Source organism: Nitratidesulfovibrio sp. (assembly GCF_040373385.1).
Taxonomy (GTDB): Bacteria; Desulfobacterota; Desulfovibrionia; order Desulfovibrionales; family Desulfovibrionaceae; genus Cupidesulfovibrio.
Genome location: NZ_JBDXXH010000010.1, coordinates 57205 through 170622 on the forward strand (window position 1 = coordinate 57205; position 113418 = coordinate 170622).

87 protein-coding genes, 1 tRNA gene, 2 pseudogenes and 1 riboswitch (1 of these 91 only partly in view) are annotated in these 113418 nt (G+C 67.6%); of the genes and pseudogenes, 46 read left to right on the forward strand and 44 right to left on the reverse strand.

The annotated features are described in order from the left end of the window. The 7 genes and pseudogenes from ABWO17_RS14940 to bioB form a co-directional block, all read right to left on the reverse strand. A protein-coding gene (locus ABWO17_RS14940; RefSeq protein WP_353119907.1) for an aminotransferase class I/II-fold pyridoxal phosphate-dependent enzyme crosses the window boundary here: on the reverse strand, positions 1 to 427 show its 5' portion. The gene continues 995 nt to the left of window position 1, outside the view; 427 of the gene's 1422 nt are visible here — the first part of the coding sequence; its start codon is at positions 425 to 427; the stop codon falls past the left edge of the window. Continuing rightward, positions 406 to 885 (reverse strand): hypothetical protein, encoded by a 480-nt coding sequence (locus ABWO17_RS14945; RefSeq protein ID WP_353119909.1) that lies wholly within the window; start codon positions 883 to 885, stop codon positions 406 to 408. The genes ABWO17_RS14940 and ABWO17_RS14945 overlap by 22 nt, the downstream gene beginning before the upstream one ends. After that, complete coding sequence (locus tag ABWO17_RS14950; RefSeq protein ID WP_353119911.1) at positions 882 to 2282, reverse strand: beta-ketoacyl-[acyl-carrier-protein] synthase family protein; 1401 nt, start codon at positions 2280 to 2282, stop codon at positions 882 to 884. Before ABWO17_RS14950 ends, ABWO17_RS14945 begins: the two co-directional genes overlap by 4 nt. An 18-nt stretch (positions 2283 to 2300) precedes the next feature. Continuing rightward, positions 2301 to 2723 carry an acyl carrier protein gene (locus ABWO17_RS14955; RefSeq protein ID WP_353119913.1) on the reverse strand — a complete coding sequence of 141 codons (423 nt, stop codon included), beginning with the start codon at positions 2721 to 2723 and terminating at the stop codon, positions 2301 to 2303. A gap of 139 nt (positions 2724 to 2862) precedes the next feature. Beyond that, positions 2863 to 3708 (reverse strand): SDR family oxidoreductase, encoded by an 846-nt coding sequence (locus tag ABWO17_RS14960; protein ID WP_353119915.1) that lies wholly within the window; start codon positions 3706 to 3708, stop codon positions 2863 to 2865. A gap of 645 nt (positions 3709 to 4353) precedes the next feature. Further along, a pseudogene (gene bioA / locus ABWO17_RS14965) lies at positions 4354 to 5911 on the reverse strand (adenosylmethionine--8-amino-7-oxononanoate transaminase); the annotation flags it as partial. Next, a complete protein-coding gene (gene bioB, locus ABWO17_RS14970; protein ID WP_353119919.1) occupies positions 5908 to 7002 on the reverse strand; it encodes a biotin synthase BioB in 1095 nt (364 codons plus the stop codon). The gene bioB and the pseudogene bioA, both read right to left, overlap by 4 nt. A gap of 138 nt (positions 7003 to 7140) precedes the next feature. Between bioB and ABWO17_RS14975 the strand changes: the two genes are divergently transcribed. The 6 genes from ABWO17_RS14975 (at position 7141) to ABWO17_RS15000 (ending at position 14662) form a co-directional block, all read left to right on the forward strand. Beyond that, positions 7141 to 8097: a biotin--[acetyl-CoA-carboxylase] ligase gene (locus tag ABWO17_RS14975; RefSeq protein WP_353119920.1), complete on the forward strand. Its 957-nt coding sequence runs from the start codon at positions 7141 to 7143 to the stop codon at positions 8095 to 8097. A 238-nt stretch (positions 8098 to 8335) separates the two neighbouring features. Further along, positions 8336 to 9757, forward strand: coding sequence for an MATE family efflux transporter (locus tag ABWO17_RS14980; protein ID WP_353119922.1), 1422 nt, complete (start codon positions 8336 to 8338; stop codon positions 9755 to 9757). Then, on the forward strand, positions 9744 to 10643 hold the full coding sequence (locus ABWO17_RS14985) for a DUF2156 domain-containing protein (protein ID WP_353119924.1): 900 nt from the start codon (positions 9744 to 9746) through the stop codon (positions 10641 to 10643). Before ABWO17_RS14980 ends, ABWO17_RS14985 begins: the two co-directional genes overlap by 14 nt. Positions 10644 to 10954: 311 nt before the next feature. After that, complete coding sequence (locus ABWO17_RS14990; protein ID WP_353119926.1) at positions 10955 to 11188, forward strand: NifU family protein; 234 nt, start codon at positions 10955 to 10957, stop codon at positions 11186 to 11188. A 268-nt stretch (positions 11189 to 11456) separates the two neighbouring features. Next, positions 11457 to 12851 carry a glutamate--tRNA ligase gene (gene gltX / locus ABWO17_RS14995; protein ID WP_353119928.1) on the forward strand — a complete coding sequence of 465 codons (1395 nt, stop codon included), beginning with the start codon at positions 11457 to 11459 and terminating at the stop codon, positions 12849 to 12851. 554 nt (positions 12852 to 13405) lie between these two features. After that, the gene (locus ABWO17_RS15000) at positions 13406 to 14662 is read left to right on the forward strand and encodes an HD-GYP domain-containing protein (protein ID WP_353119930.1); all 1257 of its coding nucleotides are present in this window, start codon (positions 13406 to 13408) and stop codon (positions 14660 to 14662) included. Positions 14663 to 14810: 148 nt separating this feature from the next. Here the strand turns inward: ABWO17_RS15000 and ABWO17_RS15005 are convergent, their stop codons facing one another. Further along, positions 14811 to 15320 carry a hypothetical protein gene (locus ABWO17_RS15005; RefSeq protein ID WP_353119932.1) on the reverse strand — a complete coding sequence of 170 codons (510 nt, stop codon included), beginning with the start codon at positions 15318 to 15320 and terminating at the stop codon, positions 14811 to 14813. Between the two features lie 209 nt (positions 15321 to 15529). On the opposite strand from ABWO17_RS15005, the gene ABWO17_RS15010 reads away from it, so the two are divergent. Then, positions 15530 to 16219 carry a Crp/Fnr family transcriptional regulator gene (locus tag ABWO17_RS15010; protein ID WP_167124476.1) on the forward strand — a complete coding sequence of 230 codons (690 nt, stop codon included), beginning with the start codon at positions 15530 to 15532 and terminating at the stop codon, positions 16217 to 16219. A gap of 298 nt (positions 16220 to 16517) precedes the next feature. Next, positions 16518 to 17222, forward strand: a complete 705-nt coding sequence (locus ABWO17_RS15015; protein WP_353119934.1) for a hypothetical protein — start codon at positions 16518 to 16520, stop codon at positions 17220 to 17222. Positions 17223 to 17243: 21 nt separating this feature from the next. Here ABWO17_RS15015 and ABWO17_RS15020 read toward each other — a convergent pair whose 3' ends face one another. The 4 genes from ABWO17_RS15020 to hcp all read right to left on the reverse strand — a co-directional run bounded on the left by ABWO17_RS15020 (position 17244) and on the right by hcp (position 23212). After that, positions 17244 to 19058 (reverse strand): PAS domain-containing sensor histidine kinase, encoded by a 1815-nt coding sequence (locus tag ABWO17_RS15020; protein WP_353119936.1) that lies wholly within the window; start codon positions 19056 to 19058, stop codon positions 17244 to 17246. Then, the gene (gene ercA / locus ABWO17_RS15025) at positions 19042 to 20202 is read right to left on the reverse strand and encodes an alcohol dehydrogenase-like regulatory protein ErcA (protein ID WP_353119937.1); all 1161 of its coding nucleotides are present in this window, start codon (positions 20200 to 20202) and stop codon (positions 19042 to 19044) included. The genes ABWO17_RS15020 and ercA overlap by 17 nt, the downstream gene beginning before the upstream one ends. A 333-nt stretch (positions 20203 to 20535) precedes the next feature. Continuing rightward, positions 20536 to 21366: an ATP-binding protein gene (locus tag ABWO17_RS15030; protein ID WP_353119939.1), complete on the reverse strand. Its 831-nt coding sequence runs from the start codon at positions 21364 to 21366 to the stop codon at positions 20536 to 20538. A 232-nt stretch (positions 21367 to 21598) separates the two neighbouring features. Next, positions 21599 to 23212, reverse strand: coding sequence for a hydroxylamine reductase (hcp, locus tag ABWO17_RS15035; RefSeq protein WP_353120057.1), 1614 nt, complete (start codon positions 23210 to 23212; stop codon positions 21599 to 21601). Positions 23213 to 23859: 647 nt separating this feature from the next. Here hcp and ABWO17_RS15040 point away from each other — a divergent pair. Then, complete coding sequence (locus ABWO17_RS15040; RefSeq protein ID WP_353119941.1) at positions 23860 to 24654, forward strand: acyl-CoA dehydratase activase; 795 nt, start codon at positions 23860 to 23862, stop codon at positions 24652 to 24654. A 248-nt stretch (positions 24655 to 24902) separates the two neighbouring features. Continuing rightward, positions 24903 to 26042: a double-cubane-cluster-containing anaerobic reductase gene (locus ABWO17_RS15045; RefSeq protein WP_353119943.1), complete on the forward strand. Its 1140-nt coding sequence runs from the start codon at positions 24903 to 24905 to the stop codon at positions 26040 to 26042. A gap of 331 nt (positions 26043 to 26373) precedes the next feature. Here ABWO17_RS15045 and kup read toward each other — a convergent pair whose 3' ends face one another. After that, positions 26374 to 28410: a potassium uptake protein gene (gene kup / locus ABWO17_RS15050; RefSeq protein ID WP_353120059.1), complete on the reverse strand. Its 2037-nt coding sequence runs from the start codon at positions 28408 to 28410 to the stop codon at positions 26374 to 26376. Positions 28411 to 28727: 317 nt separating this feature from the next. Beyond that, a riboswitch (cyclic di-AMP (ydaO/yuaA leader) is annotated at positions 28728 to 28876 on the reverse strand. Between the two features lie 412 nt (positions 28877 to 29288). On the opposite strand from kup, the gene ABWO17_RS15055 reads away from it, so the two are divergent. The 12 genes and pseudogenes from ABWO17_RS15055 (at position 29289) to ABWO17_RS15110 (ending at position 43302) form a co-directional block, all read left to right on the forward strand. Beyond that, positions 29289 to 29363 (forward strand) — tRNA-Val (locus ABWO17_RS15055). 89 nt (positions 29364 to 29452) lie between these two features. After that, positions 29453 to 31387: a threonine--tRNA ligase gene (gene thrS, locus ABWO17_RS15060; RefSeq protein ID WP_353119945.1), complete on the forward strand. Its 1935-nt coding sequence runs from the start codon at positions 29453 to 29455 to the stop codon at positions 31385 to 31387. 7 nt (positions 31388 to 31394) lie between these two features. Beyond that, positions 31395 to 31925, forward strand: a complete 531-nt coding sequence (gene infC, locus ABWO17_RS15065) for a translation initiation factor IF-3 (RefSeq protein ID WP_012612127.1) — start codon at positions 31395 to 31397, stop codon at positions 31923 to 31925. Positions 31926 to 32142: 217 nt separating this feature from the next. After that, a complete protein-coding gene (gene rpmI, locus ABWO17_RS15070; protein WP_007522955.1) occupies positions 32143 to 32340 on the forward strand; it encodes a 50S ribosomal protein L35 in 198 nt (65 codons plus the stop codon). Positions 32341 to 32631: 291 nt separating this feature from the next. Beyond that, positions 32632 to 32985: a 50S ribosomal protein L20 gene (gene rplT, locus ABWO17_RS15075; protein ID WP_007522954.1), complete on the forward strand. Its 354-nt coding sequence runs from the start codon at positions 32632 to 32634 to the stop codon at positions 32983 to 32985. A 21-nt stretch (positions 32986 to 33006) separates the two neighbouring features. Further along, entirely contained in the window at positions 33007 to 34044 is a 1038-nt protein-coding gene (locus ABWO17_RS15080; protein WP_353119947.1) for a phenylalanine--tRNA ligase subunit alpha, read from the forward strand. Between the two features lie 353 nt (positions 34045 to 34397). Beyond that, positions 34398 to 36806 carry a phenylalanine--tRNA ligase subunit beta gene (pheT, locus tag ABWO17_RS15085; RefSeq protein WP_353119949.1) on the forward strand — a complete coding sequence of 803 codons (2409 nt, stop codon included), beginning with the start codon at positions 34398 to 34400 and terminating at the stop codon, positions 36804 to 36806. A 69-nt stretch (positions 36807 to 36875) separates the two neighbouring features. Next, positions 36876 to 37106 (forward strand): annotated as a pseudogene (locus ABWO17_RS15090) (MerR family transcriptional regulator); the annotation flags it as partial. Between the two features lie 632 nt (positions 37107 to 37738). Continuing rightward, positions 37739 to 38398, forward strand: coding sequence for a ribulose-phosphate 3-epimerase (gene rpe / locus ABWO17_RS15095; protein ID WP_353119951.1), 660 nt, complete (start codon positions 37739 to 37741; stop codon positions 38396 to 38398). Between the two features lie 343 nt (positions 38399 to 38741). Then, entirely contained in the window at positions 38742 to 40736 is a 1995-nt protein-coding gene (gene tkt, locus ABWO17_RS15100) for a transketolase (protein ID WP_353119953.1), read from the forward strand. Positions 40737 to 41161: 425 nt separating this feature from the next. After that, positions 41162 to 42343: a phosphoglycerate kinase gene (locus ABWO17_RS15105; RefSeq protein ID WP_353119955.1), complete on the forward strand. Its 1182-nt coding sequence runs from the start codon at positions 41162 to 41164 to the stop codon at positions 42341 to 42343. A 560-nt stretch (positions 42344 to 42903) separates the two neighbouring features. Then, positions 42904 to 43302 (forward strand): Ros/MucR family transcriptional regulator, encoded by a 399-nt coding sequence (locus ABWO17_RS15110; protein ID WP_353119957.1) that lies wholly within the window; start codon positions 42904 to 42906, stop codon positions 43300 to 43302. Between the two features lie 220 nt (positions 43303 to 43522). Here the strand turns inward: ABWO17_RS15110 and ABWO17_RS15115 are convergent, their stop codons facing one another. From ABWO17_RS15115 to rplM, 5 genes are all read right to left on the reverse strand, one after another. Next, positions 43523 to 44086 carry a hypothetical protein gene (locus ABWO17_RS15115; protein WP_353119959.1) on the reverse strand — a complete coding sequence of 188 codons (564 nt, stop codon included), beginning with the start codon at positions 44084 to 44086 and terminating at the stop codon, positions 43523 to 43525. Positions 44087 to 44207: 121 nt separating this feature from the next. Further along, positions 44208 to 44939 (reverse strand): hypothetical protein, encoded by a 732-nt coding sequence (locus ABWO17_RS15120; RefSeq protein WP_353119961.1) that lies wholly within the window; start codon positions 44937 to 44939, stop codon positions 44208 to 44210. Continuing rightward, on the reverse strand, positions 44939 to 45496 hold the full coding sequence (gene thrB, locus ABWO17_RS15125; RefSeq protein WP_353120061.1) for a homoserine kinase: 558 nt from the start codon (positions 45494 to 45496) through the stop codon (positions 44939 to 44941). The genes ABWO17_RS15120 and thrB overlap by 1 nt, the downstream gene beginning before the upstream one ends. A gap of 299 nt (positions 45497 to 45795) precedes the next feature. Beyond that, positions 45796 to 46188 (reverse strand): 30S ribosomal protein S9, encoded by a 393-nt coding sequence (rpsI, locus tag ABWO17_RS15130; RefSeq protein ID WP_007522928.1) that lies wholly within the window; start codon positions 46186 to 46188, stop codon positions 45796 to 45798. 22 nt (positions 46189 to 46210) lie between these two features. Next, positions 46211 to 46645 (reverse strand): 50S ribosomal protein L13, encoded by a 435-nt coding sequence (gene rplM, locus ABWO17_RS15135; protein ID WP_353119963.1) that lies wholly within the window; start codon positions 46643 to 46645, stop codon positions 46211 to 46213. Positions 46646 to 47155: 510 nt separating this feature from the next. On the opposite strand from rplM, the gene ABWO17_RS15140 reads away from it, so the two are divergent. After that, positions 47156 to 48415, forward strand: coding sequence for an HD domain-containing protein (locus tag ABWO17_RS15140; RefSeq protein ID WP_353119965.1), 1260 nt, complete (start codon positions 47156 to 47158; stop codon positions 48413 to 48415). Between the two features lie 550 nt (positions 48416 to 48965). Beyond that, on the forward strand, positions 48966 to 49463 hold the full coding sequence (locus tag ABWO17_RS15145; protein ID WP_007522922.1) for a CBS domain-containing protein: 498 nt from the start codon (positions 48966 to 48968) through the stop codon (positions 49461 to 49463). A 243-nt stretch (positions 49464 to 49706) separates the two neighbouring features. Here ABWO17_RS15145 and ABWO17_RS15150 read toward each other — a convergent pair whose 3' ends face one another. Then, positions 49707 to 50741, reverse strand: coding sequence for an HD-GYP domain-containing protein (locus tag ABWO17_RS15150; RefSeq protein ID WP_353119967.1), 1035 nt, complete (start codon positions 50739 to 50741; stop codon positions 49707 to 49709). Positions 50742 to 50888: 147 nt separating this feature from the next. Then, on the reverse strand, positions 50889 to 52301 hold the full coding sequence (gene pyk, locus ABWO17_RS15155) for a pyruvate kinase (RefSeq protein ID WP_353119969.1): 1413 nt from the start codon (positions 52299 to 52301) through the stop codon (positions 50889 to 50891). A gap of 554 nt (positions 52302 to 52855) precedes the next feature. On the opposite strand from pyk, the gene mraZ reads away from it, so the two are divergent. The 16 genes from mraZ to ABWO17_RS15235 all read left to right on the forward strand — a co-directional run bounded on the left by mraZ (position 52856) and on the right by ABWO17_RS15235 (position 71509). Further along, positions 52856 to 53305 carry a division/cell wall cluster transcriptional repressor MraZ gene (gene mraZ, locus ABWO17_RS15160; RefSeq protein WP_353119971.1) on the forward strand — a complete coding sequence of 150 codons (450 nt, stop codon included), beginning with the start codon at positions 52856 to 52858 and terminating at the stop codon, positions 53303 to 53305. A gap of 42 nt (positions 53306 to 53347) precedes the next feature. Further along, positions 53348 to 54433 carry a 16S rRNA (cytosine(1402)-N(4))-methyltransferase RsmH gene (gene rsmH, locus ABWO17_RS15165; RefSeq protein WP_353119973.1) on the forward strand — a complete coding sequence of 362 codons (1086 nt, stop codon included), beginning with the start codon at positions 53348 to 53350 and terminating at the stop codon, positions 54431 to 54433. Beyond that, positions 54430 to 54717, forward strand: a complete 288-nt coding sequence (locus ABWO17_RS15170) for a hypothetical protein (protein ID WP_353119975.1) — start codon at positions 54430 to 54432, stop codon at positions 54715 to 54717. Before rsmH ends, ABWO17_RS15170 begins: the two co-directional genes overlap by 4 nt. A gap of 14 nt (positions 54718 to 54731) precedes the next feature. Then, positions 54732 to 56846 carry a penicillin-binding transpeptidase domain-containing protein gene (locus ABWO17_RS15175; protein WP_353119977.1) on the forward strand — a complete coding sequence of 705 codons (2115 nt, stop codon included), beginning with the start codon at positions 54732 to 54734 and terminating at the stop codon, positions 56844 to 56846. Between the two features lie 12 nt (positions 56847 to 56858). Then, entirely contained in the window at positions 56859 to 58343 is a 1485-nt protein-coding gene (locus tag ABWO17_RS15180) for a UDP-N-acetylmuramoyl-L-alanyl-D-glutamate--2,6-diaminopimelate ligase (protein ID WP_353119979.1), read from the forward strand. Positions 58344 to 58499: 156 nt separating this feature from the next. Next, positions 58500 to 59576: a phospho-N-acetylmuramoyl-pentapeptide-transferase gene (gene mraY / locus ABWO17_RS15185; RefSeq protein ID WP_353119981.1), complete on the forward strand. Its 1077-nt coding sequence runs from the start codon at positions 58500 to 58502 to the stop codon at positions 59574 to 59576. Positions 59577 to 59591: 15 nt separating this feature from the next. Next, entirely contained in the window at positions 59592 to 60929 is a 1338-nt protein-coding gene (gene murD / locus ABWO17_RS15190; RefSeq protein WP_353119983.1) for a UDP-N-acetylmuramoyl-L-alanine--D-glutamate ligase, read from the forward strand. Further along, entirely contained in the window at positions 60926 to 62110 is a 1185-nt protein-coding gene (gene ftsW, locus ABWO17_RS15195; protein ID WP_353119985.1) for a putative lipid II flippase FtsW, read from the forward strand. The genes murD and ftsW overlap by 4 nt, the downstream gene beginning before the upstream one ends. 52 nt (positions 62111 to 62162) lie before the next feature. Beyond that, positions 62163 to 63299 (forward strand): undecaprenyldiphospho-muramoylpentapeptide beta-N-acetylglucosaminyltransferase, encoded by a 1137-nt coding sequence (gene murG / locus ABWO17_RS15200; protein WP_353119987.1) that lies wholly within the window; start codon positions 62163 to 62165, stop codon positions 63297 to 63299. Positions 63300 to 63531: 232 nt separating this feature from the next. After that, entirely contained in the window at positions 63532 to 64899 is a 1368-nt protein-coding gene (murC, locus tag ABWO17_RS15205) for a UDP-N-acetylmuramate--L-alanine ligase (protein ID WP_353119989.1), read from the forward strand. 1 nt (position 64900) lies between these two features. Then, positions 64901 to 65821, forward strand: a complete 921-nt coding sequence (gene murB / locus ABWO17_RS15210; RefSeq protein WP_353119991.1) for a UDP-N-acetylmuramate dehydrogenase — start codon at positions 64901 to 64903, stop codon at positions 65819 to 65821. Then, complete coding sequence (locus tag ABWO17_RS15215) at positions 65812 to 66651, forward strand: cell division protein FtsQ/DivIB (RefSeq protein ID WP_353119993.1); 840 nt, start codon at positions 65812 to 65814, stop codon at positions 66649 to 66651. Before murB ends, ABWO17_RS15215 begins: the two co-directional genes overlap by 10 nt. Before the next feature lie 70 nt (positions 66652 to 66721). Then, on the forward strand, positions 66722 to 67948 hold the full coding sequence (gene ftsA, locus ABWO17_RS15220) for a cell division protein FtsA (protein ID WP_012612098.1): 1227 nt from the start codon (positions 66722 to 66724) through the stop codon (positions 67946 to 67948). 44 nt (positions 67949 to 67992) lie between these two features. After that, a complete protein-coding gene (ftsZ, locus tag ABWO17_RS15225; protein WP_353119995.1) occupies positions 67993 to 69282 on the forward strand; it encodes a cell division protein FtsZ in 1290 nt (429 codons plus the stop codon). A 464-nt stretch (positions 69283 to 69746) separates the two neighbouring features. Then, positions 69747 to 70568, forward strand: coding sequence for a DUF4851 domain-containing protein (locus ABWO17_RS15230; protein ID WP_353119997.1), 822 nt, complete (start codon positions 69747 to 69749; stop codon positions 70566 to 70568). 131 nt (positions 70569 to 70699) lie between these two features. Further along, entirely contained in the window at positions 70700 to 71509 is an 810-nt protein-coding gene (locus ABWO17_RS15235; RefSeq protein ID WP_353119999.1) for a DUF4851 domain-containing protein, read from the forward strand. Between the two features lie 252 nt (positions 71510 to 71761). Here the strand turns inward: ABWO17_RS15235 and ABWO17_RS15240 are convergent, their stop codons facing one another. The 10 genes from ABWO17_RS15240 to ABWO17_RS15285 form a co-directional block, all read right to left on the reverse strand. Next, positions 71762 to 72187 carry a PaaI family thioesterase gene (locus ABWO17_RS15240; protein WP_353120001.1) on the reverse strand — a complete coding sequence of 142 codons (426 nt, stop codon included), beginning with the start codon at positions 72185 to 72187 and terminating at the stop codon, positions 71762 to 71764. A gap of 232 nt (positions 72188 to 72419) precedes the next feature. Further along, complete coding sequence (locus tag ABWO17_RS15245; protein ID WP_353120003.1) at positions 72420 to 73277, reverse strand: zinc metalloprotease HtpX; 858 nt, start codon at positions 73275 to 73277, stop codon at positions 72420 to 72422. A 462-nt stretch (positions 73278 to 73739) separates the two neighbouring features. Beyond that, complete coding sequence (locus tag ABWO17_RS15250; RefSeq protein WP_353120005.1) at positions 73740 to 74747, reverse strand: 4Fe-4S binding protein; 1008 nt, start codon at positions 74745 to 74747, stop codon at positions 73740 to 73742. Between the two features lie 539 nt (positions 74748 to 75286). After that, positions 75287 to 76177, reverse strand: a complete 891-nt coding sequence (locus ABWO17_RS15255; protein ID WP_353120007.1) for an EamA family transporter — start codon at positions 76175 to 76177, stop codon at positions 75287 to 75289. A 595-nt stretch (positions 76178 to 76772) separates the two neighbouring features. Next, positions 76773 to 77525, reverse strand: a complete 753-nt coding sequence (locus ABWO17_RS15260; protein WP_353120009.1) for a phosphoribosylanthranilate isomerase — start codon at positions 77523 to 77525, stop codon at positions 76773 to 76775. Beyond that, on the reverse strand, positions 77522 to 79165 hold the full coding sequence (locus tag ABWO17_RS15265) for an ATP-binding cassette domain-containing protein (protein WP_353120011.1): 1644 nt from the start codon (positions 79163 to 79165) through the stop codon (positions 77522 to 77524). Before ABWO17_RS15265 ends, ABWO17_RS15260 begins: the two co-directional genes overlap by 4 nt. Before the next feature lie 77 nt (positions 79166 to 79242). Further along, complete coding sequence (locus ABWO17_RS15270; protein ID WP_353120013.1) at positions 79243 to 80067, reverse strand: histidinol-phosphatase; 825 nt, start codon at positions 80065 to 80067, stop codon at positions 79243 to 79245. 155 nt (positions 80068 to 80222) lie between these two features. Continuing rightward, complete coding sequence (locus tag ABWO17_RS15275) at positions 80223 to 80513, reverse strand: late competence development ComFB family protein (protein WP_353120015.1); 291 nt, start codon at positions 80511 to 80513, stop codon at positions 80223 to 80225. Between the two features lie 349 nt (positions 80514 to 80862). Next, positions 80863 to 82308 (reverse strand): NADPH-dependent glutamate synthase, encoded by a 1446-nt coding sequence (gene gltA, locus ABWO17_RS15280; protein WP_353120017.1) that lies wholly within the window; start codon positions 82306 to 82308, stop codon positions 80863 to 80865. Between the two features lie 4 nt (positions 82309 to 82312). Further along, a complete protein-coding gene (locus ABWO17_RS15285) occupies positions 82313 to 83161 on the reverse strand; it encodes a sulfide/dihydroorotate dehydrogenase-like FAD/NAD-binding protein (RefSeq protein ID WP_353120019.1) in 849 nt (282 codons plus the stop codon). A gap of 447 nt (positions 83162 to 83608) precedes the next feature. Here ABWO17_RS15285 and ABWO17_RS15290 point away from each other — a divergent pair, with 447 nt between their 5' ends. Further along, positions 83609 to 84067 (forward strand): hypothetical protein, encoded by a 459-nt coding sequence (locus ABWO17_RS15290; protein WP_353120021.1) that lies wholly within the window; start codon positions 83609 to 83611, stop codon positions 84065 to 84067. A gap of 132 nt (positions 84068 to 84199) precedes the next feature. Here the strand turns inward: ABWO17_RS15290 and ABWO17_RS15295 are convergent, their stop codons facing one another. Beyond that, positions 84200 to 86668, reverse strand: a complete 2469-nt coding sequence (locus ABWO17_RS15295) for a DUF3536 domain-containing protein (protein ID WP_353120022.1) — start codon at positions 86666 to 86668, stop codon at positions 84200 to 84202. 140 nt (positions 86669 to 86808) lie between these two features. On the opposite strand from ABWO17_RS15295, the gene ABWO17_RS15300 reads away from it, so the two are divergent. Beyond that, a complete protein-coding gene (locus ABWO17_RS15300) occupies positions 86809 to 87672 on the forward strand; it encodes a tetratricopeptide repeat protein (protein WP_353120024.1) in 864 nt (287 codons plus the stop codon). A 103-nt stretch (positions 87673 to 87775) separates the two neighbouring features. On the opposite strand, the gene ABWO17_RS15305 is transcribed toward ABWO17_RS15300, so the two are convergent. From ABWO17_RS15305 to ABWO17_RS15325, 5 genes are all read right to left on the reverse strand, one after another. Then, a complete protein-coding gene (locus ABWO17_RS15305) occupies positions 87776 to 88609 on the reverse strand; it encodes a DmsC/YnfH family molybdoenzyme membrane anchor subunit (RefSeq protein WP_353120026.1) in 834 nt (277 codons plus the stop codon). 2 nt (positions 88610 to 88611) lie between these two features. After that, positions 88612 to 89199 carry a 4Fe-4S dicluster domain-containing protein gene (locus ABWO17_RS15310; protein WP_353120028.1) on the reverse strand — a complete coding sequence of 196 codons (588 nt, stop codon included), beginning with the start codon at positions 89197 to 89199 and terminating at the stop codon, positions 88612 to 88614. A gap of 10 nt (positions 89200 to 89209) precedes the next feature. Further along, positions 89210 to 91441, reverse strand: a complete 2232-nt coding sequence (locus tag ABWO17_RS15315) for a molybdopterin-dependent oxidoreductase (protein ID WP_353120063.1) — start codon at positions 91439 to 91441, stop codon at positions 89210 to 89212. A 101-nt stretch (positions 91442 to 91542) separates the two neighbouring features. Beyond that, positions 91543 to 92280 carry a molecular chaperone TorD family protein gene (locus tag ABWO17_RS15320; protein WP_353120030.1) on the reverse strand — a complete coding sequence of 246 codons (738 nt, stop codon included), beginning with the start codon at positions 92278 to 92280 and terminating at the stop codon, positions 91543 to 91545. Between the two features lie 369 nt (positions 92281 to 92649). Continuing rightward, on the reverse strand, positions 92650 to 94143 hold the full coding sequence (locus ABWO17_RS15325) for a LuxR C-terminal-related transcriptional regulator (protein ID WP_353120032.1): 1494 nt from the start codon (positions 94141 to 94143) through the stop codon (positions 92650 to 92652). 387 nt (positions 94144 to 94530) lie between these two features. Here ABWO17_RS15325 and ABWO17_RS15330 point away from each other — a divergent pair, with 387 nt between their 5' ends. Further along, positions 94531 to 95064, forward strand: a complete 534-nt coding sequence (locus ABWO17_RS15330) for a hypothetical protein (RefSeq protein ID WP_353120034.1) — start codon at positions 94531 to 94533, stop codon at positions 95062 to 95064. A 196-nt stretch (positions 95065 to 95260) separates the two neighbouring features. Here ABWO17_RS15330 and ABWO17_RS15335 read toward each other — a convergent pair whose 3' ends face one another. Beyond that, on the reverse strand, positions 95261 to 98245 hold the full coding sequence (locus ABWO17_RS15335) for an ATP-binding protein (protein WP_353120036.1): 2985 nt from the start codon (positions 98243 to 98245) through the stop codon (positions 95261 to 95263). Between the two features lie 177 nt (positions 98246 to 98422). Between ABWO17_RS15335 and ABWO17_RS15340 the strand changes: the two genes are divergently transcribed. The 3 genes from ABWO17_RS15340 to rnr all read left to right on the forward strand — a co-directional run bounded on the left by ABWO17_RS15340 (position 98423) and on the right by rnr (position 103895). Next, entirely contained in the window at positions 98423 to 99130 is a 708-nt protein-coding gene (locus ABWO17_RS15340; RefSeq protein ID WP_353120038.1) for a Bax inhibitor-1/YccA family protein, read from the forward strand. Between the two features lie 286 nt (positions 99131 to 99416). Beyond that, the gene (lpxK, locus tag ABWO17_RS15345) at positions 99417 to 100559 is read left to right on the forward strand and encodes a tetraacyldisaccharide 4'-kinase (RefSeq protein WP_353120040.1); all 1143 of its coding nucleotides are present in this window, start codon (positions 99417 to 99419) and stop codon (positions 100557 to 100559) included. A gap of 171 nt (positions 100560 to 100730) precedes the next feature. Then, complete coding sequence (gene rnr / locus ABWO17_RS15350; RefSeq protein ID WP_353120042.1) at positions 100731 to 103895, forward strand: ribonuclease R; 3165 nt, start codon at positions 100731 to 100733, stop codon at positions 103893 to 103895. Between the two features lie 162 nt (positions 103896 to 104057). Here the strand turns inward: rnr and ABWO17_RS15355 are convergent, their stop codons facing one another. The 7 genes from ABWO17_RS15355 to rdgC all read right to left on the reverse strand — a co-directional run bounded on the left by ABWO17_RS15355 (position 104058) and on the right by rdgC (position 112617). Further along, a complete protein-coding gene (locus tag ABWO17_RS15355; RefSeq protein ID WP_353120044.1) occupies positions 104058 to 105623 on the reverse strand; it encodes a hypothetical protein in 1566 nt (521 codons plus the stop codon). 114 nt (positions 105624 to 105737) lie between these two features. After that, positions 105738 to 107390 carry a DNA repair protein RecN gene (locus ABWO17_RS15360; protein ID WP_353120045.1) on the reverse strand — a complete coding sequence of 551 codons (1653 nt, stop codon included), beginning with the start codon at positions 107388 to 107390 and terminating at the stop codon, positions 105738 to 105740. A gap of 13 nt (positions 107391 to 107403) precedes the next feature. Continuing rightward, the gene (locus ABWO17_RS15365) at positions 107404 to 109203 is read right to left on the reverse strand and encodes a glycosyltransferase family protein (protein WP_353120047.1); all 1800 of its coding nucleotides are present in this window, start codon (positions 109201 to 109203) and stop codon (positions 107404 to 107406) included. Between the two features lie 3 nt (positions 109204 to 109206). Continuing rightward, complete coding sequence (locus ABWO17_RS15370; RefSeq protein WP_353120049.1) at positions 109207 to 110061, reverse strand: ABC transporter permease; 855 nt, start codon at positions 110059 to 110061, stop codon at positions 109207 to 109209. Beyond that, positions 110058 to 111077 (reverse strand): ABC transporter permease, encoded by a 1020-nt coding sequence (locus tag ABWO17_RS15375; RefSeq protein WP_353120065.1) that lies wholly within the window; start codon positions 111075 to 111077, stop codon positions 110058 to 110060. The genes ABWO17_RS15370 and ABWO17_RS15375 overlap by 4 nt, the downstream gene beginning before the upstream one ends. 369 nt (positions 111078 to 111446) lie before the next feature. After that, on the reverse strand, positions 111447 to 111977 hold the full coding sequence (locus ABWO17_RS15380; protein WP_353120051.1) for a hypothetical protein: 531 nt from the start codon (positions 111975 to 111977) through the stop codon (positions 111447 to 111449). Between the two features lie 22 nt (positions 111978 to 111999). After that, entirely contained in the window at positions 112000 to 112617 is a 618-nt protein-coding gene (gene rdgC, locus ABWO17_RS15385; RefSeq protein WP_353120053.1) for a recombination-associated protein RdgC, read from the reverse strand. Between the last annotated feature and the right edge of the window lie 801 nt (positions 112618 to 113418).

Here is a 113418-nt window from a genome sequence, read left to right on the forward strand (position 1 = left end):
CGGTGTGCCCGGCAGCCAGGCGCGAGGCCGTGCCCGACGGCGCATGCCGCGCGAAGCAGTCGGCCACCGTGGCCCGCCATTCTTCGTGGGCGGCAAGGCCCAGATAATCGTTGCCCGAGAACTGGAGCAGCGGACGGCCCTGCATGTGCACCAGCGCCGGAGAGGGGGATTGCCCGGCGCCGATGCGGGGAATGGAATCGGGAGTGGATGCGAGCACGGGGCCGGGCAGTCCGTCGAGCAGCGGTGCGTTGCGGCCAAGACCGGCGGCGTGCAGTTCTTCCACCCGCAGGGCCAGACGCGCGGCCAGCAGGCCGGGCGGGGCCGGAGGGGAGGGCATGCCGGGCGCTGTGCCGGGCGCTGTGCCGAGCTCTGTGGGGGGCGATGCGCCGGGCAGGAGGGTCCCGGTCAGGCGGTTCTGGTCAGCCATGCGAAGATCTCTTGATAGCGGGCGGTGAGCGTGCCGCCGTTGAAGCGGGTGTCATAGGCCGTGCGGCCTATGGTCAGGATGGCGGTCATGCACGGGGACGCAGGCGCGGGCTCCGCGCCGGAAGGGGGCGGCAGGGGCGCCATGGTGGTCGCATACGTGGCCGCGCGGTCACTTGCAGCCAGCAGGTAGGCACGAATGCGCAGGGTGCCGGGCAGTGCCGCGTCAGGTGGCCAGATGCATTCCTCCACCGTCAGCAAAAAGGCGTGCAGGGCAAAGCCGGATGCCCAGCGGGCGTGCAGCGCGGCCAGTTGGGCCATGGCCTCCAGCCCCTGCCACGGGGGGGCATGGCTGAAGGCGCGGCGGGCCGTGGCCCCCGTCGCATCACAGACATCCAGCCGGTCCAGCAGCAGGAAGCGGGGCGGCGCGGACAGGGGTAGCGCATCGTGGGGGCGGTTCACAGCCGCACCACCAGGGCGGCGTTCTGTCCGCCGAAGCCGAAATTGAGCAGCAGGCCGACGGAGCCATTGCCGGAAGCGGGCAGGGGGCGCGGTTGACGCACCGGGCGCACAAAGTCCAGCCGCGCGCTTTCCGGCGTGGTCAGGTTGCGTACCGGCGGCAGAAAGCCGTCCGCCGCGCAGGCCAGCAGGACGGCCAGTTCCACCGCGCCGCAGGCCGAGGCGCAGTGCCCGGTCCACGACTTCACGGCGGTGACGGCAGGGGCGTGGCCAGCGTCTGCGAACACCCGTTCCAGCAGGCGGATTTCCGCCGCGTCGTTGAGGGCGGTGCCGGTGCCGTGCGCCGCCACCCAGTGCACGTCGCCGGGCGTCAGGCCCGCCTCGGCCAGCGCGCCGCGCACGGCGGCTTCGGCCCGGCGGGCGTCGGGTTCCGGCGCGGTCAGGGCATGGCCGTCCAGTGTGGCCCCCATGCCCAGCACTTCGGCCAGCGGCATGGCCCCGCGCGCCAGTGCCGCCTCCAGCGGTTCCAGCACGAAGGCCGCGCCTCCCTCGCCGGGCACGAAGCCGCGCCGGGCGGTATCGAAGGGACGGCATGCCCTGTGCGGGGCGACACCATCGGTGGGGTCCAGGTCGCGCTGGATGGCCCCGGCGCGGGCGTAGCCCAGCAGTCCCCCTTCCGACAGGCGCGAATCGCCGCCCACGGCCAGCGCCGCCGGGGCAAGACCCCAGCGCACCCGCCGGGCGGCTTCGCCCACCGCCTGCAACGAGGCGGCGCAGGCCGTACCCAGCACCAGTCCCTCGCCCCGGACGCCGCAGCGCATGGCCACGGCGGAGGCGGCGGTGTTGGGCAGCCAGCGCAGCATCCACAATGCGTCCAGGCCGGGGTGTTCCAGACCGGGCGGGGTGTCGTGCAGCAGCCGGATGCGCCCGCTGGCCGCCGGAAAATCGGCGGTGACGTCCAGGTTGGGTCCACTGGCGGTCACCAGCGCGGTGTCATCCGGAAGGAAGGGCAAAGGGGGCGTGCCGCCGTTGTCCGTTGCCGTGTCGATGTCGCCCGTTCCTCCAGTCCCCCCGGTCCCTCCAGTTCCGTTGCCACACGCGTATCCGGCCTGCCGGACGGCGGTCAGGGCGGCGGCCAGGGCAAGTTGCCCCCCGCGTGAAAGATAGCGGCGGTGCCGCCAGCGGTCCGTGGCCGCAGCCGCGTCGAAATCCGGCACCGGGGCGCAGGCCGTGCCGGGCAGGGCCGTGGCATGGCGGAACGGGCTGTGCCCCTCGCGGATGGTGCGCGCCATGTCCTGCGGGGTGTGCCCCAGCGGGGTCACCGCACCCGCGCCCGTGATGACCACGCGGCGGGGGGAAGGGAAGGGGGAAGAGGGCAGATGCATGGGGGTATCAGGCATGGGTGCAGGCCCTGCCGCTCAGTCCGTTTGTCCGTTGCTTTGCGCCAGCGCCCAGGCCACGTACGCGGCCACGTCCCCGATGGTCAGCACCGGGGGGGCACCGGGCATGCGTACTGCCGCCAGCACATCCGCCACGCGCGCGGCGGAAAGGTGCGGGTATTCCCTCGCTAGCCGGGCTTCGGGTGCTGCACCGTTCCGTTCCGCCTCCAGCACGTGGATGCGCAGGTCGGTGAGGAAGGCGGCGGCATCGCGTACCGGAATGGCGAAGCGGCGGTTCAGCCCCGCGCCGATTTCCAGCAGGTCGATGGATTCGCAGGGCAGGTCGGCCATCAGTCGGGTACCTGAGGACAGGGTGGCCGGGGCCACGTCGAAGATGGGGGCCACCAGCGCGGCTATGGCCGTCGCGATATCGTGCAATTCGTCTCGGGCAGATGCGGGCATGGGTTTTCTGTCTGTAGAGGGTGAGCGGAAGGGTGAAGCTGGTTCCGTGCCGGGATGGGCGCCAGGCAATGCGGCCGACGTAGCCGACGCAACCGATGCAGCCGATCCTGCCGATTCGGCGGGGTGCGTGGAAGGCGGGTCAGCCCGTCGGTTTCAGCGCGCCGAAGCCGCCGTCGCAGGTCAGGGTGGTGGCGTTGATGGCCGTGGCCGGGGCGGACAGCAGAAAGCGCAGGGTCTGCACGGCCTCGGTCACGGTCACGGTGCGTCCGGTGGGCGGCAGGGGGGCGTCTGCGGAACGGGCGTGCAGGAAGGGCGCGCCCCGGCCCGCCTCCAGCCAGCCCAGCCGCAGGGAACAGGCGGTGACCCCGCGCGGGGCCAGTTCCACGCCCACGGCGCGGTACAGGGCTTCTCCGGCCAGCTTGGCGGCGGCGTAGTATCCTTGCCCCGGCGCGGCCCGCTCTGCGGCGGATGACGAGACGAACACGCACCGCCCGTCGCGCGCGGCCAGCATGGACCGGCTTACCGCGCGCAGTAGCCGGGCGCGAAAGGCGATGTCGCGCGCGGCCCACAGGTCGATGTCGGCAGGGTCCGCCCCGGCCAGCAGGCATTCGAAGCGCGAGTGCAGCAGGTCCACGAACAGCCGGGGCGCCTCCCCCAGTGCCGCACGGGCGCGCTCGGGCAGGGTTTCCGGGGTGTCGTCCTCGGCGTCCGCACCGTCGATTGCAGGCGGCGTGGTGAAATCTTGCCCAGCGGCGTCCCGTTGCGGGCCGCGCGCGTGCAGGCGCAGCACCGTTGCTTCGGGCGTACCCATCACATGGGGCAGGGCCGCGCGGATGCGCGCCGCGCCCGCCGCATCGCGCGCGGTGAGGGCCACGGCCATGCCGTCGGCGGCCAGCGCCGCCCCAAGGGCCAGCCCCAGCTCGCACGAGCCCCCGGCGATGAGCACGGGGCCGCGCGGGGGGGAGGGAATTTCGGCGGCTACCATGCCAGCACCCCGGCGACCAAGGGATTGGTGCCCGCAGGAGCCGTGGTGGCAGTGGGGGCAGGGGTGGTCGTCGCGTCCGGCCCGCCCGGTCTGCCCGGGCCATCCGGCCCGCCCGATCCGCCTGGGCCATGCGGGGCACCCGGTATTTGCCCTTCCGTTGCGGCATGCCCACGCGGCAGCGCGTGCAGCGAGCAGCGCAGGCCGTCGTTCGTGCATTCCATGCGAAAGGCGTAGTCACCCGGCGTCACGAAGCGCCGGAAGCGGAACCCGCGTATTTCACGTATCGGGCGTATGGGGCGTACGGGGCGTATGACGGAGACCGCGCATTCCGCGCGCAGTGTCTCGTCTGAGTGTCCGCAGTCAGCACTGCATGGCCCGGAATACGGAGGGACACCGGCGGACCCGGCCCGTGGCGTTGCAGGCAGCCCCGCGTGCAGTTCTGCGCGTGGTTCCGTCTGCCGCCCGGCCTCGATCGCATCCGGTGTCCCTCCGTCCCCCCGAGCGTGCTCGTGGGCCCAGCGCGACGCTTCGTCCGCAAAGGCCTGCACGATGCACGACCCCGGCACCACGGGGGCACCGGGGAAATGGTCCGCGAACAGCGGGTGGGCCGGGTCGAACCGGAACACCCCGCAACGCACGGTGCCGCCGCCGTCCTGCGCGGCGGTCATGCCGCCCCCGGCGCGGGCGGCAATCCGCCACATCCGTTCGGCATGTCCAACCCGCCGGTTGCCCTGTGCTCGGTTACCGCGCGGATGGCCTCGCCCGTGGCGCCCACCAGCAGGTCGATTTCATCATCGGTGATGGACAGCGGCGGCATGAGCACCATCACGTCGCCCAGCGGACGGATGATCACCCCGCGCCGCCGTGCCTCCAGGGTAACCCGGTGGCCCATGCGCAGGGCCAGGTCATAGCCTTCCCTGGTGTCCCGGTTCCGCACCATCTCGATGCCGGTCATGATGCCGCGCTGGCGGATATCCCCCACGTGGGGCAGGTCGCGCAGCGTCTCCAGCCGCGCGGCCAGCCGGGCGATCTTCGGTTGCAGCCGTTCCATCACCCGCTCTTCCTCGAACACGTCCAGCGAGGCGATGGCCGCCGCGCAGGCCAGCGGGTTGCCGGTGTAGGTGTGGCCGTGGAAGAAGGTGCGCAATTCCTCGTGGCGGGCCAGAAAGACGTCGTGCACCCGTTCGGTGGTCAGGGTGGCGGCCAGCGGCAGGTAGCCGCCGGAAATGCCCTTGGCCAGGCACAGGAAGTCGGGGGTTACCCCTTCCTGTTCGCAGGCGAACAGGGTGCCCGTCTTGCCGAAGCCCACGGCCACCTCGTCCGCCACCAGAAACACCCCGTGCTCGTCGCACAGTTCGCGCACCCGGCGCAGCCAGCCGGGCGGCTGCAACAGCATGCCCGCCGCGCCCTGCACCAGCGGTTCCACCACGGCGGCGCACAGTTCATGCCCGTGCCGGGCGAACAGCGTTTCCATGTGGGTGATGCATTCTAGCGCGCATGCCCCGGCCTGTTGCCCGAAGGGGCAGCGGTAGCAGTACGGGCTTTCCGCCTTCAGCGTATCGAACAGCAGCGGCGCGTAGATGGAGTGGAACAGGGCCATGCCGCCCAGGGCCACGGCGCCCACGGTGTCGCCATGGTAGGCGTTGCGCAGGCTGAGAAAGCGGGTGCGCCGCGCATCCCCGCCCAGATGTGCCGGGGCCTGACGGTGGAACTGGAAGGCGATCTTCAGCGCGACTTCTACTGATGTCGACCCGCTGTCGGAATAGAATACCCGCGTCAGCCCCTGCGGGGCGATGGCGGCAAGGCGCGCGGCCAGTTCTATGGACGGCTCGCTGCCAAGCCCCAGCAGGGTGGTGTGGGCCACCTTGTCCAGTTGGGTCCGGATGGCGGCGTCCAGCCGGGGGTGGCGATGCCCGTGCACGTTGGTCCACAGCGAGGACACGCCGTCCAGGTAGGACACGCCGTCGGTGTCCATGAGCCGGTTGCCTTCGGCGGCGGCGATGACCAGCGGGTCCGCCGCCAGCCAGTCGCGCATCTGGGTGAAGGGGTGCCACACGTGGGCCTTGTCCAGCGCACGCAGGCGTTGGGTGGCGTCCGTCGTGGCAGGCGGGGCGGGCGAGGCCGACGCCGCGCATGAGGCGCAGGCTGCGCATGAGGCGGCGGTTGCCATGGATGTGGTGGCGTCCGTGTCGCGCAGGCTCATGCCCGTGCCTCCCCGCCGTTGTCGGCAGCCCCGCCCACGCCCAGCGTGGCCAGCATCTCCATGTCGTCGGCAAGGGCGCGGCCCGCCGTGGTCAGGTAGTTGCCCACCATCAGCCCGTTGGCCCCGGCGGCGAACACCCACGACTGCCACTGCCCAAGGGTGGCTTCGCGCCCGCCGCACACCAGGATGTCCCGCCCGGGGTGCAGCAACCGGAATACGGCGATGGCCCGCAAGGCCTCCATGGGCGGCAGCGGACTGCGATGGCCCAGCCGTGTGCCCGGAATGGGATGCAGGAAGTTCAGCGGGATGGAATCCACGTCCAGTTCACGCAGGGTCATGGCCAGTTCCACGCGGTGTTCCCACGTTTCGCCAAGGCCCAGGATGCCGCCGCAACAGGTGCGCAGCCCCGCCCGCGCGGCTTCGCGCACGGTGGCGATGTCGTCGTCGTAGGGGTGCGTGGTACATACCTGCGGGAAAAAACTTCTGGCCGTTTCCAGATTGTGGTGATAGCTGGAAATGCCTGCGTCCTTCAGGCGGCGCGCTCGTTCCCCCCGGTCTCCGCATGCGGCGGACCCGGTGGCGAGCTGCCCCAGGGAGGCGCACAGGCCGATGTCCACACGCTCGCGCAACAGGCGCACCGCCTGGCAGACCGCGTCGAACTCCCGTTCCGAAAGGGCGTTGCCGCTGGTCACGATGCCGAAGCGGCGTACCCCCGCGCGGGCCAGTTCCTCGGCATGGCGCAGCAATGCGTCGGGGCCGAGCAGCGCATGCACCGGAGCGCCCGTGTCGTGGTGCGACGACTGGGCGCAGAAGGCGCAATTCTCGCCGCACCGGCCCGACTTTGCGTTGACGATGCCGCAGGTGGTCGCCAGCGGTCCCTTGTGGGCCGAACGCACTGCCTGCGCCACGGCCAGGATGTCCAGGATGTCGGACGCGGGCAGCCGCGCCACGGCGAGAGCCTCTTTTCCGGTGATGCCGGGCCGGGGGACTTCTGCCGTGCGGGTGTGGCCTGGCGATGCGTACGGAGCTTCCGTTCCGGGGGGAATGGTGTCCGAAAGGCGCGCGCGCAAACGTTCCAGCAGGGGGTTCATGTTCCGGTATCGCTCCTGTTGAATGGCAGTTCAGGGCGAGTAGCGGGCGTGTTCCTTTTTGTCAACCAAGCAATTGCCTGATGGTTTACAATCGCCGTGGACACAGACAGGACGCCCACCAAGGGACGTGTGTTCGCCATGTTGCGTGAAGCGGGCGGCAACTGGCGGTCAGGAGAGGAACTTTCGCGGCAGCTTGGCGTTAGCCGGGCCGCCGTGGCCAAACACGTGCGGACGCTGCGCGGCGAAGGGCACCAGATCGAGGCCATGACCCGCCGGGGTTACCGGCTGTTGGCCGAGGCCGACGTGCTGACCGTCGACGGGGTCCGCCGTGGGCTGCGCACCCATTGTTTCGGGCGGGACGGCTTTGTCCTGCACGAAACCACCGACTCCACCAACCGCGAGGCCGCGCTGCTTGCTTTGGACGGCGCGGACGAGGGTGCCGTGGTCGCCGCTTCGGCGCAGACCGCTGGGCGCGGGCGTGCCGGGCGCGTCTGGGCGTCGCCTGCCGGGGTGGGGGTGTACGTTTCGCTGGTGCTGCGGCCCCGCCTTGCCCCGCAGGCCGCGCCGCTGGTCACCCTGATGACCGCCGTGGCCGTGGCCGAGGCGGTGGCCGAGGTCACCGGCCTTGCCCCGCGCGCCAAATGGCCCAACGACGTGCTGCTGCATGGCCGCAAGGTATCGGGCAACCTGACCGAGGTGGCCCTGGTGGCCGACACGGTGTCCCACGTGGTCACCGGCGCGGGCATCAACGTGAACACCCGCGTCGGGGATCTGCCCGAAGACCTGCGCGGCAAGGCCACCTCGCTGGCGGCGGAACTGGGCCGCCCCGTGTCGCGGGTGGACGTGCTGCGCGCCTTTCTGGAACGGGCGGAGCACTGGTACGCCGCCCTGCGCGAGGGCGACCCCGGTCCGGTCATCGCCCGCTGGAAAGAGCTTTCCGCCATCGTCGGCACCCCCCTGCGGGTGGGCACGCCGCACGGCGTGGTGGAAGGGCTGGTGGCCGACGTGGATCCCGATGGCCTGCTGCGCCTGGTGGACGCCGGGGGCCGTGAACATCGCCTGCATGCGGGCGACGTCATTGACAGCAGGCCGTAAGCACCTATCTCTTCGGAGCTGCGACCGGCCGGTGTGATGCACCGGTGCCGGGCGTTGCGGCGCGCCTTTCCGGCAGCCCCCGGTTTTTCCGGGGCGGTCGCCGTGTTTCGCGTGCCCGGCCACGTGCCGTGTCCTTCCGTGCATGCGTGTGGAGACGCTGCCCGTGCCTTGCGCCGAATCATGCCTGCGGGCGGGTGCGACGCCCACTGCCGATACCGAACCGAACGGACGGAACGAGATGTCGCAACACGCGCGCCCGCAGGGCGACGACGCTTCCTATCACGGCATCTGGCGGCTGACATGGCCCCAGATGCTGATGATGGTCTTCCACTTTCTCATCGGCTTCACCGACGTGTGGGTGGCCGGCCGCATCCAGCCCGAGGTGCAGGCCGCCATCGGCCTTGTCTCGCAATGCCTGTTCTTTCTGCTGGTGGTTGCCGTGGCCGGGGCCAACGCCGGGGTCGCGGCCATCAGCCAGGCGCTGGGTGCGGGCCTGCTGCCCCGCGCGCGCCGCTATGCGGGCATGGTGCTGGCGGGAGGGTGCACGGTGGGCGTGGCCATCATGCTGCTGGGCCTGGTCACCATCGAACCCTTCCTGCGCGTGTTGCAGGTGCCGGACACCATCATGCCGGTGGCCTCGTATTTCTGGAAGGTGTACCTGCTGGGGCTGCCCGCCAACTATCTGTTCACCATTACCGGGGCGGTGTTCCGCGCCCGCAAGCGCATGTTCGCGCCGCTGCTGTCCATGGTGGTGGTCTGTGTCGTCAACGCCGGGGCCACCCTGGGCTTCGGTCTGGGGTTGTGGGGCCTGCCCGCGTATGGCTACGCCGGGGTGGCCTGGGCGACGTTTGTTGCGATCGTCATCGGGGCCTTGCTGAACCTCGGCATGCTGGCCCGCGACCGCGAACTGCTGCAACGCGCCTCGTTCCCCCCCTTGCGCTGGATGCGCCGTGGCGCGCCCTATCTCATCCGCGTGGCCGCGCCTGCCGCCGGGTTGCAGATCATGTGGAACCTCGGCTACCTGGTGCTGTTTTCCATCACCGCCTCGTTGCCTGTGGGCAGCGTGGCGGCCCTGGCGGGCATGACGGCGGGCATGCGCGTTGAGTCGTTCATCTTTCTGCCCGCGCTGGCCTTCAACATGACCGCCTCGGTGCTGGTGGGCCATCTGCTTGGCGCGGGCCGCAAGCCGGAGGCGATACGGGCAAGCCTGCGCCTTCTCGTCACCGGCTGCGCCTCCATGAGCGTGTTCGCAGTGCTGCTGTGGCCATGGACGGCGGACATCGCCGCCTGGCTGGCCCCGGAACCTTCCGTGGCCGCGCAGGTGGTCAGCTATCTGCGCTACAATCTCGTTTCCATCCCCTTCACCGTGGCCAGCATGACCCTTGGCGGGGTCATGACCGGCGCGGGCGCCACCCTGTATTCCTTCCTGGTGTACGGTTCGGCCACGTGGTTCGTGCGGCTGCCGTTGGCATGGGTCATGGGGCATGTGGTGTGGCATGATGCGGCGGGAATCTTTCTTGCCATGTTCGTTTCCCAGGTGTTCCAGTCTTCGGTCATGCTGTGGCTGTTCTACACGCATGACTGGAGCCGGTTCAGCATGATACGGCGCAACGGTCGCAAACCCGCGCCACAAGGAGCTGCCTCGCATGACCGACAGTGAGTTGACCCCCGGAGAGTTCCGGCCCGTCTCGCTCGACCGCATGGCCGAGTACCTCGACCTTTTCGCCCGCACGCCGCAGCATGCGTCGGACTTCAGTTTCACCAACGTCTGGGGCTGGGCCGAATACTACGGCCTGGAATGGACCTTTGCGCACGGGCTGTGCTGGCTGCGCCAGACCCGGCCCGAACCCGTGTGGTGGGCGCCCGTTGGGCCGTGGCTGGATGCCGACTGGCGTCAGTGCGCGCTGCTGGGCGCGGGTGCCAGGTTCATCCGCGTGCCCGAGTCGCTGGCCGTGCACTGGCAGCAGGCCCTGGGCGACCGGGTGACGCTGACCGAGTCGCGCGGCCAGTGGGACTACCTGTACGCCGCGCAGGACCTGGCGGAGTTGAAGGGCAACAGGTTCCACAAGAAGAAGAACCACGTGAACGGCTTTCTGAAGGCCTATCCGCACGAGTACCATCCCATGACGTCCGACTGCATAGAGGCGGTGCTGGACATGCAGGAAGAATGGTGCAAGTGGCGCGAGTGCGATGAATCGCATGCGCTGGTGGCGGAAAACACCGCCGTGCGCCGGGTGCTGGAGCATTGGGACAGGATTCCCGGGCTTTCCGGCGGGGCGCTGTACGCGGATGGCAAGATGATCGCCTACACCGTGGGCGAGCGGCTGGACGACGAGACCCTGGTGGTGCATTTCGAGAAGGCCAAGCCGGAGTATCGCGGCGTGTATCAGGCCATCAACAACCTGTATGCGCGTGAGCACGCCATGAGCTTTCGGTACATCAACCGCGAGCAGGATCTGGACGACCTGGGGCTGCGGCAGGCCAAGGAAAGCTACAATCCCGTGGGCTTCCTGAAGAAGTTCGCGGTGGACGTGGCCCCGGCGTAGGGGCTGGCGGTTTTTTGCATGCCTCCGGCGGGCAGGGGGCCACAGCGCGTTGCGATCGCCATCCGCGCGTTGCGGTCCCTATCCGTAAGGTTTGCTTCGCTCACCTAACGGTTAGGGCAATGCTCCAAGATTCGCATAACGGCTGCCGTCCCCTGCACCCCCATCCCGTTGTCATCCCCACCCGTCGTTTGACACCCCGCCGCCGAAGGCAGTAGAAGGGCGCGGCGTTCGCAGCCCTTGCCAGACGTGTCCTTGCGCGGCACGCCATTCGTCCCTCCCCCTTCCGGTGGAGGGAACTTCAGGAGGTTTCCATGTCCGATGCCATCCATGAAAGGGTGCAGGCCGCCCTCGACAAGGTTCGCCCCTATTTGCAGGGCGACGGCGGCGACGTCGAACTGGTGGAGATTACCGCCGACGGCGTGGTCCGCGTGCGCCTGACAGGCGCCTGCAAGGGCTGCCCCATGTCGCAGCAGACCCTGAAGGGCGGCGTGGAGCGCATGGTGCTGAAGGAAGTGGCCGAGGTGCAGCGCGTAGAGGCCGTGTAGCACCGGCACCGCGCACCGTACCCTTCGCCTTTCCCGCATCCTTTCCGTGACGGGCGCATTCGCGTTCCGGGTTCACGCAGTTTTTTTCGTCACGCAGCCAGGGGCCTGCCCCCTCTGGTAGTCCGGCCCCGACCGGCGGTCCAGCAGTCCGGCAGTCCGGCAGTCCTGCCCAGTCTGGCAGTCCGGCAGCCTGCCGATGCATACCGGCCTGCCTGGTGCGTGCACGTTTTCCACGCCATACCGATACCCGAAGAACGGGGAGAACATCATGACCAAGGTCGTCACGCGCTTCGCGCCGAGCCCCACCGGGCACCTGCACATCGGCGGCGCACGCACCGCCATCTTCAACTGGCTGCTGGCCCGCCATTTCGGCGGCACCTTTTTGCTGCGCATCGAAGACACCGACCAGGAACGCTCGCTGCAAGAGTACACCGACTCCATCCTGGCCTCCATGCGCTGGCTGGGCCTGGACTGGGACGGCGACCTCATCTACCAGAGCAGGCGTTTCGACATCTACAACGGCTACATCGACCGCATGCTGGAAACCGGCCACGCCTACTGGTGCGAATGTTCGCCCGAAGAAGTGGAGCAGATGCGCGAAACGGCGCGCGCGCGCGGCCTGAAGCCCAAGTACGATGGCCGCTGCCGCGAGCGCGGCCTTGGCCCCGGCCCCGGACGTGTGGTGCGCCTGAAGGCCCCGCTGGCCGGGCGCGTGGTGTTCGAGGACATGGTCAAGGGCACCGTGGCCTTCGACGCGGCGGAACTGGACGACATGGTGCTGCGCCGGGCCGACGGGGCGCCCACCTACAACCTGGCCGTGGTGGTGGATGACGCCACCATGGGCGTCACCCACGTGCTGCGCGGCGACGACCATGTGTCCAACACGCCCAAGCAGGTGCTGATTTACCAGGCCCTCGGGCTTGCGCTGCCGATATTCGGCCATGTGCCCATGATCCTTGGCCCGGACAAGAAGAAGCTGTCCAAGCGTCACGGCGCCCGTGCGGTCATCGAATACGAGCAGGACGGCCTGCTGCCCCAGGCGCTGGTGAACTATCTGGTGCGCCTTGGCTGGTCGTTTGGCGACCAGGAAATATTCGCGTTGCAGGAGTTGGTGGAAAAGTTCACCACCGACAACCTGAACAGCGCCCCCGCCGCCTTCGACCCGGACAAGTTGCAGTGGCTGAACGCCCACTACCTGCGCGAAACCCCGGTGGACGATCTGGCCCGCCTGGCCGCGCCCTTCGTGAAGGCAGAAGGCTTCGACGTGGCCCCCGAACGGCTGACCGCGCTGGTGCCCCTGTTCCGCGAGCGTGCCTCGAACCTGGCCGATCTTGCCAGGGTGATGCGCTTCATGCTGGTGGACGCCGCCGCGCTGGAGTACGACCCCGCCGCCGTGACCAAGGCCCTGACCGCAGAGGGCAAGGCCCACGTAACGGCCCTGCGCGGGCTGCTGGAAGCGGCACAGCCCTTCGACAAGCCCGCGCTGGAAAAGGTGGTGCACGACTACGTGGAGCAGGGCGGCCTGAAGTTCAAGCAGGTGGGCCCGCCGCTGCGCGTGGCCCTGGCGGGCTCGCTGGGCGGTCCCGGCCTGCCCGAGATCATGGAAGTGCTGGGCCGGGACGAAACCCTGGCCCGTCTGGACCGGGCGGTTGCACTGAGCTAGCCCCGCACCCGCGCCACTGGCAGCGTGACGCCGTGGCGCCGGTGCGGCGTGGCGCTGCCCAGATGTGGAAGTGCCGTATCCGTGTCGTGGCCGTACCGGGAGCGTACCGTGACCGTGCTGCATTGATGCATGGCAGCCCGCCGTGCTCCGGTTTTTCGCGCACGGCGCACGCAACAAAGACGCCGCGCCGCACATGCCATGACACTGAATCAGAGGCCGGAAGCACTGCTTCCGGCCTCTCTGCATTGTTGCGTACGCCAGGTGCCACACGCGCACCACTGCCGCGCCGGAAGTCCGCCGCAACGTACCGTCGCGGTTTCGGCCCGTGTTGTTTCACCCCGCCCACGCATGGAGTATGCAACGACTGCGCCCCACCCCGGCAGGTAGGGAATCCGGCAAAGCGTCATTTGCTTGTTGACATCGCCATTTGCTCGTCGATAAAGTGTATGACCATCAATGTTGTCGGCCGTCGTCGGGGATCATGGCGCAGCGGCCGGACGCGCAACGGCGGGTGCGGTGTCGCCCGGCGTTGGCGGGACAGTGCCGGGGGGGCCATGTATTCGGGGATTTCGGTCGACCTGTCGGATATGCTGTTGTCCATTTCGGAGGCGCTCGACCTTGCGAGCCCTTCACTGTCGCAGCATCAGTTGCGGGTCGCCTTCGTGGCATGGGAACTGGCCGAGGCGCTGGACCTGCCGCAGAAGGACAAGGAGACGCTGTTCATCGCGTCACTGCTGCACGACGTGGGGGCGCTGTCGCCGGAAGACAAGCTGGATGTGCGCGCCTCGCGTGTGGAAAGCATGGACGAGCATTGCGCCGTGGGCGCGGGGCTGCTGGCGCAGGGACCGGGCCTGGCAGAGGCGGCGGAAGTGGTGCGCCTGCACCACGCCACGCTGCCGGAACTGGAGGCGCACGGCCCCGATCAATGCGTGGGCCTGCTGGCCCAGATCGTCCTGCTGGCCGACACCCTGGAACGGTCCATGGACCGGCGCATTTACGTGCTGCACCAGCACGACGACCTTACCGCAGAAATTCGCCGCATGGCGGGCTGCGCCATTGACCGCCGGGTGGTGGAAGCCTTTCTGCTGGTTTCCGGCCGCGACGAATTCTGGCTGAACCTTGTCTCGCCCCGGCTGTTCACCTTTCTGAGCGAGCGCAACCCCTGCCGTCGCCTGCAACTGGATCTGGACGGCGTGCGCTCGTGGTCGCTGCTGGTGCGCGAGATCATCGACTTCCGCTCGCCGTTCACGGCCACCCATTCCGCAGGGGTTTCCGCATCCGCCGGGGCGCTGGCGCGGGCCTTCGGCCTGCCGGAGCCCGAGGCGCGCCTGCTGGAAATCGCGGGCAACCTGCACGACCTTGGCAAGATGGTGGTGCCCAACGCCATCCTGGAAAAGGCGGGGCCCCTCACCGACGAGGAATTCGCCGTCATGCGCCAGCACACCTATCACACCTATCTGGTGCTCAATTCCATGAAGGGGCTTGGCGGCATTGCCGAATGGGCAGCCTTTCACCACGAGAAGCTCGACGGCTCGGGCTACCCGTTCCGCATCGGCGCGGGCGGACTGAGCATCGGCTCGCGGATCATGGCCGTGGCCGACATGTGCACCGCCCTGGCGGAGGACCGGCCCTACCGCGCGGGCATGCGCCGCGACGAGATCATCGACGTGCTGCGCGACGGGGTGCGACGGGGGTTGCTGGACAAGGCCGTGGTGGCCACGCTGGAGTCGCGGCGGGACGATATCATCGACTACGCCGCTGCGGCACAGGGCAAGGCCCGCAGCAAGTTCACGCGGCATATTCGCCGCTGAGGGCGGGGCCGGGGCACGGACGGTTGCCGCGCAAGAGTGCCCGGCACACGCGAGCCCCCGGCAGGGCGGGGTGTGGCCGCTACGCTGGATGCACAAGGGGACGCCGCGCGGCGTCCCCTTTTCATTGCTTTCCTTTCCGGCCCGCGTGCTACTGCACCGGGTAGCCGCCGTCGCGGCGTTCGTCCCCGCCGCCGGTTCCGCCGGCTCCGTCCCCGTCATCCTCGTCGTCATCATCACCGAGGTCGTCATTGCCGGAATCCTCGTCGTCCAGCAGGGCGGACAGGATGTCCTCGTCAAGGTCGTCGTCGTCGTCATCGTCGTCCGCCTGTCCGGTGGGGCGGTAGGACAGGTCCATGTCCAGCAGGGGGCCGTCGTCCCGGGTCAGGCTGCCCGCCGGGTCGGCGGCAAAGCCGTCGCCCTCGTCGTCGCGGGTGAACATGCGCCAGGTGACGCTGCCGTCGTCGTGCTGTTCGGAGGACACGCGCAGGATGGGGGTTTCCTTCCAGATGTAGATCATGGTGTCGTCGTCCCATATCTCGCACCGCATGTGCGCCGCGATCTCGTGGGCGTCTATGGCGCCGGGGTTCTCGCCCAGTTCCTCCAACTGCTCGCGCAGCAGTTCCTCGACGCGGGCCGCCACCTTGCTGCCGTATTTCATGGAATCGTCTCCTGTGGATGGGGCGCGGTCGCCCGTGGTGATTCACCGCTTACCGCACCCCGCCCCCGGTCGCAACAGGGATGCGCGGGGCAGTCCCCCCGTCCGTGGTAGCGGGTTGCGGATGCTGCCCGTTCTTGCCCCCAGGGCCGACGTGGCCTATGCTGTGCCTAGAGGGCGGACATCGCCCGGCCATACCCAGAGGTACGCCAGTGACCCAGCAGAACCGCCGCATCATCGAGCGCCTGCCCCTTTTCGACGGGCTTTCCGACGCCCAGTTGGAAGGGCTTGCGGGCATCGTGGTGGACCGCCGCGTGGACAAGGGGCAGATGATCTTTTTCGAGTCCTCTCCGGCAGAGGGCTTCTACGTTGTGGCTGAGGGCCGCGTGAAGATATTCAAGACCGCGCCCGACGGGCGCGAGGCCGTGATGCACGTGATGGGCCCCGGCGAAACCTTTGGCGAGGTGGCGGTGTTTCAGGGCGGCACCTTTCCCGCCCACGCCATGGCCGTGGAGAATGCGCGCGTGCTGTTTCTGCCGCGCAAGGGGCTGGTGGACCGCATCACCCGCGACCCCACCCTGGCCATGAACATGCTGGCCGCGCTGTCGCGCAAGCTGCGCGTGTTCACCACCAAGGTGGAATCCCTGACCCTGCACGAGACCCCGCAACGCCTTGCCGCCTATCTGCTGCACGCCAGCGAACTGAAGGGCGATGCCGACACCTTCAGGCTGGACATGGCCAAGGGGGTGCTGGCGGGCATGCTGGGCACCGCACGCGAGACGCTTTCGCGCTGCCTCGGAAAGCTGGCCGAACGCGGGGCCGTTTCCGTGGACGGGCGCGAGGTGACCATTGTTGATCGTGATTATTTGCAGGCCCTGGCAGACGGAGACGAGACACTCTGATGCCCAGGCCGCGTGCGGGGGCATGCGGTCCGGATGATGCCCAGGCCGCGTGTTCCTGCATGCGGCCCGCATGATGCCCCAGACCGCGTGTTCCTGCACGCGGTCCGGATGATGCTTCAGACCGCGTGCGGGGGCATGCGGTCCGCGCCCGTTGCAACGGTTGCACCGTCATGACTGTAGTGACTGGTGCCGCTGTCGTCACCGGCAGCCTTCCTGTACCATGGAGGGCGGCATGGATGGCGGGCGGGCATTGGGCGCTTTCTTCGCCGCGCGCGGCGAATTCGTTCCGGAGGGAACGATGCAACATCCTCAGGCCTATGCCTGGGCACTGGTGCTCATGGTGGCGCTGGCGCTGTGCGCCCTTGCCGTCCTTGTCTTCGCCCTGGGCATGCGCCGGTACCCCGGCATGCTCACCTGGGCCGCAGGCGGCGGCGCGCTGTCGCTGGGCGTCTTCCTGATGCTCATGCAGCGCTCGTGGCCGTATGCCGTTTCGATACTCGGGGCCAACCTGTGCCTCGTGGGGGGCGGTGCGCTGATGGCGGCCGGACTGCGGCAGTTTCTGGGGCTGCGGGTGCCATGGCGTGCCTTCGGCCTGCTGCTGGTGTCGTTGGGCTGCCTGGCCTCGTGGTTCACCTGGGAGCGCTTCAGCGTGCCCGCGCGGGTGCTGGTGTTCAGCGCGCACATGCTGGCGGTGTACGCCGACCTGCTCGTGGTGGCCTGGCGGGCCTATCGCACGGACAGTCCCTGGCCCGCCCTGCTGGTGGTGGGCAGCAATCTGGCCTCGGGCCTGTTCGCCGTGGGGCGGGGCGTGGCGGCGGTGTCCGGGGGGCTGGATGCCCTGTCCTCGGTGTTCATCTGGAAGTTCGTGGCCTACGGGGCCTTCGTGGTGGGGCCGCCCGCCGTGGTGGTGCAGACGGTGGGGTTCCTGCTGCTGGCGGGCTACCGCAGCACACGCGAACTGACGCCCGGCCATGCAGGGCAGCCGGGCCCCACGCCGGACTGAGGGCAGCCGGTGGGTGCGGGGCTATGCGTCACCCCGTGCGGCAGGCAGCAGCACCGTGAAGCGACACCACAACCCCGGCTGCGATTCCACCATGATGTGCCCGCCATGGTTGCGGCTGATGATGAAGTACGACACCGAAAGGCCCAGCCCCGTGCCTTCGCCCGGGGGCTTGGTGGTGTAGAACGGCTCGAACACCCGCACCCGCGTCCGTTCGTCCATGCCCGGACCGTTGTCCTCCACCTGCACGCACACGTACTCCGGGGTGGCCTGTCCGGCGCCCGTTGCCCCGGTTTCGCCGGGGCCCCCACTTCCCCCCATGCCCCGCATGCCGCCTGCATCGCCGATGCCGCCGGGCAGCCCCGGCGCGCCGCGCCGTACGCCCACGCGCAAGGTGATGCACGGTGACTCTCCCTGCGGATAGACCTTTTGCGAAATGGCCTGCGAGGCGTTTTTCAGCAGGTTGAACAGCACCTGTTCGATCTCGGTGGGCGCGCATTCCGCCATGGGGGTACCGGGCGCGTAGTCGCGGATGATGCGGATGTTCCGGAAGTCGTGGCGCTTCTTGAGGTCGTAGTCGTTCTCTGCCAGTTCCACGGCCCGGTCCAGCAGCACCGCCAGGTCGCATTCGGCGCGTTCGGCATCGCTGCGCCGGGCAAAGTCCAGCATGTGCCGCACGATGTCTGCGGCGCGGGCGCAGGCCTCGCGGATGTTGGTCACCAGCCTGGCCAGCCCGCGCAACTCGAAGTAGCGTTGCATCCGTTCCAGGTCCACGCCGGCCATCAGGGCGGCGGCCTCGTTGTCCGGCATGCCGGGCGCAAGACGGCGTTGCAGGTTCTGCGCCGACTGGGCGATGGCCGAGAGGGGATTGTTGATCTCGTGCGCCATGCCTGCGGCCACCCCGCCCACGGACATCATCTTTTCCGTCTGGACCATGATTTCGCGCAGCTTCTTCTGTTCGGTCACGTCGCGGATGATGGCGATGAGCCACGGTTCGCCCCGCAGGGTGAAGCGGCTGAGGGAAATTTCGCAGTCGAAGGGGGTGCCGTCCGCGCGCAGGTGCGTCCATTCGAAGAACTGCGGCACTCCGGCCAGGGCCCTGGCGATGTGCATGCCCTCCTGCTGCAACGTGGGGCCGCCGCGGGGCTGCACGGGCGGCGAAAGGTCGCGCGGGGCCATGGAGGTCAACTGGTCCAGGGGCCTGCCGAACAGTTCGCAGGCCCTGCGGTTGGCATCGCGCACAAGGCCGTCGCGGATCAGGAAAATGGCGTCGTTGGCCGCCTCGAACAGCGCGCGGTACTTGCGTTCGCTCTCGCGCAGTTCTTCTTCGGCGCGCAGCCGTTCCGACACATCGCGCGCGATGCACGAAACATAGGGCACCCCGCCGATGTCGTGGCGCTTCAGGGCCAGTTCCAGCCACAGGTCGGCCCCGTGCGAGGGCTGGCGGATCAGGCGGCGTTCTTCGCCCGCCGCCGTGGGGGGGGCATCGGCCATGTGCCAGGCGCCGGGACGCGGGCCGTCGTGCGGCACGGGGCCTTCCGCGTGACCCGCGAGGCGCGGTTTCCACCCGGCCAGTTCGGGAAACGCCGCCGCCAGGGGGCGGCCGGTCAGGGCTTCCCACGGCAGCCCGGCGAAGCGGCAGGCCGCGCCGTTGGCGTCCAGCACCATCAGGGTTTCGGCGGCCAGCAGCAGCACGCCGTCGCCCGCGCTTTCCAGCAGGGCGCGGAACAGCTCCAATTGCTGAAGGCGCTCCCTCAGTTCCGGGTAATAGCTCTTGCGCGTCGAACCCTGCCCGAGCCCGATGAGCTTTTCCCGCAGGTCGTCAGAGCGCTTCGGCATACAGCTCTTCCAGTTCGCGCGCGTCGAGCGGGGCCGGGTTGGTGGAAAGGCAGGGATCATCCAGCGCCAGACGCGCCAGTTCCGCCAGTTGATCGCGGGTGACCCCGTACTGGGCAAGGCCCTTGTCGAACCCGGCCCTGCGGCGCATGGCGGTAAGCCGGGCGAACAGGGCGTCGCGCACCTCGTCGTTCGGGGCGGCCAGGGCATCCGCCACGCCCAACGCTTCGGCCACGTGGCGGTAGCGCTGCGGTGCCGCCACATAGTTGCGGCGCACCACGAAGGGCAGCAGCAGGGCGTTGCATTCGCCGTGGGGCAGGTCCAGCAGGCCGCCCAGGCTGTGCGACAGGGCGTGCACTGCCCCCAGGATGGCGTTGGAGAAGGCCAGTCCGGCGTTCATGCTGCCAAGGGCCATGCGTGCCCTGGCATCGCGGTTGCCAAGGTCGTCCAGCACGTCGAACAGGGCCGTTCCGATGCCCCGGATGGCCTCCAGCGCGAACATGTCTGTGACGGGGGAGTGCGCGTTGGAGGCGTAGGCCTCCACGGCGTGGGTCAGGGCGTCGAGCCCGGTGGCGGCGGTGAGTTCGCGCGGCTTGGTCAGGGTGGTCAGTGGGTCCACCAGGGCCACGTCGGGCACGTTGGCCTTGCTGACGATGGCGATCTTCACCTTGCGCGGGGTGTCGCGGATGATGGCGAACTGCGAGACGTCGGCGGAGCTGCCCGCCGTGGTGGGCACGCAGACCAGCGGCGGCATGGGCTTGGGGATGGCGTCCACCCCTTCGTAGTTCAGGATGTGGCCGCCGTTGGCCACCACGATGCCGATGCCCTTGGCGCAGTCCATGGGGCTGCCCCCGCCCACGGCCACGATGGCGTTGCATCCTTCGGCGCGGAACACCTCGCTGCCCAGCATCACCTCGGTATCGCGGGGGTTTTCCGAAACCCCCAGAAAGGTCGCGCAGGCGATGCCCGCTTCGCGCAGGGTGCGGGCCACCGTTTCCGTGTGCCCCGCCGCCGCCACGCCCTGGTCGGACACCACGAGGCAGCGCGATGCGCCAAGGTTGCGGGCATGCCGCCCGGCCAGACCGGCCGCGCCGTATCCGAACACGAATTCCGGCGCGACGAACTTGCGCAATTCGTAGTCGTTCATGGAACGTCCTCGTGCCGCCCTGTGCGGCGCCGTTTTCCCCAAAGGCGCCGCGTGTGTTTCCCCGTATTCCCACTGTATGCAAGCCGGGGCCGTTTCGTCACTCTTTTTGTGGGTAAGCTTTGCCAAATGCAAAACTACGTACGGCCCGCGTGGGCGGGCCGTACGTAGTGTGGTTGTGGATGCGGGATTTCGGGCACGACCGCCGCGCAAAAGCCGGCGCGTCAGGCCAGGGGTGTGGGCGCCGGGGCGTCAGGCCAGGGGTGTGGGCGCCGGGGCGTCAGGCCAGGGGTGTGGGCGCTGGCGCGTCAGGCCAGGGGTGTGGGCGCTGGCGCGTCAGGCCAAGGGTGTGGGCGCCGGGGCGCCCTGGCACGTCATGACCATTTCGTTCAGCGGCACGGTGGTGCCGGACAATTCGCGGGCCTTGGTCAGCGCGGCGGTAAGGCCACGGCAGCAGGGCACTTCCATGCGCAGCACGGTCATGGACCGGATGCCGCTGGTGGCCAGTATTTCGGCCAGCCGCTGGGCGTAGGCGTCGGTGTCGTCGAACTTGGGGCAGCCGATGAGCACAACCTTGCCCCTGGCGAAGTGGCTGTGGAACAGGGGTGATGCCGCCGCCGCGCAGTCCGCCGCCACCAGCACGTCGGCATCCTTCAGGTAGGGGGCCGTGGGCGGCACCAGGCGGATCTTCAGCGGCCAGTGGCCAGGGCCGGAAACCGGGCCTTCGGCCACCCCGAACATGGGCGCTTCCGACTTGGCGAAGCTGCGGAGCATGGAGCCGGGGCAACCGCCCTGTCTTCCATGTCCGGCCTGTCTGCCATGCCCGGCCTGCCCGGCCTGTCCGTAGTGTCCGTGCACGCCGTGCCCGTCGGGCCTGGCGTGGGCTGCATGGTGATCGCCGGTGCGGGGTTGGGCGCCGTCGCGCGTGCGTACATGTTCCATGGCCGCCTCTTCGTCGAAGGGCACGGCATCGCGCTGGATGATGCGCAGCGCGCCCTGCGGACAGCTGCCGAGGCATGCGCCAAGGCCGTCGCAAAAGCTGTCGGAAACGATCTTGGCCTTGCCGTCCACGATGGCGATGGCGCCTTCGGCGCAGTCCAGCACGCAGGCACCGCAGCCGTCGCAGCGTTCCTCGTCGATTTCCAGGATGTTCCGGGTGGTCTTCATGTCTGTGGTCCTTGCCTGCGGGTTGGAGCGCGGGCGCCCCCGTGTCGGTTGGGGGCCATGTCAGTGATGTCGGTGATGTCCGGTGATGTCGGGCAGCGTGGCGGTGGTTGCGGTGGCCGTTGCTGATGCACTCGTGATGCGTCGGCGGCTTCGCCGTGGTTCAAATGCGTGCGGGGCGGGAGGGGGCGGCCAGTGCCGCCCCCGAATCCCGTCGTTCCCGCGTGTGGTCGTCTTACCCCAGAATGGCCTTCAGGTCTTCATCCGGAGTGGTGATGGGCTTGATGTTGTAGTTCTGCACCAGGAAGTTCAGCACGTTGGGGGTGATGAACGCGGGCAGTGACGGTCCGAGGCGGATGTCCTTGATACCCAGGGCCAACAGGGTGAGCAGGATGACCACGGCCTTCTGCTCGTACCACGAGAGCACCAGCGACAGGGGCAGGTCGTTCACGCCGCACTCGAAGGCACCGGCAAGGGCCACGGCGATCTGGATGGCCGAGTAGGCATCGTTGCACTGGCCCACGTCCAGCAGGCGCGGAATGCCGCCGATGTCGCCCAGTTCCTTGTCGAAGAAGCGGAACTTGCCGCAGGCCAGCGTGAGCACCACGGTGTCCTTGGGGGTCTTTTCCACGAACTCGGTGTAGTAGTTGCGGCCGGGCTTTGCGCCGTCGCAGCCGCCCACCAGGAAGAAGTGGCGGATGGCGCCGGACTTCACCGCGTCAATGACCTGTCCGGCCACGCCCATGACGGTGTTGCGGCCAAAGCCCACCAGCACGTTCTTGCCGGGCGCGTCATCGGTGAAGCCGGGCATTTCCAGCGCCTTCCTGATCACGGCGGAGAAGTCGTAGTTCTCGCAGTGCACAAGGCCGGGCCAGCCCACGAGGCCGGTGGTGAACACGCGGTCCTTGTACGAATCCTGCGGCTTCTGGATGCAGTTGGTGGTGAACAGGATGGCGCCGGGGAAGGCGGGGAATTCCTTGTGCTGGTTCTGCCAGGCGGTGCCGAAGTGGCCGTGGAAGTGGGCGTACTTCTTCAGTTCCGGATAGCCGTGCGTGGGCAGCATTTCACCGTGGGTGTAAATGTCGATGCCCTTGCCCTCGGTCTGCTTCAAGAGTTCGTGCAGGTCGCGCAGGTCGTGGCCGGAGACGAGGATGCACTTGTTCTTGCGGTGGCCCAGGGGCACCTGGGTGGGCACGGGGTGGCCGTAGGTGCCGGTGTTGCCCGCATCCAGCAGTTCCATGGCGCGCAGGTTGACCTTGCCGCATTCCAGGGCAAGTTCCACCCACTGGCCAAGGTCGCGTTGCACGCCGTCGTACCCGGCGGCCAGGCCCTTGAACAGGAAGGCGAACACTTCGGGGTCGGTCTGGCCCAGCACGGCGGCGTGGTCGGCGTAAGCGGCCAGGCCCTTCATGCCGTAGAGCAGGGTCTGCTTCAGCGAGACGATGTCCGGGTCGCTCTTGTCGGCGGTCAGCGCGGCAATTTCGGCCTGCGCGCCCAGGGCGTCCAGGGTGGCGGCGGGCTGGAACGAGGCCGGGCCGGAGGCGAACGAAACTCCGGCGCGCACGGCCAGGGCCTGGCGGTGCTTGACGATCTCGTTGATGTAGGTCTGGAAGCGGGCCGGGTCGAAGTTGACGTTGGTAAGGGTGGTGAACAGGGCCTTGGCCCCGTAGTGGTCGATGGCGGGATCGACGATGCCCTCCTTGCGGGCTTCCAGGGCCACCAGGGCCAGGCCACGCAGGGCGTAGACGGTCAGATCCTGCAAGGCGGAAACCTCGGGCTGCTTGCCGCACACGCCGATGGTGGTGCAGCCGGTACCCTTGGCGGTCTGTTCACACTGGTTGCAGAACATGGACATGGGGCTCTCCTTTTTCTGGGGTTCACTCTTGTGGCCGGACAGGCCGAACAGGCCTAAAATTTTCGAAAGGACCATGGCTCGCTCCGTCGTGGTTGTGGTTCGGCGGGGCGGCGCCGTCGGGCGGCGCATCCGCCGCATCCGTCGTGGCCATTCGCCCGTCGTTGAGTGCACAATAGTCCGGGGGGCGAAGGCGCGATGTGACGGACGTCAAAACCACGGGGGAATGTGCGCGAAATGCGATTTTTTTCGTGGGGCGGCATGTCCGGCGTACCCGGCCCACGTGATGGGCCGCGCGCCGGAACTGGCGACGACCAGTGTGATGGATCGGGCGATGGGCATGAGGGCATCCCGTCCATGGTAGCGGTTTTGAGGGGGAACGGGAGTATTATTTCGCGTGGTCGGGGCACGGATGGACAATGGCACGGATGGGCAATGGCGCGGAGGAACAAGGGCAGGAAAGGGCACGGGGCGGGCCACCGCACACGACGGGCGGTTTGGCCGCTCCGCATGGCGGCGGCTTTCGTGTGGCTGTCTATGCGGTTGCGTGTGCGCGATAGAAAGTATCGATTTTACCGGAACTTGGCAGGTGGGCTATCCAATGGCGAGCCACCGCGCGTGGCGCAGCTTTTCCAGGAGGCCCCATGCCCGTTGCCCGTCTGGTTGCCGGAGTGGATGTGGGCTCCACAGCCGCCAAGGCCGTGGTGCTCGACACCGCCTCGCGCATCGTAGTGGGTGTGGCCGTCACCCCCACCGGCTGGAACCCCCGCGATACCGGCGAGGCCGTGCTGCACGCCGCCCTGCGCGAGGCCGGAACCGACCGTGACGCCTTGATCCGCGTGGTGGGCACCGGCTATGGCCGCATCTCCCTGCCCTTCCTGCACCGCACCGTTACCGAAATTACCTGCCATGCGCGCGGCGCGCATCATCTTGCGCCCGATACCCGCACCGTGCTTGACGTGGGCGGGCAGGACAGCAAGGTGGTGGCCGTGGACGAGCGCGGCAACGTGCGCGACTTCGTCATGAACGACAAGTGCGCTGCCGGTACCGGGCGTTTCCTGCAGGTCATGACCGGCGTGCTCGACATGTCTCTGGACGAACTTGGCGATGCCGCCCTGCGTGGCACCCCCGTGCCGCTCAACAGCATGTGCGCCGTGTTTGCCGAAACCGAGGTCATCGGCCTCATCGCCCAGGGCGTCTCCAAGGACGACCTGGCCGCCTCCATCGTGGCCTCCGTGGCCCGCCGCCTGAAAGCCCTGACCGGCCGCGTGCCCCTTGTGCCCGGCTGCGCCTTTACCGGCGGCCTTGCCACCAACCCCGCCTTTGCCCGCATTTTTTCCGATACCCTCGGCCTTGCCGTCACCGTGTCCGACATGCCCCAGGCCACCGGGGCTCTTGGCGCCGCCCTCATCGCGGCGCAGGACGTGGCAGCGGGGTAGCTGCGGAAAGAAGTTCTGACGGGGGAAGGGCGAACATCACAATGTTCTAAAGGGACGATCTGCACCACGGGAATGGTGCGGCCCAATTGAAAAGTTTGGGAGGAGCGTCAGCCGTTACACGAGCGCGAAGCGTGAGTGTTACGGATGACGACAGCAGGGATTGGGGGTCCGGGGGAAGGAACCTTTTCCAAAAGGTTCCTTCCCCCGGATTCGGATAGCTAACGCTCAAATCCGAAAGGAGCAGGCACATGACGTGGGAGAGCATCGAGCGGCTGAAGACGGCGGCGGAACGCAATGCCCTGGCCATCAGCGAGGTCAAGGCGGCGGGCCGCAAGGTGGTGGGGCTGTACTGTCTGTACTCGCCGGCGGAAATTGCGCTGGCGGCGGGCGCGGTGCCGGTGGTGCTGTGCGGCACGCGCAACGACCCCATTGCCACGGCCGAGCAGGTGCTGCCGCGCAACCTGTGCCCGCTCATCAAGAGCAGCTTCGGGTTCGCCATGGAAGGTTCGTGCCCGTACCTTTCGGCGGCGGACCTGGTGGTGGCGGACACCACCTGTGACGGCAAGAAGAAGATGTTCGAACTGCTGGGCGAGATGAAGCCCGTGCACCTCTTGCACCTGCCGTCCACGCCGGGCGACGAGGCCTTGCCCTTCTGGCGTGAGCAACTGGCGGGCCTGGTGAAGCGGGTAGAGAACGACTTCGGGGTGACCATCACCGACCAGAACCTGACCGACGCCATCAAGCTGGCCAACCGCGAGCGGCGCGCGCTAAAGGCGCTGATGGACCTGCCGCAGATGGAACCGGCCCCGGTGACCGGCATGCAGATGCTGGAAATGCTCTTCAAGCTCGGGTTCTTCCCTGACCGCGAAACCATCATCGAACTGGCCGAAGGCGTGGTGAACGAGGTGCAGGCGGCGGCCGAGGCCGGAACGCTGCCCGAACGCAAGGGCGGCCCGCGCATCCTGCTGACCGGGGTGCCCGTGGGCATGGGCTCGCACAAGGTGGTGCGGCTCATCGAGGAATGCGGCGGCCAGGTGGTGTGCATGGAAAACTGCACCGGCTACAAGAAGGCCGACCTGGTGGCCGAGACGGGCGACCCGCTTACCGCGCTGGCGCGCCGCTACCTGTCCACGCCGTGTTCGGTCATGGCGCCCAATCAGGGCCGCTTCGACCTGCTGGAACAACTGGTGGCCGACTTCCTGCCGCACGGCGTGGTGGACCTGACCTGGCAGGCCTGCCACACCTACAACGTGGAGGCGTACAAGGTGCGCAACTTCCTGCGCGACAAGTTCGACCTGCCCAGCCTGCACATCGAGACGGATTATTCCGAGGCCGACGCCGAACAGCTCAAGGTGCGCATTGAGGCGTTTCTGGAGATGATCGGCTAAAATCGTGGCTGGAGCAGCATGGGCAGTTGCCCGTGTCCGCCGCAGCAAGAATACACAAGGGGCCGTCCGCAAGGGGCGGCCCCTTTGCCGTGCCTGACGGTGTGCCTGACGGCGTACACAACGACATCGCCCCCATGGGTATTCGCGTGCGGCGCGAACCCCGAGGGGGCGATGAGGGGTGCCGGGACGGACACCCGACGGAAGCGAGGAGCGGAATGCCTCCGGCGGAAGGGCGTCGTGCACGCGGTCGTGCCCGTCCCGGCGGGGTGTTGCGTTGCGGACCGCCGCACCCCGTGATTACGTCGTGATTCGCCGCGCAGTGCGCGCGGCGCTACAGTTCCACCTGCGCGCCGATTTCGATGACCCGCCCCGGCGGAATGCCGAAGAAGGTGGTGGCGTTCCAGGCGTTGCGCGACATGAAGGCGAACAGCGCCTTGCGCCACCCCGCCATGCGGTTTCCGCTGCCGATGAGCAGGGTTTCGCGGCCCACGAAGAAGGTGGTGGTTTCCATACGCATGGGCAGGCCGCGCGCGGCGGCAAGCTGCACCAGTTCGGGCACGCGCGGGGTCTGCATGAAGCCGTAGCGGGCCACCATGCGGTGAAAGCCTTCGCCCAGGTTGTGCACCACCAGCCGGTCGGGCCGCGGCACGAAGGGAGACGGCTCGGCCACTATGGTCAGCAGCACCACCGTCTGGTGCAGGGTGTGGTTGTGCTTGTAGTGGTGCAGCAGGGGCAGCGGCGTGCCTGTGGGGTTCACGGACATGAACACCGCCGTGCCCGGCACGCGCAGGGGCTTGGTGCGGCGCACTCCGTCAAGGAAGGTGCCGAAGGGTACCGAGGCGGCGGCAAAGCGGACGGAAAGGGCGGCCCGGCCATCGCGCCAAGTCAGCATCAGGACCATGATGCCGATGGCCAGCAGCAGGGTGAACCAGCCGCCGTCCATGATCTTGAGCAGGTTGGCGGACAGGAACGCTGCGTCGAAGGCCAGGAACAGCGCCACCAGCGGCAGGGCCTGCCAGGCCCGCCAGCCCCAGCGCTGGCGCGCCACGGCGTAGTACAGCAGAGAGGTCATGCCCATGGTGGCGGTGACGGCGATGCCGTAGGCCCCGGCCAGGCGGCTGGATTCGCGGAAGGCCAGCACCAGCCCCACGCAGGCGATCATCAGCAGCCAGTTCACGCCGGGCAGGTAGATTTGGCCGCGCGTTTCCTCCGAGGTGTGGATGATGCGCATGCGCGGCACGAAGCCCAACTGGATGCCTTGCTGCGTCAGCGAATACACGCCGGATATCATGGCCTGCGAGGCGATGACCGTGGCCACCGTGGACAGCGCCACCATGGGGTACAGCAGCGGGCGCGGCACCAGCGCGAAAAACGGGTTGAAGGACAGGGCCGGGTCGGCCAGCAGCATGGCGCCCTGGCCCAGGTAGTTGCACATCAGCGCCGGGAAGACCACGGCCATCCACGAAAGGCGGATGGGCCGGGCGCCAAAGTGCCCCATGTCGGCGTACAGCGCCTCGCCCCCGGTGATGCACAGCACCACCGACCCCAGCACAACGATGCCGTGCAGGTTGTTTTCGATGAAGAACCGCACGGCATAGGTCGGGCTGATGGCGGCGAACACCTGCGGGTTGCGCAGCGCGGCCACAAGGCCCAGCGCGGCGATGGCCGCAAACCACACCACCATTACCGGGCCGAACACCCTGCCGATGCGTTCCGTGCCGTGCCGCTGGGCCATGAACAGCCCCACCAGCACGCCGATGGTGATGGGCAGCACGAAGGGCGCGGCGGCCTCGGTGGCCACCTCCAGCCCCTCCACGGCGGACAGCACCGAGATGGCCGGGGTGATCACCCCGTCGCCGTACAGCAGCGCGGCACCGAAAATGCCCACCACCGGCAGCAGGCGCCGAAAGCGCGAGACGGCAGGGGCGGGGGCGGGCTTCGCCGTGCCGCCCGGGGTCGTGTCGTCGCTGCCGGGGACCTGCCGGGGCGCGCCGTCTCGGGCACCGTCGCGCAGGAGGGCCAGCAGGGCGAAGATGCCGCCTTCGCCGTCGTTGTCGGCGCGCATGATGAACAGCACGTACTTGAGGGTGACCACCACGGTCAGCGCCCAGAACACCAGCGAAAGCACCCCCAGAATGTTGGTGGGCGTCACCGGCAGGGCATGCAGGCCGTGAAAGCATTCCTTGATGGCGTAGAGCGGGCTGGTGCCGATGTCGCCGTACACCACGCCCAGCGCGGCAAGGGCCAGCGGCAGCAGGCGGTTGGCGCCGTGGGTGGGTTGGGTGGCGCCGGGTTCGATGAACGGCGCGGGCGAAGCGGAGGCGCCGGAAGGCGCGAAGGATGCGGAAATGGGTTCTTGTGTGGACATGTGCTCATGACCGGCAACGGGCGCGGACCCGGCACAAGGCACGGGCGATGCGCCCCCGGTGACGGAGGCTTGCGGGGCGGTGTGCCCTGTGGTGGCGGAGGAGGCGGACGAAGGCGCAGCGGCATCGGGGCGCGGCAAGGCGCACGCGGTGCCGTCCGGCATGCTGCCGGACGCGGCTTCGCCCAACGGAACGGGACCGGTGGACATGAGGCCTCCGAAAAGGGTGGGGAAAGCTTCCCCCACCCCGAGGCCTGTCCGTCCGGCAGTGGCCGCCCGCTGCACGACAGCGGTACGGATGCACGGAGGTGCTCGGAGGGGTGCTCTCCCTTCGACGCCTGCGAGGTTAGCTGACGGGCTCGGGCCGAAGAGATTGCCCTACGCCTTGCGGCGATGCGCCCCGTACCGGGTGACCGGCTGTTGGGTCCCCCGCTTCCGCCCCCAGGGCGGAACTCGGCGATTTCGACGAGGGGCTACGCCTGTCCGCGTGCGCTGTCAATGGGGGGCGAATGCCTTGTGCCGCAAGGCATTGCAGGCGTGTGAAGCAAGGGGGCGTGGTTCGTGAAGGGGGGCAGGGCAGGGCGGGGCGGAAGCGGGCGCAACGCGACGCCCCGGCGAAAGGGCGGGGCGCTTGCGCGTACTGTTGTCAGGGGGCTGTGCCGGTCATATAGTTGAACGCGCACGCGCGAGCAGGGCATGGTTGGTGGGCTTGCGTGCATCCGGAGCGCAACCGGTCAGACATGTGGTCAGGCGTCCGGAGCGCATCTGGGTGGGCGGCAGCGCCCCCGGCGGGAGTTTTTCCATTTTTTCGGGCATCGCCAAAGAAACCGCTTGACGGTGACGGCGTGCACATGTAGATACCCCTCCTGCCTCGCAGGTGTAGGCGCGTAGCTCAGGGGGAGAGCACTTCCTTGACACGGAAGGGGTCAGCAGTTCAAATCTGCTCGTGCCTACCACACCGAAAGCCCAGAGAGGGAGGTTCCGGCCTCCCTTTCTTGTTATGGTGCGCGCGGTTGCAACAACAAACTCACCGAGGAGATTCGGCGTGAACGTGACCATCGAAGGACAGGTGTTCGACGTGCAGTCCGGCGTCTCCTGCCGTGACGCCCTCAAGGGCGCCCTGAGCGGGAAGAAATTCAAGAATGTCGTAGCCTGCCGCTGCAACGGCACCCCGCTCGACCTTACCGCCACCGTGCCCGCCGACACCACCACCATCGAACCGGTCTTCGCCGATTCGCCGGAAGGCATCGAGCTCATCCGCCACTCCGCCGCGCACATCATGGCGGAAGCGGTGCAGAAGCTGTTTCCCGGCGTCAAGGTGACCATCGGCCCCGCCATCGACACCGGGTTCTACTACGATTTCGACTACGAGCGCCCCTTCTCCGTGGACGACCTCGAAGCCATCGAGGCGGAAATGCAGAAGATCGTGGCTGCCGCGCATCCCTTCTCGCGCACCGAAATGACCAAGGACGAGGCCGTGGCCCTGTTCGAGGGTATGGGAGAGACCTACAAGGTCGAGATCGTGCGCGACATTCCGGCAGACACGGTGTCCGTGTACCGCAGCGGCGACTTCGTGGACCTGTGTCGCGGCCCGCACATTCCCGATACCAGCTTCGTTAAGGCGTTCAAGCTGTTGTCCGTGGCCGGGGCCTACTGGCGCGGCGACGAGAAGAACCGCATGCTTTCGCGCGTGTACGGCACTGCCTTCGCCGATCCCAAGGCCCTGAAGGATTACCTGCACCAGATCGAAGAGGCCAAGCGCCGCGACCACCGCAAGCTGGGCCAGCAGCTGGATCTGTTCGCCTTCCACGAGGATGTCGCCCCCGGCATGGTCTACTGGCATCCCAAGGGCATGCTGCTGCGCACCATCCTCGAGGACTTCCTGCGCAAGGAACACCTGAAGCGCGGGTATGAACTGGTGCAGGGGCCGCAGCTTCTGCGCCGCGAGGTGTGGGAAAAGTCGGGCCACTACGAAAATTACCGCGAAAACATGTACTTCACTGTCATCGACGACAACGCCTATGGCGTGAAGCCCATGAACTGCGTCTCGCACATGCTCATCTACAAGAGCCACCTGCGCAGCTACCGCGACCTGCCGCGCCGCATGTTCGAGCTGGGCGTGGTGCACCGCCACGAAAAATCGGGCGTGCTGCACGGCCTTTTGCGCGTGCGCCAGTTCACCCAGGACGATGCCCACATCCTGTGCCGCCCCGACCAGCTGGAAGCCGAAATCATCGGCGTCATCGGCCTTGTGCGCGACCTGATGGGCCTGTTCGGGTTCGACTACCGCATCGTCATCTCCACCCGGCCGGAAAAGTCCATCGGCTCGGACGAGGACTGGGACCGCGCCACCAACGCGCTCATCGGCGCGGTGGCCACGGCGGGGCTTGCGTATACCATCAACGAGGGTGACGGCGCCTTCTATGGCCCCAAGATCGACATCAAGGTCACGGACGCCATTGGCCGCGAGTGGCAGCTGTCCACGATCCAGGTCGATTTCACCTTGCCTGACCGATTCGACTTGGTGTACATCGGGCAGGATGGCGAGCGCCATCGCCCGGTCATGGTCCACAGGGCCATCCTGGGTTCGCTCGAACGCTTCATAGGCGTGCTTACAGAACATTTTGCCGGGGCCTTTCCCACGTGGATCGTCCCCGTTCAGGCGCGCCTTCTGACCGTCACCGACGCCCAGAACGACTTCGCCATGGGTGCGCGTGACCAGCTTGCGGCCGCCGGCCTTCGGGTAGAGGCCGATACGCGCAACGAAAAGCTGGGCTACAAGGTCCGCGAAGCCCAGTTGGAAAAGATCCCTTACATCCTCGTGGTGGGGGACAAGGAAGTGGAGGCCGGGGGCGTCAACGTGCGGTTGCGCAGTGGCGAAAACCTTGGCCTCAAGACCCTTGCCGAAGTGGCGGAAATGATCAAGGCGGACTGCCAGGAACCGTTCAAACGTGGAGGAATGAGCTATAGCTTCTCCTAACAACAGGATGCGCCGCGATATCCCGCAGGACACCGTGCGGCGCAATGAACAGGTCCGTGCCCGCGAAGTGCGGGTCATCGGAGCGGACGGCGAACAACTCGGCATTTTGTCGCGCAACGACGCCATCGCGCACGCCAAGGAGCTGGGCCTCGACCTCGTCGAGGTGGCCGCCACGGCCGATCCGCCCGTGTGCCGCGTGATGGACTACGGGCGCTTCAAGTACGAGCAGCAGAAGAAGAAGGCCGAGGCGAAGAAGAACCAGACCGTGATCCAGATCAAGGAAATCAAGGTCCGGCCCAAGACGGATGACCATGACTACGACACCAAGGTCAGGCACATCCGCCGCTTCATCGAGGAAGGCGACCGCTGCAAGGTCACCGTCTTCTTCCGCGGACGCGAAATCGTCCACAAGGATCGCGGCCAGTCCATTCTCGACCGTATCGTCGAGGATACCAAGGACATCGCCAAGATGGACCAGGAGGCCCGCGCCGAAGGCCGCACCCTGTTCATGATGCTCGCTCCGCTGCCGAAGAAATAGGCCGCATCGGCCCTTGCTTCCGGCGCGTTTTTATCGCATTATGCCCCCTCTCGCCGGGGGTGCGGTCGCTTGCGCCGCTGCAACCGACCGGGAATTTTCGACGATCCAGTCCTTGAGAAGGTAAACCGGGTCCTCCGCCTTGCGCGGGGGGCTTCGTCATGTGTCCGTCGCCGCCTTGGCGGCTTCGGCGCGAGCAGAGAACGGCAAGGAGTATCCAATGCCCAAGATGAAGACCCGGCGTTCCGCCGCCAAGCGCTTCTCCGTGACCGGCAGCGGCAAGTTCAAGCGCCGCAAGCAGAACCTGCGCCACATCCTCACGAAGAAGAATGCCAAGCGCCGCATGCGCCTCGGCCAGTCCGCCACCGTGGACAGCACCAATGAAAAGGCCGTGCGCCGGATGATGCCCTACGCCTAGGACATAGACGCCATTCAGGTCCTTTCGCCCTCCGGCTGCGTCGGACTCGCCTTTTGCTCCGGTCGAGTACCAAAGAGTACACTCCCTTCGCAAAAGGTTCGTCCTCCTTGCCGGAGAACGAAATTTCCCTGAATGCCGCCCATGTCCGGCGTTATTGCCTTTGCCGGGCCAGCGCCCGGAAAGGCAGCCCAGCCCCGCAAAGGGGAGGGCGCATCTCCCGCACTTTACATTATCCGCTCCGCTGGCCCGGTCTCTCGCCTCGCGGAGTCAAGATCACGATGGAGGTATTCCATGCGCGTGAAGAGAGGTCTCGCCTCACACAGGCGTCACAAGAAGTATCTGGACGCGGCCAAGGGTTTTCGTGGCGGCCGCAGCAAGCTGTACCGCACCGCCCGCGAGGCCGTTGAACGTTCGTGGATGTACGCGTTCCGCGACCGCAAGGTGAAGAAGCGCGAATTCCGCAAGCTGTGGATCCTGCGTATCAACGCTGGTGCCCGCATGCACGGTCTGTCGTACAGCAAGTTCATGCACGGCCTCACCCTTGCCGGCATCTCCCTGAACCGCAAGGTGCTTGCCGACCTTGCCGTGCGCGAGAAGGAAGATTTCGCGAAGCTGGCGCAACTCGCCGCCTCGAAACTCAACTAACCCCCCACGGGGTCTCTACGCATGGACCTTCTCAAGGAACTGGAAAGCCTGGTCCCGGAACTCGAAAGAGGCCTGGACCAGGCTTCGTCGTTGACGGAGCTTGAGGAACTGCGTGTCGCCTTCCTTGGCCGCAAGGGGCGTCTTGCGCAGATCATGGGCCGCCTGCCCGAACTTTCGCCGCAAGACCGGCCCCGCCTGGGGCAGGCCGCCAACGGCGTCAAAATGGCGCTCACCGAACGCTTCGAAGGCCGCAAGACCGCCCTCGAAGCCGCCAGCGAGGCCGCCGCGCTTTCCCGCTTCGACCCGACCCTGCCCGGCCGCGCGCCGTGGCGTGGCTCGCTCCACCCCGATACCCTGGTCATGGAGGAAATCTGCTCCGTGTTCCGGGGGCTTGGTTACGACATCGTGACCGGGCCGGAAGTGGAGATGGACCACTACAACTTCGAAGCGCTGAACATGCCCGCCGAACACCCGGCGCGCGACATGCAGGATACCCTGTACGTCACCGAGTCCATCCTGATGCGCACCCACACCTCGCCGTTGCAGGTGCGCACCATGCTGGCGCGCAAGCCCCCGGTGGCCATCATCGCCCCCGGCAAGGTCTATCGCCGCGACTCGGACATCACGCACACCCCCATGTTCCACCAGATCGAAGGCCTGATGGTGGACAAGGGCGTGAGCATGGCCGACCTGCGCGGCACGCTCACGTCGTTCCTGCGCACCGTGTTCGGCGGCGATACCCGGGTCCGCTTCCGCCCCAGCTTCTTCCCCTTCACCGAGCCCAGCGCCGAGGTGGACATCTCGTGCTGCATCTGCGGTGGCAAGGGGCACGTGGGCAACGAACCCTGCCGGGTGTGCAAGACCACCGGCTGGGTCGAGATCCTGGGCTGCGGCATGGTGGACCCCGCCGTGTTCACCGCCGTGGGCTATGATCCCGAAGAATACACCGGCTTCGCCTTCGGCCTCGGCGTCGAACGCGTGGCCATGCTCAAGTACGGCATCGGCGACCTGCGCATGTTCTTCGAGAATGATGTGCGGTTCCTGTCGCAGTTCAGGTAGCCACTGACCCCGGATGGGTCTTTCGCCCGCTGGCGGCGTCGGGCTGCGCCTTGTGCCCCTGTTGCGCGAGAGTCACGTACAGGAAAAGTACGCTCGCCTCGGCCAAGGCTTGCCCTTCTTGCCAGCGAACGAAATCCCTCATCCGGGGCGGTTGCTGTCATGAACACTGTTTTTTGAATGCTTCTGCGGGGCAACCTGCCTCGTTCGGAAGGGGTGCAGGGGACAGCGTCCGCGTTGCGATCGCCATCCGTAAGGCTCGCGAGCTCGCCTAACGGCTGCCATCCTGCCCGCCGGAGGCGTAAAAAACGCCTGACGACCCCGCCCCTTCGCAAACTTTCTCATGGAGTAGCCCCATGCTGCTGTCCCTTGCCTGGCTGCGCGAATTCGTTCCCTTCGAAGGCACCGCCGAACAACTCGGCGACCGTCTGACCATGCTCGGCCTTGAACTGGAGGAAATCCGCCGCCCGTTCGACGCCATCCGTACCATCGTGGTGGGCCACGTGGTGGAGCGCGCCAAGCACCCGGAGGCCGACAAGCTGTCGGTGTGCAAGGTCGATGCGGGCCAGGGCGAGCTGCTGGACATCGTGTGCGGCGCGCCCAACGTGGCTGCCGGTCAGAAGGTGCCGGTGGCCCTGGTGGGCACCACCATGCCGGGCGGCCTGGTCATCAAGAAGGCCAAGCTGCGCGGCCAGCCCTCGCACGGCATGATCTGCTCCGAGCGCGAGCTGGGCCTCAGCGACGACCATGAAGGCATCATGGTCCTGCCGGAGCACTTCACGGTGGGCAGGCTGCTGGTGGACGAACTGCAACTGGACATGGAGGTGTGCGACATCTCCATCACGCCCAACCGCGCCGACTGCCTTTCGGTGCTGGGCCTTGCGCGCGAAGTGGCCCTGGGCTTCGGCCTGCCGCTGACCCTGCCCCGCCTGAACCTGATGGAAGACGGCCCGGACTGCTCCGGCGAGGTGGCCATCGACATTCCCGACCCGGCCCTGTGCCCGGTCTATCAGGGGCGCATCCTTGAAAACGTGCGGGTGGGCAAGAGCCCGGCGCGCATCCGCCATCGCCTTACCGCCATCGGCGTGCGCCCCATCTCCAACATCGTGGATGCTTCCAACTACGTGATGATGGAGCTGGGCCAGCCCCTGCACGCCTTCGACCTGGACCTGCTGGAAGGCGGGCGCATCGTGGTATCCCCGGCGGTGGCGGGCGAGCGCATCGTGACCCTGGACGGGCAGGATCGCGTGCTGACCCCCGGCGACCTGCTGATCCGCGACGGGGTGAAGCCCGTGGCCCTGGCGGGTGTCATGGGCGGCGCCAATACCGAGGTTTCCGACGTCACCACCCGCGTGCTGCTGGAAAGCGCCGTGTTCCGCCCCGGCACCATCCGCCGCACCTCGCGCCGGTTGGGCCTGTCCAGCGAGGCGGCGTATCGCATGGAGCGCGGGCTGGACCAGCCGGGTTCGCTCTTTGCCCTGCACCGCGCCGTGCAGATGATGGCCGAACTTTCCGGTGCGCGGCTGCGCCCCGGCGTGTGCAAGGCGGAACCGCGTCCGTGGACCAGCCCCGCGTTGCGCTTCCGCCCGGCGCGCGCCCGCATGCTGCTGGGCATGGGCGAGGACACCATCGGCGACGGCTTCTGCGCCGACACCCTGACCAGCCTCGGCTGCGTGCTGGACAAGACGGACGCCGCCGACTGGAAGGTTTCCGGCCCCAGCCACCGCCTGGACTTCGAGCGCGAGGCCGACCTGATCGAGGAAGTGGGCCGCGTGTACGGGCTGGACGCCATCCCCCCCGTGCTGCCCAAGGTCATGCGTCCGCTGGACCAGGCGGGCGCGCCCGAGTCCGAGTACGATTTCTGGAGGCGTATCAAGGGGTGGGGCCGCGGCCTCGGCCTTAACGAAGCCATCAACTACAGCTTCGTGGGCCAGAAGGATCTGGACCATCTGGGCCTGCCCGCCGAGGGGCGCATCCCGATCATGAACCCGCTGTCGGAAGACCAGAACGTGTTGCGCACGGCGCTGGCCCCCGGCCTTCTGAACAACCTGCGCCACAACATCGCGCAGGGCAACGCGGGGCTGCGGCTGTTCGAACTGGCGCGTATCTTCACGGCGGACGCCGGGTCGGAGACCACTGCCTGCGAACGTGGGCGCCTGGGCATCCTGATGTACGGCGCGCGCCACGACAGCGCGTGGCCCAACCCGGAAGCCGACGCCGATTACCAGGACCTCAAGGGCGTGGTGGAACACTTCGCGGCCTTCCTGCACCTGGGGCAGCCGTGCTGCGCGGTGGCCGATGCGCCGCACCCCTTCCTGGCCCCGTGCGTCACCGTGACGGTACAGGGCAAGGCGCTGGGCGTCATGGGCCGGGTAAGGCCCGACCTCGCCGACGCCTACCATGCCCGCAAGGACGTGTGGCTGGCCGACATCGACCTTGATGCGGCGCGCCAGTTGCACGACGCGGTGACGGTGCGCTTTGCCGCGCTGCCGGTGTATCCGCCGGTGCGGCGCGACATCACGGTCATGGCGCCTGCCGCGCTGCAGGCCGGCGCGGTGCTGGACCATGTGCGGGGAATGCGGCTGCCGCTGCTGGAAGGCATCGAACTCATTGACGTGTTCGCCCCCGAAGACCGCGAAGAGCGCAACCTGACCTTCCGCATGACCTTCCGCCATGCCGGGCGCACCCTGAAGGACGCCGAAGTGGACAAGGAACGCGAGAAAGTGGCAAGTTCGCTCCAGCAGGCACTTCCCATCCGGCTCTAGGGTTCGGCGGGGAGCGCCGCGTGCCCGCGCGGTTCGTGCGGGCGCACGGACAGTGAAACGGGAGACGGCATGGCGGAGCGGACATACCGGATAGGCGAGGCGGCGTCGCTGCTGAACCTGAAGACCTATGTCCTCAGGTTCTGGGAAACGGAGTTTCCCCAGCTGGTTCCGTTGCGCACCGAAAAGGGCCAGCGCCTCTATACCGAGGCGGACCTGGCCCTGCTGCGGCGCATCCGTCTGCTGCTGCACGAGCGCGGGCTGACCATAGAAGGCGCGCGCCGCATGCTGGCCGAGCGCGGGGCTTCGTCCGGCGTCGGCATGCCCGGTGCGCCCGACATGCCGGATGCGGCGGTGGGCGGCATGGGCGGACTGGTCGGCTTCGGTGATGACGACCCGGACGACATGGCACTGGGCGGTGCGCCGGGCCATGACGATGCTTCCGCCGACGCCGACGCGGATGCCGAACCCGATGTCGACGACGACCTTTCCGGCCCGCCGGGCCACCCCCTGTCCGCCGCCGCCTCGCGCGTGCAGGCGTGGGACCAGTACCTGCACGGGCTGCTGCTGCCCGATGACGGCAACTCCGCGCCCGCAAACGCCCGAGGCGGGCAGGCCGCTCCACAGGCCGCGCAGGCCGGGCCTGCTGATGGCGGCACCGCCACGGCCTGTTCCGGTGACGCGGCATCCGGCGGCGCCGCACCCGGAACGGTGCGCGAGATCATCGCGGAACTGCAGGCCATGCGACGCCTGCTGGCTGGCGCGGACTGATACCGCCATCCTTCTGCCGGGGCGGACGTCGCCCCGTCTGCCTGCCGCCGCTTCCGCCATTTTTGTTCGCCTGTCGCGTGATGGGATGGTCATTGGCCGAACCATACGCCTCCATCCGCACCGGTCCGTTTCCCGCAACCGCGCATCCGCGCCACGAGCACCGCATGATCCTTTCCCCTTCGCTGCTGTCCTCCGACTTCGGCCGTCTGGCCGACGAACTGGCCGCCCTGGAAGCCGCCGGGCTGTCCTGGGTACACTGGGACGTCATGGACGGCACCTTCGTGCCCAACATCACCTATGGCCAGCCGGTCATCGGACATCTGCGGAAACAGAGCCGCCTGTTCTTCGACGTGCACCTGATGGTGGAACGCCCGGAGCGCTACCTGCACGAATTCGTGGACGCCGGGGCGGACATGCTGGTCGTGCACGCAGAGGCGACCCCCCACGTGCAGCGCGCCCTGGCCGAAATCCGCCGCCTGGGCGTCAAGTCCGGCGTGGCCCTGAACCCGCACACCCCGCTTTCGGTGCTGGACTACGTGCTGGACGACGCGGACATGGTGCTGGTCATGACCGTGAACCCCGGCTTTGGCGGCCAGTCGTTCCTGCCCGCCAGCTACCGCAAGATCAGCGAGCTGCGCGCCATGATCAATGCGCGCGGCCTGTCCACGCTCATTCAGGTGGATGGCGGGGTGGACCCCGCCAACACGGCGCAACTGGTGCGCAGCGGGGCAGACGTGCTGGTTTCCGGCTCGGCCTTCTTCAAGTTTCCGCCCTATGGCGAACGGTTGAAGGCGTTCGAGGCGGCGGCGAATTCCGTATTGTAGGCGCGACCGGGGCGGGCAGAGAGCGCTGCAAGCGCATTCGCTCGCGTCATTTTCCCGTTGCCAGATGGCGCGGAACGGACTAGTCGGGTGTGGGCGCCGCCGAGGGGCAGTGCCCACCTCTCGTGTGTGCGGCCAATGCCGCCGCATGGATGAACGGTCTGCCGGTATTCGCCGGATTCGCGGACCTGCCGTCCGGCCAGTGAAGGTTTGATCCTATTGATGTCCAGGCAGGGCGCGCCGCGCCCGTCCCCGTGTATTTCCCGGCGCATCGCGCCGTACCGCTGCATAGCCAACGGCGCAGGGCGCCCGCCCGCCGCCGCATAGAACCCCGCTGGAGGTTGCAATGCCGTCTCGCAAGGAACTCGCCAACGCCATCCGCGTGCTCAGCATGGACGCCGTGGAAAAGGCCAAGTCCGGGCACCCCGGTGCGCCCATGGGCATGGCGGACATCGCCGAAGTGCTCTGGAACGATTGCCTGAAGCACAACCCCGCCAATCCCAAATGGGCCGACCGCGACCGCTTCGTGCTTTCCAACGGGCACGGCTCCATGCTCATGTACTCGCTGCTGCACCTTTCCGGCTACGATGTCAGCATGGACGACATCCGCAACTTCCGGCAGCTGCATTCCAAGACCCCCGGCCACCCAGAATACTCCGTCACCCCCGGCGTGGAGACCACCACCGGTCCGCTGGGGCAGGGCATTGCCACCGCCGTGGGCATGGCCATGGCCGAACGGCTCATGGCCCAGCAGTTCAACCGCCCCGGCTACGACGTGGTGGACCATGCCACGTACGTGTTCCTGGGCGACGGCTGCATGATGGAAGGCATCTCGCACGAGGCGTGTTCGCTTGCGGGCACCCTGGGCCTCGGCAAGCTGACCGCCTTTTATGACGATAACGGCATTTCCATCGACGGCGACATCGCCGGGTGGTTCGCCGACGACACCCCGGCCCGTTTCGAGGCCTACGGCTGGCACGTGGTGCGCAACGTGGACGGCCACGACGGCGAGGCCATCGCCGCCGCGCTCAAGGCCGCCCGTGCGGTGCCCGGCAAGCCCAGCCTGATCTGCTGCAAGACCTGCATCGGCCAGGGTGCGCCCACCAAGGCGGGCAGCCACAACTGCCACGGCTCGCCCCTGGGCGCCGCCGAAATCGCCGCCGCGCGCGAAGGCATGAACTGGCCGCATCCGCCCTTCGAGATTCCGGCGGACATCTATGCCGGTTGGGACGCCCGTCCGCGCGGCACCGCCGCCGAGGCCGCCTGGAACGACCTGTTCGCCCGCTACCGCGCCGCCCATCCCGAACTGGCCGCCGAATTCGAGCGCCGCATGGCGGGCAACCTGCCCGCCGACTGGCAGGCGGGCGTGGCCGCCGCGCTTGCCGCCACCGATGGGGCAAAGGAAACCCTGGCCACCCGCATCGCCTCGCGCAACGCCCTGAACGCCGTGGCCCCGCTGCTGCCGGAAATGATCGGCGGCTCGGCGGACCTTACCGGTTCCGTGGGTACCTGGCACAAGACGTCCAAGCTGGTCACCCCCGGTGACTGGTCCGGCAACTACATCTCCTACGGCGTGCGCGAATTCGCCATGGGCGCCATCATGAACGGCATGGCCCTGCATGGCGGGTTCCTGCCCTACGCGGGCACCTTCCTGATCTTCTCCGACTACGCCAAGAACGCCATCCGCCTGTCCGCGCTGATGGGCGCGCGGGTGGTCTGGGTGCTCACGCACGATTCCATCGGCGTGGGCGAAGACGGCCCCACCCACCAGCCGGTGGAACAACTGGCCGGTCTGCGCCTTACCCCCAACGTGCAGGTGTGGCGCCCCTGCGACACCGTGGAAACCCTGTCCGCGTGGAAGTTCGCCGCCGAATGCGCCACCGGCCCCACCTGCATCTCGCTGACCCGGCAGGACGTGCCCTTCGTGGAACGCACCGCCGAGCAGCTCGCCAACATCGCGCGCGGCGGCTACGTGCTGCGCGACTGCGCGGGCACCCCGGAAGCCCTCATCATGGCCACCGGCTCCGAAGTGCAGTTGGCCCTTGCCGCCGCCGATGCGCTGGCCGCCAGGGGCCGCAAGGTGCGCGTGGTGTCCATGCCGTCGTCCACCCAGTTCGATCGCCAGGACGCCGCGTATCGTGAATCGGTGCTGCCGTCCGCCGTGCGTGCGCGCGTGGCCGTGGAAGCCGCCGCCGTGGACGGCTGGTGGAAGTACCTGGGCCTGGACGGCAAGGCCGTGGGCATGACCGGCTTTGGCGAATCGGCCCCCGGCAAGGTGCTGTTCGAATACTTCGGCATTACCGCCGGGAAGGTCATTGAAGCGGTGGAGTCCCTGATCTAAGGACTCCACAAGGGGCTTTTTGCCTCTGCCTGACCGACCCGAAGGGCGCGAAGCGTGCCCGTTGGGCGAGCGTGCGAGCCCTACGGGCATCGAGCGCAGAGCGGTCAGAACGCCTTTTTATTCCGGTCACGTACGAGAAGAGTGCGCTGCTGTCCCCATCCGTAACACTCGCGCAAGCGCTCGCGTAACGGCTGCGGCACGCTCCCTCCATAAAAAGGCGTTCTTCCTTGGCACAGACAAAAATCCCTCTTGTGGCAGTATTGCCAAGTGGGACGATGGCGTACCGTGGACGCGCAGGACAAGCGCAGTACGGCCCCGCCCCCCAGTCTGGACACCGGGCGCGAACGTGGTAGGATGCAAATGCCACGTTCGCGCCTTTTCTTTTGTCAACCAAATCAAGCAAATCGAGCAGCAGAGGTATATCCATGGCCGTACTGAAGATGACCGACCTTGATCTGAAGGGTAAGCGCGTCCTCCTGCGTGAAGACCTCAACGTGCCCCTGAAGGATGGCAAGGTGACCAGCGACAAGCGCATCCGCGCGGCGCTGCCCTCCCTCCAAATGGCCCTCAAGGCCGGTGCCCGCGTGCTGCTGGTGTCGCATCTGGGCCGCCCCACGGAAGGCGAGTTCGACCCCGCCTTCTCGCTGGCCCCGGTGGCCGAACATCTGTCCAGGGCCCTGGGCTTTCCCGTGCCGCTGGTGCGCGACTACATCGACGGTATCGAGGTGGCGGAAGGCCAGTGCGTGCTGTGCGAGAACGTGCGCTTCCTGAAGGGCGAAAAGAAGGACGACGAGGCCCTGGGCCGCAAGCTGGCCGCTCTGTGCGACATCTTCGTCATGGACGCCTTCGGCGCGGCGCATCGCGCCCAGGCCTCCACCCACGCCGCCGTGCGCTTCGCCAAGGTGGCCTGCGCCGGGCCCCTGCTGGCGGCGGAACTGGATGCCCTGTCCCGCGCGCTGGACGCCCCGGCCAAGCCCATGGTGGGCATCATCGGCGGTTCCAAGGTGTCCACCAAGCTGACCCTGCTGGATACGCTGTCCAAAAAGGTGGACCGGCTCATCGTGGGCGGCGGCATCGCCAACAATTTCATCAAGGCCGCCGGGTACGAGGTGGGCCGTTCGCTGTACGAGCCGGATCTGGTGGACGAGGCCGCCCGCCTGATGGCCGCCGCCAAGGCCGCCGGGGGCGAGATTCCCGTGCCGGTGGACGTGGTGGTGGGGCCGGAATTCGCGGAATCCGCCCCGGCAACGGTGCGCAAGGTTTCCGAAGTGAAGCCGGACGAGATGATCCTGGACATCGGTCCCGAAACGGCAAGGCTGTACCGCGACATTCTGATGCAGGCGGGCACCATCGTCTGGAACGGTCCGGTGGGCGCCTTCGAGGTGGAGCAGTTCGGCCAGGGCACCAAGGCCCTGTGCATGGCCGTGGCCGACAGTCCGGCGTTTTCGCTGGCGGGCGGCGGGGATACCGTGGCCGCCATCGAGAAGTACGGCGTGGTGGATCGCATTTCGTACATGTCCACCGGCGGCGGTGCCTTTCTGGAATTTCTGGAAGGCAAGACCCTGCCCGCCGTGGCCGTGCTTGAGGAACGTTCCGGCAAGGGCTAGCAACGGCAGGATGCAGCGCTGGTACATGCGGGCAATTGCGCGGGTGCACCGGCTTGCGTCATGTGTTTCACGCGGCGCGCTTCCGTTGCCATGGTGGCCTGGGCCATCGGCAACGGGGCGCGCCGTTGACGTTTCACGCCGCGCCAATGCATGGGCCGTGGCGTGGACGTTCAGCCGACGCTCCGCACCTTTAGGATGCGGACATGCACGGCCCGGGGACGGGAAGGGCGCGCGGAAGAAAAGCCCATGGCCGTTACGTTGCATCGGCATCGCGAGCATTGCCGATACGTTGTCGCAACGTGTTTCGCAACGTGTGTGCGGTGTGCGTGCTGCCCTGGGCAGGACCGGGGGGAAGCGGCCACTGACGCAGGTTTTCCTCGCAGCGTGCAGCAGGGGTGCGTGGCGCTGCGTTCATTTTGCGTTCCTGTTTGGGGTTTTCCGCTACGCTGTTGTTGACTTGCTGTAGTTGCGGATGTAAGAGCGGCGATGTGCCGTGACTGGTGCCGATGTTTCGGTGTCGTCGCTTCGGCCCCGTCGTTCAATTCCCGCGGAGGTCCATTATGGATGACTTTTTGAAGGAAGCCCTGGAAATCGTAAAGGCGCAGGCCAGTGTACGGACCATGACGGAGGACGAGATCACCTCCATGGTACAGAAGCTGGCCAATGGCATTCGTGCCATCAGCCTTGGCGAAACCGAGCCTGAAGAGGCGTGCGAAGCCTGCGGCGACCCGCGCAAGGCCGTGAAGGAAAAGTCCATCACCTGCCTCGAATGCGGCAAGTCGTTCAAGATCCTTACCCGCAAGCATCTTGCGTCGCACGGCATTGACGCCGCCGCCTATCGCGAGAAGTGGGGCCTCAAGAAGAACACCCCGCTGGTGTGCAAGGCGTTGCAGCGCGAACGCCGCAAGAAGATGAAGGACATGAAGCTTTGGGAGAAGCGGCGCAAGCCCGCTTCCTAGGCGGGGGGCACCGGCCGCGTGCCGGCAGCCTCGGGAGGGCCGCTTGTTGCGGCGGCACCGCCGAGAATTCGCGACGGAAAAAGGCCGTCCTGCGTGATGCAGGGCGGCCTTTGCCGTTGTTCGGGATGCCCCGCCTGGGCGTGGCCCGCGCGCACCGCAAACAAGGAACCGCCCTGGCGGGCGGTTCGGAGAACATGCGGGAACGGCGGGATGTCCGGGGTCAGTTGTCCAGCGCGCCTTCGCCCACGATGAGCGAGCGGCCGCCGTCGTCGGTGCCGTCGGGCTTGGGGGCGTGTTCCGTGGCCACCATGCGGTAGCCGAAGCTGACGTAGAGCGGGCCCTGGTCGTCGGGGTCGAGGTAGAAGCGCGTTTCGAAGGGGATGGCCCCCTCGTCGCCCACGGCGCGGGGCAGGTAGTCGTATTCCTCGGCGTCGAGCACCCGGCCCGAGGCATCGCTGAGGTAGACCATCACCGTGAGTTGCTCGTACCACTTGGCCCAGGCGGGCAGGGCGCCGGGCGCAAGGCTGGCCTGTCCGCGTACCCCCACCGATTCGCGCAGGGGTACCACGCGGTAGGTGAAGCGCAGGTACTGCATGGCGACGGTCTGCGGCGTGTCGGGCTGCAACTGGGCACGGGCAAGGTGCCCCACGGTCTGCTTGGCGCAGCCTGCAAGCAGGCCGGTGCACAGCAAGAGCATGGCCAGCACGGTCAGCATGCGGAATTCGGGCCGTTTGGCGTGGCCGGATTCGGGGCGGAACGGGGAGCGGGGGGAAAACACGGGCATGGCATCTCCGGCGGTTGCGGGACGTGCGGTTGCGTCGCAAGGGGAATGCGCTGCGGCGAACGGGCTGGGCCCTGCCGCGTGGAGGATCGCGGCCGACACGAAGTGATGCGTCCAACTGGCCTTACGGCTTGGGCGGACCATAGACCAGCATTTCCGCCAGCGTCAAGGAAACCCGGGGGGAAACGCGGGGGGAAACCCGGGGGGCGCCGCCCTTGCCCGCGCCCTTGGCACAGTGCTCCATTTCCAGTTCCGCCAGGCGCCGGTAGAAGGGGGTGCGGTCCAGGGTGGGCACGGCCTCGTCGGGCTGGCCGTCGGTCAGGCCGCAGAATCGGTGGCAGCCGCGGAACACCTGGCGCTGCCCGTCGGGACGCAGCAGCACGTTGCGGGTGCCGTGCATGCGGCAGATCATCAGCCGGTGGGCATACAGGCCGCACAGCCCCTCGTCGTTGACGGGGCACATCACGCGCGGCACCACTCCGGCGGCCCGCGCGGCTTCGCACTGGGCAACCACATCGCGGGCGCGGCGCAGGTATTCGGCGCGGCGCACCTCCGGCAGGGCCAGCATGCCCTTCCACAGGTAGGCCCACTCCACGTGGGTGTGGTGCTGGAAATGGGTAAGGCAGCAGTTGTCCTCGCAGCCCGCGCAGGTCAGCCCGGCGGCGCTGGCGGTTTCCGCGTAGGCCCGTTCCATGTCGGCGTACAGTTCCGCCAGACGGGCGAAGACGCCAAGCCCCTTGCGGCCACCCTTCGATGTCGGTTTGCCCGGCTGGGGAGGGCCAGCCGCGTTCAGTGCGGCGGCAATGCGCGCGGACGCGAGGGGGGCAGGCTTGCGCGCGGGGTTGTGGCCGGACATCATGCCTCCCCGCCGGTCAGCCAGGCCACGATGCGCGCGGCGCAACCGCCGGGCGACAGGGCGTCGGCGGCCACGGTGAAGCTGGCGTAGCGCCGGTACAGTGCGATGCGCTCGTTGTACAGGTCCTCTATGGTCTGCCCCGGCGCGATGGCCAGCCCCCGTTCCGGGTTCATGGCAATGCGTTCCAGGATCAGCGGCAGGGAAACGTCAAGGTAGACCAGCGGCCCCAGCGCGGACAGGTGGGCCATGGCCTCGGGGCGATAGACCACGCTGCCCCCGGTGGACAGCACGGTGCGCCGCGCCCCGATGCGACGGATGACGCCCGCTTCCACGTCCAGGAAACGTTCCTTGTCCATGGAATCGGCCACGGCTTGCAGCCGGGTGCCGTAGGTGGCCTCGATGAGGTTGTCGGTATCCACGTGGGCCCAGCCAAGCTGAAGGGCCAGTTCGCGGCCCACGGTGGTCTTTCCGGCACCGGCCATGCCGATGATGCTGACGCACCCGTCGGGTGCGATGCGTGCGGGGTCAAGCGGAAGGGGGGCGATGGGAGTGGTCATGTTCAGTCCTGTGACGATGTCCTGTGCGCTGTCCGGACGAATGCGCGGGGCCGTGGTGGCCGGAAATTCCTTGCGGCGCAGGCCCGGCGCGACTGCCTGTGTAGTCGGCTGCGGCATGCGGTGTCAACCGGCGCGGTGCGTGGCCGGGAAAGGCAGGTGGCGTACGCCGGGCGCCGCGTGTTGATGCGCTGCCCCGGCCATGCGCTGGCCACGCGCTGGCTTGTCGCGCGCTACCGGGCAAATGCAAAAAGGCAGGCCCGCCGAAGCGGACCTGCCCGAAAGGCAGCGTGCGAAAGCGATTAACGCTTGGAGTACTGGTACCGGGCGCGGGCAGCGCGCTGGCCGTACTTCTTGCGTTCCTTCTTGCGGGCGTCGCGGGTCAGGAACCCGGCGCGCTTCAGGGCACCGCGCAGTTCCGGCTCGACTTCGAGCAGGGCGCGGGAAATGCCGTGGCGCACCGCTTCGGCCTGGCCGGTCACGCCGCCGCCGCAAACGTTGACCTTGATGTCGAAGCGTTCGACGTTCTTGGTCAGCACCAGGGGCTGGCGGATGATCATTTGCAGCGACTTGCGCGGGAAGTAGTCTTCGAAGGGGCGACCGTTCACCACGATTTGACCGGAACCGGCGTACAGTCGGGTACGGGCCGTGGCGGTCTTGCGGCGACCGGTGCCGTAGTTGAATTCGTTGGCCATGATTCTCTCCGGCTCGATCGGGTTAGTACTGGATGGCGAGCGGCTGCGGGTTCTGGGCGGCATGCGGATGCTCGGGGCCTGCGTAGACCTTGAGCTTCTTCAGCATGGCGCGGCCAAGCCGGTTCTTGGGCAGCATGCCCCGCACGGCGTTCATCAGCACGCGTTCCGGATGGGAGGCGAGCAGCTTCTCGAGGGTGATCTCGTGAAGACCGCCGACATACCCGGAGTGACGGTAGTATTTCTTGGCGGCAAGCTTGTTGCCGGTGACCTTGATCTTTTCGCAGTTGACCACGACGATGAAGTCGCCGTTGTCCATGTGCGGTGCGAACTCGGGCTTGTGCTTGCCACGCAGGCGATGCGTGATCTGGGTGGCAAGGCGGCCGAGAACCAGGTCGGAGGCATCGACCACGAACCATTCGCGGTTGATGTTCTCGGGCGTGGGGCTGAACGTTTTCATCAGAGCGTACTCCTGTGCGAGCTCGAAAGAACGGTCTATGTATTGGGTTCCCCGCCCTCTGTCAATAGAAAAAGGGCGTAGAAACGCGCGACGGACGATGCCGCCCCCGCAGGGTGGCATCATGCGTGCGATGCTTGCCGTACCGGACGGAACCGGACTGGCCGGGGGTGCCTTGTCAGCCCATGGTCGGGCAGTGATGCTGGCGGTCCCTGGCGCATGTCGCGGTGACGCGGGGTTCGCTTGGCGGTCGTCCGCACTTCGGTTCCCACTGGCGCGCCTAACGGGGCGGCGGGCCTGGGGAGCGGACAACTGGCCCCGCAAACCGCCAATGACGGGCGGGGCGGGGCAGCACCGGGCAGGCGCCGGAAGAACTCGGCCGGAAGGTTGGCTTGGACCCTCCCGCTGGCTTCCGTGGCGTGAACCCGAAGCGTATCGCTTCAAACTCTTGAGCTTTATACCACGACCGCATACATTGCCAAGAGATTTTCTTGAACCCCCACGGGAGGACCCATGCCCAGCATTCGCAAGAGCCTGCTCCAGTTCGTTTTTTCCGGTGCGTACATGAAGCGGTGGAACGACAAGCTGCGGCCCGTGGAACTGATGGAGGTGGACAAGCAGGCCCACAAGATGATCGTTGCGTGGCTGCTGCTGCAACTGAACACCCGCAACCTGCCCGCCGAAGAACGACTGCGCCTTGGCGCGGAAGTGGTGGAAGGCGGACTGTTCGACTATTTCTACCGCCTGGTCATCACCGACATCAAGCCGCCGGTGTTCTATCGCATAAAAGAGAACGAGGCCCACTACCGCGAGCTCACCGAGTGGGTGGCGGACGAACTGGAACACATCGTGCGTCCGCTGGACGAGGACTTCTGGCAGCGGCTGCTGACGTACATCCGCCGCCGCGAAAAGAACACCCTGGCCGACCGCATCCTGACCGCCGCACATCTCTACGCCAGCGGCTGGGAATTCAACCTCATCAAGCCGCTGAACGGGTTCGACGACGAAATGCCGGAAATCGACGGCTCGTTCCAGACCCGCCTGACCGCCATGGCAGACCTGGCCGGGGTGCCCGAACTCATCGGCGGCTCCAGCAACGCACTGGGGCGTTTTGCAAATCTTTGCGGTCAGTTGCGCTTTCAGAAGCGTTGGTCGCAGACCCCCCGCATTCCCGAAACCTCGGTCATCGGGCACATGTTCATCGTGGCCTGCTACGCCTATTTCTTCAGCATCGCCGTGGGCGCGTGCCCCGCGCGGCGGCTGAACAACTTTTTCTGCGGCCTGTTCCACGACCTGCCTGAAGTGCTGACCCGCGACATCATCTCGCCGGTGAAGCGTTCCGTGAAGCAGCTGCCCGAACTCATCCGGCAGTACGAAGAGCAGGAAATGCAGGAACGGGTGTTCTCGCTGCTGGACAAGGCGGGCTATGGCGACGTGGCCAGCCGCCTGGGCTATTTCCTGGGGCTGGCCACGGGGTCCGAATTCGACGAGACCGTGCGCGAACCTGGCACCGACGGCACCCCGGACATGATCCGCAAGGTGACCTTCGAGGAGTTGCAGGCCACCTGCAACCTCGACGCGCTGGACCCCAAGGACGGTCGCCTGGTGAAGGCCTGCGATACCCTTGCCGCGTTCATCGAGGCGCACACCTCGGTCCGCAACGGGGTGACGTCGAGCCACCTGCAGGAAGCCATTGCCCGGCTGCGCGGCGAGTATCGCCGGGTGACGCTGGGGCCGTTGCATGTGGGGGCGCTTTTTGCCGACTTCGACTAGGACGGTTGCGGCACAGGGGCCCTTTTGAACTCTGCTGTCGTCAAACCGCAGTTTCATTCCGGTCGAGTACCACAAACGTACACTCCCTCCATGAAACTGCGGTTTTCCTCGGCAGAGTCCAAAATTCCCTCCTGTGCCGCAACCGTCCGGCGCGTGCCGGGGTATATCCCCACCTGCACAGGCCTCGCCTGTAGCGTTGGCTTGGCCGGTGCGTCCCTTTATGGTCCATCAAACCGTGTTTTTCTTCGGCAGAAGCCAAACTGCGCTCTTGCGCCGATACCACCTGCTCGCCCGGTATAGTCCCGGCTTCTCCTGACTTGCGGCATGAAGCCACGCCGGATGGAGTAATGTGACGGTGTTCCCGTCCCGCATCCTTCCGCAGGGCTTGTGAAAGAGAAGACAAGCGGGGCGAGTTTTGATAACGATGACGCCATGCCCCATCCCGGCCTGATTCCGTCGAGAGGCCGGAGCGGCCCCGGAAACTTCGCGAATGCTCCGCTGATGCTCCGGTCGGCCTGATGTCCATGAACACACTGCGAGGAGAGTGCCGATGCTGTTGCGAAAGCGTGCCTGGGACATCGTACGGGAAGAATTCCCCAAGCTGCGCGAGGACGATTCGCTGGCCGAGGCCATGCGCAAGCTGAGCTCCTGCGTGGGGCCCGACGGCGGGGGCGGGGCGGGTTGCCTGTGCGCCCTGGTGTATGACGAGCGCGACATGCTGCGCGGTGCGCTTTCCGTGTGGGACACCGTGCGCTTCATGGAAGATTCGCTGCTGCGCAGCGGCTCTCTGCGCGGCATAGAGGAGGACGGCTTCGACCGCATCTACCGCAATGCCTGCAAGGTGGCCGGTTCCACCAAGGTGCGCGACGTCATGGACCGCGACATGACCCAGGTGGCCCCCGACGACCCGCTGCTGGTGGTGCTGGAGAGCTTCGTGAAGAAGGGCCGCAGCTATGCCGTGGTCACCGAGGCGGGCAAGGTGCTGGGCGTCATCATGATCAACGACGTGTTCCGCGAGATCAGCGGCGAAATCATCAGCCGCGCCTAACGTCCGTGTCGGCGGCGGGCTGCCGGGGCCATCCCCGCGCGCCCCATGCCCCGACCTTTGCCGATGTGTTCATGCCGACGCAAAAGGGCCGCTCCCGGAAGGGGGCGGCCCGTTTGCGTCGTGTGGGGGGCGTGAAGAAGGCGGAAAAGGGCGCGTGCCGTGCCGAGTACTGTGTGATCGCCGTCTTTCCCCGGCCTGAGGGCAGCCGGGCCTGGGGTGTCTTTTCCGGGTGGGGCGTTCCCCTTACCCCTTGGCCGGGGGGGCGTCGGCCTTGGGCTTGCCGGTGGTGCCGAAGGCGTTGGTCACCAGCGCGTTGAGCAGCAGCGTGGTATAGCGCGCGTCGTAGCGCACCTTGTCCGCCGCCAGTTCCTGCACGGCGGGCACCAGTTCCTTGGCCGGGGCGTAGGGGCGCGTGCTGATCATGGCGGAGAACGAATCGGCCACGGCACAGATGCGGCCCAGTCGGCTGATCTGCTCGCCCTTGAGTTTCTGCGGGTAGCCGGAACCGTCCAGCCGCTCGTGATGCTCCAGGGTGCACTGGCGCAATTCGTCGAAGGCCAGCCCCATCTTGTGCATGATCTTGGCCCCCACCAGCGGATGCAGGGGGATCTTGTCCTTTTCGTCGGGTTTCAGCGGGGTTGTCTTGGACAGGATGAACGCGGGCACCTTGGCCATGCCCAGGTCGTGCAGCAGGAGGGCCAGCGCCGACCGGTCCAGGTCGCGGCGCTTCAGGTTGTCGCCCATGGAAGTAACCAGCAGCCACAGCCCCACCGAAAGGGTGTTCAGCGAATGCTTGGCCAGCGAATGCTCGCGGTGCAGGCGGCGCATGAACTGCTTCACCCGGTGCTTGTCCTGCCACAGGTATTCGGTCAGCACCATCACGTCGCGGTACAGCACCTCGAACACCGGCTTCACGGGCTGGTCGATGAATGCGTTCACCCGCAGGGTCAGGGCCTGCTGGAAGATGTCGGCGACTTCGCCTTCCTTCAGGTTCTTGTCCACCAGTACCAGGTCCAGTTGGTGCACGATGTGCTGCGAATAGATGGGGTGGTCAGAGCGCGAGACGAACAGGTCGCCCGCCTCGCACATGCGCTGCACCTCTTCCACCTGCTCGTTGGTAAGCCGTGCGCCCTTGCGGGTGTACGGCTGCAACTGGGCCAGGTCTTCCCGGAAGCGAAACAGGTCTACCGGGGGACGGTATTTGGGAAAGCTCGACAATATCTCCGTACTGATCTGGTAGTATTCCTCGGAAATATTGTCGGGGATGGTTGCCTTCACCGTGGGTAGCTCCCTTGTGGTGCTCGCGTGGTCCGCGTGGCAAGCGCGGCTGATGTCGTGGCGTCCTGCCCGCTCTGCCCGTTCTGCCTGTCATGGGGTTCCGGCCCGTTCGGGCCGTTGCTGCATGGGGTCGGACGCAGTCTGCCGTTACTTTCTGTAGATCTTCACCATGTTGGTGCCGCGCGGCTTGCGGCCCGCCTTGGGCTGCCCGGCGGTAATGACCACGTTGTCGCCCTTTTCGAAGTCGGGTGCGGTATCCACGAAGCGTTCGGCCCGTGCCACGTGGCCGGGGATGTCCAGCGGGATGTCCTGCGGCACGATGCCCCACGAGAAGTTCAGGGCGCGCAGGGCGGCCTGGTCGGGCGTCAGGGCCCAGACCATCTGGCGCGGGCGGCGCGACGAGATGAGCCGGGCGGACGCGCCGGTCATGCTGTGCGAGACGATGCCCTTGGCGCCGGTCTTCTCCGCCAGCAGGCAGGCCGCGTACGCCAGGAAGTCCGCCGTGCCCTTTTCGTCGGCGGGCTCGGCAAGGCGCTGCGTCTCGAAGTGCAACTCTTCTGCTTTTGCGGCAATTTCTTTCATGAATTCAACGGTTTCAACGGGAAAGTTGCCCATGGCCGTTTCTTCGGAAAGCATCACGCAGTCGGCCCCGTCCAGCACGGCGTTGGCCACGTCGGTGGTTTCCGCGCGGGTGGGGGAGGGGCTGTTGACCATGGACAGCAGCATCTGGGTGGCCACGATGACCGGCTTGGCCGCGCGGTTGCAGGCGCGGATGATGCGCTTCTGCATGGCGGGCAGGGCGGGCAGGGGGCATTCCACTCCCAGGTCGCCGCGGGCCACCATGATCACGTCGGCCTCGGCCAGGATGTCGTCCAGCCGGTCAACGGCGTTCTGCCGTTCCAGTTTGGCGATGACGGGAATGTGCTTGCGGCCGCTGGCCGCGATGATTTCCTTGGCGTCGCGGATGTCTTCCGGCGTCTGCACGAAGGACAGGGCCACGGCGTCCACGCCCAGTTCCAGGCCGTCGGCCAGGTCCTTGCGGTCCTTTTCGGTCAGGGCGGGCAGGCGCACCGACTTGCCGGGCAGGGCCAGGCCCTTGCGCGAGGTGATGATGCCGCTGTTGTCGGCCTCCAGTTCAAAGCATCCTGCCGGGGCGGTGCCCAGCACGCGGAACTGCAACCCGCCGTCCGACAGCACCAGCCGGTCGCCGGCTTCCAGCCCGTTCAGCACCGGCTGATTGGTGAAGGGAATGAACGGCAGCACGGCGTCGGCCGGGGCCTTGGGACCCAGCAGCACGCGGTCGCCCTTGCCCACGGAGATGGCGCCGTCCGGAATTTCGCCGATGCGGATCTTGGGGCCGGAAAGGTCCTGCAAGATGGTTACCGGGCTGCCGCATTCGGCTTCCAGTTCGCGCAGCAGGCGCACCAGATCCACGAACATGGACGCGTTGCCGTGGGAAAAGTTGAGTCGAAAGATGCGCACTCCAGCGGCGATGAGGCGCGAAAGCACCTCCCGCGAGCGCGATGCCGGACCTATGGTGGCGATTATCTTCGTTCTCATGATCCACCCCTGTGCAATAAGTTGTATCTTGTCAAGCCGTTTGTGCGTCGCGGAGGGTTTCACCGACCATGCGGCGGTGCGTGGCGGATACCCCCGTATATCGTGTCGGCACCCATCATGTCCCCATGCGTTTCATAAAAATATCAGCGCAGGTCGCACCTGCTGCCGCAGGGGCAGGCGCATGCCGCCCGGGGGGCGAAATGCCGTGCGGCAGCGCACGCCGGGCCCGTGCAGCAGGTGCCGGGCATGTCTTTCTGTGTGGCGCTTTGCTTGGTCGTATTTTGGTGAAATTAAATGGTATTTTTTCTTGTCTCCGCGCTGGCGGAGGTCCGTTAGAAATTTTCTAGACTCCGCCGGATGCCACGGCTTGACAGTGTCAAACATATCATAGAGAAAGTGGGAAATTGTGGTAAAAGGTGGTAGAGTCTCCCTGAAAAGCCCCTTCCTTCCGATGGAAAGCGCCCCGCGTGGCACGTGGGGGAAACGGCGGAAGCAGGGTCCGTTTTTTCGACCCCTCGCGCAATAGCGCGGGATGACAGGCAAGTGGTGTTTCCATGTTGTTCAGAGGCCGTTCCCACCGCAGTCTCGACCCCAAGGGCCGACTGATGCTGCCGCCGGATTTCCGCGACATCCTCGTGTCGCGTGCCGACGGTGGCAAGCTGGTGCTGACCAGCTTCGACGACTGCGTCATGGGCTACCCCCTGCCCGACTGGGAAGACTTCGAGCGCAAGTTCTCGAACCTGAAGAACCCTTCGCGCAAGATGCGCGACTTCCGCCGCCTGGTCATCGGCAGTGCCGAACTCATGGACCTGGACGGGCAGGGGCGGGTGCGCATCTCGCGTTCGCACATGGACTACGCGGGCATCACCAAGGACGTGGTGTTGCTGGGCCAGGGCAGTCGCTTCGAAATCTGGGACCAGGGCCGCTTCGACGGCATCGTGGCGCAGGACTTCGACGACGTGGCCGCAGAGCTTGCCGACAGTGGCATCGAACTTTCCCTTTAGGCCCGGCAGGGCACAGCCCCTCAAAAACCACAGGACATCGTCATGACCGGCGCACCCGACTCCACCACACCGCAGGCCGCCTCCGTTTCCACGGAAGGGGCTCGCGCCGCCACGCTGCATGTGCCCGTGCTGCTGGACGAGGTGCTGGAAGCGCTGGCGCCCCGCCCCGGCGGTCGGTACCTGGACGGTACCGTGGGCCTTGGAGGCCATTCCGCCGCCATCATGGACCGCATCGGCCCGGACGGCGAACTGTGCTGCCTCGACCGCGACACCACGGCGCTTGAGCTGGCCCGCCAGCGCCTGGCCCCGTGGGGTGGCCGCGTGCATTTCTTCCACACCCGCTACGCGGATTTCGAGGCCGCGCTGGATCAGCTGGGCTGGGACAAGGTGGATGGCGCGCTCATCGACATCGGCGTGTCGTCCATGCAGATCGACACCGCCGACCGCGGCTTCAGCTTTAACGCCGACGGCCCGCTGGACATGCGCATGGACCGGGACGGCGACGAGGCCCCGGCATCGAAGCTGGTGAATCGGGCCACGGCGGACGTGCTCAAGGACATCATCCGTCGCTACGGCGAAGACCCCATGGCCGGGCGCATCGCCCGGGCCATCGTGGATGCCCGTGCAACGGGGCCCATCGAGACCACGGCCCAGCTCGCGGCCATCGTGGACCGGGCCTACCCGGCCAAATGGCGCGCCACCTCGCGCAACCACCCGGCCACCCGCACCTTTCAGGCGTTGCGCATGGCCGTCAACGACGAACTGGGGCAGCTGGAAGGCTTTCTCGACCGCATTCTGGACCGGCTGAACCCCGGCGGGCGGCTGGCGGTGATCACCTTCCATTCGCTGGAAGACCGCATCGTCAAGCACCGCCTGCGCGACGAATCGCAGGCCTGCGTGTGCCCGCGCGGCGCGGCCCGCTGCGAATGCGGCCACACGGCCCGCGTGGACGTGCTGACCAGAAAGCCGGTCACCGCCACCGAAGCGGAACTGGCCCGCAACTCCCGCGCGACCAGCGCCAAGCTGCGCGCGGCCCAGCGACTGGCGGAAGGCCAGGCCCCGCGCCCCCGGCGGCGCAACAAGTACGCCCCCGAAGACCGCGATGAAGAGGAAGGGGGCGCGTCATGAGCCAGGGCGTGGGAAGCTGGGTACTGGCCATGATCCTGTCGGTGCTGACCAGCCTGGTGCTGGGTCTGTCGCTGGTGTGGCTGAACATCGAACGCATGGACATGGCCTACACCTTGCGCAAGTTGCAGGGCGAACTGGACGGAAGGGCGGCCCTGACCGCCAAGCTGGAAGTGGAGCGGGACCGGCTGATGTCTCCGTATGAATTGGGAAGGAAGGCGGAGGCCATGGGCATGCGGGGGGCACGCCCCGGCCAGATCCGCCGCATCGAGGAGGCGGGGCGCTAGCGCCCCGGAACGTCATGCTGCGAGCAGACAGGAAGTCACGCATACTCGGCAGGCCCGCGCCGCGCACCGCACGCGACGCGCGTCCCTCTTTCGAGGCGCGCGCCCCCCGTGCCGCACGCGCCCTGCGCAACAAGAAGGCCCCCGGTTCGTCGTTCGCAGGCGGGCCGCGCTTCAATCCCTTTGCCCGCTACGGCGAGGCGGACTGGAGCAAGGTGCGCCTGTACGGCGTGGGCTGCGTGTTCGCGCTGCTGTGGGTGCTGTTGTGGTCGCGCGCCTGGTACGTGCAGGTGTACGACGGCGACCGGCTGGCCGGTCTTGCCCGCCGCCAGCACATGGCGGCGGAGACCGTGTCCGGCAGGCGCGGGGCCATCCTTGACCGCAACGGGCAGATTCTGGCCCGCAGTGTCGAGGTGCGCTCCGTCTACGTTCGCCCCGGCGAGATCCACGACGTGGATGCCACGGTCAATGCCCTGGTCACGGCGCTGGAAGCCCCGGCCAAACAGGTGCGCGAGGCCGTGGCCTCCAAGCGCGGTTTTGCGTGGGTGGCCCGCAAGGTGGACGACCAGGCCGCCGAAAACGTGCGCAAGGCCGGGCTGCCCGGCGTGTACCTGAGCAGCGAGTACGAACGCATTTATCCGTTCAAGCAGATGGCCGGGCAGTTGCTCGGTTTCGTGGGCATGGAGAGCAAGGGCCTTGAAGGCCTGGAACTGACCTTCGAGGATGTGCTGAGCGGCGATTCCGCCCGCAACGTGGTGCAGCGCGATGCCGCCGGGCGTCGGCTGGACATGGATGGCGGCGCTGGCCGCGCGTCCCTGCGTGGCCACGACGTGCATCTGACCATCGATACCCAGGTGCAGTTCTTTGCCGAAGAAGCCTTGGCCCGCTCGGTGGACCAGTTCGACGCCACGTGGGGCGGTTGTCTGGTGGTGGACGTGGATTCGGGCGACATCCTGGCCTGGGCGCAGTACCCGTTCTTCAACCCCAACGCCTATCGCGACTACAAGCCCGAACGCTGGCGCAACCGCCTTGCCGCCGACGCGCTGGAGCCCGGTTCCACGCTGAAGCCGTTTCTGGTGGCCGCCGCCCTTCAGGAGGGCGTGGTCAAGGGCGACACCACGTTCAACTGCGAAAAGGGCCGCTGGAAGACCCGCTACATCACCATCCGCGATACGCACAGCTACGACGTGCTGCCGGTGAACAAGGTGCTGCGCTACTCCAGCAACATCGGCATGGCCAAGATAGGCCTGGAGCTGGGGTCCAAGCGTTACTGGGAATACCTGAACCAGTTGGGCTTCGGCGACCGTACCGGCCTGCCCATCACCGAGAGCAAGGGCATCCTGCGTGATCCGCGCCACTGGTCCGAACCGGACCTGATCACCACCTCCTTCGGCCAGTCCATCGCCGCCACCGGTGTGCAGATGGCCCAGGCCTACCTGACCCTGGCCAACGGCGGTGAACGCAAGCCGCTGCGCCTGGTGGTGGACGACGAAGCCCCGGCCAACTCGGCCAGCCAGAAGGTGTACAACGACAAGACGGTGAAGCAGGTCATCTCCATGCTGCGCGAAGTGGTGGAGGAAGACGGCACCGGCACCCGCGCGCGCATCCCCGGCATCATGGTGGGCGGCAAGACAGGCACCGCGCAGAAGGCTGACGAAACGGGGCGTTACGGTCACGAACGGCTTGCTTCGTTCGTGGGTTTCGCGCCCATCGACAAGCCCAAGTACCTGATTTTGGTCATGGTGGACGAACCCCAGAAAAATTCGTACGGCGGCGTGGTCGCAGCGCCCGTGTTCAAGCACGTGGCCATGCGCACCATGGCCTACCATGGCCTGCTGCCCGATGCGCCCGACCCGGAGGCCCCCACCTACGCCACGCCCCTCGGCAAGACCGGCCCGGTGGAAGTGCGCCGCGAGGTGGCCGAGGCCGTGCGCGAGGCACCTGACGGGGTGCCCAACGTGGTGGGCAAGTCGGTGCGCCGGGCCGTGGAAGTGTTTGCCCGGCAAGGCATGGTGCCCGTGCTCAGGGGCGCCGGGCAGACCGTGATCCGCCAGACCCCGGAACCGGGCACCGAATGGCCCAAGGGGCAGCCCACGGGACAGTGCGTCCTTTGGCTTTCCGAGAATTCCTAGGAGCATCGGCAGATGACCCGTATATCTTTTGATGACCTTCTGGCCCGTGTCCGCCAGAACACGCCGGACATTCGTACCGACTCGCGCAGGGTGGGCCGTGGCGACGTGTTCGTGGCCGTGCCCGGCGTTGCCGCCAACGGCGGCGCGGGCGTGGATGGCGCGGACTTCATTGCCAAGGCATGGGCCGCCGGGGCCGGGGCGGTGGTGTGCCTGCCCGGGCGGGTGGACGCGGCCCTTGCCGATGCGCCCGCAGGCTGCGTGGTGGTCGGGCACGAAGACCCGCGCGCGGCCATCGGCCTGCTGGGTCAGGCCCGCTACGGCACCGATGCGCTGCCCTTCCCGGTGGTGGCCGTTACCGGCACCAACGGCAAGACCACCATCACCTATCTGCTGGAACACGTATTTTCCGCGCTGGGGCGCCGGGCAGGCGTGCTGGGCACCGTCAGCTACCGTTGGCCGGGGTTCGTCATGGACGCCCCCCTGACCACCCCCGACTGCATCGAGACCCACGCCATGCTGGCCCGCATGCGCGACGCCGGGGTGGACGTGGCGCTGATGGAGGTCTCGTCGCACGCGCTGGACCAGCGCCGGGCGGCGGGCATTCGCTTTGCCGGGGCCATCCTGACCAACCTGACGCAGGACCATCTGGACTACCACGGCGACATGGAACACTACTATGCCGCCAAGGCCCGCCTGTTCACCGAACTGCCCGACGCGGACAAGGCCTGCGCCGTCAATGCCGACGACGCCTGGGGCCGCCGCCTGCTGGGCGAGGTGCCGCACGCCATCGGCTTCGGGCTCAATGCGGCCAATGCCGTTCCGGGCCGCAGGTACCTGCACGGCGAAATGGTCCACAACGCCACCTCGGGCCTCACGCTGCGCATGACCCATGAAGGGCGGCAGTGGGAACTTTCCTCGCACCTCGTCGGCGCGCACAACGCCTCCAACCTGCTGGCCGTGCAGGCCGTGTGCCTGGGCATGGGGCTTGCCCCGGAAGACCTGGCCAGCCTGGCCGACTTCACCGGCGTGCCGGGGCGGCTGGAGCGCATCGTGAACCCGCGGGGGCTGGACATTTTCGTTGATTACGCACATACCCCCGACGCGCTGGAAAACGTGCTGCGCGCGCTGCGTGCGGTGGGCTTTTCGCGCATCGTTACCGTGTTCGGCTGCGGCGGCAACCGCGACCGCACCAAGCGCCCGTTGATGGGGCAGGCGGTGGCGCGTCATGCCGACGTGGCCGTGCTCACGTCCGACAATCCCCGTCACGAAGACCCAGAGGCCATCATGGCCGACGTGCTGCCCGGCCTTGCCGACGCGCGCGAGGTGGTCAGCGACCCCGACCGGGCACGGGCCATCGGCAAGGCCCTTGCGCTGCTGCGGCCCGGCGACGTGCTGCTGGTGGCGGGCAAGGGGCATGAAAGTTACCAGCAGATCGGCGACCGCAAGGTGCCGTACAGCGACCAGCAGGTCATTCGGGAGATATTGGGGTGCAACTGATGTCCATCGCCGCGTGCCACACCGCGCGGGTCCGCGCCGTACCCGGCGGGTCCGGTTCCTCCGCGCACACCGGGTCGTTCCCGTGCGCGGCCGCTGGCGCACGCACCGCCAGTCAGCCGGAAACTTGCCAGGCCGACCACACCACCGGGGGGCGCCATGCTGTATAACCTGCTGTACCCCCTCAGTTCCGAATTCACGGTCCTCAACGTCTTCCGCTACATCACCTTCCGCTCCGTGTGGGCGCTGCTGACGGCGCTGCTGCTGTCCATCCTCATGGGGCCGCGCTTCATCGAGTGGCTGCGGCGCGTCAAGTGCGGGCAGCACATCCACGAGGACGTCACCTGCCACATGCAGAAGGCGGGCACCCCCACCATGGGCGGCCTGCTCATCGCCTTCTGCCTGACGTGCAGCGTGCTGCTGTGGGCCGACCTGACCAACAAGTACGTCTGGCTGACCATGCTCATCTTCCTGGGGTTCGGGCTGGTCGGGTTTCTGGACGACTACATCAAGATCCGCCGCCGCAACAACAAGGGGCTGTCCGCCCGCGCCAAGTTTCTGGGGCAGGTGGTGGTGGCGGCCGTGGCCATGTACCTGCTGGTCAGCGAGCCGGTGTACTCCACCCGGTTGGCCTTTCCGTTCTTCAAGGGCCTCGCGCCCGACCTCGGCTGGCTGTACATCCCCTTCGCGGTGACGGTGATGGTGGGTTCTTCCAACGGGGTGAACCTTACCGACGGACTGGACGGCCTGGCCATCGGCCCCACCATCATCGCGGGCATGGTCTTTGCCGTGTTCATCTACGTGGCGGGCAACGTGCAGATGGCCACCTACCTGCAAGTGCCCAACATGCCGGGCGTGGGTGAGGTTACCGTGTTCTGCGGCGCGCTGGTGGGCGCGAGCCTGGGCTTTCTGTGGTTCAACGCCTACCCGGCCCAGGTGTTCATGGGCGATGTGGGCTCGCTGGCCCTTGGCGGCGCGCTGGGTTTTCTGGCCGTGCTGTGCAAGCAGGAACTGCTGCTGCTCATCGTGGGCGGGCTGTTCGTGGTGGAGACCCTGTCGGTGATCCTGCAGGTGGGCTACTTCAAGTTCACCGGGGGCAAGCGCATCTTCCGCATGGCCCCGCTGCATCATCACTTCGAATTGCAGGGCATTCCCGAGTCGAAGATCATCATCAGGTTCTGGATCATGTCGGCGCTGCTAGGATTGATGGCGCTGTCGGTCCTGAAGCTGCGTTAGGACAAGGATACGGCAATGACCTGCGACAAGCACACGGCGCGGACCATCGGCAAGGGCGACCTTGTGGTGGTCGTGGGCGCGGGCCGCTCCGGCATGGCTGCCGCGCGGTTGCTGCACCGCATGGGGGCGCGCGTGCGCCTGCTGGAACGCAACGCCGACGGGGTGCCGGCCGACTTCCTGCGCTGGGCCGCCGAAGCCGGTGTGGAAATTGCCACCGGCGACCATTCGCCCGCCCAGTTTGCGGGTGCGCGGGCCGTGGTGCCCAGCCCCGGCATGGCCGTGGCAAAGCTGCGCCCGCTGTTGCCGCAGGGGCCGGGCGCGCCCGAGGTGCTGGCCGAAATGGAGCTTGCCTGGCGGCAACTGGACGGCGAGCCGGTGCTGGCCGTCACCGGAACCAGCGGCAAGACCACCACGGTTTCGCTGTGCGCCGCCATGCTGCGGGCGCAGGGCCTTGCCGTGTTCCTGGGCGGCAACATCGGCACTCCCCTCAGCGAGTACGTGTTGTCCGTAGCGCATGGCGGGGCAGAAGGGCAGGGCAGGGCCGACGCACTGGTCATAGAGATTTCCAGCTTCCAGTTGCAGGCCTGCACCACCTTTCGTCCTCGCGTGGCCATGCTGCTGAACATCAGCGAGAACCACCTCGACTACCACGCCGACATGGCGGAATACATCGCCGCCAAGTTCCGGCTGTTCCGTTGCATGGAAGAAGGCGACCTGGCCATTTTCGGCGAAGGGCTGCGCGACCTGGTGGCCGCGCGCGAACCCAGGGCGCGCACGCTGTTCTTCAACGCGGCATCCAGGCGCTTTCCGCACACCCGCCTGCTGGGCGGGCACAACCAGGCCAACATCGAGGCCGCATGGCAGGCCTGCCGCGAGTTCGGGGTGACCCCGGAGGCGGCGGAAAAGGCCGTGGCCGACTTTGCCCCGCTGGAGCACCGGCTGGAGGCCGTGGCCGAGCGCAACGGCGTGCTGTGGGTGAACGATTCCAAGTGCACCACGGTGGAGGCTCTGCGCGTGGCCCTGCTAGCCTTTGACAGGCCGGTGGTGCTGATGGTGGGCGGCAAGTTCAAGGGCGGCGACCTTGCGTCCCTGCTGCCGCTCATGCTCGGGCGAGTGCGGGCAGTGGTGGGCTTTGGCGCCAGCCGCGAATATTTCAAGGGGGCCTGGATGGGGCAGGGTGAGTTTTCCATGTCCTGGCATCCTGCCCTGGAACCCGCCGTGGCCGAGGCCGCCGAGGTTGCCCGACCGGGCGATGCGGTGGTGATGGCCCCGGCCACCTCCAGTTTCGACCTCTTTGCCAACTACAAGGAGCGCGGCCACGCTTTTCGCCGCGCGGTGGAGGCCCTGCCATGAGGTTCGGCGCGAACGCGGACGCCCACCCCTCTGCCGCACTGGCGGACCTGCGCCACGGCGGCAGCTTTGGCGGCATCGCCCACGGCGACCACGGCCAGCAGAACGGCGTGGACTGGTGGCTGTTCGCCATCGCCCTGACCCTGCTGGGCATCGGCCTGCTGATGGTGCTGTCCGCCAGCGGCATCGTGGCCGAGCGCTTCAACGCGGACAAGTACTACTTCTTCAAGCGCCAGCTGCTCTTTGCCTGCGTGGGCGGCGTCTCCATGTTCACCGCTGCGGTGGTGCCCCGCAACATACTGTACAAATTGCAGTACCCCATTCTGTTCGGGGTGCTGGTCATGCTCATCCTGGTGCTGACCCCGCTGGGCAACAAGGTCAACGGCGCGCGTCGGTGGATACAGGTGGGGCCGGTGGCCGTGCAGCCCATGGAATTCACCAAGATCGCGCTGGCCTTGTACCTGGCCTATTTCATGAGCACCAAGCAGGATATCATCAAGACCTTCAGCCGGGGGGTCATACCGCCGTTCGCCGTGACCGGGGTGTTTTGCGCGCTGCTGCTGCGCCAGCCCGACTTCGGCGGGGCGGCGGTGCTGGCCATGATCCTGTTCTTCATGTGCCTGGTTGGCGGCACGCGGTTCTTCTATCTGGCCGTATCCGGGGCGGCGGCCGTGGCGGGCGCCATCATGCTGGTGGTGCATTCGCCGTACCGCTTCCGCCGGTTCACCGCCTTTCTCGACCCCTTCGCCGATGCGCAGGATTCCGGCTACCAGTTGGTGCAATCGCTGTTCGCGCTGGGGTCGGGCGGCATCACCGGCGTGGGCATCGGCGCCAGCCGCCAGAAGCTGTTCTACCTGCCGGAAGCGCACAACGACTTCATCATCGCCGTGCTGGGCGAGGAACTGGGGTTCATCGGCATGTCGCTGGTCTTCGTGCTGATGGGCATGCTGTTCTGGCGGAGCTTTCGCATCGCCGCCCGCCAGGACGACCTGCGCGACAGGTTCACCGCCTTCGGCGTAACCCTGGTGCTGCTGCTGGGCGCCGTGCTGAACATGGCGGTGGTCATGGGCGTGGCGCCTCCCAAGGGCGTGCCCATGCCCTTCCTGAGCTATGGGGGCAGCAGCCTGCTGACCACCCTGACCTGCGTGGGGCTGTTGCTGAACTATTCGCGAACGGCACGCTGACGGCGTGCCTTCGCACGTTTTCGCCACCGTTCCGGAAACCGGAGGAAACACCATGCGTCGCGTCATCCTCACCACTGGCGGAACCGGGGGGCACATCTTCCCGGCGCTTGCCGTGGCCGAGGAGATCACCCGCCGGTACCCCAAGGCCCGCATCCTGTTCCTGGGGGGGCAATACGGGCCGGAAGCCGACCTTGCGGCCCGAGCCGGGCTCGAGTATGTGGGCCTGCCGGTACGCGGGGTGATGGGGCGCGGCCTGCGTGCGCTGGCCGCCGCCGGGGCCATGGGCCTTGGCGTGTGGCGTGCGGTTTCCGTGGTGCGCCGGTTCGACCCGGACATCGCCGTGGGCTTCGGCGGTTACGCCGCCTTTGCCGGGGTGCTGGCCGCCCGGCTGTGCGGCAGGCCCGCCGCCATCCACGAGCAGAACGCCATCCCCGGACTGACCAACCGCCTGTTGGGCCATGTGGTGCAGCGGGTGTTCCTGTCCCTGCCGGACACGGCGGGGGTGTTCCCCGCGCGGCGCAGCGTGACCACCGGCAACCCGGTGCGCGCGGCCATCGTTGCTGCCGGGGCGGCTGCTGCAGCTGCCGTGACGGCGGGGGGCGCCGCCCCGCGTTCCGTCCATTCGCGCCGTCTGCTGGTCATGGGCGGCAGCCTTGGCGCCCGCGCCATCAACGAGGCAGTGGTGGCTGCACTGCCTGCCCTGCGCGATGCCGGGGTGGAGTTGTGGCACCAGACCGGCACCAGCGATTGGGAACGGGTGCGCACGGGCTACAAGCAGGCCGGAATTTCCGAGGCCCGCGTCGAGGCCTTCATCGACGACGTGGCCAGCGCCTACACCTGGGCGGACCTTGTGCTGTGCCGCGCCGGGGCCACCTCCGTGGCCGAACTGGCTGTGGCGGGCAAGCCTTCGGTGCTGGTGCCGTTTCCGTTTGCCACCCACAACCACCAGTTGCACAACGCCCGGCACGTTGCCGACGCAGGCGCGGCACTGGTGGTGGAGCAGAAGGACGTCACGCCCGGTGCGGACGGCAAGCCCGCAGTGGCGCTGGACCACGTGCTGGTCGAGCTTCTGGCTGACCGCCAGCGGCTGGCCGACATGAGCCACGCCGCGCGCGCCATGGGCAGGCCGCAGGCCGCAGCCGCCGTGGTGGACGGCATGGAAGCCATCCTCGCGGGGCGTGGGAAGTAAGTTGGAGTTTTTTGTGTGACTCCGGCGGGCAAGGGGCTTCGCCCCCTGCACCCCCGTTATGAAAAAGTATTTTGTTTGGTGCGCACCGCGCATCAGTGATGCAGCAGAGAATAACGTAAGACAGCCCCACTGAAATGGGGGTGCAGGGGGCGAAGCCCCTTGCCCGCCGGAGGCGTAAAAAAACGCTTACCTCGCCAAAGGCTGATTTAAAAACCCCAATCAGAAAAAATCTATGAATAACAACAAGATCAAGAAAATACACATGGTCGGCATCGGCGGTTCCGGCATGAGCGGCATTGCCGAGGTGCTGTTGAACCTGGGCTACGAGGTGCGCGGCTCGGACATGTCCGACGGCACGGTGGTGCGCCGTTTGCGCAAGCTGGGGGCCGAAATCTACATCGGCCACGGCGAGGGCAACCTGACGGACGCCCAGGTGCTGGTGAAGTCCACGGCCATTGGCGACGAGAACCCCGAGGTGGCGGCGGCGCGCAGGCGCGGCATTCCCATCATTCCGCGCGCCGAGATGCTGGCGGAACTGATGCGCCTGCGCACGGGCATCGCCATCGCAGGCACGCACGGCAAGACCACCACCACCTCGCTGGCGGCGGCCATCTTCGACGAGGCGGGCACCGACCCCACAGTGATCATCGGCGGGCGGCTGAATGCCTACGGCGCCAACGCGCGGCTGGGCGACGGGGCCTACCTCATTGCAGAGGCGGACGAATCGGACGGCTCGTTCCTGTGCCTGTTCCCCATCGTCACCGTGGTCACCAACGTGGACATGGACCACATGGACCACTACCCCTCGCAGCAGGCCATCGACGATGCCTTCGTGGATTTCATGAACAAGGTGCCGTTCTACGGCATGAACGTGGTCTGCGGCGACGACCCCGGCGTGCGGCGCCTGCTGCCCCGGGTGAAGCGTCCGGTCATCACCTACGGCTTCGGAGATGGCAACGCCATCCGGGCAGAGGTGCTGGCCTGCGCGGACACCAGCCTGTTCAACGTCATCGTCAACGGCGACGACATCGGTCAGGTGCGCCTCGCCCAGCCGGGCCGCCACAACATCCTGAATGCCCTGGCCGCCATCGGCGTGGCGCTGGAATGCGACATCGCGCCCGGAAAGATCGTGGCGGGCCTGGCCAAGTTCGGCGGGGTGGGGCGGCGCTTCGAGCGCAAGGGCGAGCGCGACGGCGTGCTGGTGGTGGACGACTACGGGCACCACCCGGCGGAAATCGCGGCTACCCTGGCCACGGCGCGCCAGTGCTTTCCGCACCGGCGGCTGGTGGTGGTGTTCCAGCCGCACCGGTTCAGCCGCACGCAGGCCCTGTTCGGCGAATTCTGCAAGGTGTTCGACGGCGTGGACAAGCTGCTGCTGACGGAAATCTACCCCGCGTCGGAAAAGCCCATCCCCGGCGTGAGCGGGCAAAGCCTTGCCCAGGGCATCCGCCAGGTATCCAAGACCGACGTGACCTATCATCAGGATTTTGATTCCGTGCTGGCGGCATTGCCCGAAGTGCTGCAACCCGGCGACCTCTTGCTGACGCTGGGCGCGGGCAACGTGACCACCATCGGCCCCCGTTACCTGGAAAGGGAATAGCATGCTCACGGTTCTCGACGGCCCCGTGCTTGCGCACCGCACCACGCTCCGCCTTGGCGGCAGGGCGCTGGCAGAGGTGCGCGCGGCCGGGCCGCGTGAACTGGACGAACTGCCCGGAACGCTGGCCCGCCTGGGCGGTGAGCCGCGCATGCTGGGCTGCGGCAGCAACATCCTTGCCGACGACGGCGAACTGCCCGTGGTGGTGGTGGCGCTGGATGGCGGCGGCCCCTTCGACACCGCGCCGGAAGTGACCGGCGAGACGGAGGACGGTCGCGTGCTGGTGCGCGTGGGCGCGGCGCAGCGGCTGCCGCGCCTGGTATCGCGCCTGGCCGCGTGGGGCCTGTGCGGCATGGAAGGTCTGGCTGGCATTCCCGGCGGGGTGGGCGGCGCGGTGGCCATGAATGCCGGGTCCTACGGGTGCGAATGCGGCGCCGCGCTGCATTCCGTATCCGTGTTTTCCCCCCTGCTGGGCCATGTGACCCTGGGGCGCGACAGGTTCCGGTACGGGTATCGGCATTTCGAGGTGCTGGACGAGGCTAGCGCGCCGCTGGGCGGCTGGTACCTGGTCACCGGGGCCACCTTTGCCCTGACGCGGTGCGACAGTGCCGTGGTGCATGCCGCCATGCGCGGCAATTACCTGAAGAAGAAAGCGACGCAGCCGGTGCTGTCACACAGTGCGGGTTGTGTATTCCGCAATCCGTCACCGCACAATCCGGCGGGCAAGCTGCTGGACGCAGCAGGGCTTAAGGGATACCGCATTGGTGGCATGGCATTTTCGATGGTGCATGCCAATTTCATGGTTAACGAAGGCCACGGCACTACAAAAGAGGCTTTCAGTTTATTGCAGTTTGCAAAAGTTGCCGTGAGTGAACGTTTTGATGTTGACCTTGAACTTGAAGTGAAGGTCTGGTCATGGCGATAGCGTTATCGCGCGGAAAGAAAGGCGCGAAGAATGCGTACAGCAGAAAAAGCGTGAAGCCGCAGAAGGCCACGCTGAATTCCGGCAACGGGATGCTGTCGTTCGCCAGATGGTTCTTCACCATGGTCTTGTCCGTCTCTTTGCTTGTCGGCATAAGCGTAGGTTTGTTGTACATCTACAGGTATGCGACAAGGTCTGAATATTTTGCAGTCAAAACTATTGAAGTCTCGGGCAATTTGAGGTTAAGACAGGAGGAAATCCTGGGGTTGGCGGGCATTGCCCCCGGCGCGAACAGTCTTGCGGTGAACATCGCGGATATGGAGTCGGGGCTGCTGCGCAACCCGTGGATTACGGAAGTATCCGTAAAAAGGTTGCTTCCTGACGGATTTGCGATAAAAGTCGCTGAACGGGAACCGAAGTTCTGGGTACAGCGCGGCGCAGAGCTGCTCTACGCCGACGAACACGGCAACATTATCGCCCCGGTGGGGGCGGGCCGGTTCACCTCGCTGCCCACGCTGGAAGTTGAAGCAGGGGCCGAGGAAGCGCTGGAGCGACTGCCCGAGATAACCGGCGACCTGAAGCGGGCAAGGCTGCCCGTGGATATCGCCCTGGTTTCGTGGGTGCGCCTGAGCCCCGGCAAGGGCGTGGAGCTGTATCTGGAAAACAGCGACCTGCGGCTCAGCGTTGCGCTGGAAGACTGGCGCGGCAACCTCGACAGGCTGGGTAAGGTGCTCGACGACCTTGCCCGTCGGGGTGAACTGAAGCAGGTGCGCGAGGTGAAGGCGGGGGGCGTCAACGTCTGGGTACAGAAGGACGCCGCCCTCGGCGGCTGACCCGGCAGTGCGAAACCGCACGGGCAGCCCCCATGGCACCCGTTCGGCATCGCGTAAACAGGAGTAGCAGATGCCCAAGTCGGATCTGATTGTCGGCCTTGATATCGGTACCACCAAAATCTGCGCGGTCGTGGGTGAAGCCACGCCCGACGGAGTCGATATCGTCGGCATCGGCACCAGTCCCTCCACCGGCCTGCGCAAGGGCGTGGTGGTCAACATCGAGCAGACCGTCCAGTCCATCAAGAAAGCTCTCGAAGAAGCCGAGCTGATGGCTGGCTGCGAAATCCGTTCGGTCTATGCGGGTATCGCGGGCAGCCACATCAAGGGCTTCAACAGTCATGGCGTCATCGCCGTAAAAGGCGGCGAGGTGGGCCCCAAAGACGTCGAACGCGCGCTGGACGCGGCGAAAGCCGTGGCCATTCCGCTGGACCGCGAGGTCATCCACATCCTTCCGCAGGAATACATCGTGGACGACCAGCGCGGCATTGCCGATCCCCTCGGCATGGCGGGCGTGCGGCTGGAGGTCAAGGTGCACATCGTGACGGGCGCCGTGACGTCCGCCCAGAACATCGTGCGTTCCTGCCACAGGAGCGGGCTCGACGTGTCGGACATCGTGCTCGAGGCGCTGGCCTCCAGCAAGGCCGTGCTGACCGAGGAAGAGAGGGAGATTGGCGTCGCCCTCGTCGACCTTGGCGGCGGCACCACCGACATCGCCGTGTTCTCCAACGATTCCATCAAGCACACGGGCGTGCTTGCGCTGGGCGGACAGAACCTGACCAACGACATCGCGTTCGGGTTGCGCACCCCCATGGTTTCGGCCGAAAAGATCAAGGTCAAGTATGGCTGCGCCATGGCCGACCTTGTGCGCAACGACGACCTCATCGAGGTGCCGAGCGTGGGCGGGCGCGATCCGCGCCGCCTGTCGCGCCAGGTGCTTGCCGAAATCTGCGAACCCCGCATGGAGGAGATCCTGTCGCTGGTGGATCAGGAACTCGTCCGCTCCGGCTTCAAGAACATGATCGGAGCGGGCGTGGTGCTGACCGGCGGGACGGCCCTCATCGACGGGTGCCAGGAGCTTGGCGAGCAGATTTTCAACATGCCTACCCGCATCGGCTACCCCCGGAATGTGGGCGGGCTGCGTGACGTGGTGAACAGCCCGAAGTTCGCCACCGCCGTGGGGCTTTTGCGCTACGGCGCGGAAAAGGAGGGCCTTGAACTCAAGTTCCGCATCCGCGACGGAAACGTGTTCAACCGCGTGCTGTCGCGCATGCGCAAATGGTTCTCCGACATCTCGTAAACCGCGGGTCCAACGGAATCAGCCAGTCGGACAAGGAGAGGCGTATGGAATTTCACGAGATCGATGCCGAAAGCACTGCGAAGATAAAGGTCATCGGCGTCGGCGGCGGTGGCGGCAACGCTGTCCAGAACATGATATCCTCTGCGCTGAAGGGCGTTACCTTCATCGCGGCGAACACCGATATCCAGGCCCTCAGCCGGTCTTCCGCCGAACTCAAGATCCAGCTCGGCGACAAGCTGACCAAGGGCCTTGGCGCGGGCGCCAACCCCGGCATCGGCCGCGATGCCGCCCTTGAAAGCATGAGCGCCATCAAGGATGCCATCGGCGAGGCCGACATGGTCTTCGTTACCGCAGGCATGGGCGGCGGCACCGGTACCGGCGCGGCCCCCGTCATCGCGCAGGCCGCCAAGGAAATGGGCGCGCTGACCGTGGGCGTGGTCACCAAGCCGTTCTTTTTCGAAGGCAAGAAGCGCCTGGAAGCCGCGGAACAGGGCATTTCCGAATTCCGCGAGCATGTGGACAGCCTGATCACCATCCCCAACGACCGCCTGCTTTCCCTGGCCCCCAAGAAGGCCACCTTCGTGGAAATGCTGAAGAAGGCGGATGAAGTGCTGTACTTCGCGGTGAAGGGCATTTCCGACCTGATCATGGTGCCCGGCCTCATCAACCTCGACTTCGCGGACGTGAAGGCGGTGATGGGCGAATCGGGTCTGGCCATGATGGGCGCGGGCATCGCACGCGGCGAATCGCGCGCCCGCGAGGCCGCCATGAAGGCCATCACCAGCCCGCTGCTGGAAGACGTGTCCATCGACGGCGCGCGCGGCGTGCTCATGAACATCACCTGCGGCCCCGACCTGACCATTGATGAAGTCAGCGAAGCCGCCGGGATCATCCAGGAAGCCGCACACGAAGACGCGCGCATCTTCTTCGGCACCGTGTTCGACGACACGGCGGGCGAGGAAATGCGCATCACCGTCATTGCCACCGGCATCGACGCGGACATGGTGGGCATTGAAGGCGCCGGCAAGTCGGGCACCGTCACCCCGTTCCGCAAGGGCGGGTCCATGGGGCAGGCCCAGCCCGCACCCCGTTCCGCCGCGCAGCCGCGTGCCGAGCAGGTGCAGCAGGCCAAGCCCGCTCCCCAGTCCATGCAGCCGCGCGGCATGGGCGGCTTCTCTGACGACGACCGCAACATTCCCGCCTACCTGCGCAAGCAGGGCCAGGCGCAGCCCACGGTGAACCGTGCCAATACCCACGCCCCCGGCGAAGAAGACTTCATCTTCGACGAGGACGAGTTCGAGATTCCGTCCTTCATCCGCAAGCAGGCGGACTAGCGGGCGGAAGTCCTGGCCGCTTTCCGCCCCGCCCGCGAGGCAGGGGGGATGCGGTTACCGGCCCTGCGGAACCGGCGTGCAACCGGGGGGGTACACCGCAGGCACCGGATTCCTACGCGCCACGCGCGCACGATAGACCCCGCGCTCGGGACGAAGAAGACGCCTCTCCATCCCGGCACGGTTTACGGGAGGGCCGCCCCCAAAAGGGGTGGCCTTTTCTCGTTGCGGGGCTGGATTTTTCCGTGGCAGTGGTTACGCTATATGCCGTGCGTGACTGCACGCATGCCCGCATGCCTGCCGGAAGATGACGGAGAGAGCCCCCACGTGCGCGTGCACGACACGGTGGCTTCGGGTGGGTGTGGTACGTCCGGCATGCCGCTGGCCTTGTCCGCCAGCCCCGTCCGCAGTCGTGTCCGGCGAACGGCTTAATGAATGCGCATATGCGGTCCGCAAAGGAGACAACCATGCTTCCGCAACGTCTTTCCGGGGTGCGTCGTACCCCCTTTGCAACATCGGTTTCGTTGGTCATTCCACTGTTGTTGGGGGTGCTGCTTGCGGCCTGCGCCCCGCTTACGCGCGGCCTGAGCGGCAACGCCGTGGTGTCGTCGTCGCGCCCGCCGGTGGTGGTGCGTCCGGCATCTGGGTTCGACCTGCTGGGCAGCGGTACCGCATCGCCCTTGCTGGATACCGAGTTGGGGCTGCGTCATGCCGACGTGGGCTGGGCCTTTTACGCCGATGCCACGCGCGAACGGCAACTTGCCGTCTTGCTGAGCGAAACGCCCACAGGCTGGCAGTGGGAACTGGACGTTTCCAGTCCCTGGCGCGAGGTGCGGCGCGACGTGTACGCCGTCGGCCCCGCGCGCTTTGCCGGTGCAACTTTTCTGATGCCCGCCCCTGCCGACCCGTTCGCCTCCATGTTGCCCGCGCCGCCCAGACTGGCGCCCGACGAGGGCGAGTGGCGCTGGCTGGTGCGGCGCTACACGCAACTGTTCGACTTCCGGGCGGTGAAGCTGGTGGTGGAATACCGCGAGCCCGTACCCGCCGGGGTGGGGGAACAACTGGCCGACGCGCTCGATGCCGGGCAATTGCCTGCCGGGCGTGCGGCGGCACTGCTGGGCGAGTTCGAGGCGCGGTCCCGCGCGGCCTTCACGGTGTTGGCCTACCCCGAGGGCGGTCTGCCTGCGGAGAACTTCGCGCATGATGCCAGCAGGGTGCAGGTGCGCAACCTGGGGGGCATGGCCGGGCGCATGGAGCCCATTCGCAACCTGCCGAGCGACGACAGGTAACGGGCAGGGCAGTGGCGGTCGGGCGCGGCCCCTGCCCCGGACATGCGCCACGCGATCTCGTGGCGGCCCTGTGCGCTCATGATTCCTCTGGCCCGCGCGCCTCGCGTGCACGCGCAACCGTCAGGTGACCCATGCCCAAGCTGATAGTCCTTGCCCTTGTCCTGCTGCTGGTCGGCTTCGTCTACGCGTTCATGTACCGCAACCCGGTTCGCAGGGGCCTTGCAGGGGACATGCTGGCATCGTCGGCGCGCCCAGTGCTGCTGGTGCGCCCGGCGCCCGGGCTGGCGCCCGCAGGGGCGGGCGTGGCGGACATAGCGCCGGATACGGCCAGCGCCACCGGCTCGGCCAGGGTGTATTATGCCCTGCATGCCAGCCCCACGCCCGGCGGGGGCGGCGGCACCCCGGTTCGCCTGGCAGCCCTGCTGGCGGAAGCTTCCAGCGAATACCGCTGGCCGCTGGACGTGGCGCCGGGGCCCGGCGTGGTGCTGGCCGAGGTGCGTGCCGCCACCGGCCAACTGGCGGGCATGACCATGCACGCCGCCACCTTCGCGTTGCCGCCGGACAGGGACGTGCTGGCCCCGGCCTTCGCCGACGACCCTGCGCCGTGGCGTTCCGGCGCGTTGGTGCGCAGGTTTACCGGACTTGCGGAGATGCGCCACGTGAAGGTGATGGTGGAATACCGCGAGCCACTGGCAAGGATCGGTGATGCGCCCGGAGAGGGTGCGCCCCGCTTCGGCCGCCCGACGGTGCTGGACGATCCGGCGGCGCTGGCGGCCTTCGAGGCGCGGGCGGAACAGGCCTTTCGCCTGGAACGCCCCGATGGCGACTGGACCAGGGGCAAGGACATCGCCCGGCTGGACGCCGCGCCGGAGCAGGTGAAACGCCGCGAAATCACCCGCATGCTCGGCATTCTGGAGCGCGACCGGGGGGACGACCGCTGAGGCGGGTCTTGCGGCGCCCGGAGGGGGGCGCTTTCACTGTTTTCGCGCATCTGCAAGGGCGCCCGTGCCGTGTCGGCAGGGGCGCCCCTTTCATTGTGCATTTTGTTGCGGTCGCCACGCGTGTCGCGCCCGTTCGCACCGTACGCGTGGGCCCGGATTGCTCGGGCCGCGCTCTTCGTCTTGGTTCTGGTGCCTTTTGGTTCTGGTGCCTTGCGGAAAGGGTTGTGGATTCGGCTTGGCTGAACGAAGGCGTTATTCGGCGCGCTTCACGTAGCAGACGATGCGGCCTTCGGCCACAGCCACGCCTGGCGCGGATTCGGAGGCGATGCGCACGAAGATGTTGCCGATGCGGTAGCCCTGCAACCGCACGTCGGCCTCGGCTATCAGATCGGCGAAGGGGGCGGGCCGCAGGAAGTCCACGCGCATGTCCACGGTGGAAACCATGTCGTTGGGGCCGAAGTGGGTCCACAGGGCCACGTTGCCGCAGATGTCCGTCAGGGTGGAGATGACCCCGCCGTGCAGCGCCCCGCGCGACTTGTTGCCCGCGAATTCTTCGCGGAAGGGCAGGCGCAGCCGGGCGTAGCCGGTGCGAACCTCCTCCACCCGGATGCCCAGGTGGCGGTGCCAGTCCACGTGCTGTTCGACAAAGGCGACAAGGTCTTCATGGACGGTGCTCACGGAGCCTCCCTGGGGCGGTTGCAAGAAAAGGGGCGAGGAACATTGCCCCGCCCCTTTGTATATCCGATGTGGGTCGTGCGCGCCACTGGCGGAGGCAATCGCCTCCTTGGACAACTGTCCGATCAGGCCGGACCGGCCTTGCGCCGATTCGTGAAGTCCGCCCGATGCACGAAGTCTGCCCGATGCGCGCAATTCGTCCGGTACGCTCGGTTCGCCCGGTACGCCGGTTAGCCTAGCGCCGTGCGGCCATGGCCTGCAAGCGGGCGATGCGTTCCTCCATGGGAGGGTGGGTGCTGAACAGGCTGGCCATGCTGGCCCCGCTGAACGGGTTCACGATGAACATGTGCGCGGTGGCCTGGCTGCCGTGCTGCATGGGCACCTTTTGCGACCACGCCTGCAACTTGGCCAGGGCACCGGCCAGGTACAGCGGGTTGCCCGCGAGCCTCGCGCCCGTCTCGTCGGCCAGATACTCGCGCGAGCGGGAAATGGCGAACTGGATCAGCGAGGCGGCGATGGGCGCCACGATGGCCATCATGATGGCCACCAGCGGGCTGGTGCCACCCTCTTCGTCGTCGCTGCGGCCAAAGCCGAAGATGGCCGCCCACTGCATCATGTTGGCGACGGACACGATGACCGAGGCGAGCACCCCGGCCACGGTCTGCACCAGGATGTCGCGGTTGGCGATGTGTCCGATCTCGTGGGCCAGCACGCCCTTCAGCTCTTCTGGCGAGAGGATGCGCATGATGCCGTGGGTTACCGCCACCACGCCGTGGGCCGGGTCGCGCCCCGTGGCGAAGGCGTTGGGGGCGTCTTCGGGTATGACGCACACGCGCGGCTTGGGAATGCCCGCGCGGGCGGCAAGTTCCTCTACCATGGTGTGCAGCATGGGGGCGTCCTGGGGGGCAACCTCCTGCGCGCCGTACATGGAAAGGACGATCTTGTCGGAATACCAATAGCTGCCGACGTTCATCACCAGGGCCAGGATCAGTGCGATCATGATGCCCGTCTTGCCGCCCATGGCCCCGCCAAGGACGATGATGATGCCCGAAAGAAGGGCAAGCAGCATGGCGGTCTTGATCTGACTGGTCACGGTCTGTGCTCCTTGCGTAGGGTATGCGCGGGATGGACCGCGCGGTTGGTTGTCGGGCGGATGGGCCGTGCGCGGGCCGGAGGCCGCCACGCCTGAACGGGCCGGGCCGCATGGCCGCGCGGCGCGTCTTTCCGTCTGCCCGCCTGCGCAACTATGTAATATCGCAGCGGGAGATGACAAGGGGGGTGACGCCGCAATGCTGAGGCAGCGGGCCGTGACGGAAGAGGGGGGCGCTTTTGTCGGCGGCAGGGTGGGGCACGGCCTTGTCGGCGTGCTGCGTAACCCCATCGACCCATTGCGGAAGGGGATACGCAGCGCGAAGGTGCGGCAACGGATGTGGCGCATGCGCATCCCGGCACCGCCAAATTCCTTTCGGACGGGGCGCCGGGATGCGTCGCGGATGGTGCGACGCGTGTGTGCGCAACGCAAAAACAGGGGAGGCTCCGGGAAGCCGTGGTCCCCCTAGTGGGTGATCATGCCTGCCCGCAGCATCATGTGGAAGCGGCGGGCCATGGACTGCGGCAGGGGCGAATCCCACATGCCCAATGCCTGCGCAATACCCCAGGCCGCCAGCAGCACCAGCACGCACCCGGCGGCAATGGACCAGGCGGGCAGGCGGCGTTTGCCGGGCAGGCTTACCGACAGGCAGCCGTCCACGGGGCAGGCGCTAATGCATTCCGTGCAGCCCACGCATTCGCCGGAAGATAACCGCTCCAGCCGTTGCACGGGCAGGGCGGCGGGGCAGGCGCGCGAGCAGCGCCCGCAGTCCACGCAGGCTGCCGGGTCGCGCCGCAGCGCCACCGGGGAAAGGCGCGCCAGCAACGACAGCAGCGCGCCGTACGGACACAGCACCCGGCACCAGAAATAGGGCAGCAGCAGCGAACCCACGCCCAGCACGGCGAACACGATCAGCGCGGTGTTGCTGGGCGCCAGAAAGAACTGGAGCATCCGGGTATCGGCCACGAAGTTGTAGGGCGAAAGCAGGAAGCCCTCTATGGATTCCACGTCCATGGACACCACGGATATCCACGCGAACTGCGCCAGCAGCAGGTATTTGGGCAGCGAGAGCAGGCGCGCAACGCGCGGCCCGGTGCGCCGGGCAATGCCAAGCCGCGTGCCCAGCCGGGCCAGCAGCGACGAGACGAAGCCCACGGGGCAGATGTACCCGCAAAAGCCCTTGCGCAGCAGCAGGGCCATAAGCAGCACGCCGATGAAGATGAACAGTCCGGCGGGGTGCACCGGGTCCCACTGGCCGGTGACCAGCAGCCGCTTGAAGGCGATCAGCGCGCTGATGGGCAGAAAGCCTTCCACGGAAGGGGGCTTGGGCACGAAGTCTTCGGTTTCGCCCATGGCCCAGCGCACGTACAGGAAAAAGCGCCATCCGGCGTAGAGCAGGAACAGGGAGTAGGCGGCCTGCACGCCAAGGCGGATGCGGGCGGGGGATGGCAGGCGGAACGGGGAACGCGGCACGGAATGCTCCTTGGGGCTTGGGCTGGCGAAACGGGCCGATGGCCCTTGGTACTGGCGGGATACGGCTGGCCGGGCTGGGGGCGTGCCCGAGCCGGGCCGAGCCGGGCCGAGCCGAGTCGGATCGAGCCGAGTCGGGCTTCATCGGGCAGGGCGGCGGGGTGGCACCCACCCCGCGCGCCGATTTTGCGCCCCAAGTGCGAAACTGTCCGTCGGGCAGGCGACAGTTGCGGCACGGCGGGCGCATGGTGTCCGGCATCTGATGGCGGTGCGTGGCCAGGTGCGGAGCCACGGATGCCCGCAGCCACCGTGGCACGGAGGGGCGGGCATGTCCGTGACATGGGTCACGGTGAAGCATGCGGAGCGTTGCGTCCATGCCCTGACGGCGGCGAAAACCGCCATGCCGGGCAGTGGGGCATATGCCTGCCGGGCCAGGGCGTCATCGCCCTCACCATGCCGCGCAAAGGCGAACGGACGGGATATGCCTTCCCGCCCGTTGCGTGCACCGGCTTTCGAGCCTGTGCCCTTGAAAGATGGCGCGTCTACCCCGCGCGGGTCAGGATGGCCCCGGCAACGATGACGCAGGCTGCCACCGCGCGCCAGCGGGTAAGGGGTTCCTTCAGCACCAGCACGGAGATGGCTGCGGCAAACAGCACGCTTGTTTCGCGCAGGGTGGCAACCAGGGCGATGGGGGCGGATGCCATGGCCCAGATGACGATCCAGTATCCGCCAACGGCCATCAAGCCGCCCGCCGCGCCGCCGCGCCAGTTGGCGCGGATGTCCACCAGCCCTTTCCGACCGCGTCGGGCCAGCAGGATGGCGAACATGATCAGGCCGTCGAACAGGAACAGCCACACGGCGTAGCCATGCGGCGTGGCTCCGGCGCGTGCGCCGATGCCGTCGGTGACGGTGTAGCAGGCGATGAACAGAGCGGTGGCCAGCGCAAAGGCCACCGCGCGCCCGACGGGCAGGCCACGGGCGCGTCCGGCCTGTTCGGCCTGTTCGGCCCGTCCGTCTCGTCCACCCTGCCCACCCTGTAAGGACATCAGGCAGATGCCCCCCGCCAGCACGGCCACGCCCGCACTGGCAGCGGGGGAAAGCCGTTCGCCGAAGGCTGTGGCCATGACCAGGGCCACGATGAGTGGCGCGCTGCCACGGGCTATGGGGTAGACCTGTCCCAGGTCGCCCATGCGGTAGGCCTGGGCCAGGAACAGGTTGTACCCGGTGTGAAATGCCAGCGAAGCGGCCAGCCATGGCCATGCGGCGGGCGGCGGAGGGGCGACGAAAGGCAACACCGCCAGGGCCACGCATGTCTCGGTCAGGGTTACTATGGTAACGGCAAGAAACCTGTCCAGGTCCGCCTTGACCATGGCGTTCCATGCCGCGTGCAGTGCGGCGGCGGAAAGGACGGCGACAAGCACGACCGGTTCCATGGGGACCTTCCTCGCTGATGGAGTGGGGGCGGGATGCGTTGGCGTTGCGTCCGTTCCTACGGCAAACGGGGACGGCGTCAAGCCTGCGGGAAGCGGAAGGATGCAGCGGGCCGGGTACGGCGGGCATGGCGGACATGGCGGGCACGGCGCCCTGGAGCGTGGACCCGGAAAACGCGAAACGGACGGCCGGGGCCGTCCGCTTCCTGCGCGGGCCATGGCCGAGCGTGAACCCGGCGCAGGCCGCATGCCCGTGAGGGCGAAAACCGTGTTCTAGTGGTGGTGCGGATCGTTAGGGGTGGTGCACTTGATGTAGCGCAGCGCGATGGCCACGCCCAGAATACCCGCGATGAACCATGCGAAATCCATGACAGCCTCCTTCTGGTGCCCCGGCGCGGAACGCGCGCGGGTTGTGCGCAATTTCCCAATCCTCAGCTCAAGGTGTAGCGGAAAGAATCAGGAAGTTCAAGGGGCTTGCCGCAGGAGGGGGAGGGCTTGCGCGGGGGGCACGGGCGGTACGCGGCGGACACTGGTGCCCGGTCCTGCCCGGATGCACCGGGCGACGGAAGGTTGCGGAGACGCGGGATGTTCGCCGGGATCAGGCCCGGTGCAGGCCTGCTGCCGCAAAGCCCCGCCGGGCCTCGTCCACGAAGCGGCGCAGCCTGTCCGGGCACTTGCGGCCATCCGGGCCTTCCACGCCGGTGTGCGCGTCCACCCCTGCCGGGCGCACCCGCAGGATGGCCGCGCGCACGTTATCCGGATTCAGCCCCCCGGCAAGAATCACCGGGCGGGGCGAGCGGCGCACCAGTTCTGCGCTCACTGCCCAGTCGTGGGTGCGGCCGGTGGCCCCGTCCGCGCCGGTGGCCGGGTCGTGGGTGTCGGTGATGAAGGCGTCGGTCAGGGGGGCCAGTTCGCGCACGGTGTCCAGCAGTTCCGGCAGGTTGCCATCGGTGCGCACCACCAGGCTCTTGATCAGGAACAGGTCCGGCAAAGCGCGCCGCAGCCGGGCCAGTTCGCTGGCCGCCACCGGGCCGTGCAGTTGCAGGCGGCGCAGCCCCAGCGCGCGGCAGAACGCCGCCGCCTCGGCCCCGTCGGTGATGTAGGTGATGCCCACGGCCAGCAGGGGCGGTGCGGGCAGGCGTTCCACCTCGGCCACCAGCCGGGCGGCCTCGGCTTCCGTCAGGTCTTCCGCGTTCACCGGCAGGCGCAGGGGCAGCCCCATGGCGTGCACCCCGGCCTCGCGCAGGGCCAGCGCCTCGGCCATGTCGTGCACGCCCGCCACCTGGATCAGCCCGGTGCAGGGCGCGCCGCGCTCCAGCCGGGGGATGGCGGAAAGCGCGTCGCCGGTCATGCGGTCACGCCGGGCACCATGCCGCCGTCCCCGCGCGGGCCGCAGTGGGTGATGCGGCCATCGGCCAGGCGCAGCACGTGGCTGATTTCCGGAATCAGGTCGCCCTCGTGGTGGGTGACCAGCACCATCTGCACGCCCGCGCGGGCCAGTTGCCCCAGCAGGGCCAGGAACGCGGCGCGGCTGGCCGGGTCCAGCCCGGAGCACGGCTCGTCCAGCAGCAGCAGGTCCGGCGCGCCCGCCAGGGCGCGGGCCAGCAGCACCCGGCGCAACTGCCCGGTGGACAGGGTGCGGATGCGCTGCCCGGCAAGGCCCGCCGCGCCCAGCATGCGTAGCCAGTGGGCGGCCTCGGCCCGCTGGTCGTCGTCCGGCTCGTCGTACAGGCCGATGGTGCCGGAAAATCCGGTAAGCACCAGTTCCTCGGCGGTCAGGTCGTACCCGTAGGTGGCCTGCAACTGGTCGGACACCAGGGCCACGCGGCGGTGCAGCAGGGGCAGGTCGCGCAGGGATGCCTGTTGCGCCTGTTGCGCCTGTTGTGCCTGTCCGCGCCGGGCCACCCCGCAGGATGCCTCGTCCGCGAACCACACGATGTCGCCGCCCACGGCCACGTTTTCCTCGCCGTGCAGCAGGCGCAGCAGGGTGGACTTGCCCGAGCCGTTGGGGCCGATGACGCACCAGTTTTCGCCGCGCCGGATGGTCCAGTCGATGGCATGCAGCACGTGCACCCGTTCGACGAACACGTCGGCGCGTTCGATGCGGGCCAGCACCGGGGCCAGCGCCACACCGCCGTTCACGCCGGGCATGCCGGGCACGGCAATGTCCTTCGTATCCGGGGTGTCCAGCCCGTCCCCCCCGCACACGCCGGAATCGGAGGGCAGGTTGGCCATGACTTCCGCCAGCGGGCCTTCCGCCATGATGCGCCCCCCCTGCACCAGCAGGGCACGGGTGAGGCAGGCGGGCAACTGGTCGGTGCGGTGGGTGGCGAACAGCACGGTCACCCCCAGCGCGGCGGCATGGTCCACGGCGCCCAGCACGGCGGCGCGGGCCGTGGCGTCCAGCCCTTCGCACACCTCGTCCAGCAGCAGCACGGCGGGCTGGCGCACCAGGGCGCGGGCCACCAGCAGCAAGCGCAGTTGCCCCTGCGACATGGCGGGCACCTTGACGTCCAGCAGGTGGGCGGCGCCCAGGCGGCGGGCAAGGTCGCGCGCGGCGGCGATGCGTTCCGCGCCGGGGTCTTCGTAGAGCAAGGGGGTGTCGTAATAGCCGGTGAGCAGCAGTTCCTCGCCGGTGAGCAGCCAGCCCTGGCGCATGTAGCGCTCCTGCTGGGCTGACGACACGCTGGTGCACAGGGCGCGCCCGGCGAGGGGCGACGTTTCGGGATGTGGCAAGGCGTCGTCGCCCGCGGGCGGGAACCAGGTCACCTGCCCCCCGTCGATCTGGTCGGGCCGGGTGGTGCCGCGCACCACGCGCAGCAGGGTGGACTTGCCCGCGCCATTGCGGCCGAATACGGCCCAGCATTCCCCGGCGCGCAGGGTCCAGCATGCGCCGTCCAGGGCGCGGCGCCCGCCGAAGCTGACGCGGACATCATCCAGCACCGCCAGGGGGGCGGCGCGGTCGGCAGGGGGCGAAGGTGTGGTGGTCATGATGATTGGGGATAATGGGAGAAATGGGGAGTGGTACAGGAAGGGCCGGGAACAACGGCGTGCCGTTTGGCGCGCCCCTAGAAAGGCCGCTGGTGCATCACACCCTTCTGAAACCACACGCTGTGCGTGTAGCCGAAGCGGCGGGCGTATTCTTCCAGCTGGTCGAAGCCCCAGGCCACGGTGGAGGTGCAGTGCGCGTCCGAGCCGAAGGTGATGGGCAGTTCCAGTTCGCGGGCCATTTCCATGATGGTGGGGCAGGGATAGATTTCCTTGCACAGCTTGCGCAGCCCGGCAGAGGATATTTCCATGGCCATGCCCGCCGCGCGCAGGGTGGCGAGGGCATCGCGCACCTGCTGGCGCGATTCCGGGCGCTCCAGCCATTCGTGAAAGGCCTCCACCGCGAATATCTTGATGATGTCCGGGTGGGCGGCGATGTTGAACATGCCCGACGCTCCCATGCGGCGCAGGCTGTCGAAATAGCGGACGAAGGCGTCGTGGGTCTGTTCGGGCGCAAGGTCCTTCCAGTCGTCCACGGTGCAGTCGAAGCCCCAGGTGCCCAGAAAGTGGATGCCCCCGATGATGTAGTCGAAGGGGTAGCGGTGGATGGTTTCCGCCGTGAAGGGTTCCTGCCCCGGCAGCCAGTCCATTTCCAGGCCCAGCAGCACGGTCTTGCCGTCCTGCCGTCCATTGGCCAGGGCGCGTACCTCGTCCACGTAGCGGGGAAAGCCTGCCGTCAGTTTGTCGCGGTAGTCCCTGGGATAGGAATAGGCGAGGGGGCGGGGCGAATGTTCGGAAAAGCCGAAGACTTCCATGCCGCGATCCATGGCGGTGGCGAACATTTCCTCCACGGTGGCCTGCCCGTGGGAATGGCTGGTGTGGGTGTGCAGGTCGACGGTGATCACGGCGGTGTGTCCATGGCCGCCCGGTGCTGGCGGGCGGGTTGGGGTGGGATGCTCCGGGGGGATGAGCCGCCCGAACTGGCCTGACGGACTGGTTGCCCGAACTGGCTTGGTGGACTGGCTTGGCGGACGGGCTGCGCGGGGAGCGCTGGTGGTGATTATTCCTTGGGGCGTTCCATGACCCGCACGAAGGCGTTGCGCACGGCCTCGATGATCTGCTCGTCGCGCACCGGATCACGCAGCACGATGGTGCCGGTCTGGGCGTAGCGCGGGGCCAGGTTGTTCAGCGCCAGCGCGTAGATGTCCTGAATGTCCTTGGGGTCCGGGGTGTACACGGGCGGTTCGCGCAGCACCTGTTCCATGGCCTTGATGACCCGCAGTTCGTTGCGGTTGCGGATGTCGGTCAGGTCGATGTCGCCGATGCGGTACTTTTCGCTTCTGGGCGCCATGGGCAGGCCTCCTCGGGTGGGGGGGGGGGATGGATGTCCGGGGGCGAAGGCGCGGGATTTCACCGTGCGCGCTGTGGGGCACCATGCTGCGTATCCACGTCGTGCGTGCGGCACGTGCCGCATTCATGAACATAGCAACGGCGCAGGCTGGTCGCAAGCGCGCGTACCCTTGCCGCAATGCGAAGCCGCCGCCCCTTCGACCCGTGCGGACGAAAGGGCGGCGGCGGGCGTTCGATGCAGCAGACAGGAAAGATGTGCCTGCGGATGGAGCGCGTGGGCAGGTGCTGCGCGCGCATCCCGCCTTCGGCGTCATCCGGTGCCCTGTCCGTCCTGTCCGCGTGGTGAAGCGCTACTCCCCGCCCTTCAGGCGGCGGCGGATTTCCTTGGCAGCCCTGCGTCCCGCGCCCATGGCCAGGATGACCGTGGCCGCGCCGGTAACGATGTCGCCCCCGGCGAACACGTTGGGAATGGAGGTTTCGCCGGTGTTCTCGTCCACCTCGATGTAGCCGCGCCTGCTCAGCTTCAGCTGCGGCGTGGCTTCCAGCAGGATGGGGTTGGGCCGGGTGCCCACGGCGATGATGGCAAGGTCGGTGGGCAGTTCGTAGGTGTCGCCTTCCACCGGCACCGGGCTGCGGCGGCCCGATGCGTCCGGTTCGCCAAGCTGCATGCGTTGCAGGGTGACGCCGGTCAGGCGGCCCATCTCGTCGCCGTGGAAGGCCACGGGATTGGCCAGCAGTTCCAGGATCACGCCTTCTTCCTCGGCGTGTTCCAGTTCCTCGTGCCGGGCGGGCAGTTCGTCGCGGGTGCGGCGATAGACGATGCGCACCGATTCCGCGCCCAGGCGCAGCGCCGTGCGCGCGGCGTCCATGGCCACGTTGCCGCCGCCGTACACCGTCACGTCGCGGCCCTGGTAGACGGGGGTGTCGTAGTCCGGAAAGGCGTAGGCCCGGCCCAGGTTGACGCGGGTAAGATATTCGTTGGCGGAAAACACCCCGGTCAGGTTTTCGCCGGGCACGCCGAGAAAGCGCGGCAGCCCCGCGCCCACGCCGATGAATACGGCGCGGTAGCCTTCCGCGAACAGGTCATCCACGGAAAAGGTGCGGCCACCCACCCAGTTGGTGACGAAATCCACTTCCTGGGTGCGCAGGGCCTGCACTTCCTTTTCCACGATGGCCGATTTCGGCAGGCGGAATTCGGGAATGCCGTACACCAGCACTCCGCCCACCTCGTGCAGGGCCTCGAACACGGTCACCTTGATCCCGCGCGAGGAAAGGTACCCCGCCACGGTCAGGCTGGCCGGGCCGCTGCCGATGCAGGCCACGCGCAGTTCCGGGTCCACCGCCGGGCAGGTCAGCCTGGCGGCAAGGTGGTCGCAGGCGTCGAGGGCCATGTAGGTGTCGGCCACGTAGCGTTCCAGGCGGCCGATGGCCACGGGCTGGCCCTTGGCGTTCAGCACGCAGGCGCCCTCGCACTGGTTTTCCTGCGGGCATACCCGACCGCACACGCCGGGCAGGCTGTTGGTCGACTTGATGGTGCGGTAGGCGCCTTCCAGGTCGCCCTTGGCAAGCTGGCCGATGAAGTCCTTGATGGGCACTTCCACGGGGCAGCCCTTGACGCACTTGGGGTTCTTGCATTGCAGGCAGCGTCGGGCCTCTTCCGTGGCCATCTGCTGCGTGTAGCCCACGGCCACTTCTTCGAAGTTGCGGATGCGCTCCTTGGCGGGCTGGCAGGGCATGTCCACGCGCGGGGTGATCTTGCGGCCCCCGGCGGGCTTGCGTTCGGCGGTGGCGGTCATGGTCTTACTTCTCCCCCGCGCAGGTACACTTGCAGTGGTGGTCGTACGATGCCTTCTCCTGCGGCTTGAAGGCGGCAAGGCGCTGGCGCAGTTCGTTGAAGTCCACCTTGTGGCCGTCGAATTCGGGGCCGTCCACGCAGGCGAAGCGGGTTTCGCCGCCCACGCTCACCCGGCAGGCACCGCACATGCCGATGCCGTCCACCATGATGGAGTTCAGGCTGACCGTGGTCTTCACGCCGAAGGGTTCCGTGGTTTTCGCCACCGCCGCCATCATGGGCACGGGGCCGACGGCCACCACCTCGGACACGGTCTTGTCGGCCTCCAGCCGCTGGCGCAGCAGGTCGGTGACCAGGCCCTTGTGACCGAAGCTGCCGTCGTCGGTGGACACCAGCACTTCGGGGCAGAAGGAGGACAGTTCGTTGTAGAACAGCAGCAGGTCCTTGCTGCGCGCGCCGATGACGGCCACCACGTGGTTGCCCGCCTTGTGGTGCCCCTTGGCGATGTGATGCATGGCCGCGATGCCCGTGCCCCCGCCCACGCAGATGACCGTGCCCGCCTTTTCGATGTGGGTGGGCTTGCCCAGCGGGCCGCACAGGTCAAGGATGGAATCGCCCGCGTCCAGGGTTTCCAGCAGGGCGGTGGACTTGCCCATGACCAGATAGACGATGGTGATGGTGCCGCGTTCGGGATCGGCGTCGGCGATGGTGAGGGGAATGCGTTCGCCCTTTTCGCAGACGCGCAGGATGACGAAGTTGCCCGGTAGCGCCTTTTTGGCGATGTGCGGCGCGTCGATGACCAGCTTGCTGGTCTGGCCGGGGATCAGGCGCTCTTTTTCCAGTATCTTGCAGGGCATGCGCGTGCTTCCTTCCTTGCGGGGATTGGCTGTCCGCCGTGGTGCTGTCGCGTGGTGCCACAGTATGCCGTGCTTGCGCGGGCCGCGCCGTGGCGGACGACGGTTGCCGGGGCGCCGTGGCGAAAACGGCTGCAACCGGTTGAACGGTCAGCGACCTTCGTAAGTTCTGCGCCCGTTCAATGCAAGAAAAATGCGGGTTGCGCGGGCGCTCGGTCGTATGTAAATTAATGTATCACGTCAGCGGTGGAACAGGGCGCGCACACCATCCTCCCCAATGGGGGACGGCCATGAGCTGGCAGGTTCCGCCTGCCTGGGCTGTTTTCGCCTGACCGGACCGTGACCGGAGACGGCAGGAACGGGACGTTCCGCCTGCCGAAGGCGCCAGGGGACCATGTCGGCAGGGTCACCGGCAAACGCACCAGCACGCACCATAGCCAAGGAACGGCCATGGACATCGGCGACGCAACCTCGTCACGCGGCCTTGCCGCGTACAGCCGCGCACTGACCCGCGATGCGGGCGATGCGCTGGGGCTGCTTTCCGCCAGGCGAACGAAGACGGCCTTCTCCCTTGGCCCGCTGACGGTCAGCTACGAGACCGAAACCACCCCCACGGAGCAGGACGCCGCCGTACAGGCCGCCGAATCGCTGCACCGCATGCGGGCCTTCAACTTCGCCGACAGCCTGCAAACGCAGCAACTGCTGGCGGAACTGGCCCCCGCCGAAGCCTCGGCTCAGGCCACCGACTCCACGGCCCCCCTTGCCGCCCAGGACGCCGGGACCCGGACAGCCCAGGCCGTGTTGACGGGAGAGGCAACCCCCACCCGTACCCCCGCCGCAGGCGCGCGGGCCTATGCCCGTTCCGCCTCGTTGGTGGACCGGCCTTCCATGATCCAGACCGCCGTGTAGGCGTGGGTATCGCACCAACTCTTGGTGTGTTGCGCATGTTTTGCAATTGACTTTTGTTATCATTGTGATAGCAACGGCCTCGTGGCACCGGAGCGTGCCGCGAGGCCGTCGTCATGATCGGCACGGGATGCGCTATACCCGAAAGCCCAGCAGGGCCGCGCATTGCCGGGCCTGCGCCCCGGCAGTCGCGCCGCTGGCCTGCAATCGCTCCCACATCCGGTTCTGCACGGTCCACCAGTCGAAGTCGGGTGCCACCTCGCGGGTGCGCGCCACGGTACCGCACAGTTCGTTCCAGTCCGGCGCGGGGGCGGCCAGCAGTTCCAGCAGGTGGTCCCGCAGCAGCAGGTGCAGCCCGTGCCGCTGGCGTGGGGATGGTTGCAGCGAGCGCAGCAGATCCAACCCCTGCCGCCACGCGGCGTCGTTGCGGGTGTCGTCACCGGAGAGGGTGGACGCAGGCGGCCCTGTGACCAACGCCAGCCCAAGCTGCGGGGCAAGGTCGGCCCACAGGTGGCTGGCGGGCATGTCGTGCTGGGCTTCTTCCCACGGGTCGACAAGGGCGAGTGCCTGGCTGGCCAGCGCGGCGCGCCGGGCGCCCTGGTTGCGTTCCTCGCCGCGCAGCAGGGACAGCAGCAGGGCCTGCCGGGCGTTCAGCGGCAGGTCTGCCACGGAAAGGGACGTTGCGGCGGCATGGGGTTCCGCCTCGGGGCGCACGGTGATGCGCGAGGCGCGGGCAGGCGTGGACGGCCCCGGCGGGGTCCAGGCGAAGCGCACGGTGCGGCCTTCCGCCTCCAGCGGCAGGCGCAGCGCGGCGGTGCCCGTAATGTTTCCCGTGCCGAGGGGGCCGGTTTCCGGGCTGCCAGATATGTCAGGCCCGGCAGGTGTGTCAGGCCGGGCAGGCGTGTCAGGCGCATCCTGTGCGCCATGTGCATCCTGTGCATCGAGGATCACGTCCACCTCGGCGCCCGGCCAGGCATGGGTGGCCGTGGTGCCCGGCGCGGGCAGTCCCTGTTCCGCGCGCAGGCGCCACAGGGCCTGAAGCACCAGGCTGGCGTCCGTGCCGCGTCGGGGCAGTACGGTGCGGGACAGGATGTCCGCCCCGGTGCCTTCCTCCGGTTTGTTGGAAAGGGCGTGGGTCAGGTGTTCCGCCAGACGCGGCAACAGGTCCGGACCGCCGGTGGCGGTGCACAGGTCCAGGGCGCGCAGGGCGTAGGTCATGGCGTTCACCGGCTCGATGCGCGAAATTTCGTCGAAGAACCAGGCGCAACTGGCAAAGGACGCCAGCCCCGCCTCCTGCATGGCCAGCAGCTTCCACGCCGCGTCGGCCTGCCGCCCGGTGATGCCGGGGACCAAGTGCGCGGCGGCAAAGGATTCTCGCGCGGCGGTGTCCCCGGGCTGCGTCAGCACCTGCCCGTAGGCCAGCAGTGCGGCCTTGGGGTTGCGGAACAGCGCGGATCCGGCGGCGGTGAAATGGGCGTCCAGCCCCTGTTTCACCGCGTCCAGCCCCTGACGCAGGGGGCCGCGCCAGCGCTGGTTCCAGCCGGGGTGGCCGCCGTCTGTGCAGCCGCAGTCGGACCGCCAGCGTTCCACGCCATGGGCGCAGCTCCACGACGAAGGCTCGTGCAGCAGCACCCGCATGCGCGGCGGGTTGCGATGGCGGAACGCGGCAAAATTGGTCAGCGCCACGCCGTCGCGCCCGGCGTAGCCCTGGGCCAGCACGTGGGCCAGGGCCATTTCGCCGAAGGTGAAGTGGTGGCCGTAGGTTTCGCCATCGGTGCATACGGTCAGCAGCCGGTCCCCGTTTCCGCCGTCCCCCCGTTCCTCGCCGGGGGGCACGGGCAGGGCGCGGGCCGCGTCGGCCAGCCTGCGCCAGAAGATTTCGCCGTCGCGCAAAAGTTGCTCGAACGCCACGGCTCGCGAGATGGGGCCGTCGTAGAAGAAGATGTCGATGCTCCGACCGGAGGGCAGTTCCGCCCGGTAGGGCAGGCCGATGTCCAGCGAGCCTTCGTGCACCGGCTGCCACGCGGCATTGGCCTGGTCGATGCCGTCCAGCGCGGCCACGGCACGGGCCTGGCGCGGGGCCAGCACGGTGAAGGCGATGCCCGCCTCCGCCAGGGTTTCCAGCGTGGGGGTATCCACGGCGGCCTCGGGCAGCCACATGCCTTCGGGCGTACGTCCGAAACGCGCCGTGAAGTCGGCCACGGCCCATGCGGTTTCCACCTCGCGGTCGAGCGGGGTGGCCAGGGGCATGATGACGTGATGGTACACCTGGGCCATGGCGTTGCCGTGCCCCCAGCGCGCCGCGCTTGTCCGGTCGCCTTCCACCATGCGGCGCAGGGTGTCCGGCGCGTGGCGGTCCATCCAGCGCAGCAGGGTGGGCCCGGCGTTGAAGCTGGTCCATTCGTAGCAGTTCAGGATGTCGCCGATGCGCCCTTCGCGGTCCAGGCGGCGCGCCCAACCCAACGGGGCATAACTTTCGTGCAGGATGCGGGTGTTCCAGTCGGTGGCGGGGGCTGCGCTGCCTTCGGGCAAAATATCATCCAGCCACGGATCTTCGCGGGGCGGCTGATAGAAGTGGCCATGGATGCACAGGCTGCGGGGCATGGGAACCTCCTGGTTTCCGGCAGGATACACCGCCCCGCCGAACGGGGAAAGGTGCCCCACCCGACTATGGGGGCACAAGCAGGGTTTACGGGGGAGCAATGCAAGGCTATCATCATGCCGTAGACAACCGGGGGTTCGCCGTGAACGTCGATACGGAAATGGTGAAAGATTTTCCCGTGCTGGGCGAAAAGCCCAGACGCGGGGTCTTTTCCACGACGGCCGATATGAAAATCGGTTTCGGCGGAACGCGACGTACCGTGCAGCAGAACGTGATGATTTACGTGAACCAGCGCGAGGATGGCCGCTACGATGCCCAGGTGCTGAACGACAATCACGTGCCCACTGGCGAGACCACCATCGTCACCTACGAGGACCTCGTCCTCGACTACATTCCCGAACCCGCCATTTACCACGAGAAGGTGTATCCGGCCATGCGCGAGTTGGCCGGGCACATCGCGCGCGGCGAGCGCCACCGCGAACGCGGCGAGACCTGGAGCGCCGAATTCGAGTTCCAGAACGCCCTGGCCATCGACGAGCAGAACGTGCGCGCCACCTTCGGGCTGGGGCTCACCTACCTTGCCCGCGAAGACCTGGACAAGGCGCGCGAGGTGTTCCAGCGGCTCATTGCCCTGCCCGGCGCCTTCGACCCGCGTCACAAGCACATGTTCAACGATTTCGGCATCAAGCTGCGCAAAAGCCGCATGTTCGGAGAGGCGTTGCGCTTCTACGCCCGCGCCGCGCAACTGGCGCCCAAGGACGACCACCTGCTGTACAACATCGCCCGGACCCTGTTCGAGTCCGGCGATTACGAGAAGGCCAACGGCTTTCTGTGCCGCGCCCTGGCCCTGAACCCCCGGCTGGAGGAAGGGCAGCAGTTGCGCGCGGTCATCGCGGTGCGCAAGGGGCACGATGTGGGGCACCCCATGGACATGCCGCAGGAACTTCTGCTGAACGATCCGTGCGATGTGCCGGAATCGTTGGCGGACACCGTGGAAAGCTATTAGCTGCAAGGGCCTTGAAGCCTGTGGAAATATCACGGGGCGGCGTTCTTCCGAACGCCGCCCCGTTTTCATTCAGGCAAAAGCCCTGCGGCAGCAGGGTACGCCGTTAGTACGGGATGCCCAGATTCACCGCGGCATGCACGGTAGCCCCGAAGAACACGGCCCGGCCCGCCAGTTCGCCCAGCAGCACCAGCGGCCCCATCCAGCGGGGGATGCGCGGGCTGCGGATCATCACCACCAGCGGCACCACGATGCCCAGTACCAGCCGCGCCCAGTACAGGGGCGATGCCAGCCACGCGCGCGCGGTCATCTGCATGACCGTGCCGCCCGATGCCCACACGCAGGGCACGATGACGTACACCGCCAGCGCCGCCGCCAGACTGCCCAGCAGCACGGCGCGCAGCATGGGCTGGCTGCCTTCGCCCGCGAACCAGCTGCCGAAGGAGGCCCCCAGCAGCAGCGCCGACAGCAGGAAGAACCCCAGCGGCGCGGCGTTGTGCAGGGCGGGCATGGCGGGCGGCGCATAGGTCATGCCCGAGGTGTACAGGGCGGCCAGGCCCACCAGCGCGGCGGCCCCGCGCAGGCCCGCGCCCGCCTTGCCGGTGACGGCGGCCACGGCAAGCAGCACGGCGAACGCGCCAAAGGCCAGAATCTCGCGGCTCAGCCAGGCCCTTTCCAGATGAGCCAGGGTGCGCACCGCCCCTTCCGGATGGCCCAGATGGAACAGCGAGGCCAGCAGGGCCACGCCCATGACGATGGTGGCTGTCAGCCATTCCGCGCGGCTTCCGGGGGCGCCGCCGCCCGTGCCCGTCGTGGTCGGCGTGGTCGCGCAGGCCCCGCCCGCGCAGCCGCACGAGCGAACGGCCAGCAGCAGGGCCATGCCCACGGCGGCTTGCGACAGCACGGTGAACAGCACGAGGGGAAGTTCTATGTTCTGCATGGCTACCTCCTCACCACGCGGGGTGTTCTGGGCATGATGAAGCGGGTGGACGGGTTGACCTGCGGCATTTCCGGGTACCCTGCCGGGTACTGCACGGCGTTGGCGGCGTCCGCCGTGGACAGGGCGGCAATGTCCACCAGCCGCAGCGCCCGCACCGGGCAGCTTTGCACGCAGGCGGGCTGTTCACCGGCGTCCAGCCGTTCGTGGCACAGGCTGCACTTTTCCGCCTTCTTCAGCACCGGATTGTAGCGCGGCGCGCCGTACGGACAGGAACGGATGCAGTTGCCACAGCCGATGCAGCGGTCCTGATGATGCACCACCACGCCGTCCTCGCGCTTTTCGTACGCCTTCACCGGGCAGGCGTTGAGACAGGCGGGGTTTTCACAGTGGTTGCATGCCAGCGAAAAGAAGGCCCGCTCGCGGTGGGGGTAGATGGCCTCGTCCAGCGGATACAGCTGCCGCCAGACCACGCCGGTTTCCTGTTGGTAATAGTTCTTGCAGGCCATGGCGCAGGTGAAGCAGCCGATGCAGCGCTCCACGTCCACCAGAAAGGCGCGTTGCCCGGGACGGGATGTCTTTTGTGTGGTCATGGGCCGCCTCCTATGCTCTCGCCACGTCGGCGAACTGGTCGTGAATGGCCACGCCGGGGGCACCGGTCTTGTAGGCGCCCATGTCCGCCGACTCGTCATCCACAAGGTTCTGCACGTTGAAGTCCAGCTTGCGGAACCACGCCTCGTACACCAGCAGGCAGTCGCCGGGCACCGTATTGGTGATCTTGGCGCGCAGCTTCACCTCGCCGGTGGGGTTGAACACCCGCACCGTGTCCAGGTCGGCGATGCCCTTGGCCTTGGCCAGCGCGGGGTTCAGGTAGACGAAGGGTTCCTTCTGGAATTCTTCCATCCAGTCCAGGTTGGCGAACTGCGAATGGATGGCGAACTTGCTGTGCGGGGTCAGCAGGCGGTAGGGGGCGTAGGCCTTGCGGCCTTCCTTGTATTCCGGCAGGGCCTTGTGCCCGTGGCTGGCGCACAGGTCGGACCGGAACTCGTACTTGCCCGACGGCGTCTTGAACTTGCGGTCGCTCCACGAGGCGGACGACGGCATCTTCGCCTTGGCCGGGCCCTTGCGCAGGTCCTGCCAGTGGCTGATGCCCAGCAACTCGTACACGCCCTTGTTGAACTCCTTCTCCATCCACTCCTTGGTGTCGATGTCCTGCGGATAGGTGCAGGAACCGGGAGACAGGCGGTTCATGTGCTTCGAGAGCAGCGCCGCGATCTCGATGTTCGACTTGGCCTCGTGCAGGGGGGCGATGGCCTGCTCGTTCAGTGATACCCAGTAGTGCCAGTAAGATGCGTTGACGGTCCATTCCTCGAACAGGGTGGTCACCGGCAGCACGATGTCGGAGTGGCGCACCGTTTCGGTGAAAAACTGTTCGACGCTGACCACCATTTCCAGCTTGTTGAAGGCCTTTTCCAGCTTGTTGCGGTCGAAGTCCTGCGCAAAGGGGTTCTTGCACGACGACCACAGCACGCGCACCGGCGGGTTCTGGGCGTCCAGCAGTTCCTGGGCGGTCTTGTTGATGTTCAGGGCGCGGTCGGTGTAGGCGGCTGCCGCCGCCGCACCTGCGGTCACGTCGAATTCGCCCTTGGGACCCGCCTTGCCCACGAAGCCGGTGGACCCCGCCGGGGCCTTCTGGATCATGGCGTGGTAGTTGAATCCCCAGGTTTGCAGGTGGCCGTAGCGCGCGCCGCCGCCCACCTTGCCCACGTTGCCGGTCATGGCCACCAGCGCGTCGATGGCGCGCACGGCGGCCCCGCCGTTGACGTGGCGCTGCATGCCGTAGCCGATCCAGATGGTGGCGGGCTTGGCGGTGGCGAATTCCTCTGCCACGCGGCGGATCTCGTCGGCGGGGATGCCGGACTTTTCCGCCGCCCAGTCCACGGTGACGTTGTTGCGCAGGTACGCGGCGAATTCCTCGAAGCCCACGGCGTTGTTGGCCACGAAGTCGCGGTCCACCAGCCCCAGGTCAAGCACGTGCCGGGCCATGCCCAGCGCCAGCGCGCCGTCGCTGCCGGTTTCCGGCTGCCAGGCCACGTCGCCCTTGGCGGCGGTCTGGGTCAGCACCGGGTCGATGACCACGATCTTGGCCCCCCGGTCGCGGGCGGCGTAGACGTACTTCATGGAATGCACGGAACACCACGCGGGGTTGGCGCCCCAGATGATGACGTAGCGCGACTTTTCCATGTCTTCCGGGTCGTTGCACCACATGTCGCCCAGGTCGTAGTTCTGGGCGTCTATGCCTGCGGGCCAGCAGGGCGTGCCCACGAGGCGGGTGGTGTAGCCCAACGAGGACATCATGCCCTCGACCCCATAGTTGGTGATGCCGAAGTTGCCGGAATACTTGGTAAGGGCAAGACCCAGCAGGTTGCCGTCCTTTTCCTTGATCTCCAGCAGCTTGCGGGCGATGCGTTCCATGGCCTCATCCCACGAGACGCGCCGCCAGTTGCCGCTGCCGCGCCCGTCCTGGACCATGGGGTACTTGATGCGGTCGGGGCTGTAGACGCGGCGGGGGTAGGCATAGCCCTTCACGCACAGCCCGCCCGCCGTGAAGGTGGATTCCGGCGCGCCTTCCACGAACCTGACCACCCCATCCTTGACGTAGGTGACGATGCTGCACGTGTCGTAACAGTTGCGCGGGCAGGCGTTGCGGAAGATCTGGAAATCCGCCTTGTTGAAGGGCGCGGCGGATGCGCTGCGGGGCGTCAGCAGTCCGCAGGGCAGCGTGGCCAGCGCGCCGGATGCGATGAGCCCCTTGAGGAAGCTGCGCCTGGTCATGGCGTAGGATGGCGTGCGGGATGGCGCTCCGCGCGAGGGGGCGCCGAGGGAATCGGACATGGTGACCTCCGTGGTGTTCGTGATTTGCGGAAGATTGTTGGCTATGCGTCCTGCCGGCCTTGCATTCCGGTGATCGTCTCTTCGATGCTGGCGGTGGAACAGGCTGCTGCGGCATCTTCCTGCCAGCACAGCAGCATGGCCAGCGCACGGGCGATGGCGGGCGGCACGTCGGGTTCGGCCAGGGCGTGCTGCACGAAGCGCGGCACCCATGCCCCCATGTGCTCGGCCACAAGCCAGCGCCATGCTTCCTGCGTGTCGGTGGCGAGCGTGGAGGGGGAAGGCTCCGGAGCGGAAGATGGCGGAGCGGCGTTCGCCGCCTCTCGCAGGGCCAGCAGCGCAAGCGCCGCATCCAGCTCGAAGCTCAGGTGGTCGTCGGGCGTGGCGCCTTCATCGGGTACGGCATACCCGAGGGAGTGGTACAGGTTGCGGACGTCCATGGCGGCTTCACCCATCAGGCGGGGTTCCGTTTCCAGCCATGCAGAGGCGTAGGGCGGGGCGGGCACGGCCATGGGCCCCACGAATAGCCGGTTGAAGGCGTACTCGGTAGTGCGCCAGTGGTCGGGGGTATCAATGGTGTCTAGGCCGGATAGAGGGCCGGATGGGGCGCAGGGGGGAGCGCCGCGCGTGGAGCGGGAGCATCCGAACATGGTGCGGCACGCATCCAGCGCCAGCGAGGCCGCACGCAGGCCGTCCGCACCCCGCGCGGAGAACAGGTCGCGCAGGGCGCGCAACAGGCATGCATCGCGGGGCGTGCCGGGGGTGGGAAAAATGTGATTCATTGCGTCTCCTCGGTCTGTCCGGGCCGCACACGCGGATGCAGGCGGATGCGGGCAGTGGCCTGTTTTTGGACATATGCAGGCTAGTCCGGGAGCGTTGTCGTCACAAGGCTATGAAATGGGGTGATAATGGGTAGGGGACACTACCCGATGCGGGCGGAACCGTCCGGATGAGGAGGGGGGTGGCGAAGGCCGTGGCCGGAATGGAGGGGGCAACCCTTTGCGCGTGCAGGAGTTCGGGCGGCTGCATCGTCAGGCGGCGGCAAGGGGGGGGGCGGCATGCCGCGCCGGTCGCAAGGGAGGATTGCCGGGCCTGGCGGCTGCCGGGCCGTGGCGGAAAAATCATGCCCGCCGCAAGAAAATCATCCCGCGTCACTCCGCGCCGGAGGGAGAGCGCGGCCCCGGTGCACTACGCAGGTAGGCGCACAGGCTGGCGTCCTTGCCGTGCAGGCCCAGTTTGCGGCGGATGTTCTTGCGGTGGGTCTGCACCGTTTCCACGGACAGGTTGAGGGCGCTGGCGATGTCCTTGGTGGGGCTGCCCGCCTGGATGAACTGGCAGATGCGCATTTCTGCCGGGCTCAGGCGCAGCAGCAGCGGGTCCGGCCCGGCATCGTCGGGGGCCAGGCGCAGCAACTGGTCGCGGATCACGGTCAGGTAGCCGCGCCGCACTTCCGGTTCCATGTCCGCCTCCAGGTGGTCCAGCGCGGGCAGCAGCATGGCGTGCACCTTGCGCGCCACCTCGCGGTTGATTTCGGCGCGTTCGCCGTCGATGTTGCGCAGCACCGTGCGCAGGGTGATGTTCATTTCCTCCAGGTGGGCCTTTTCCTCGCGCAGGGCCTCGGTGCGTTCGGCCACCACGCGTTCAAGCGCCTCGCGCTGGTGCACGTGGCTGGTGACGTCGGTGAGCATGACCAGATACCCGTCGCTGGCCAGGCTGACGGCGTTGAGCGGCGAGATGCGCATGCGGAAGACCTGCGCGGCGTGGGGCGGCCCCACTTCGGGGCGATTGGGAGCGGTGGCAAGCGCCGCGTCCGGTGCGGCGGCGGGGGTGATCTCGCACGAGACCCCCAGGGGGTAGAAGCGCAGCAGGTCCTGCATGCTTTCGCCCTCCAGCCCCAGCGCCGTCCAGATGGGCAACCCCGGCACCGCACGCCCGGCCAGGTGCCGGTGCGCGGTGCGGTTGACGCTGGTGATGATGCCTGCGGCGTCGATGGCCAACACCATGTCCGAGGTGGAGTCGAGGAAATTTTCCACCTTGCATTTTTCCAGCGTAAGCAGGCGGTTGGCATCGTCAAGCTGGGTGGTGTCCACCTCTGCCCGGCGGGATTCCCAGTGCCGGGTGAACAGCACCGAAAAGGCGTCGCCGTACAGGCGCACCACCTGCGCTGCGGCGTCGCGGGCGCGGCGGGGGGCGGGCATGGCCTCCACCACGTCCAGTACCGCGTGCACGAGGGTGTGGAAGCAGCCCAGAAACATGGCCTCGGTCACGCCGCGCATGCGGTGGCGCCGGGCAGAGGTCAGCAGGTCGTGCCCCCAGCCGTGCGGGGCACCGCTGGTCAGGCCGTCTTCGATTTCGCGCACCAGGTCGCCGAAGGTGGGGGCAAGCCCGGCGTGCAGCGCGGCGCGCAGGGGGTGCAGGAACCCCAGCAGCGAATCGATGCAGTCCTGCCGCTTGGCCGTGGTGTGGCGCAGGTAGCCCGCCTCGCGCATGCGCTCGGACCAGCGGGTCAGGAAAGGTTCCATCTGCCCTTCGATGTCCAGCAGCACGGGCCGGGCCGCAGTGAAAAGCGCCGTATCGGCGGCGTCTGCGCGTGCTCCGGACCTGGCCGGATTTGCGGCGGGGGGGCGGCGGGTATGCTTGGTCATGGAAACTCCGGAAGGTATGCGCCCGGCCTGCATGGAGGCCGGGCTTGATCGGAGCGGGGCCGGGAAACGGACGGGGCGCGGGAAAGCCGGGTGGCGGACGGCGATGCGCGGTGCAGCGCGCGCCCGCGCCTTGCCATGCGGCATACCCGATGGGTACCCGGTGCGTTGCGCCCCCGCGCGGGTATGCTATTCTTTACCCAAGTCACGCGTGGACACAAGGGCGTGTCTGGCGGAACGCGAGGGGAGGCCGTGGTGGAGGAACGCAGGGGATATGCAGGGGGCGGGCGGATAGCCGGAAACGCTGCGCAATGCCTGCCGGTCAGGCTGTACCGGCGGTCAAGGTTCGCCTGTCTGGTTGCCCGCCGAGGCGGCGGGCGACTGCCCGGTGTGGCGGCACTGCGTGTCTGGCTGCTGGCCTGGATGCTTGCCGGGGCGTTGGGCGCGGCATCGGGCGCAACATCGGCCATGGCGGCCGACCCGATCATGCCCGCCAGCGGTTCTTTCGGTATCGCCAGCCCGGCAGGAGAGCCGTGCCCGCTTACCTCGCCGGAACACACCGCCCGACTGGTGGCACCCGACCTGCCAGGACAGGCGGGACTGGCGGGGTTGGGCGAACAGGCGGGGCGGGGGGACGCTTTCGCCTTGGCCCACGTGGGTGCACCCCTTGCGGTGGTCGTTGCGCTGGAAGGGCCGCCCCTGCCATCCGGCGTGTTTCCGGTGGTGAACATCGACAGGGCAGCCGGGCCGGACGGTGGGCGGGTGTCCGCCACCACCGGGTACCCGGATTCCGAAGTGCGCTTCAGCGCGCCGGGCCGCTACGAACTGGACCTGACGGTGACCCTGGTGGCCCGTTCCAGTTGCGGCGGGGCCAAGGCCCGCACGGTGCTGGAGCGGCGTGTGGTGATACGGGTGCAGCCGTAGCCGCGTCATTCTCCCTCGCCCCCCGCGCACGCGCCGTTCGTCCACCCCGTCGGGCACCGCCCGTCCATCCGGGCCGACTCACGCATCTATCCTGCCAAGCCCATCTGGCTCGTCCGATTCCCCGGTCGATCTGGTCCGTCTGGCCAGTCTGGGTTGTCTGGCCTGTCTGGCCCTCCCTCCCGTCCATCTCGCCCGGCTATACGGGCAGGGTGATGGTGAAGGTGGTGCCCCGGCCCGTGGTGCTGGTGAAATCAATGGTGCCGCCGTGCCGCTTGACCACGATGTCGTGGGCGATGGCCAACCCCTGCCCGGTGCCCTTGCCCACCTCCTTGGTGGTGAAGAACGGGTCGAACACCCGGTCGCGCAGGGCCTCTGGTATGCCGGTACCCGTGTCCGCGATGCGGATTTCCACATGGCCGCGCCCCGCCGATGCGCCAGTCGATGTGCCAACCGATGTGCCAGCCGGGGCGCCGAGGGATTCGCTGGTGGCCCCGCTGCCCGGCAGCATCCGCGTGGTGATGGTGATGCGCCCCGGCGGCGGGGGCGTGCCGTCCGTCATCCCGGTGGCCCCGGCCTCGTCGCCGTGCATCACCTCGGTCGCCTGGCGCGCCTCGGCGATGGCGTGGGCCGCGTTGACCACCACGTTCAGCAACACCTGCGCGAGGTCGCCGGGCAGGCAGGGTATCAGCGGCAGGTCGGGCGCAAGGCGCGTCTCCACCTCGGCCACGTACTTCCATTCGTTGCGGGAGACGGTCACCGTGTCCTGCACCAGCTGGTTGATGTCCGCCGGGCGTTTTTCCGTCGTTTCCGGGTGCGAGAATTTCTTCATGGCCAGCACGATGGAGGCCACGCGCTCCACCCCCTCCAGCGCCTGGGTGATGGCGCGGGGCACCTCGTCGGCCAGGAAGTCGGCATCGGAGGCGGCCAGGGTGTCGCGCAGGCGGGTCAGGCGTTCACCAGCGTCTGCTGACGGCGGGGAAGGCCCGGCAGCGGCCCCACCCCCGGTTTCCGTGTCCTGCCGGGCCCCCTTGCCCGTCGTGTCTTCCCCTTCTTCCTTTTCTTGCCCTTTTGGCGCATCCCCGCTCTTCACGGGTACCCCGGCCAGGGCGCCGCACTCGGCCAGGGGCCGCAGCAGATCTTCGAAGGCGCCACCCAGAAAACGCAGGTTGTCTCCCACGTACTGGATGGGCGTGTTGATTTCGTGCGCCACCCCGGCCGCCAACTGGCCTATGGATTCCAGCTTCTGGGCTTGGGTCAGGCGGCGTTCCATGGCCTTTTGCGCGGTGGCGTCGAAGAATACCAACGCCAGGTGCGGCGCCCCCTGCCACGGCACGGGCAGCAGGCTCCAGCGCACGGGAATGTTGCGCCCGTCGGGACGACGCAGCACATGCTCCTGGTCCAGCATCGTGGCAAACCCGGTCTCGCCGGGCAGCAGGCAGGTTCCCTTGGTGATCTGGCGATACAGGTCGGCGCATTGTTCTTCCGCGTCGCCGCAGCCCAGCAGGTCGCGGGCCACGGTGTTGACCTCGGCCACGGCGCAGTCGCCGGGGCGGACGATGACAATGGCCGCCCGCAGCCCCGAGAAGATGCGCGACAGCAGTTCCTCTCGTTCCGCCAGGTCGCGGGTACGGTCGCGGATGCGCGCCTCCAGTTCCTCGTTGGCGGCGCGCAGGGCCTTTTCCAGTGCGTATTCGGTGGTCACGTCGCGGCCCACGCCCTGGAACCCGGCAAGTTGCCCCCGGTCGTCGTACAGGGTGCGCCGGGTCCATTGCAGGCGGCGTTCCTCGCCCGATCCGGCGACAACCCAGTGATCGAAGGTGGCGATGGCGGGCAGGGAAGGATCAAGGGAGTCGTTGAAGATGTCCCGTTCCGCTCCCGGTGCCGTCCGGGCCCGGAACACGCTGCCGACCAATCCTTCGCGTTCTACGCCGAAGAACGCGCAGAAGGCGTCGTTGGCGAAGGTGATGGTGCCGTCAGGCAGGTAGCGGCAGATCAGTTCCGTCTGGTCGCTGATGATGGCCGAAAGCAGGGCCTCGCTTTCCTCCAGAAGGCGCGATTTGGTTTCCAGCAGCGTATCCACCTGCTGCTGTTCCTGGATCACCCGCTCCAGCCTGCGGTTGCGGTCTTCCAGTTCGTGCCGCAGTGATTGCAGCGCTTCCTGCGGGGCCACGAACAGCCGGTGCCCCAGCAGATGGAACACCACCACCAGCCCGGACGTGCCCGCCAGCAGCAGCGGCAGGATGCGCAGCAGCAGGCCCGTCGAGCGCGCCTGTATGCCCGAATCGTCCGTTTCAAGGGCAATGCGCATGCCCGGCACGGAAAGGGCGTGCTCCGTGCGCAGGGCCACCTGCATGTCCGGCCCCATGACGGCCGCCGGTTGTCCGTCACGCAGCAGCACCTTGCGCAGCCTGTGGTCGGTGGGGTCGTGCGGCAGGAAGGTGATGTCCACGGGCAGCAACGCGCTCAGCACGCCCACGGGAACGCCGTCCCGCAGCACCGCCCGGGCCAGCCGCCAGTATGCGGCCTTCTGATTCGCCCCGCCGGTCTCGACCGTGGCGCCCGTGCCGTCGCGCACCTCGCTTTGGAGGAGTACCGCCTGCGGCGCGGCAAGGGCCTGTTCCAGCCATGGCGGCGAAATGCCGTCCTTGTCGCACGGCGCGCCGTTGACCAGAACGGGCTTGCCGTCGGCTCCGTACAGGGCCGTGCAGGCCCCGCGCCCCACGGTGGCGAACAGATCCATGGTTTCCGAAAGCTGTGGCGGTGGGTGACCCGCCTGTCTTTCCCGTTGCTCCTGTCCTTCCCGTTGCGCCGCTGGCTCCAGGGCGCGGCGCAGGGGCGGGAATGCCGCGTAGCTGTCCAGCATCTGCCTGCGGTTGTTCAGGTACCTGTCCACAAGGGCGGCGTACACTGTGGCTTCGTCGGCCAGGGTTTCGGCGCGCAGGCTGGCCATGGTGTCGCGTGCCTGCACGCGAGTGAGCCAGTAGGCCCAGGCCGACTGAAAGGCGATGAACGCCAGCAGGAACCAGGCGAACAAGACACGCACCGGTCGATGATGGCTGGCAGGGCGGGGTTGTGCCTGGCGCGGCTCTGCCGGGCGGGGCGGTGGGGCCGGAGTGGCGTTGTCGCGGGTGTTCTGGGGCATGCGGTGTGTCTGGTCCGTGGGGGGAAGGGCGGGGGGCATGGCGGGCCTCCTGGATGCGGCGCGGGCCGTGTGTCGCGGGAAGATGACGGGGCCGCCCTTGTCAGAGTGCCAGAGGATTGTTACCTATCAGGGCTGGAGCGGCGTATTATAATCTGGATGCTTTTACCGGCCCCGCCGGAACGGTCGCTTCGCACAAACGTTACAGGAGGTTTCGACATGCTCGGACGCACGGTCTCCGCACCTACGAGGGCGCGGGCAGAAACCGTCAACGCCTTCATGCGTGGTGTATACAACTGGATGTTCGTGGGGCTTGCCGTGACGGCAGGTGCCGCGTGGTTCACTGCGTCAAGCCCGGCCATGCTGCAACTGGTGTTCGGCAACAGCTTCGTGCTGATCGGCCTGATCCTTGCCGAACTCGGCCTGGTCATGGGCATCAGCGCGGGCATCGCACGCCTTTCCGGCGGCGCGGCCACCGGGCTTTTCGTGCTGTACAGCGCGCTGAACGGCATCACCCTTTCTGCGGTGCTGCTGGCCTACACAGCGGGTACGGTGTTCCAGGCCTTCGCCACGGCGGCGGGCATGTTCGGCGCCATGTCCCTCTACGGCCTGACCACCAAGAAGGACCTCACCTCGTGGGGCAGCTTTTTGTTCATGGGCCTCATCGGCATTCTCATCGCCAGCGTGGTGAACATTTTCGTGGGCAGCTCGGCCATGTCGCTGGTCATCAGCGCCATCGGCGTCATCGTGTTCACGGGGCTGACCGCCTACGACAGCCAGAAGCTGCGCATGATGGGCGAAACCGCCCCCATGGACGACGCCACGGCCATCCGGCGTGGTACCATCCTGGGCGCGTTGACCCTGTACCTGGACTTCATCAACCTGTTCCTGATGATGCTGCGCCTGTTCGGTTCTTCGCGCGACTAGCCTGCATCGCCTGCGTGATCGACTGTGACTGCCAGGGGGGGCGCTTCGCCCCCCTTTTTCATGGTGCGGTGCTGCGCGTCCCGCCGTGTCCGACCGGAACGTCGTCCCGTCCTTCCTTACTCGGCCCGGCCCCGCCCTTCCCGGCCCGGCCCAGTCCCGACCAGTCCTGTCCTGTCCCGCCCCGCCCCCCTGCCTGCATTACCCCGGCGACAAGCGCGCCCGCACATGCTAGACTTGTATCCATGCGCACATCGTTGCCCTTTTCTGGATTGATCGGGGCGGCGTCATGAACATCGCCGCCGTGCAGAAGACCTGTGCCCCCCTTCTGCGCCCGTTGGGCGCGGCCTACGCAGCGTGCATGGCCGCCCGCCGCGCCGCGTACGAGGCGGGCGTGCTGCCGCGCTTTGCTCCTCCGCGCCCGGTGGTGTCGGTGGGCAACATCTGCTGGGGCGGCACGGGCAAGACGCCACTGGTGCACTGGCTGCTACGCTGGTGCGGCGCGCACGGGCTGTCCGCCGCCGTACTCACGCGCGGCTACGGGGCGAAACCGCCGCAACTTCCCCTGCTGGTGCGGGCCGAAAACTCGGCGGCGGAGGCGGGCGACGAACCGCTGATGCTGGCCCGCCAGAACCCCGACGCGGCCGTGCTGGTGGACCCGGTGCGGCGCAGGGCCGGACACTGGGCAGAGGCGCACCTTGCCCCGCACCTGTACCTGCTGGACGACGGTTTTCAGCACCTGGCGGTGCGCCGCGACCTGGACATCGTGGTGTTGCGCCCGGCGGACCTGACCGGTGAATGGGGCCGGACCATCCCGGCGGGATCGTGGCGCGAGGGTGCGTCCGCGCTGGGCCGCGCTCATGCCTTCTGCGTGAAGGCGGAGCCGGACATGTTCAATGCCCTGGGCCCTCAACTGGAACGCCGCCTGATTCGCTACGGCATGCCGGTGTTCAGCTTTCGTCTTGCCCCGCGCGGCCTTGTGCGGGTGGGCCGGGGACTGGACCCGCGCCCGGCGGAGCAGGGGGCGGTAACCCGTGCGCATCTGGACGGCGCGCCCTACGTGCTGGTCAGCGGCGTGGGCGAACCGGCGCAGGTGCACGCAACGGCCACGCGCTTTTTCGGCTATCCGCCCCTGCTCCACCGCGTTTTTCCCGACCATCATCCCTACGGCCCCGGCGATGTGCGCCTGCTGGCGGGCGAGGGGTGCGCGGTGGTGTGCACCCCCAAGGACGCCGTCAAACTGGCGCCGTTGTGCGGCGAAGGTGACGGGTGCCGTGGCCATGACGGTTCCGGGGGCGACGGCGCCAACCCGCCGGACCTGTGGGCCTTCGACCTGGTGACCGAATTCGGACCGGCATTGTGGTCCACGACGAATTTTCCCGAATGGTGGGCCGCCCGCTGGGCGGGGCTTTCCGCAGCCCGCCGGGCCTGACCTGCCGCAGTCCGGCCCGGTTGACCGCCCCTTGCCGGGGGCGCCGACCCTGATCGGTTCCGGCTGGTCCCGGCTGACACGACCGGCGGCAACGGACCTTCCGTGGCCGAAGTCGGCAGCCCGCCCGCATTCGACATCTTTCACTCCGGCACGGCCGGAAAGGACATCCATATGACAAAGAAGAAACGCGACGAGAGCTACGTGCTGCCCGACGCGAACGACCTGACGGCCCTGTTTCGCGAGGCGCACCGCCCGCTGACCATCGACGCGCTGATGCGCATGCTGGGCCTGCACCGCCGCATGAAGAAGGAACTGGAGGGCCGCCTGGAGGACCTCGTCCGGCAGGGGCGCACCATCCGCCTGCGCGGCGGGGCCTGGGGCCTTGTGGAACAGCTGCGGCTGGTCACGGGTACCCTGTCCATCCAGCGTTCCGGAATGGGCTTCGTGCTGCCCGAGGAAAAGGGGCGCGACGACATCTACGTGCATTCCTACCAGATGGGCGATGCCTGGCACGGCGACAAGGTGGTGGTGGCCCTGCTGCCCGGACGCCACGGCAAGAATCCGGAAGGGCGCATCGTGCGCGTGCTGGAGCGGGGCCGCAAGGAAATACCCGCCCGCGTGGTGCGCAGCATGGGCAAGCACAGCCTGCTGTGCCGCCCGGCCGACCCGCGCATGGCCGTCAGCTTCATGGTGGACATGAGCGCCGTGGAAGAGAAGGCCGAAAAGGGCGACCTTGTGGTTGCCGCCCCCGGTGACAAGGTGGAGGACGGCCTGTGGGCGGCCACCGGGCTTGCCGTGCTGGGCGCCGACGACAACGTGCTGGTGCAGGAACGGTTGGTGAAGATCAACCACGACGTGCCCACCGACTTTCCGCCCGAGGTGCTGGAAGAAGCCCGCGACCTGCCCGCCGAGCCAAGCCGCGACGACATGGAAGGCCGCATCGACTTGCGCCACCTGGAGTTCGTCACCATAGACGGGGCCAAGGCCCGCGACTTCGACGACGCCGTGTACGTGGAGGAACAGAGCACCGGCTACCGCCTGTGGGTGGCCATCGCCGACGTGGCCCACTACGTGCGGCCCGGTTCGGCCATGGACCGCGAGGCGCAGGCCCGGTCCAACTCGTACTATTTCCCGCAGTCGGTGGAACCCATGCTGCCCGAGGCCCTTTCCAACGGGCTGTGCAGCCTGAACCCGCGCGTGCCCCGGCTGGCCATGGTGGCGGAAACCTTCTTCTACGCCGACGGCAGCCCCGGCCGCAGCAAGTTCTATGCGGCCATCATCGAATCCAAGGCCCGGCTTACCTACGGGCAGGTCAACCGGGCGCTGATCGAGAAGGACGAGAAGGAGCGCCGCCTGCTCACCCCGGTGCTGCCCCTGCTGGAACGCGCCGAAGGGCTGGCCCGCCTGCTGAACGCCAAGCGTTCGGAACGCGGCAGCCTGGACTTCGACCTGCCCGAGCCGGAGGTGATCTTCAACATCTACGGCGAGACGGTGGACATTGGCCGCAAGGTGCGCCACTTCGGCCACCAGATCATCGAAGAGTTCATGATCGCCGCCAACGAGGCGGTGGCCCGCTTCCTGACCGAAAAGAACGCCCGCTTCCTGTACCGGGTGCACCCGGAGCCGGACACCGAGAAGCTGGAGGGGCTGTTCAAGGTGCTGGCCCGCACCTCGCTGGCGCAGCACCTGCCCGGCAAGCCTTCGGCCAAGGCGTTGCAGGGCGTGTTGCAGGCGGCCAAGGGCACCGACCAGGAATTCGTGGTCAACCGCATGGCCCTGCGCACCATGATGCAGGCCCGTTACGCGCCCGACCACGAAGGCCATTTCGGCCTGGCTTCGGAATGCTACTGCCATTTCACCTCGCCCATCCGCCGGTACGCCGACCTGATCGTGCACCGCGCGCTGCGCCGCACGCTGGGGCTGCCGGTGAACGGGCCGCTGCCGGGCGAACGGGCCCTGCTGACCATTGCCGACACCCTGAACGTGAACGAGCGCGTGGCCATGGAGGCCGAGCGCGAGATACTCAAGCGCATCACCGTGCTGTTCCTGTCCGAACGGGTGGGTGAAGAGTTCACCGGGGTCATTTCCGGCATCATCGACTTCGGCTTTTTCGTGGAATTCAACGAGGTGATGGCCGAGGGCATGGTGCGCCTGTCGTCGCTGGACGACGACTACTACGGCTACCTGCCGGAGCGGCAGGAACTGGTGGGCGAGCGCACGGGACGCAGCTTCCGGCTGGGCCAGGCCGTGACGGTGCGCCTTGCGGATGTCAACGTGGCGCGGCTGGAGGTGAACCTGGCGTTGGCCGGTCCGGACGCCGTGGCGTCCACCGGGGTGCGCAAGGAACGCCGCGATCATGCTGGCCGGAGCGGGCGGGACGCCCGTGGCGGGCGCGGTGCGCGTCCCGGCACTCCCGACGGGCGTGACGGTCGCACCGGTCGCCGTGAACCCGATAGCGTGGCCGCAGCGCCCGCGCGGGCTGGTGCCCTTGACGAACGCGCCGCCCGCAAGGCCCGCGCGCGCGCGGCTACCGATGCCGGGTTGGACGATCCGATGCCCACACCCATTCCGGAACCGTTGGAGAATGCCCCGCGCCGTGGACGAAAGCCCGCGCAGCCCGGCAAGGGGCGGGCCGCCGCCGAGCCCGCTCCCGGTCGCAAGGATGGCGCCGCGAAGAAGGCTGGCAGTGTCTTTGGGCAAGCCCCGGCAAAGCCGGATTCGGCCCGCCGTGGCAAGGGCGGTGACGCCAAGGCCCGGACGCAGGAAGACAAGGCGTCCTCTCCGGTGAAACCGGGCGGCAAGGGAAACGCTGGCGACGCAGGCAAGGCGTCTGCCAAGGGCAACGGCAAGACCGTCGCCAAGGCCGGGGATAGCGGCATGGCCGCCACCGCCGCAAAGGGTGGTGCGGGCACAGCCAAGGCAGCCCCTGTATCCGACAGGCCCGCGTCGGGCACGAAGGCCGGGGGCACGACCACCAAGGGGGGCAATGCCCCGAAAGCTCCGGTCCGGTCAGGTGATGCAGGCACGTCGGGCCCGAACACGTCGGGCAGGGACACGTCGGGCAGGGGCACGTCGAGCAGGGACACGTCCGACCAAAACAAAGCGGACAGGGACACGTCGGGCAGGGGCAAGGCCTCCGGGAACGATTCCGCCAAGGGCACGCCGCCCGCGAAAGGCAGGCCCGCGTCCGCCAAGGCCGAATCCGCCAGAACCGAGTCCCCCAAGTCCGAATCGGCCAGGACCGGCGCGCCTGGGTCCAAGTCTCCTGCGCCCGCCAAGCCCGCCCCCATTAAGCCTGCCAAGGCCCCAAAGCCCCCAAAGGACGGCAAAGGCTAGCCGCCGTTACCCGTCCGCCGAGACTGCAACACAACGCCGCCCCGGAGATTTCTCTCCGGGGCGGCGATTTGTTCATGGGTGCGGCAGTCCGGGCCGATTGCGTCTTGCGGGGGGCGAAAGGGGCAGGTCCGCCGGACTCCGTCCGCCGGGCTCCCGGTCCGGCTACAGCCGGGTGATGCCGAAGCGGGCCAGCAGTTCCGCCAGACGCTGGTTCAGGTTGGTGGTGGAGCGCGACAGCAGGTCCAGGCTGACGTACAGGGCAAATTCCACCCGGAACGAGGCGTCGGTCCACAGCGAGCCGATTTCGCGGGCCAGTTGCGGCTCTATCTGCAACAGATGCAGCAGTGATTCCAGTTCCGTCGCCGTCTGGGGGCGGAAGAGCTGCATGGTGGGCCTGCCGGGGTCCGGCTGCCACAATTTGTTGCGGCGGATGCGCGTCAGCCCGGAATCGAACAGCGTCTCCACGGCGGCCACCGAGGTGCGCCGCTCCTTGCGGGTGCGGATATGGATCTTGCCCATGTCCTCGCCAGCGCGGCGGCGCAGCAGGGTGACGAACTGGAATTCCAACAGCGATTGCAGGGCCTTGCCCAGACACGGCAGTGAAAAGTCGCCCAGGGTGCGGCGCACGATGCCCGTCTCCTTGGGCGAAAAACCGTCCAGCGCCCGCAGGAAGTCCTCGCGCAGCAGGTTCAGGGTGATGGCCACGCTGCATGCCATGCCCACCACCTGCTCGCGCAGGAACTGCACCTGCTCGGCGTTGACCTCTGGCGCGGGCTGTGCGGGTGCATCGGGTGTTTCGCCTTCCGCATCGGGCGCAGCACCGCCCGCTGCATCGCCAGTCAGGCCGCCGGACAGCAGCAGGGTTTGCAGCTTCTCCATTTCCTTGGCGGCGGGGTCGATGCACACGATCTGGCTGATGAAGTCGATGTCGCCCGTGGCAAAGGGGTAGTCGGGCCGTGCGGCCATGCCCTGCAGGATGTCGTGCACCAGCTTGCGCGCCTTGCGGCTGACGAAGTCGCGCGTCTCGAACTCGAACAGGGTCTGCACCCGCGTCTTGTCCAGGGGTTTCGGCGTGCGGCACAGTCGTTCCAGCAGGGCGTCGAAGGGGTAGCGGATGACCAGCAGCGAGCGTTCCTTGGACAGGGTGAACGCTTCCTGCGTCATGATGGCGTCGTAGGCCTCGTCCACCATGCGCACCACGAAGTGTTCGAAGTGCTTGCGCCAGAACTGTTCGTCCAGTTCGGTGGATTCGGTGATCGCGTCCGAGGGGCCAAGGGCTTCTTCGCCGTAGGCGCGGACCAGGGTTTCGATGAAATTGTCGGTACACAGGGCGGTGGTGTACACCACGCCCTGCACGCATTTCAGCAACTGGGTCTCGGTGTTCACCAGGCGGGTGCGCAGCTGGCTGGAATCGCCCCCGCCGGGCTTGGCGTACTGCCCCAACTGGGCCACGAATTCGCCCACCAGCTTGCGGATGTGCCCGTGCAGCGGGTCCACGGCGCCGCGCGCGGCCACGATCTCGATGATGGACCGTTGCTGCGTTTCCAGCAGGGGATATTCGTTGATGCGGTCACTGTTGGTGCGGATGAGGCTGAGCAGCACCTCGCGCTCCACCACTTCGCGCACGGCGCGGCGATCCTTGGTGGCGGCAAGGCAGGCCACGTAGGTGGCCAGGCGTTCATCGGGTGGCGGGCCTTGCGTCGGTTCGTGGTTTCGCGCGTCGGTCATGGCAGGTTCCTGCGTGCGGCGTTCTGCGGGTGCGAGACTGGGGGTAATCCCCCATTCGCATGTGGGGGCGCTCCATGTCTCTGTCCGCTGACGGGCGGATTGTCAATCCCGATATCATGAAGTCAGCTCTCGTGCCATGGCTTCGCCCTGTCCGCCGCCCCCGGCCATGCGGGCCAGTTCCTTGCGGATGTCCTCGCCATCCAGTCTGCGGCACAGGGTGAAGGTGGCATTGTCCGCCACCTCCTTGCTGACCTGGAAGTGCCTGCCCGCGCGGGCGGCCAACTGCGGCCAATGGGTAATCAGGATCACCTGCCTGCGCCCGGCCAGCGCGGCCAGCCGGTCCGAGACCCGGTTCAAGGTCAGCCCGCCCACGCCGGAATCCACTTCGTCGAAGATCAGTGTGGCGGTCTCGTCGCGGGCCATCAGCCCCACCACGGCCAGCAGGAAGCGCGAAAGTTCGCCCCCGGAGGCTATGCGGTCCAGCGGCTGCGGCGGCTGGCCGGGGTTGGGCACCCACATCAGGCGCGCCCGGTCTTCCACGCAGCCGGGCCACGGCTCGTGCGGGGTGAAGTCGAAGGCCACGCGCACATGCTCTGAAAAGCCCAGGCCCGCCAGTTCGCCCTCCAGCGCCTGGGCCAGCCGTGCGGCGGCCTCGTGCCGGGCGGGGTTCAGTTCGGCCAGCACGGCGCACAGCCGTTCCTTCAGGGCCTCTTCCTCACGCTCCAGGGTGCGCAGGTCCAGGCGGCAGGCATCCAGAAACGAAAGATTTTCCTCGATCTCGCGGCGCAGATCCACGATCTCGTCCAGGGTGCGGCGCAACTTGCGCTTGAGCTGGGCCAGTTCGTACAGCCGCTTTTCGATGGATTCCACGTCCATGTCGTCGTCACCATCGGATGCGGCGGGGGCGGGGCGGCGGCGCAGGCGGCGCTCCAGGTCGGCCAGCCCCTGCCGGAAGGCCGAAATGGTGGCCACGTCACCAGACCAGCCGGAGGCATCACCAGACGAGTCGGGGGCGTCACCGGCGGCAGAGGCATGCAGCCGGGCAAGCCCGTCCAGCGCCCGTTCCAGCAGGCCAAGGGCCTCGGCCACGCCGGGGCCGTCCTCGCCGCGCAGCACGGCCAGGGCGCGTTCCTGCGCCTGCTGGGCCGACGCCACGTCGCGCAGGGCGCGGCGGCGTTCCTCCAGCCGGTCTTCCTCGCCCGCCTCGGGGGCTACCTTGTCGATCTCGCGCTGCTGGAATTCCAGCACATCGCGCCGATCCTCCAGCGTGCGCGCACGGGTTGCCAGTTCCTCGCGTCTCGCGGCCACATCGCGCAGTTCCTTCAGTCCTTCGTCGCGGGCGGCCAGCAGGTCGGGCCGGTTCAGGAATTCATCCAGCAGCCGGGCCTGGAAGGCGGGTTGCAGCAGTTTCTGCTGGCCGTGCTGACTGGTGTGTACCACCAGCGAGGCGCGCATGTCGCGCACCGCGTCCTGCGAGCTCAGCCGGTCGTTGATGAACAGGCGGCTGCGGCCCGTGTCCGCCGTCAGTTCGCGGCGCAGCACCATGTCGCCGTCGGCAAGGGCGAACAAGGCCTCCACATGGGCCTTTTCCTTGCCGGGGCGGACCATGTCGGCCGTCAGCCGGTCGCCGATGAGGAAGTTGAGCGCCTTGAGGATGAAGCTCTTTCCCGCGCCCGTTTCGCCGGTAAGGGCGTTGAGGCCGGGGGCGAAGTCTAGTTCCATGTCCTCGATGAGCGCGAGGTCCCGAATGCGCAGATATTCCAGCATGAGGTGTCCTTGCTCAGGTCCGGTGGCCGTCGTCCGCCGGGGGGGCGGTGATGGCGTTCGGTGAAAGGTCGATTTCGGCGTTCGGATTCGCGGTCTGCGGGGTGCCTGGTGGTGCGGCGGATGATGGCGCGGGCGCTGCTGCGGATGGCGTGGCGGGCGCCATATCCAGTCCCCGGCGCAGGTGCCCGCCCGGGCCGTGCCCGTCCAGCAGCCGCAGGAAGGCCCGTTCCTGGCCCTCCGTGGTGGCGCGTCGTCCGGCCTCGGCAAGTTCGTGCAGCCCTTGTTCCACGCGGTAGGCGCGCAGGCTGGCCAGGCCGTACTCCGCCTGGGTGCGCCACGGCGCGCCGGGCTCCAGCGCCAGACGTGCCAGAATGCCGAGCCTGTAGAAAGTGAGCGCCTTGCGGCGTGAAGTCAAGCGCTCAACCCCCCGCATCCATTCAAGGTCGCCGCCGTTGTGGCGTTGCGCCAGCACCAGCATCTCGAAGGCAGCTTCCGGGCAGTGGCGCTCCGGATCATAGGTGAACCCCGGCTGGGCATCGCGGTCTTCGCGGCGCAGCAGTTCCGCCCACAGCAGGCAGGCGTGGTATACTGATTGCGGCTTTTCCGGGGCGCGCGGTTGCCGGGCCTGGTGCAGGCGGTACCAGAAGGGTTTGGCGGCCTTCAGGTCGCCGCGCAGCAGCGCCGCCCCGGCGGCGGCCACGTTGACGTCCACGTCGTCCGCGTGGGCTCCGGTGGCCAGCAGCCGGTCGAACAGTTCCGCCAGGGCAGGCGTTTCGCGTACCGGCAGGGGAGGCTGCCCCTTGGGCGGTTCCGCAGCCGCGCGCAGCCGCGCGGCCATGTTCGCCGGGGTTTCGGGCAGGGTGTCCAGGGCGGTGGACACCGCGTCCGGCGGCAGGTCCAGGGCACCGCCGCGCATGCGGTGGAACAGCGTCAGCCACAGGGCCTCCGCGCCTGCCGCACCGGTGGCGGCGTTGCCCGGCGCCCTGTCCACGGCATCCAGCACCGTGGCCGCCCGGTGGCCCGGCAGGTGGTGCGCTTGCACCCGCTCCCATGCGGCCCGACCGATGCGTTCGGCCACATCCGGCTTGCGCAGCAGGAAACGCAGTTTTTCCAGCAGGTCCAGCCCGTCGGTGTAGACCACCATTTCGTGGCCGTCCTCGAACAGCGCGTCCTGATCCGGCCCCACGTCGGGCGTGAGCACGCAGGCCCCGCACGAAGCACCCTCCGTGAGCCGGAAATTGACCTCGAACCCGATGGATTCGTTGGGAATGATGCGCGTGTCGCCGTACAGGTGCAGCATTTCGGCAAAGGGCACGCCCTGCCGGGCCTGCACGCCGAACCGGTCCCGCAGAAGTTCGGCCAGCCAGCCGCGCAGGGGGCGGTACTTGTCCAGCACGCCCACCAGGGAAATGTCGTGCCCGCGCCCGGCATGCGGCTGCCACGGGCGGGCGTGCCCGTACATGGCCAGGTGCACGGCATGCGGGTGGCGCCATTGCGGCGGCAGCGCCCGGAACAGCGAAAGGTGGGGAGTGAACAGCACGTCGAACAGCCGCGCGTAGTGGCGGTGCCAGTGCATGTTCAGGTGGCTGTCGATGGCCCAGTAAGCCTTGCGGCAACGCAGGGTTTCCAGTCCGGCCAGGATCACCCGCGCGCCCAGCGTTTCCTGCTGCACCAGCAGGTCGGGGGCAAAGCCGCGCGCATCCAGCAGGGCGGTGATGTCCACGATGCCGCCGGGCGGGTGCAGGTCCAGCACCTCGTGCCCCATGCGCCGGAACTCGGCGGTCAGGTGCGTGCCGATGCAGGCGATGCGCATGGCCTATCGCTTCAGGCGCGGATCCAGCAGGTCGCGCAGGCTTTCACCCAGCAGATTGTAGCCGAGCACGGTGAGCAGTATGGCGCAGCCCGGAAAGACGGACAGCCACGGGGCTATCTCCAGCACGTCCTTGCCCTCCAGCAGCATGTTGCCCCAACTGGGCATGGGCGGCTGTACGCCAAGCCCCAGAAAGCTCAGGGCCGATTCGGTCAGGATGGCCCCGGCAACGCCCAGCGTGGCGGAAACCAGCACCGGGGCCACGGCGTTGGGCAGCACGTGCAGGGCCAGGATGCGCACCGGACCCGCCCCGGCCAGCCGGGCGGCGGCGATGAAGTCGCGTTCGCGCAGGGACAGGGTTTCCGCCCGCACCAGCCGGGCCACGCCCATCCACGAGGTGAGCCCGATCACCGCCATGATGTTCAGCAGGCTGGGCTCCAGAAAGGCGATGACCGCAAGGATCAGGAAGAACGACGGGAAGCACAGCATGATGTCCACGCAGCGCATGATCAGTTCGTCCGCCAGCCCGCCGAAGTAGCCCGCCGCCAGCCCCAGCGCGAGGCCAATCGCGACGGAAATGCCCACCGAGACAAAGCCCACCCACAGCGACACCCGCGCGCCGTGCAGCATGCGCGAGAGCACGTCGCGGCCAAGGGCATCCGTGCCCAGCAGGTGCGCGGAAGACGGCGGGTGCAGGATGGCGGTAAGGTTCAGCGCGGTGGGGTCGTGCGGGGCTATCCACGGGGCCAGCAGGGCCGCCGCCGACATGACCAGCACCAGCGAAAGGCCGGTGGCCAGCATGGGGTGGCGCATCCAGAAACGCAGCCACAGGCGGGGAGAGAACAGGGCGGCCGCAGTCATGGGTTGCCCCCCCCGTCACCGCTGTCGTCGCCGCCCGTGCCCCCGGTGAGCCGGATGCGCGGATCGGCCAGTCCGTAGCACAGGTCGGCCAGCAGGTTGCCGATCAGCGTCAGTACCGCGCCCAGCACCAGGTTGCCCATGATCAGCGGGTAGTCGCGGGCCATGACAGCCTGGTAGAAGAGTTGCCCCAGGCCGGGCAGGGCGAAGATGGATTCGATGATCACGCTGCCGCCGATGAGCCCCGGCAGCGAAAGCCCCAGGATGGTGATGACCGGCAGCAGCGCGTTGCGCAGCGCGTGGCGGAAGATGACGGTGCGCACCGGCAGCCCCTTGGCCCGTGCGGTAAGGATGTAGTCCTGCCGCAGCACTTCCAGCATGGAGGCGCGCATGAACCGCGAAAGTCCGGCCAGGCTGCCGAAGGTGTAGATGAAGATGGGCATGGCCAGATGGGCTAGGATGTCCCACGCCTTGCCCAGCGGCGACATGGCGGCGTGATCTAGCGATGTCAGGCCGGAAATGGGCAGCCATTGCAGGTGGATGCCGAACAGCAGCATCATCAGCAGGGCCAGCCAGAACCCCGGCATGGCGAACCCCACGAACACCAGCACCGTCATGGCCCGGTCGAACAGCCTGCCCTGCCATTGGGCCGACGCAACCCCGATGGGAATGGCGCACAACAGGGTGAGCAGCAGCGAGGCCACGTTCATGCCCACGGTAAGCGGCAGTCGTTCCTTGATCTTGTCCCACACCGGGCGCGGGTCGCTGGACATGGAATTGCCGAAGTCCAGCCGGGCCAGGCGGCCCAGCCACTGCACGTACTGCACGTGCAGCGGCTTATCCAGGCCGTACAGGGCTTCCAGCCGCTTGCGCGTTTCTGCCCCGGCCAGAGGGTTCATGGTGGTCTGCATGTCCGTGGGCGAACCGGGTGCCAGATGGATGACCCAGAAACTGATCACCGTGATGCCCCAGAACACGAAGAGCATCCACGCCAGCTTGCGCCCCATGCGGCGCAGCATGGCGGCCGTGCGGCCACCGTGTCGCGGCGCGGTGGGGCGGTCGCCGCCGTCGTCGGAATAAACCCCGGAACCGGTGCCCCCTGCGGGCTGGCCGTCGGCAACAGGGGAAGCTTCCGGCGAAGGCGATGCGCCGTCCGTCCGGCTGTTTCCGGCGTGCGGCAAGGGCGGGGTATCGCGTAGATCGCTGGTCACGTCGTCGTTGTCCTTGTCATCGTCCTCGTGCCGGTCGTCGTGCCGATCGTCGTGCCGATCGTCGTGCCGATCGGCATGCCGGTCCTCATGTCGGTTCTCGTGCTGCCCTCCGTGCCGGTTTTCCTGCCTTGCGGGTAATGCCCGCAAGGCACGTGGGCCAGGGCGCCGGGGACGGGGCTACGCCTCGTGTTCCATCCACCCGCGCAGGTCGCGCACTTCCTCGGCCCAGCGGTTCGAAAGGCGCACCTCCATGAACTGGCGGTACACCTCGTCCAGAAAGCCGAGGCAGGTTTCGATCAGGTAGATCTTTTCCAGCAGGCGGGCGTCGGGATCATCGTCCTCGCCGTCCTTTTCCACGGTGGGGGTCTTCAGGCTGTTGAGGGAAAAGTCCTCGGCCCGCAGGCTGACCTGCCAGGAATCGGCCTCGCGTTCAAAGCGCAGCAGGGCGCGGGTCACCTTCTTTCCGGTGGTCAGGCCCATGCGCGCCTCGCGCAGGGGGGACATGGAGCCGGAAACGGTGGCGGTTTCCAGGCTTTCGCCCTCGCCGCCCTGCACCGAAATGCGCTGTTCCATGTGCACGCCAAAGGGGCTGCCGTCAGGCATGCGGAACGAGCCGGGCGCGGTTTCGCTGCGGTACCAAAGCCAGGTCAGGAATTCCTGGCCCAGGATCACGTCGGTGGTCTGGCCGAGATAGGGGGTGTCGCTCATCGTGTATCCTTGTCCGGCGCGCCTACCCGGCGAACCGGGTGGGTTCCAGCGTGTCCAGCCGGGTCATGGCGGCCTCGTCCAGCATCGAGGCGGCCAGCGCGTACGGCGTCAGCGGCTCCAGGTGCAGGTCGAAGGTCAGCGTGAAATAGTCGCAGAACAGGTCGATCATCTTCGACTGCGTGGAGGCGAAGTAGACGACGCCCGTGTCGATGGCCCACAGCACGTTGAATTCAGCGGGGATGGGCAGAAAGCGCGACATCAGGCGCAGCCGGGTCTGTTCCTTCAGTTCCTTCTTGCGCTCGCGCGAGACGAACTTCTTGCCCTGTTCCTTGTTGCGGGCCTCTTCCTCGCGCAGGGCAAGGCTCAGGTGCTTCTTCAGCACGGCGGCGGGAATGCGCCGGGTGTCCTGCCGCAGCGAAAAGGCGATGTACCCGCCTTTCTCGGGCGGGGCAGTGCGCCAGGCCATGTCGAGCATGTCATCGAAGCAGACCCAGCCCCACGAGCGTTCGTCGGACGTGGCGTCGATATCACGGAAGCAGAACTGCTTCAGCTTGTCGGTCAGGGTGGGCCAGAGGGTGGCGGGCACCGGGTCCGCGATGCGGAACCGGGTGAAGCTGCTGCTGGCGTTAAGAAAACCCATTGGTGTCTCCCTTGATTGCGGATTGGGCACATACCTAGCCTATCTTGCCGTGGCGCGCCACCCCGTGGCCCACGGTGCGCAGGACGGGACGGTGGTGGCTGGGAGGGGCGACCAGACCCGCCAAGGCCGGCAAATCGGGCGGACGCGGCAGGGCGGCGAACGGCAGGGGGCGGTGTCCTTGTCGATGCGTCGGCGGTTAGGGTTGCATACATATATATGCAAGGTGCCGACGACGGACGTGCAAGCCGACCATGAAGAAAGGGTGGATTGAGAAAGGGCGGGGGAGGGGGAGCTGCAATGGTCGGCAGAGGGGCAAGGCGATGGACTGTCCGGGCGGGGCACAAAAAGGGGGGAACGCACCCCGCCATGGTGGTCCCGGAGACGACCACGCACGCCACGGGGGCTGGATACCCCGGCACGGGGTACTTTTGCCGTTGGCAAATGCGTTTTTTATGCTTTGATTATCAGTGTGTTGGGTTACAATTTCAAGAAATTTGAAAAACGGTGTTGACTTCAGTTGGGTTTCGCGTAGAAACCACCTCCGCGCCGAACGGAACCGGCAACGCCTTCTGCAAGGGGGCTGCGCAGGACCGGGCGGAGCAAAGGTCAGCATGGCCGTCGCGAAAAAAAACGCGAAAGAGTGTTGACGGATGTCTCCGAAAGGAGCATAGCTGAAAGTCCGCCTGCACGCACAACGTGCACGGCGAAAAGGTTCGGACAGTGGTCCGAGCTAGGTTCAAGACCTTGGTTCTTTGACAAGTAAATAGCGAGTCGGGAAGGAATCAGCCTTTACGATAGTAA

Excerpts from the sequence above, each read along its gene's own strand:
- ABWO17_RS15080 (WP_353119947.1), top strand. The coding sequence starts at position 33,007 with ATGGACCTTCTCAAGGAACTGGAAAGCCTGGTCCCGGAACTCGAAAGA.
- hcp (WP_353120057.1), bottom strand. The coding sequence starts at position 23,212 with ATGTTCTGCAACCAGTGTGAACAGACCGCCAAGGGTACCGGCTGCACC.
- bioB (WP_353119919.1), bottom strand. The coding sequence starts at position 7,002 with ATGAACCCCCTGCTGGAACGTTTGCGCGCGCGCCTTTCGGACACCATT.
- ABWO17_RS15170 (WP_353119975.1), top strand. The coding sequence starts at position 54,430 with ATGAGCCAGGGCGTGGGAAGCTGGGTACTGGCCATGATCCTGTCGGTG.
- rnr (WP_353120042.1), top strand. The coding sequence starts at position 100,731 with ATGACAAAGAAGAAACGCGACGAGAGCTACGTGCTGCCCGACGCGAAC.
- ABWO17_RS15260 (WP_353120009.1), bottom strand. The coding sequence starts at position 77,525 with ATGACCGGCGACGCGCTTTCCGCCATCCCCCGGCTGGAGCGCGGCGCG.
- murB (WP_353119991.1), top strand. The coding sequence starts at position 64,901 with ATGCTCACGGTTCTCGACGGCCCCGTGCTTGCGCACCGCACCACGCTC.
- ABWO17_RS15305 (WP_353120026.1), bottom strand. The coding sequence starts at position 88,609 with ATGCAGAACATAGAACTTCCCCTCGTGCTGTTCACCGTGCTGTCGCAA.
- ABWO17_RS15030 (WP_353119939.1), bottom strand. The coding sequence starts at position 21,366 with ATGAAGACCACCCGGAACATCCTGGAAATCGACGAGGAACGCTGCGAC.
- ABWO17_RS15375 (WP_353120065.1), bottom strand. The coding sequence starts at position 111,077 with ATGCTGCGCCGCATGGGGCGCAAGCTGGCGTGGATGCTCTTCGTGTTC.
- rpmI (WP_007522955.1), top strand. The coding sequence starts at position 32,143 with ATGCCCAAGATGAAGACCCGGCGTTCCGCCGCCAAGCGCTTCTCCGTG.
- ABWO17_RS15290 (WP_353120021.1), top strand. The coding sequence starts at position 83,609 with ATGGACATCGGCGACGCAACCTCGTCACGCGGCCTTGCCGCGTACAGC.
- ABWO17_RS15015 (WP_353119934.1), top strand. The coding sequence starts at position 16,518 with ATGCAACATCCTCAGGCCTATGCCTGGGCACTGGTGCTCATGGTGGCG.
- ABWO17_RS15320 (WP_353120030.1), bottom strand. The coding sequence starts at position 92,280 with ATGAATCACATTTTTCCCACCCCCGGCACGCCCCGCGATGCATGCCTG.
- murC (WP_353119989.1), top strand. The coding sequence starts at position 63,532 with ATGAATAACAACAAGATCAAGAAAATACACATGGTCGGCATCGGCGGT.
- gltA (WP_353120017.1), bottom strand. The coding sequence starts at position 82,308 with ATGACCGCCACCGCCGAACGCAAGCCCGCCGGGGGCCGCAAGATCACC.
- rplM (WP_353119963.1), bottom strand. The coding sequence starts at position 46,645 with ATGAAAACGTTCAGCCCCACGCCCGAGAACATCAACCGCGAATGGTTC.
- ABWO17_RS15315 (WP_353120063.1), bottom strand. The coding sequence starts at position 91,441 with ATGACCAGGCGCAGCTTCCTCAAGGGGCTCATCGCATCCGGCGCGCTG.
- ABWO17_RS14960 (WP_353119915.1), bottom strand. The coding sequence starts at position 3,708 with ATGGTAGCCGCCGAAATTCCCTCCCCCCCGCGCGGCCCCGTGCTCATC.
- ABWO17_RS15005 (WP_353119932.1), bottom strand. The coding sequence starts at position 15,320 with ATGAAATACGGCAGCAAGGTGGCGGCCCGCGTCGAGGAACTGCTGCGC.
- ftsZ (WP_353119995.1), top strand. The coding sequence starts at position 67,993 with ATGGAATTTCACGAGATCGATGCCGAAAGCACTGCGAAGATAAAGGTC.
- ABWO17_RS14985 (WP_353119924.1), top strand. The coding sequence starts at position 9,744 with ATGACCGACAGTGAGTTGACCCCCGGAGAGTTCCGGCCCGTCTCGCTC.
- kup (WP_353120059.1), bottom strand. The coding sequence starts at position 28,410 with ATGTCCACACAAGAACCCATTTCCGCATCCTTCGCGCCTTCCGGCGCC.
- murG (WP_353119987.1), top strand. The coding sequence starts at position 62,163 with ATGCGTCGCGTCATCCTCACCACTGGCGGAACCGGGGGGCACATCTTC.
- ABWO17_RS15355 (WP_353120044.1), bottom strand. The coding sequence starts at position 105,623 with ATGACCGACGCGCGAAACCACGAACCGACGCAAGGCCCGCCACCCGAT.
- ABWO17_RS15000 (WP_353119930.1), top strand. The coding sequence starts at position 13,406 with ATGTATTCGGGGATTTCGGTCGACCTGTCGGATATGCTGTTGTCCATT.
- ABWO17_RS15145 (WP_007522922.1), top strand. The coding sequence starts at position 48,966 with ATGCTGTTGCGAAAGCGTGCCTGGGACATCGTACGGGAAGAATTCCCC.
- ABWO17_RS15275 (WP_353120015.1), bottom strand. The coding sequence starts at position 80,513 with ATGGCGCCCAGAAGCGAAAAGTACCGCATCGGCGACATCGACCTGACC.
- ABWO17_RS15255 (WP_353120007.1), bottom strand. The coding sequence starts at position 76,177 with ATGGAACCGGTCGTGCTTGTCGCCGTCCTTTCCGCCGCCGCACTGCAC.
- rpsI (WP_007522928.1), bottom strand. The coding sequence starts at position 46,188 with ATGGCCAACGAATTCAACTACGGCACCGGTCGCCGCAAGACCGCCACG.
- mraY (WP_353119981.1), top strand. The coding sequence starts at position 58,500 with ATGCTGTATAACCTGCTGTACCCCCTCAGTTCCGAATTCACGGTCCTC.
- ABWO17_RS15340 (WP_353120038.1), top strand. The coding sequence starts at position 98,423 with ATGCTCGGACGCACGGTCTCCGCACCTACGAGGGCGCGGGCAGAAACC.
- ABWO17_RS15110 (WP_353119957.1), top strand. The coding sequence starts at position 42,904 with ATGGATGACTTTTTGAAGGAAGCCCTGGAAATCGTAAAGGCGCAGGCC.
- ABWO17_RS15175 (WP_353119977.1), top strand. The coding sequence starts at position 54,732 with ATGCTGCGAGCAGACAGGAAGTCACGCATACTCGGCAGGCCCGCGCCG.
- ABWO17_RS15235 (WP_353119999.1), top strand. The coding sequence starts at position 70,700 with ATGCCCAAGCTGATAGTCCTTGCCCTTGTCCTGCTGCTGGTCGGCTTC.
- rdgC (WP_353120053.1), bottom strand. The coding sequence starts at position 112,617 with ATGGGTTTTCTTAACGCCAGCAGCAGCTTCACCCGGTTCCGCATCGCG.
- ABWO17_RS15365 (WP_353120047.1), bottom strand. The coding sequence starts at position 109,203 with ATGCGCATCGCCTGCATCGGCACGCACCTGACCGCCGAGTTCCGGCGC.
- ABWO17_RS15180 (WP_353119979.1), top strand. The coding sequence starts at position 56,859 with ATGACCCGTATATCTTTTGATGACCTTCTGGCCCGTGTCCGCCAGAAC.
- ABWO17_RS15360 (WP_353120045.1), bottom strand. The coding sequence starts at position 107,390 with ATGCTGGAATATCTGCGCATTCGGGACCTCGCGCTCATCGAGGACATG.
- ABWO17_RS15115 (WP_353119959.1), bottom strand. The coding sequence starts at position 44,086 with ATGCCCGTGTTTTCCCCCCGCTCCCCGTTCCGCCCCGAATCCGGCCAC.
- infC (WP_012612127.1), top strand. The coding sequence starts at position 31,395 with ATGCGCCGCGATATCCCGCAGGACACCGTGCGGCGCAATGAACAGGTC.
- ABWO17_RS14950 (WP_353119911.1), bottom strand. The coding sequence starts at position 2,282 with ATGCCTGATACCCCCATGCATCTGCCCTCTTCCCCCTTCCCTTCCCCC.
- ABWO17_RS15335 (WP_353120036.1), bottom strand. The coding sequence starts at position 98,245 with ATGCCCCCCGCCCTTCCCCCCACGGACCAGACACACCGCATGCCCCAG.
- ABWO17_RS14955 (WP_353119913.1), bottom strand. The coding sequence starts at position 2,723 with ATGCCCGCATCTGCCCGAGACGAATTGCACGATATCGCGACGGCCATA.
- ftsA (WP_012612098.1), top strand. The coding sequence starts at position 66,722 with ATGCCCAAGTCGGATCTGATTGTCGGCCTTGATATCGGTACCACCAAA.
- ABWO17_RS15285 (WP_353120019.1), bottom strand. The coding sequence starts at position 83,161 with ATGCCCTGCAAGATACTGGAAAAAGAGCGCCTGATCCCCGGCCAGACC.
- ABWO17_RS15215 (WP_353119993.1), top strand. The coding sequence starts at position 65,812 with ATGGCGATAGCGTTATCGCGCGGAAAGAAAGGCGCGAAGAATGCGTAC.
- ABWO17_RS15380 (WP_353120051.1), bottom strand. The coding sequence starts at position 111,977 with ATGAGCGACACCCCCTATCTCGGCCAGACCACCGACGTGATCCTGGGC.
- lpxK (WP_353120040.1), top strand. The coding sequence starts at position 99,417 with ATGAACATCGCCGCCGTGCAGAAGACCTGTGCCCCCCTTCTGCGCCCG.
- mraZ (WP_353119971.1), top strand. The coding sequence starts at position 52,856 with ATGTTGTTCAGAGGCCGTTCCCACCGCAGTCTCGACCCCAAGGGCCGA.
- rplT (WP_007522954.1), top strand. The coding sequence starts at position 32,632 with ATGCGCGTGAAGAGAGGTCTCGCCTCACACAGGCGTCACAAGAAGTAT.
- ABWO17_RS15045 (WP_353119943.1), top strand. The coding sequence starts at position 24,903 with ATGACGTGGGAGAGCATCGAGCGGCTGAAGACGGCGGCGGAACGCAAT.
- ABWO17_RS14975 (WP_353119920.1), top strand. The coding sequence starts at position 7,141 with ATGTTGCGTGAAGCGGGCGGCAACTGGCGGTCAGGAGAGGAACTTTCG.
- ABWO17_RS15140 (WP_353119965.1), top strand. The coding sequence starts at position 47,156 with ATGCCCAGCATTCGCAAGAGCCTGCTCCAGTTCGTTTTTTCCGGTGCG.
- gltX (WP_353119928.1), top strand. The coding sequence starts at position 11,457 with ATGACCAAGGTCGTCACGCGCTTCGCGCCGAGCCCCACCGGGCACCTG.
- ABWO17_RS14990 (WP_353119926.1), top strand. The coding sequence starts at position 10,955 with ATGTCCGATGCCATCCATGAAAGGGTGCAGGCCGCCCTCGACAAGGTT.
- thrB (WP_353120061.1), bottom strand. The coding sequence starts at position 45,496 with ATGACCACTCCCATCGCCCCCCTTCCGCTTGACCCCGCACGCATCGCA.
- rsmH (WP_353119973.1), top strand. The coding sequence starts at position 53,348 with ATGACCGGCGCACCCGACTCCACCACACCGCAGGCCGCCTCCGTTTCC.
- ABWO17_RS15120 (WP_353119961.1), bottom strand. The coding sequence starts at position 44,939 with ATGTCCGGCCACAACCCCGCGCGCAAGCCTGCCCCCCTCGCGTCCGCG.
- ercA (WP_353119937.1), bottom strand. The coding sequence starts at position 20,202 with ATGAACGACTACGAATTGCGCAAGTTCGTCGCGCCGGAATTCGTGTTC.
- ABWO17_RS15295 (WP_353120022.1), bottom strand. The coding sequence starts at position 86,668 with ATGCCCCGCAGCCTGTGCATCCATGGCCACTTCTATCAGCCGCCCCGC.
- ABWO17_RS15265 (WP_353120011.1), bottom strand. The coding sequence starts at position 79,165 with ATGACCACCACACCTTCGCCCCCTGCCGACCGCGCCGCCCCCCTGGCG.
- pheT (WP_353119949.1), top strand. The coding sequence starts at position 34,398 with ATGCTGCTGTCCCTTGCCTGGCTGCGCGAATTCGTTCCCTTCGAAGGC.
- murD (WP_353119983.1), top strand. The coding sequence starts at position 59,592 with ATGACCTGCGACAAGCACACGGCGCGGACCATCGGCAAGGGCGACCTT.
- ftsW (WP_353119985.1), top strand. The coding sequence starts at position 60,926 with ATGAGGTTCGGCGCGAACGCGGACGCCCACCCCTCTGCCGCACTGGCG.
- ABWO17_RS15230 (WP_353119997.1), top strand. The coding sequence starts at position 69,747 with ATGCTTCCGCAACGTCTTTCCGGGGTGCGTCGTACCCCCTTTGCAACA.
- ABWO17_RS15325 (WP_353120032.1), bottom strand. The coding sequence starts at position 94,143 with ATGACCAAGCATACCCGCCGCCCCCCCGCCGCAAATCCGGCCAGGTCC.
- ABWO17_RS15310 (WP_353120028.1), bottom strand. The coding sequence starts at position 89,199 with ATGACCACACAAAAGACATCCCGTCCCGGGCAACGCGCCTTTCTGGTG.
- ABWO17_RS15020 (WP_353119936.1), bottom strand. The coding sequence starts at position 19,058 with ATGCCGAAGCGCTCTGACGACCTGCGGGAAAAGCTCATCGGGCTCGGG.
- ABWO17_RS15370 (WP_353120049.1), bottom strand. The coding sequence starts at position 110,061 with ATGACTGCGGCCGCCCTGTTCTCTCCCCGCCTGTGGCTGCGTTTCTGG.
- ABWO17_RS14980 (WP_353119922.1), top strand. The coding sequence starts at position 8,336 with ATGTCGCAACACGCGCGCCCGCAGGGCGACGACGCTTCCTATCACGGC.
- rpe (WP_353119951.1), top strand. The coding sequence starts at position 37,739 with ATGATCCTTTCCCCTTCGCTGCTGTCCTCCGACTTCGGCCGTCTGGCC.
- ABWO17_RS15105 (WP_353119955.1), top strand. The coding sequence starts at position 41,162 with ATGGCCGTACTGAAGATGACCGACCTTGATCTGAAGGGTAAGCGCGTC.
- tkt (WP_353119953.1), top strand. The coding sequence starts at position 38,742 with ATGCCGTCTCGCAAGGAACTCGCCAACGCCATCCGCGTGCTCAGCATG.
- pyk (WP_353119969.1), bottom strand. The coding sequence starts at position 52,301 with ATGAGAACGAAGATAATCGCCACCATAGGTCCGGCATCGCGCTCGCGG.
- ABWO17_RS15040 (WP_353119941.1), top strand. The coding sequence starts at position 23,860 with ATGCCCGTTGCCCGTCTGGTTGCCGGAGTGGATGTGGGCTCCACAGCC.